A 108,183-nucleotide genomic window follows, 5' to 3' on the forward strand; every position below is an offset into this window, starting at 1 on the left:
ACTTTCAATCAATCGGTTCGACATTTGTTACAATCACTTCACTTTTTTCATTTAATAAAGGTGTGAGAGTACATCCTTGGGCAGACCAAGTATAGATATAGTTCACACCAGTTTGACGATCCACCCATATAGAAATCATGCTTCCTTGTTCCGTAGTTTGAACCAATTTTTCGTCAAAGCGCTTATCTATTGGTTGTTTTGCCTTTTTATTAAACATTCGTATCGCTCCCTTTTAAGTTTTTTGATAGCTGTCTCATCTGATTTTACTTTAGTCTTTATACGTAACGTATTTCCAATGGCTCTGACTGCTAAACTAGATAAAGCAACGGGCAACGACTTCAGCCTAAGTATAATCGGCTTATTCCATCAGAAAGTCCCTCCTCTCTCTAATATACGTAAAAAAAGCAGAGTGGCGTTCCCCACTCTGCTTACATATTTATTCTGTGACTTGATTCAAGAACGGTGTGATATCGACGTTCAATTCTTTCGAGAGACGCGCGCCAAGGTCGCGGTCGGCCCGGTAGAAGTTGCAGATCAAGAGGAGCACCGTGTTCTCATGGCGAACTTCTTTAATGTGCGCCACCAAGTTGTTCACAAGTGTCGTCTTCTCTTCTTCCGAGTAGCGACGGTACACTTCTCCGGCTTGACCGAAGTCGTTCGTCTTCTCGATTTTCTGACGCCCGGCTACGCCTGTGAGCGGCTGCTCCGTCTCGATATAAGCCGCGTCCGGTTTCGGTGCGTCCTCGTAGCGGTTCGGCTCATAGTTGACCGTGCTCGTCTGTTGCTTGAACGGCATCGCGCCATCACGCTGGTTGTTCGACACTTGTGCGAACGGGCAGTTGATCGGGAGTTGGAGATAGTTCGCACCGATGCGGTAGCGTTGCGTATCCGAATACGAGAACAAGCGGCCTTGGAGCATCTTGTCTTCAGACGGTTGAATCCCAGGTACGAGCACGCCCGGGTTGAAGCCGACCGATTCCGTCTCCGCAAAGTAGTTGTCGACGTTCTTGTTGAGTGTCATCGTCCCGACGAGTTGATACGGGATGACATCCTCGAACCAATCTTTTGTCGCGTCGAGCGGATCGAAGTCGAAGTTGTCCATATCGGCCGGGTCGAGGATTTGGACGTAAAGATCCCATTCTGGGAAGTCCCCTTCTTCGATGGCGTTGAACAAGTCGCGTGTCGCGTGGTTGAAGTCTTCGGCCTGTACTTTCGCCGCTTCTTCCATCGACAAGTTTTTAATACCTTGTTTCGGGACCCAACGGAGTTTTATGTACACCGTGTTTCCGTATTCGTTGACCCATTTGAATGAGTGGACCGATGAACCGCGCATATGACGATACGAAGCTGGAATCCCTTCATCGCTGAACAAGTGGATGAGCATGCTCGTCGATTCCGGCGTGAGCGACATGAAGTCGAAGAAACGGTCCGGGTCTTGTAAGTTCGTGCGTGGGTCCGGTTTGAGCGAGTGGATCACGTCTGGGAATTTGATGGCGTCACGGATGAAGAAGACTGGCAAGTTGTTTCCGACGAAATCATAGTTCCCTTCTTCCGTGTAAAACTTGACCGAGAATCCACGTGGGTCACGAAGCGTCTCCGGTGAGCCGAGACCATGGATGACGGTTGAGAAGCGAGCGAAAATTGGTGTCTCTTGTCCCTCTTCCTGCAAAAATTTGGCTTTTGTATATCGTTTCATGCTATTTTTAACTTTGAAGACACCGTGTGCTCCAGCACCACGGGCATGAACGACCCGCTCCGGCACGCGCTCACGGTCAAAGTGGGCGAGTTTTTCAATGAGTTGATAATCTTCGAGAAGTGTCGGGCCGCGGCGACCCGCTGTGATGGAGTTGGCGTTGTCCCCGATTGGGACGCCTTGGTTAGTAGTTAAACGACGATGTTGATCCATATTGTTGCCTCCTCTTTATAATCATTCTTACAAAATTAATGATATTAAAAGATAATAATTATTACAAATAAAACGCTCGAGCAATGCCCGGCGTTTTGCAACCGCTTTCAATCTTTACGTTTCTTGCGTTGTTCTTTGCGATGAATCTCCGTCACAAGCAAGGCTGCGATGATGCCCCCAAGCGATCCCGCGACGATGTCGACCATCGTGTCGTCATTCCCGTTCCCTTGCATCGTCGTGTTCAACACCAAATCCGATGTAAATTCATACATTTCCCATAGCGCCGCCCCCGCCATCGCGAAGACGACGATATAAACGAACACGAACCGCTTCGGCATTTCGAGCCGGACGTCCTCATCGAGTCGACTTAAAAAATCGAAGCCGAGAAACGCCAAGAAGACGCCGCTCAAGACGTGCAGAAACGTGTCCCACCATCCGTTCGAATACAGACCGACAATCGACCCCAAATACTGTGACGCGAACAAGAATAAGATATAGGCGACTTTCATTTTGGCGTCGAACTCGGTTTTGAACGTCTTCTCGAGGATGAACGGAATCAGGCCCGACACAATCCCCGCACCGGCGACGCTCGCGTCAAACCACGCTCCTTCGATGATTGACGTGACGAGTATGACCGCCATGAACAACACGAACCCGAATTCCAGTAGACGTCCTCGTGTCCATTTCATCTCGTGCGCCTTCCTTCGTAAGAATGTCTCATCTATCCCATTCCCGTTTCAACGACCGTTTCAACAACCCGGTCCGAAAATTCGTGCTTTTGTCGGATTCTTCCGTCATCCGTTTGTCCCATACTGAAAGAAACAAGTTGAGGAGGAACCACTCATGCCAATTACCCCGTATCTCAATTTCAACGGCGACTGTCGCGACGCCGTCCTGTTCTATGCCGACGTCTTCGCCGAGCCCGCCCCAGACATCATGACGTTCGCGGCCAAGCCTGGACCGGACGGTGAACCGGTACCGGACGAGCTCGCCGACCTCGTCCTCCATGCCCGGCTGAGCGTCCACGGCACATCGCTCATGTTTTCGGACGCCATGCCGGACGGTCCGGTCACGTTCGGGCAGAACATCACGCTCGCCGTCGTGACCGACGACCTCGACGCCATCCGTCGCGAATTCGATGCCTTATCTGACGGCGGCCGTATCCTCATGCCGCTCCAAGAGACGTTTTGGAGCAAGGCGTACGGCATGGTCGAGGATCGATTCGGCGTCCAATGGCAATTCAGTCACGAGGCTTGACCATGACAAAGACCCCATGCTACTTGCGATGGGGTCTTTCGACTCTTTTTATGATTAGCAATATGATGGGGCCATGAATCAATGCTGAATTACTTGTGAACGGAGAAACAAGGCTGTAAGCAAAATGAGATAAAGATATTTGGTTCTCTATATCGCGTTATTAAACGAGGTATTGCGTATAAAGTGAAAAAACTTTCAGGGAGATGGGATAAACTCATGAAAGAAGACAAACATGAACATTCAAATATTCCGATTTGGGCTTATGAGACTATTGAAATTGAAGATTCTAATGTACAGTGGGCACGATTAGGTCTACAAGAAACAAGAGAATTGTTCGACTTACTTTCAAAGTTTGACATCAAGGAGGCAGAACACATAGGTAGTACGTCCGTTCCTGGTCTACCCGCAAAACCGATTATAGATGTGATGATTAGTATCGAATCGTTTGAAAAAATCAATGACATTGTTGAGACGTTAACGGTGCATGGTTGGCACTATGTACCACCTGAACTAGATGGACAATCCTGGCGCAGATTCTTTGTGAAAGTAAAAAATGATAAGCGAGTTGCTCATTTACACATCATGAAAGTGACAGAAGGTCGTTGGGGAAAACAGATTGAGTTTCGAGATAAATTACGAGACAATCCTTCGCTTGTAAAAGAGTACGGACTTCTTAAAAAGCATTTAGCAAAAGAATTTCGTAATGACCGAGAAAAGTATACTCAGGCTAAAGCTGCCTTTATAAATCAAGTATTAAACACCTGACTTTGGGGCACGGAAACACGAATTGGGCAAACATGCCTGCAGTAATGCTTCACTTTGAGCAGAGCCATCAATAAAAAAGAATCAGACCGCATGTTGCGATTTGATTCTTTAACAGCTCGAGACCCCATCGCAATCGATGGGGTCTCATTTATTTCTGGGCGACAAAAAAGATTCGTTCTGCGTTCGGGCCCGGGGCCTGGTCCGTGAAGTCAGCGGTGACCGATTTCACATGGAAGCCGGCCCCGATGAGCCACTGCATATATTGCCCCGGCTCATACGTCCGCTGCTCATGTGTCTCCTCGACGCGCTCATACGTGCCATCCTCGAGGGCGACGAAGAACGTCAAGTCATGGACGACCGAGAGCGGTGCCTCGCCAGGGTCGGCGAACCAGATATACGAGCAATCTTCTCCGTTCGAGGCGTACGTCTTCTGGTTGAAGAGCGTCTGCATCTTGTTCGGCGAGTGCACATCAAAGATGAACATGCCGCCCGGTTTCAATTGTTCGTACACCGCCTCGAACGTGTCGAAGACATCGGCCTCGTCCTCAAGATAGCAGAGCGAGTCACAGAGGATCGTCACGGCGTCGACCGGATGTGGCAATTCAAGCTCTCGCATATCTTGTTGCCAGAGCGGGAGCGTGATGCCTGCCTCGAGCGCTTTCTCTTGGGCGACTTCGAGCATCGACTCGGATAAGTCGAGCCCAATCGTCTCGTAATGCTCCGCCAAGCGAATCGTCGCCGAGCCCGTCCCGCATCCGACGTCAGCAAGCGATGCACCGTCTTCGACATGGCGACGCACGAAGGCGACCCAGTCCTCATACGGGGCATCTTTCATTAACTCATCGTAGACGTAGGCGAACCCTTCGTACGCCATTAGCCGACTTCTACTTCCACGTGTGGCGCATCTGCCCACAATTTTTCAAGGTTGTAGTAGTCGCGGTCATCGCGATGGAAGATATGGACGACAACGTTCTCAAGGTCAGCGAGTACCCAACGTGCCGAGTCCATACCTTCGAATTTGTGGAGCGGGAGCTCATGCTCGCCGGCCACGTCTTTGATTTCGCGCGCGATCGCTTGGACTTGCTTCTCTGAGTTACCGTGGCAGATGACGAAATAATCTGCGACCGGTGAGATGCCTTCCATGTCGAGGACGACGATATCTTCGGCACGCTTATCGTCAGCGGCCTTCACGATCAATTCTAATTCTTCTTTTACAGTCATACTGTACCTCCTAGGGTGTTTTCACAAAATGGTTATACGTCTCAATCGTCAGCGGGAAAATCCGCACCGACTTGTTCAATAAATAAGCAATCGTCTGGCGCAACGTCGCGACGACGGCCGCTTCGAGCGAACGGTCCGCGAGGTCACGCAAGTCGTCGACGCCTGGATACGACCGATTCGGTTCGATGGCGTCCGCAACGAATAAAATCTGGTCGAGCCGGGACATGCCCGGTTCTCCGGTCGTATGGTTCTTGATGGCGGACACGACAGCCGGGTCGAGGTCATACGCTCGGTCTAACAGGATGGCCCCGACCGGCGCATGCAACAGTTCGTCATCGAACGCAAGCAAACTCGGATTGAGATTCTCCTCTACCACGACTTGTCGCATCATGTCGGCGTCCAAATATTTCGCATAGTCGTGCAACATGGCCGCCAGTCGCGCCGCTTCCACATCGGCCCCGTACAAGCGGGCCAACCGTTCGGCCGTCTCGACGACACCGAGCGTGTGGATATAGCGTTTCTCGGGCAGCGTCGCCTCAATCAATGATTGTGCTTCCTCATACGTCATACAAGTCGCGCTCCTTGATATAAGTTTCGACATCGACCGGGACGAGATACTTGATGGACTTGTCCCGTCGCGCCCGTTCCCGGATATCGGTCGACGAGATCTCGAGTTGCGGCATATCGATCGCGCGCACATCTGCCTGTTTCGGGATGCGGTAGCGGCTGCCCGGACGCGCGACGGCCCCGAACGTGACGAGGGTGACGAGCGTCTCGTAATCGTACCACTTCTCGAGAGATTCGAGCGAGTCCGCCCCGATCAAGAAATAGAACGTGTCGTCCGGGTACACGTCCCGCAACCGTCTCATCGTCTCGACCGTATACGACGGCTCGTCACGTTCAAACTCAATTAAGTTCAGCTTGAACGCGGGGTGGTCCGCAATCGCCCGCCGGGTCATTTCGATTCGGTCTTTGGCCGGGCTGAAACCCGCCTTGTGGGGCGGAATCGCCGCCGGCAGAAACCAGACCTCATCGAGCTCCAACTGTTCGCGCGCCTGCTCGGCAATCAACAGATGACCGAGATGCGGCGGGTCGAACGTGCCTCCCATCAGGCCGATGCGGCTCATGGGAGTTTGATTTGGCGATTTTCTTTCTCAGTCGCCTGTTTGTACAAGACGATGACTTTTCCGATGACTTGAACGACTTCGGCTTTCGTGCCTTCAGCCAATTCTCCGGCTACGTCTTTCGGCGTATCGGCACAGTTTTGTAGCACTTGCACTTTCAAGAGCTCACGTTTCTCGAGCGCGTCGCTGATGTCTTTGCACATCGCTTCGCTGACCCCATTTTTTCCGACTTGATAAATCGGCGAGAGGTGGTGTGCCTCGGCACGTAAAAAGCGTTTTTGTTTACCTGATAACATACTATTTATTCCTCCAATAAGTCTTCAATTAACTTCATTCCGACAAGTTGATCCGGTCTCACACCTGTCCAATATTCAAACGCCAAAGCGCCTTGTCCGACGAACATGGCAGTTCCGTTGACGATTTTCGCGTCTGCTTCGGCGGCTTCCTTTAAAAACGGTGTGACGAGTGGACGATATATGATATCACAAACGACGGTATTTTGTCGTAAACCTTTTAACGATCGTGGCGAATCGACGCCGTCCATGCCGACCGATGTCGTCTGGATGATGACGTCGTACCGTGCGATATCGACATCCGACAGCGCCAGCGCTTCGATGCCGAACGCGTCCGCGAGACGCTCCGCCCGCTCTAAGGTGCGATTCGTGACCGTGACGGCACGGGTCGGCAAGGCGCTGATGATGCCACGCGCTGCCCCGCCTGCTCCGATGACGAGCACACGGCCCGTCCAATCGGTCCAACGGTCGAGGGCGGCGACAAGGCCGGCACCGTCCGTGTTCGTCCCAATCAGCTTCCCGTCTCGCTTATACACCGTGTTGACGGCTCCGGCAGCTTCGGCCGCCGGATCGAGCGCGTCCAAGTACGGGATGACGGCCTCTTTATACGGGATGGTGACGTTGAATCCGTCCCAGACGCCGTCACGCATCTGTTGAAACATGTCAGCGAGTTCTTCCGGGGCGACGTCGAGCGCCTCATAGCGCCCGAAAAGCCCAGACGCTCTCAGCCACTGCTCGTGCAGGACGGGAGAGAGCGAATGAGCAATCGGGTGACCGATGACGGCCAGTCTCATACGAGCGCCTCACGCAATGTGACGGCAACTCCTTTTGGTGCCCACGCGGCGATGCGTCCACCTTTTCCGTGAATCGCGACCCAACCGAGTCCGCTGAAGACGATGTCTGTCTTGACACCGTCACGGAGACTGAACTCGTGACGCACGAGCGGTGGCAACAGTTGCAACGTCTTCTCGTTCGGCGGGTTGAGCATCTTACCGATATGGTTTTCGTATAGTTCATCTGCTTTGTCGAGCTTGGTCCGGTGTGTCTTCAACTCGTTCGACATGTAGACAACGAACGAGCGTTTGTTGCCCTCCATGTAATCGAGACGGGCGAGTCCACCGAAGAAGAGTGTCTGCTGCGGGTTCAATTGGAACACGTGCGGCTTAATCTCTTTTTTCGGCGTGATCGTCTTCAAATCTTTCGCATCGACATAATGCGCCATTTGATGACGGTTGATGATTCCCGGTGTGTCATACAAGTTCGCATCATCGTCGAGCGGGACGTCAATCAAATCGAGTGTCGTTCCCGGGAAATGACTGACCGTGATGATGGCCTCGTCCTCTGCCCCAAAACGCTTGATGATTTGGTTGATGAGCGTCGACTTCCCGACGTTCGTACAACCGACGACATAGACGTCCTTGCCTTTACGATAATATTCGATTTTTTCTGCGAGCTCGTCGATGCCATGCCCTTTTTTCGCACTGATCAAGTGCACATCGACCGGGTTCAAGCCGAGTTCTTTCGCCTCAGACTTCATCCAGTTGGCCATCCGGTTCGGGTTGACTGACTTCGGCAACAAATCGACTTTGTTCCCGACCAAAAAAACGGGGTTCGTGCCGACCGAGCGTTGAAGCCCTGGCAACCAGCTGCCATTGAAGTCGAAGATATCGACGATTTTGATGACGAGCGCTTCCTTGGCGCTGATGCCGTTCAAGATGCGCAAGAAGTCGTCATCTGTCAATTCGACGTCTTGGATTTGATTGTAGTGCTTCAATTTGAAGCAGCGTTGGCAAATGACGATCTCGCGATCGAGTGCCGATTTCGGTGCATAACCGGCACCGGTCGGGTCTTCCGTTTGAATGGCGACACCGCAACCGGCGCAATAACGTGTTGTTTCTTCCATAATGTTGTCTGCTGTCATTTAAGTTGCCTCTTCTTCATTCACTGTAGCGCCTCGCCGCTACTCCTGAAGCGTTAATTCCGACGCCTTACGCGCCGTACATGGACAGCCTCCTTCTTCCTGTGCGTTCGAGGTCCTTATTCATCTTTTTTATGTGAATCTTCGGAACGTGAGTGCATCGCTTCCCCGATTTTTTCAGCGACCGCCACTTTGGCGCGCTTCGCATCGACGGCGAGCTCCTCAACTTTTTTCGTGATTAACACGTACTTCCCGCGGCGTTTCATATGGGCGAACACGACTTTTTCAAGCATGCGATTGAACTTCGTGACGAGTCCGTCCGTCTTGACGACCGGTTGCACGTGGATGACGTGAATCCCGGCCATGTTGGCGCCGAGTACGTCCGTGAACAATTGATCGCCTAAGAAGATGGCTTCTTTCGTCGAATAGCCATATTTCGCGAGCGCCTGTTTGAATCCAGACGGCAGCGGCTTTTTCGCACGTGCCACATAGTGAAGGCCGAGCGGTTCCGTGAACGTACGTACGCGGTTCTCGTTGTTATTCGAGACGACGATGACATCGAGTCCGTGTGACTTCACTTTTTCAAGCCATAGCAAAAGAAGCTCTGGTGCGTGCGGGACGTCCCAGGCCACGAGTGTATTATCAAGGTCCGTCAAAATGACGCGTACCCCACGGTCTTTCAATTCTTCAAGGTCGATGTCAAATACTGACGCGACGAACTGTTTCGGATAAAGTCGATTAAACACGGTTAAATTCCTCCAATTAGCTAAAGCGATTCAACTACTATACATGTAGTGATATCCCTTCTATGGTAAACGAAAACCGACCAAACGACTAGTGTATCGTTCGGTCGGCCTGAAAAAGTTTTAAAAAATCAACCGTTTTGCATCGTTCCGATGACTTCTCCAAGTCGGACCGAGCCGATTTTGGCTGGATCGATGAAGACGCGGCCTTTCTCAAAACAGAGGATGACGGTCGAACCGAACGAGAAATAACCGACCTCGTCGCCCTTGCAGGCATGGTCACCTTCAAGCGTCCATTCGATCGTATTGACGTTCAACGCACCGACCATGATATGTTCATATCGTCCGGCCGCCGTCTCGAAGCGTGTGACGCGTCGGTAGTTGCGTGAGAGCGGACGAACCGTCTCCGTCAACCCGATGTCATTCACCGGGGCCGAACGGTCGCCGAGTTCATAATGGCTGAGCACTCGCCCGGCGAGCGGGACGTGGACGCGATGATAGTCACGCGGGCTCAAGTAAAGGACGCAGACCGTACCGCCGGCGTAACGTCTCGCTTCTTGTTGCGAGCCGAGCAGCTCAGCGAGCGTGTACGACTGACCCTTGACCTCGAAGCGGCTGTCGTCCGTGATATCGGCCACGATGGACAGCTTTCCGTCACACGGCGCGACGACCGAGCTCGGGTCGGCGTCAATCGGCCGGGCATCCTCTTTCAAATGACGCGTAAAAAAGGCGTGCAGGCTTGGATACGCCTCAATCGGTTCCGCCGCTTCATCAACGTTGATTTGATACGTTTTCGCAAACGACGGAATGAAGGCCCGACTCGCTGTTGATTCAGCGAAGGCACGGAGTCGCTTGGCGATGACCGGGGTCGCGTTCAACTCAAACAAAGTCTGATATAAGCGGCGTTTGATCACTGTGTGCCCTCCTCGTTTTTAAAGAACGTCTCGTACTGTTGCTCGGAGACGGCGCCTTCGACACGTCCGACTTCTTTTCCATCTTGGAAACGAATCATCGTCGGTGTCCCGTTGATGCCGTAAGTCGTCCAGACGTTGTGGTCGGCCAAGTTGATTGACACGGCGTCATACTCTTCGATGAGCGGTTCGACGTACGGTTTGACTTGCTCACAGTATTCGCAGCCGGTCTGCCAGAAATAGACGACAACTTCCTCTTCTTCTGAAATCTTCGTCTCGAGCTCGTCCGGTGTGACCGCGTTGACGCCTGTCTCCTCGTTCGCATTGTTCAAGAAGAACAACAAGCCGAGTCCGATGACGATGATCACTCCGATGATGGCGAACGTGATAAAGTTCGCCCGTTTGGCACTGTTTTTCATGGTCAATTCCTCCTCTTAATATAAAAAGAACTGACTCGGATATGAGTCAGCTTGGTTGTAGACGTCTTACTTCTCTTGTGCGACGTCGCTAATCCCCATATCTTGGTTAAGCGTGTCTAAGAGTACAATAAAGATTGTGATGACGACGCCAAAGAATGTCGCGAGCATCGCGTTGAACGTCACGCCATCGACAGCAGAAATGATAAAGATTGCTGTATTCGAAAGCAAGATCGCCCAGAACAATGTGACTAAGTAACGCATCGATAGTCCCCTCCATCTCACAGATGATTCATGAAAAATTCATACGACCTTAGTATAGCATTGTTACCGTAAAATGTGCGACCTCGATTGTATATTCTTTCCGTCGAAACGGGAAATATGATACGGTTTGAGAAATAAGCAACTCGGAGAAAAGAGGAAACCCTATGTCACGTTATTTAATCACAGTCGATTTAGATGGAACGTTGTTGCGCGACGACAAGACGATCAGTGAGCGCAACGTGCGCGCGCTTCAAGCCGCCCGTGAGGCGGGTCATGAAGTCATGATCGCGACCGGACGCCCACAACGCCATTCAATCATGTATTACGAAGAACTCGGTTTGACGACACCGCTCATCAACTTCAACGGCGCGCTCGTCCATCATCCGAAAGACCCGTCATACGAAGTGACGCACCGGCCGATCCCGCTCAAGACGGCCCACGAGATTATCGAAGAAGTGTCGGACACGAAAGCGCACAATATCGTCGTCGAAGTGACCGATCACGTCTACTTCCATAAAGACCCGCAAGAGTTTTACAGCCCGTACGCCGAGCGTGCGCTCAGCGTCACATCGGGTAACTTGCTCAAGCACTTGCAGGAAGAGCCGACATCACTGCTCATCCATGCGACGAAAGAGCACGTCGACAACGTCCGCGCTCGTTTGAACAAAGTCCATGCCGAAGCCGTGTTGAACCGCCAATGGCGCATGCCGGAGCACATGATCGAAGTCATGAGCCAGAACACGTCGAAGGCGCTCGGGTTGCGTGAAGTGTCGAAGCATCTCGGCATCAACCGTAAAAACATCATCGCGTTCGGTGACGAGGAGAACGACCTCGAGATGCTCGACTACGTCGGTACCGGCGTCGCGATGGGCAACGCCATCAGCCAGTTGAAAGCCGTCGCGGACGAAGTGACCGCGTCGAACATGGAAGACGGCATCGCCATCTACCTTGAAGAGAAACTCGGCATCAAAGCATAATCCACACACCGACTGTTCATACAGTCGGTGTGTTTTGCGATTTGCCTAAAGAAAGCGCATCAAATAGTCGTCAAAAATCTTCGTCATCACTTTCGGGGTATTGGCCAAATACACATTGATTTGCTCCGCATTCGAGGCAACGGCGTCACCTTGTCTCTCGTCTGTCGGAAAGTCAGAGATGCCTTTGATGATGACGCATTCGACGTCATTTTTCTGACAGATATACGCGATGGCACCCGCTTCCGTATCCGCGATCGTGATGTCGTGTTCCTTCAGTTCCAGGTAGTCGTTCCACATCACGACCGCTCGATCCGCCGTCGCGATCGTCCCCGTCAAAAAATCATCCCCATAGTGCGCCAGCGGAATCTCGACGATGAACGATGGCTTGATCAGCGGCTCCACTTTTTTGACCGTGCAGTCGTATTGGACGGCGCGATGGGGCACAAACACATCCAACTTGCCGAACGTGTCATCGATGCCGGCACATGTCCCGACGACAATCACTTTCTGTAACTCAAAGCGGGATAGCATATACTGATTGGCCCCGACCCCGTTCGCTTTCCGCACACCCGTGCTGTAGAACACGAGTTCGACGTCGTCCAGCGTCCGCATGAACCACTCGCCATACGGGTAGCTGAACCGCTCCTCCGTTTCGACGTCATAATACGCCAATGCCGCTTCGTATTCCCATCTCGTCGCAATGCTGACTCCAACCATCAGGCGTCCCCCTCACATTTAATCTCTATCTATAGAATAACCCCCGCTGAGCGTTCAGCGGGGGTTTATTTTAGCGTCGGAACGCACCTTCGACATCTTCAGTCGGGACCATGTTGATGAAGACGCTCGGATCGGCATCTTTACAGATGCGCGTGATTTCACGCACTTCGTGGCGTTGGGCGACCATCATGAGCGTCGCCTTCTCGACTTTCGAGTACGTTCCGATCGCCGGCATGAGCGTGATGCCGCGGAAGACGTGCTGATGCAGCTCTTTCGTCACTTCGTCCGGATGGCTCGTGACGATGAAGAGCGTCTGGCGCTGCGTATTCGTATAAATCTCATCGATGACTTTCGACGTCACATATAAAAAGACGATTGTATAGAGCGCGGTCTGCCAACCGAACAACGCACCGGCCCAAAGCGCGATCATCATGTTCATGAGGAACAGATAGACGCCGACCGAGTTGTTCGTGAACTTTGCTAAGATGAGGGCGACGATATCGAATCCGCCGGTCGAGGCACCGAAGCGAATCGTAATCCCCGAACCGATGGCGAGCAAAACCCCGCCGAACACGGCGTTCAACAGCGGGTCGTCCGAGATGATTGACGACTGCGGAAGCACGCGAATGAACACGGTGACCGCCGCGACGCTGATCAACGTATGAATCATCATGTTCTTGCCGAGCATGAAATAACTGACGATCAACAGCGGCACGTTCAGGACGAAGAACCAAATTCCTTCCCCGAGCTCAAACGGCGTCCCCGCAAACAGTTGCGTAAAGATTTGGGCAAGCCCCGTAAATCCGGTCGAGTATACCCCCGCCGGGATTAAAAATAATGTCATAGATAATGCAACGAACACTCCCCCGATAATCGAAACGATTCCGATGCGAGCGTGTTCTTTAACGGCTTCCGTCAAGTTTTGTCTCTCCTTTCAAAAATGGCTAAGAATCAAGATAACATAGTTTTCTGGTGCTGCCTACCATAAAAATAATGGGATGTGTCCGCGCTTCCCATAAAAAAACAAGCCGGCCGGGGCCGACTTGTTGAGCTGATGCGTTTGGTCACGCTTTCACTGTCTCGATTGTCACAGCATCATTTGCCGGGACCGTGACGACGTTTCCGTACACGCGGATGTTCACGTCCGTGCCACCCGTCTGTTTGATCGTCACTTGTTCACGCGTCGACGTGACCGTCAAGTGATGATCGCGCCAGAGCATATTGAACGAGTATCCGTTCCAGTCCTTAGGAATCATCGGACTGAACGTGAGCTCCGAATCGAGGGCACGCATGCCGGCGAAACCATGAACAATCGACATCCATGAACCGACCATCGACGTGATGTGAAGCCCGTCTTCCGTGTCGTTGTTATAGTTGTCGAGATCAAGTCGGGCCGAACGTTGGTACAACTCGACCGCCTTATCTTCATAGCCGACTTCGGCCGCAATGATCGAGTAGACGCAAGGCGACAAGCTCGACTCATGGACCGTGCGAGGCTCATAGAAGTCGAAGTTGGCACGCTTCTGTTCGACCGTGAAGCGGTCACTGAACGTATACAGTCCTTGGAGCACGTCCGCTTGCTTGATGAAGTTCGAGCGAAGGATACGGTCCCACGACCAGTTTTGGTTGAGCGGCAAATGTTTCGGGTCGAGGTCTTTCACCAAAATCTGTTCTTTATCCATGAAGCCATCCTGTTGCATGAACACGTCCGGAACGAGGTCATCTTTCGGATAATACATCTTCGTCTGGATATCGTTCCACTTCGCGAGCTCTTCATCTGAAAGACCGAGTGTCGCGATCAGTTCTTCAAGACGCGCCGGTTCTGCTTCTTTCAAGTAGTTGTACACGTCTTGGGTGTATTCGAGCGTCCACGCGGCAATCAAGTTCGTATACCAGTTGTTGTTGACATTGTTGTCGTATTCGTTCGGACCTGTGACGCCTAGAATCATATACACGTCTTTGTGCGGGACAAAGTTGACGCGGCTAGCCCAGTAACGCGAGATCTCGACCAATACTTCAAGTCCGTATTGACCTAGGTACGACTTGTCGCCGGTGAAGTTCGTATAGTTGAAGATGGCGTGCGCGATCGCACCGTTGCGGTGAATCTCTTCATGCGTGATTTCCCACTCGTTGTGGCACTCTTCCCCGTTCATCGTCACCATCGGGTAGAGGGCGCCTTCCATGCCGACGTTCTTGACCGAGTTCTCTTTTGCTTGCGGCAATTGGTTGTGACGATATTTGAGCAAGTTCCACGACACTTCCGGCTTTGTCGTCGCCAAGTAGAAGTGGAGGCAGTATGCTTCCGTGTCCCAATATGTGGCGCCGCCGTATTTCTCACCGGTGAACCCTTTCGGTCCGATGTTGAGGCGTGAGTCCTCACCTGTGTAGGTTTGATACATATTGAAGATGTTGAAGCGAATCCCTTGTTGGGCCTCGACGTCACCGTCGATGCGGACGTCCGCGTCTTCCCAACGCGCGAGCCACGCTTCTGTCTGCTCGGCGAGAAGTGTTTCAAAGCCTTTTTCGAACGCCATCTCGACACGTTGCATCCCGATCGGCTGCAATTCCTCGATTTCATAATCACGGTTCGTGACAACAGAGACGTACTTGTACGCCGTCACTGTCTTGCCGACTGGCGCAGTAACTGTGAACTTGTTGGCGACGTAAAGGTCCGTCGCGTCGAGCACTTCACAGCGTGCCCCTTCGACGTCAGCGATCATCGATGCCGTGACGTGCCAGTCGAGTTTCTTCGTTTTCGTTGTCACGAACCCGAAACGCTCTTCGACGCCGTGTTCGACCGGCAGCCAGAACTTCTCGTCATAGTTCGAGTCTTCGTTGACGACATCGCCGTCCAAGTAAGGTGTGAACTCGACTTTCGCTTCATAGTTGACGGGAGTGACGTTATAACGAATCGCCAAAATTTCTTTGTCGACGATGGAGAAGAAACGGACGACTTCGACGTTCGTCTCTTCCGTCCCGTTCACGAGTGTGAACGTCCGTGTCAAGACACCGCGTTGCATATCGAGTTCACGCGTAAAGTCTTTCACTTCCCACTTCGCCAAGTCGACCGGCGTCCCGTTGATGGCGACACGAAGCCCGACGACGTTCGTCGCGTTCAACACTTTAGCGAAGTATTCCGGGTAACCGTTCTTCCACCAACCGACACGTGTCTTATCTGGATAATAGACACCGGCCACATAAAAGCCTTGGTGTGTATCGTTTGAATATTCTTCCTCAAAGTTGCCGCGCATCCCCATATGACCGTTCCCGAGCGAGGTGATCGATTCCGCCAGGCGGTTTTCTTCCGGATGTAGGCCTTTCTCCGTTACTTTCCATTCGTCGACTGCAAACAATCGTTTCATCTGTCTGCCACTCCTTTTTCTCTACAAGGCTACTTGTCATCAGACAAACGAATCATGCAACCGTTTGTCTATGAAAGCGCTGTATTTCAATCTCACCTCTCATTTTACACGACTCGCACGAGAATGCAATCGTTTGCATAAAATTTTTTCTTTCTTTTTAGAGCAAACAAAAAAACCTATCACCCTTTTCAGTAAGGGTGTAGGTCTTCTCGTCACTTGTCTTGGTCGCGTCCGAACGTCGCGTTCGCCTCGTGCCCCTCGAACGCCGGGTTGTTCCCGTCATTAAATCCCGTGTCCGGCTCATCGAGAATCAAGGCGTAGCCGCCTTTCAAAATATCGCCGTACGCCCGGTTGACGTCGTCGTCAGCGAGACCGAGGTCGAGCAACGCCCGTTTCACTTCCTGCTCACCTTCGGCTACACCCGCAAACTTTTGCATCCAGTTCGCGCTCGCTTCTTCCACTTTCGCATCGGTGTCCCGTTTGACGAGCGAAACGTCTTCTTTGTCCCGCGTGACGACATACAAGTCACTCTCGTTATATCCTTCCTCGGTCAGTTGATTGATTTTGGCGACGAGGGCCGCCTCGTCTTGATACGTGTCTACAAATTGTCGTCTGCTCATCGTGTCTCATCCTTTCGGGTTGTCTGGTCATGAATCGTGACGTCGGCCTGGCCGACCTCGGTCACTTCGATTTCTTCTTTACGGATCGTCTCCGTCATCGTCTTGACGTCTTCGGTCACTTGTTTCCGGACGATAATCTCTTCGACGACGACAGGACGTTTGACGATGAACGCCCGCTCCTCGATGACTTGAATCCGGAGATGGTCCCCTTCGTCAATCGTACGAATACCGGGCTGATTAAAGTCATAGTCCTCGAGCACATCTTCCGACCCTGATGTCCGCTCCACATGAACCTGTTCCCTGCGGACCGGGACTTCAATCTCTTCAACTGTCTCCACGACTTGTCGATTGATGACGACCTCACCCGTTTGAACGGCTTGTTTCTCAACGCTCAACCGTTCCTCATGCAAGGCGAGCGTCTGTTCTTCCGTCCCTGCTTCTCGTTTCACCTTCGGACGCCCGGGGTTTACACGCTGTTCGGAACGGTCAGCATCGACATAAAGGAAGAGCCTTCCTTGCTCGACCTCGCGGGCGAAGCGATCTTGTTGTTCCGGCGTCAAGCGCATGCTGCCGAGCCAGCGCTCAATCGGTCGTTCGCTCGACGTGACGAGTGAGGCGACCGTACCCGGTTCATCGGTGACGAGCACATATAGCTTCGACTGACGTCGAATCGCGTCCGCGACGTCGGCGCGCTTAACGAGGACGTACATATCCTCTTCGGCATAGCCTTCTCGTTTCAAATCGACGGTTCGATTGAGCAGTGCCTCCGGTTGGTCAAATACTTCAGAGATAATCGCATGTTTCATGGCATTCGTTCCTCCTATGGTTACTTGGCGAAAAAAAGGATGGTCCCTCAGAGAGAGCCATCCTTGTCGAGGTGCTTGGTCAATCGATCACAGGCGGTCACGCTCATCGCGACGTGTGCGGTCGAAATCATGGTCGCGATCACGATGGCGAAGGTCGTCTTCGCCTTCAATGTGCGCTTCTTCTTTACGCAACGTCTCACGTACCGTTTCTGTATCTTTCACCTTCTCTTTGCCGACGACAATCTCTTCGGCGACGACGTCTTTCTTCGTCACATCGACACGCTCTTCCGTGACTGGCACGCGAATTTCATCGCGGTCCGTCGTCGCATCGAACGAATGTCCTGTCGCTTCACGGTCTTCGTCGACACGGCGACGCTCAACGTACACTTCATCGTGCTCGACTTCGACATCAACGCGTTCCTCGCGTTCGACGACATCTTTCTCGACGCGAACTTCACCGGTTTGCACGCGTTCCTTGTTTACAAGGAGACGCTCTTCATGCAACTCGAGTTTCTGTTCGTCTGTCAAGTCTGTCCGGTTGCGAATGTCTTCATCCATGTCATTGAAGCGGTTCGAGTCGACACCTGCGCCTGTTGCACCGATGCCAGCACCTGTCACGCCAGTCCCCGCTCCTGTTCCGAAATCACGTGCGGTCATATTGCCCGCCTCGTTGCCTTCTGATCCGTAACCGGCTGATGTACGGCCGCCTTCAAACGTATCGTTACGTCCGTCGTCAAACACGCCGTCATTCTTGTCGACCAATAGGACCATGCCGCCGTTCTCGATGTCTTGATGATGACGTGCCGTCTCTTCTTCTGAGAAGCCGAGTTTATCGAACGTGTGACGAACTTCGTCTCCGCCGTCTGCGACTCCAAAGAAACGATCGAGCCATGACGCTTTCGTTTCTTTTACTTCTGCATCCGTTTCGCCGCGAACCATCGAAAGGTTCGATTTATCTTTCACAATGACGTACAAATCATCTTCGCGATGCCCCTCGGCGCGAAGTTGATCAATTTTTGACACGAGTTCTGATTCCTGATAGTAAGTGCCTACATAACGTTTGTTATCCATGATTGTATCTCCCTTTCAAAATCTTTATTTTTTTGGTTCTAGGCTGGGCGGATTCGTAATGATCTGCCATTCGGCCGGTAATCTAGATGTTCCCTTGCAACTCCGTTTCATGCATTTCTTTCACAATTGTAATCTTTTTGTAACGATATGACTTTTGGCTGATTGCTTTTGCTTTTACTATATGTATCTGAATCGCACAAAAAAACCTTCCGCTTTTGACAGAAGGTTTCATCTCATTCAACGATTTCAGTTTTCTTTTTCTGACCGCATGACTGGCGAACGACCAAATAATGCGGGACGATGACGCGTTTGCCGTAAGGTGGCGCGCTATCTCCAATCTGTTCAATCAGACAGTTTGTCGCCTCGAAACCGAGGCCGAAGATGTTGATTTCGACCGACGTGAGCGGCGGATTCGAGTGCTCGGCGATATAGACGTTGTTGAAGCTGACGACGGCGACGTCCTCAGGTATTTTAAGCCCCATCTCGCTGAGCGTGCTGATGACACCGAGCGCCATCATATCATCACTGACGACGACCGCGGTCGGCGGTTCTTCTAATTGGAGCAACTCCCGCACGGCTTTGGCGCCTCCCTTGGTCATGAACTCGGCACGGGCGATATAGTCTTCCCGAACCGGGATGCCCGCTTCCATCAACGCTGTCGCGTACCCGTTGCGACGATCTTGTGTGACGGCGAGTTTATCTGATCCCCCGATGAAGGCGATGCAGCGATGGCCGAGATTATATAGATGTTTCGTTACTTCGCGCCCTGCCAAATAGTTGTCCGTGTCGACATACGTGATCGACGAGGCATCGCCGAACGGTTTCCCGACGACGACGAACGGGAATTTCGTCTGGCGTAAATATTGGACGACTTTGTCATCTTCACGCGAGTACAAGACGATGACACCGTCGACGCGACGGCCTTGGACCATCTCGATGACACCCGACAACACCTCTTCTTCGGTCACGCCCGTCGTCATGTAGAGCGAATAACCGTTTTGATGGGCTTTCGTGCTGATCCCACGCATTACTTCAGGAAAAAATGGATTTTGTAGCGTCTTCGTCGCTGCGCTCGGCATGACGAGCCCGATCGACTGCGTCGAGCGGTTGGCGAGGCTTCGCGCGTGAATGTTCGGATGGTACCCGAGTTCTTCCATCGAACTGCGTACACGCTCTTTTGTTTTCTGACTGATACGCGGACTGTTGGCGATGACGCGAGACACGGTCGACGGTGCGACATTGGCGTGTTTGGCGACATCTTTAATCGTGATTTGCATGATGCTCCCCCTTGCTTCCGTTAGTTCAAAGTTCCCTATCACAGGGTATCGTCAACTCGCGCTCTTGCGACGCTTCCACATGACCAATCCAGTCAAGAAAATCGGGATGGCGATGACAAGCAGACCGATCGTCCACATGTTCACTTCCGACTCCTCGACAATGTAGGCGTTCGCGCTTTCTCCTGCGAGCTTGATGGTGAACGTGTCACGTTTGTCGGTGACAAGTTGTGAGAACAAGAGACCACGAAGGCGTGTATCTTCTCCGACTTCGCTTACCTCGAATTCAATCTCTCTGTCCTCGGCGTTCATATTGATGGCATACAAGGCGACATCGTCGCCGTCACGACGCTCGAACACGGCCATACCGTCTTTCGAGGCGATCATACGTTGTTCCCCGGTCGCGAAGACGGGATATTCCTCTCGCATCCGGTTCATCATCGTGACGTATTCATGGAGTTCTTCATTTCCAGGGAAATCGGTCATGGCCCGGTTCGCCGGATCAGCGCCGCCGGATTGAGCGTTCTCCGTCCCTTGGAAGACGATAGGCATCCCTGGTGATGCATACAGGGCAAACAATCCGAGGCGTAGGCGACGCTCGGCCGACTCGGCCCCGCCGAGTTCCGCGACGTGCATGAATCGCTCCACGTCATGGTTATCGAGGAACGTCGCCATTTGGTTCGGGTCATTGAAGAACGTCTCGGCATAACTCGCGGCCACGTCGATTTCATCCACGTTCGCCGTCTTTTGCGTCATCGTCTTCGACACGCGGTCATAAAATGTGAAGTTCGTGATGCTATTGAAGCCTAGGTCGTCATATTCCGCGACGTACTGTGGATCCGGATCGAATACTTCGGCCAACAAATAAAAGTCGGGATCAACGGCGCGCACCGCTTTGACGAAGTCTTCCCAAAACGGTTTGTCGACGTGACGTACCGTATCGAGACGATACCCGTCAATACCGGTCTCTTCAATCCAATGCGTGGCCGCCTCGAGTAAGTAGTCTTTCACTTCCGGGTCTTCCGTTTTGAAGTCCGGCAAATCGAACAGCCAGTGCGTCTCGACTTGTTCTTGGTCGTTCCAGAGCACGATTGGCAACTCGTCATGGAACCAGTCCGGGCGTTCTTCGACCCATGGGTGTTTCGGTCCGACGTGGTTGACGACGAAGTCGAGGATGACTTTCATGTCACGCTTATGGGCCTCATCGACGAGCTCTTGCAAATCTTCTTTCGTCCCGAACTGGGGATCGATGTTATAAAAATCTTTAATCCAATATCCGTGATAACCGTCCGGCATGTTTTCAAACACCGGTGTCAACCAGACGGACGTGAATCCGAGCGACTCGATATAATCGAGTTTTTCGATCACGCCGCGGATATCGCCCCCGTGAAAGGCTTTCGGATCCTCTTTGTCGACCTGGGCGTTGTTGTCCGGATTCCCGTCAACAAACCGGTCGACCATGATAAAGTACATGCGTTCCTTTTCCCATGATGCTGCTTCTTTCGCTCCGACGATTGTTGGAAACAAAAGAAGCGACAGAAGAACGAGCACGACGCCTCGCCTCATATCGCTTCCCCCTTAAGTGAGTATTATCCTTTCGTACCACCGGCAGTGAGACCCGAGACGAAGTAGCGTTGGAACATGAAGAACAAGAGGACGATTGGGAGGGCCGAAAGGACGGCGCCTGCCGCGAACAACGTGAAGTTGTTGTCGAACTGTCGAGAGATCATGTTGTAAAGACCAACCGCGAGCGTCTGTTTCTCTGGTGAACGAAGGACGAGCGATGCCAAGATGAAGTCGTTGAACGGGCCCATGAAGTTGAACAAGGCGATCGTTGCGACAATTGGCTTCGCGAGCGGCAAAATGATTTGCCAGAAGATACGAAGGTGACCGGCACCATCCATCCGAGCGGCTTCATCGAGCTCTTTCGGAATCGTATCGAAATAACCTTTTGCCAAATACGTGTTCATCGGGATCGCGCCTCCGGCATACAGCAAAATGAGGGCTGTGTGCGTATCGAGAAGGTTGAGCATGTTCAAGAGCACGTAGATGGCGATGATGGCAACGAATTGCGGGACCATTTGTAAGACGAGGAACATGACGAGCGAGTTCTTACGTCCGACGAAACGATAACGCGAGAAGACATAACCTGTAATCGTTACCAAAATGACTGAGAGCAACATTGTGATGACGGCAATTTTTAATGTGTTCACATACCATAAACTATAATCCGAAATCGATAGATCAAACAAGTTTTTATAGTGAATAAATGTCGGATTCGACGGAATGATGGTCGATGTGATCGTACGACCCGGGTTGAATGACGTCCCGACCACCCACAGCATTGGATAGAGAATGATGATCGACGCAAGCGTCAAGATGACATAAGAGAACGCCAAATTGATTCGTTTTTGTTTTTTCATATCAGATCATATCCTCGTCTTTGAAAGATTTTGTCCGACGGAACTGGATGACGGCAAGTGTCATGATGAAGAATGACAAGATGAGCGTGATCGCAGCCGCAAGTCCGTATTGCGGGTTGGCCCCGAGAGACAATTTGTAAATCCAAGAAATCAAGATGTCGGTACCGCCGGCCGTTTGGCCCGGTACAGCTGGTCCACCACCGTTGAAGAGATAGATGATGTTGAAGTTGTTGAAGTTGAACGTGAACTGCGTGATGAGAATCGGTGCTGTTGCGAACAAGAGCATCGGCAATGTGATCAAACGGAACTTATCAAAGATGGTCGCACCGTCAATCGTTGCCGCTTCATACAAGTCACCCGGGATCGATTGCAAGACCCCAGTCATGAGCGTCATGATGAACGGGAAGCCGAGCCACCATTGAATCAAGATGAGCGCGCTGCGCGTCGCCGTCGGGTCGGTCATCCAGTTGATCGGATCAAGCCCGAACGCTGGAAGAATCGTCGTATTGAACACCCCGAACGATTCGTTGAACATCGAACGGAAGATCAAAATCGTGATGAAAGCCGGTACGGCCCAAGACAAAATCAAGATCGAGCGGAACAAGCGACGGAAACGAAGACCTTCTTGGTTCAATAGAACCGCAAGGAAAATCCCGATCGCGATGACCCCGACCGTCGAAGCGACCGTCCAGACGAGTGTCCAGCCGAGAACGCCGACGAACGTGTCACGGAAAATGTCAATTTCAAAGATACGTGTGAAGTTTTCGATTCCGACCCATTCCACGAGCTTCGCTGGCGGTGCGTTGTTGTAACGATAGTTCGTGAAGGCAATCAAGAATGTAAAGATCAATGGAAGAATAACCGTGAAGACGAGCAAGATGAGCGACGGAATTAACATCAAGTACGGGAATCCGTGGTCGCGCAAGTTGCGAAGTTGCACTTGGAACGTTGCAACGTTTAGGTGCTGATCACGAATGCGACCGACTCGGTAAGCGTCACGAATGTTCCAGACATAAAATGCGATACCGAAGAAAAGTAAGATTAACGCGACAATACCTTCTACCATCAAGAAGATGGAATGGTCGTTACGAGGTCCTGCCACTTCGCCAAGCGTGATCAATCCCCAAAGACCTCCACGGTCACCAGGTCCAGCGCCCGCTCCTTTGAAAAAGAGATCGTAGTTTACTGCAAAATAAGACATGATGATAATAAAGAAAGCAATCGCCTTCGCTTTTTGGTTGTTATAGAATTGGCCGGCCCCCGGAATGATCGAGAGTAATGCAGCGTTCCGAGCATGATTGGTCGGTTTGTCCGGACGTTGTTCCGGCGTATTCGGTTTCGGAATTGAAGCCATCCTCAATTTCTCCTTTCAATTTGAGCAAATCAATCGAGCAAGCGTTTGCTCAATTCTAGAAAATGAGGGGGAACGCCAGTCGGCGTACCCCATCATCTCTTGTCCTTATTGGTTGTTTGCTTGGATTTGTTGCTCGATGACTTTAACAGCATCGTCAGCTGATTTTTGTCCATCTTGCTTGCCAGTCGCTACGAGCTGAAGTGCTTGTGCCATTGGCTCCCAAACTTGTCCCATTTCAGGAATGTTAGGCATTGGGATCGCGTTCGTTGCTTGATCGAATACCGCTTTCGCAACTTCGTTCGACGTGATTGCCTCGTTCGACTCGAGTGCTGCTACTGGTGGGATCTCGTTGTATGCTTCGAACATTTTCAATGCGTTCTCTTCGTTCGTGAGTTCTGCGAGGAACATTTCAGCCCACTCTTGGTTCTCCGTGTAAGCAGAGAGTGCGTATGTCTTCACGCCCATGAACGTTTTGATTGGCTCACCGTTTGGAAGAGTCGGCAATGCAGACGCTCCGAGGTCGACACCCGCATCTTGATAACCCGCTACGGCCCATGGTCCGTTCATGACAGTGTGTGCTTTCTTCTCAGTGAAGAGTTGGTCCATCGCTTGGCCACCAGACTCGCCGATCAATCCTTTAGGGAAGAGGCCTTCTTGGTACCATTTGCCGATGTAGTCGAAGCCTTCAACTGCGCCTTCGTTGTTCAAACCGATGTCTGATGGGTCGAGGGCGCCGCCGTCTTCTTTGAAGACGTAGCCACCGAAGCCGGCTACTACACCGTGAGCGAAGTAGAAGTTATCCCAAAGACCGAGGAATCCGTACTCGCCTTTGTCTTTAAGATCTGTAGACAACTTGTACAAGTCGTCCATTGAAGTAGGAGCTTCTGATACCAAATCCTTGTTGTACATGAGGACTGGTGTTTCAACTGATTTCGGGTAGCCGTATGCTTGTCCGTCGAACATGACAGCCGATTTCGAAGCGTCAGTGAACGCGTCAAGTGCGCCTTCGTCAGTAAGCGGAGCCAAGTGACCTTGGTCAGCGATTGTTCCGATTTGGTCATGTGGTACGAGAACGATATCTGGACCTTTACCAGCTGGGCCATCAAGCGCCAACTTGTCTTTTTGATCCGTCATTTGGACTTCAACGACTTCAACTGCGACGCCGTGTTCTTCTTCAAACGCCTTCGCAACTTCTTTCGTCGTTTCCGACTTTTCAATATCTTCCCAAATTACGATTTTTTCTGGCTTGTTCTCGTTAGTAGAACCGCCTTCGTTAGTAGAACCGTTGTCTGTACCGCCACCACATGCAGCAAGTGCACCGAAAGCGAATACTGCCGTTGATAGTCCTGCTACCATTTTTTTCATCTTCATGATGAAAAACCTCCCCAAGGAATAGTATGGTCAGATTTGCGCAATCGCACCGACCTACTGATTTTAAACAACTCCGCTACAGAATCAGTAGGTTAGTGAAAACGTTTGCATCCTCACCTCAATTTTTATTATACAGTTGTGTAAGCGTTTTACAAGACTTTTTTTTTAGGAATTTTTCCTGCGGTTGTCCCGTTTATCTCTTTTTGAAGTTTTTATAGGTGTTTTTCTTATAAAATGAGGAATCGGACGATTGACAAAATGTAAACGCTTTATTAACCTTTGTTTGAGCAAACGTTTTCACAACTGTTGTTTCTTTTCTGAACATACAGTGTAAAATGGTAACAACCCTAAGAGAGAAAGGAACGATTTCATTTGATTAAAGAAGCTATTTATCATCGCGCCATGTCGCCTTTCGTGTACAAGTATGACCGAGAAACGATACATATTCGATTCCATACGAAAAGAAATGATATCCAATCTGTTGACTTAATTTGGAATGATCCGTACGACTGGCACTCAGAAGATCCGGCCATGTGGAACTTCGACCCGGATAAACCGAGCTTCTGGCGCACGTTCGAGACGCCGATGGAGAAAATTGGTCACGACGACCAATACGACTATTGGTTTATCGCCATCAAGCCGCCATTCCGTCGGCTACGCTATGGCTTCCGTCTCCATGACGGTAACGAGACGGCCGTCTATACAGAAAAAGGATGGTTTGAAGATAAGCCACTCGATGACACGGGCTACTATTTCTGCGTCCCGTTCATCAATCCAATCGATATCTTCCACGCCCCGTCATGGGTGAAGGATACGGTCTGGTATCAAATCTTCCCGGATCGGTTCGCAAACGGCGACTCGTCACTCGATCCCGAAGGTACGTTGCCGTGGAATAGTACCGAGCCGACGGTCACCAACTTCTTTGGCGGCGACTTCCAAGGAATCATCGATCATATTGACCACATCGTCGACCTCGGCATCACCGGCATTTACTTTTGCCCGATCTTCAAGGCAACGACGAACCATAAATATGATACGCTCGATTATATGGAAATCGATCCACAATTCGGGACGAAGGAGCAGTTCAAACAACTCGTCGACCTTCTCCATGAGAACGGGATTAAAGTCATGCTCGACGCAGTGTTCAACCATGTCGGTTACAACCACCCGTGGTTCCTCGACGTCGTCGAGAACGGACCACAGTCCGAGTACCGGGACTGGTTCTATCTTCGCGACTTCCCGATCGAGACGACACCGAAGCCGAACTATGATACATTCGCGTTCGAGAAGAACATGCCTAAAATCAATACGGAGCATCCGGCGTTGAAAGCTTATCTATTAGAAGTGGCCCGCTATTGGGTGGAAGAGTTCGGCATCGATGGCTGGCGCTTAGACGTCGCGAACGAAGTCGACCACGCGTTCTGGCGCGACTTCCGAAAAGTCGTGAAACAAGCGAACCCTGAGGCATATATCCTCGGTGAAATTTGGCATGACGCGCAGCCATGGCTTAACGGCGACCAGTTTGATGCGGTCATGAACTACCCGTTCACGAACGCGAGCCTCAACTATTTCGCGCTCGATCGGACGTCTGCTTCCGAGTTCCGTGACGAATTGACGCGCGTTGAAATGATGAACACGATGAACGTGAACGAAGTGACGTTCAACTTGATTGATTCACACGATACGCCGCGTGCCCTCACCCGGGCGAAAGGGCATAAAGGCAAGCTCAAGTTGCTCATTACGTCGATGCTCACGTACACGGGTAGTCCGTGTATTTATTACGGGGATGAAATCGGTCTCGAAGGTGAGCAGGACCCTGGCTGCCGCCGCTGCATGCCGTGGGATGAGACACAGGAAGACCGTGAGCTGTTCCGCTATGTCCAAAAATTGATTCGACTTCGCAAAGAGCACCCGGTACTCGCGAACGCCGGATCGTATCGTTTCAACCTCGTCGACGACGAGTCGAACGCGCTCATCGTCGAACGTTGCACGAAAGACGAGACGTATTTGATATACTTCAATAACTCAGAGACGGTATCGAAACTGAACCCGCTCTGGCATACGGGAAGCGCTTACGATTTGCTTCACGACCGCGATGTAGACTCTCTTGAAGTCGAGCTCGCACCGTTCAGCGCCACGATTTTGAAAATGAAATAAATTCGGTTTTGCACCCGTTTCAGCGGGTGTTTTTTTTGTTGAAAATAATTTGCCAAATCCCTTTCTTTTTCATTTCAAAAGGAGTAACATGACCCTTGTGATTTTGACAACGTAAATATTTTATAGAGAGAATTGTAGAAACAAGGGAGAATACACATGCCGAATAAAAACACCGAACAGCTCAGTCTATTTAAAATATCGTGGCCGATCTTCATCGAGCTCGCGCTCCATATGGGGACCGGGATTATCGCCACGCTCATGCTTGCCCATTACTCCGATGCCGCCGCTTCTGCCGTCGGCGTCGCCAACCAAATTTTGAACGTCTTCTTAATCGTCTTTAGCGTCACCTCGGTCGGTGCGACCATCTTGATTGGTCAAGCGATCGGCGCCAACCGGATGAAGAAGAGCCGCGACTTCGCCCGTTCTGCCGTCAGCTTGAACATGTGGCTCGGCGTGATCATGGTCGCCGTCGTGTTCTTGTTCGGCGAGACGTTCCTCCGCCTGTTCGGTCTATCGGATGAGCTGTTCGACCACGGTCTCTTGTTTTTACAAATCGTCGGGTTGTCGCTCTTTACCGAGGCGCTCATCATGGCGCTCAGCTCCGTCCTCCGGAGTCACGGGATGACGAAGCATGCGATGCTCGCGACGCTTCTCATCGATATCATCACGGCTATCGGGGCCATGATTGCTGTCATGGGTTGGTTCGGGCTTCCGGTCACAGGTGTCGCCGGCGTCGCCTGGGCCATCGTCATCGCCCGATTCTCGGCGATGGTGCTCTTGTTCTGGATCGTCAAGAAGCGCCTCATGCTCCGCTTCCCGCTCAAAAAATTGATTAAGCCGCAGCGCGACGACATCCGCGCCTTGCTCCAAATCGGGGTACCGTCGGCCGGAGAGAACTTGTCGTATCAGTTCTCGCAAATCATCATCACGGGATTCATCGCCACAATGGGCGAGGCGTCCCTCGCCGCCCGTGTCTACGTCATGAACTTGTCGATGCTCGCTTTCTTGTTCACTGTCGCCGTCGCGCAAGGGACACAGCTGTTGATTGCCCGTGACATCGGCGGGAAACGATTCAAAGAGGCGTATACACGCGCCGTCAAGACGTTGAAGCTCGCCATGTTCGCGTCGCTCGTGGCCTCACTCGGACTCGCCGTCTTCGGCAAGTCGTTGCTCGGCCTGTTCACGTCGAACCCGGACATCATCGCCGTCGGCGTACCGATTTTATGGGCGACGCTCATCTTGGAGCCAGGTCGTGCCATGAACATCGTCTTGATGGGGTCGCTCAAGTCGGTCGGTGACGTCCGCTTCCCGGTCATGATCGGAATCGCCTCAATGTGGGGCGTCGCCGTCGTCTTCAGTTATTTGTTCGGACTCCAGATGGGGCTCGGCGTGCTCGGGATTTGGCTCGCCTTCTCACTCGACGAGTGGTTCCGCGGTTTCTTCGCCTTCCGGCGCTGGAAATATGGGACGTGGCAACAAAAAGGCTTCCAATTCGAAGCAAAACCAACTTCATAACCAACCAAAAAGAAGCGGTCGCTGTGACCGCTTCTTTTTTCATCGATTTAGGAACGCCTGCATCGCCTGGCGATGAACGTCCGTCTGCCCACACTTCCGTTGCCAGACAATCTCTTGTTCGAGCCCGTCCTCGAATGAGTCCGCACGGAATAGCGCCTTCATGCCTTGTACCGCCGTCGGTGACTTGGCTGCGAGCGTCTCGGCATATGTCGTCAACCGCTCCAAGTACGCCTCATCCTCGACGAGTTCGGTGACGAGACCGAACGTTTGGGCCTGTTCGGCGTCAATCGTGCTGCCGCTCCACATCCAAGCAAGTGCGAGATCGGACCGCATCAAGCGTCGTAAATGGTAAGGTCCCCCGGCATCAGCGACCAGTCCGATTTTGATGAACGCCGAACTGAACTTCGTCGACCGGGCGACGAGGCGGACGTCCGCAGCGAGTGCCAGACTGAGCCCCGCCCCTGCGACGACTCCGTGAATGCCGGCGATGATCGGTTTCGGACAATCGGCGAGCGCTCGCACGAGCGGATGATACACCTCTTCTAAATACACCCCATAGTCGGCGTCACTCTCAATCGTCAAATCCTGTCCCGACGAGAAGGCACGCCCTTGACCGACGAGCACGATGACGTGAACAGTCTCATCTGCCACGAGCTGCTCCATCGCTTCCCTCGCCTCACGAAGCAACGTTTCGTTTAACGCGTTCAATTTTTCCGGCCGGTCCCATTTCAGCCACCCGACGCCGTTCCGCTGTTCCAGTTGAATCGTTTCCATCCTGATTTCCCCCTTCATAATAAAATGAATCACTATTCATTTCTCTATCATGGATTCTGTTTCCTTCTTGTCATGAAAACTTTCCGAGTTCGATTGCCCGACGCTACCACTATTTGCTATTCTTAAAAGAGTCGTTCAACGAAAGGGTGGTCCCGATGCAACTGACAAACGCCGCAAGACAACTGAAACAACGGAACGTCCCGTTCACGTATCACACGTACGAAGTGGACGAGTCCGACCTCTCGGCCAAACATGTCGCTGCAACACTCGGTAAACCGCTCGACCAACTGTATAAAACGATTTGTCTCGAGAACGAGCAACGCCGATTCGCCTTCTTTTTGATTTCAGGAGAACTCGATATCGACTTAAAGGCGGCCGCAAAGGCCTGGGGTGTCAAAAAGGCTTCGCCCGTACCGGTGAAAGAGCTCGAGGCGCTGACCGGGTACATCCGCGGTGGGGTCTCGCCGATCGGTGCGAAGAAGCGCTTCCCCGTGTTCCTTCACGACAGCGCCAAACAAAAAGACACGATCATCATCTCGGCCGGAAAGCGCGGCTATCAACTCGAACTCACACCGGCCGATTTGCTCCGGTTCACGGACGGCCGCTGGTTCACTCAATAAAAAAGATGGAGGCAATATCTATGTGGAAAGAACGAATCCGCTCGTGGATTCCTAACTCATTTACGTTCGGCAACTTGTTCTGTGGCGTCTTGGCCATCGTTTATGCGGCGCGTGGCGACTATTCGAACGCGACGTTATTGATTATCATCGCCATGATGCTCGACAGTCTCGATGGACGGCTGGCCCGTATGCTCGGTGTGGCCGGTGATTTCGGGAAAGAACTCGACTCGCTCGCCGATGTAGTCACGTTCGGGGTCGCCCCGGCATTACTCGCCTACTATACGTTTTTTATCGACTACGGCAACTACGGTCTTTTCTTCGCCGCCTTATTCCCATTGTTTGGCGCCTACCGCTTGGCCCGCTTCAACTTATCGGCGACGAACGTCTCGGCCAGCTACTTCTCAGGTGTCCCAATCACTGCGGCCGGCGGATTGCTCGCCGTCGTGACGACGTTCGGGGATCGTATCAGCGAGTTGCTCACCCCAATCTTTTTCACGGGGCTCGCATTGCTCATGGTCAGCCGCGTCCGCATCCCGAGTTTCAAAGATGTACCGCTCCCGCGCCATTCATTTATCATCACGGTCAGTCTCGTCTACTTGACGTACATGATTCTGGCCCGCTGGAAAGAATGGCCGTCGTTCTGGTTCATCGCGGTCACGTTCTATGTCTTATTCATCGCTTTCTCGTTCGTCAAGAAACGAAAACGGATGGCGAATTGATGAGTCCCTCTCGACGAGGGGCTCTTTTTTGCATGCATTTATTAGACGGTAACGAAAAACCTCTCTAGAATGGTAAGTGAGGTGATGAAATGAAAGTGTACCCATGGATTTGGAAATGGTTTTTGGTTTGGTATGTCATCGGGGTCATCCTCGTTGGCTTTGATTTGTTGCCGAGTTGGCTCGAATGGGCGAACCCGGTGTTCTTATGGCTTGCTGGGACCATCGGCGGGTGGGTGATTGCGGACGGCGTCCGACATGCCCGTTTGATTGTCCCGTTCATCTTCTTCGGCTCGATCGCCGTCGAGACGCTCGGTGTCAAAACCGGGTTCCCGTTCAGCGAGTATATTTACGCCGAGGCGTTCGGTCCGACCGTCTTCGGAGTGCCGGTCACAATCGGCGCGGCGTGGCTCGCCGTCATCGGTTCGAGCTTTGCCGTCGCCCGCTTGTTCTCGTTCAAGAACCGCACGCTCTGGCTCGTCCCGTTCCTCGCCGTTTGGCTCGACATGGCGATCGATCCGGTCGCCGCGAACGTGAAAGGCTATTGGGAATGGGCCAATGACGGTCTCTATTACGATATCCCGACGCAAAACTTCGTCGGTTGGTTCGGTCTGTCGCTCATCTTCTCGTGGCTCCTCGACCGGTTTGAAGTCGAGGCGGAACCGATGTTGCTCGGGCATGGTCGTTATTTGTTCGTCATGCTTCACGCCTTGTTCGGTGTCACGGCCGTCAACGCCGGCCTATACGGGATCGGTGTGCTCAGTATCGTGACCGCCGCATGTCTCATCTTGATAGAACGGAGGAGCCGTCATGATCAAAGCGAGCAAAAAGAAATGGTTCAATAACCTGTTCTCGACGTTCGTCAAAGAGCGTCAAATCCGTCCATTTTTCCATACGATTCACGTCCGGGCCGATGACGTGCCGACACCCGGCCTGTTTTTGAGCACCCACAGCTCTTGGTGGGACGGGATGATTTTGCTCATGTTGAATGAATATTATTTGCGCCACGATGTCCACGTCTTGATGGATGAGGACGGGTTGCGCCGCTTCCCGTTCTTCCGGCATTTAGGTGCGTTCTCCATCAAAAAAGGCAAACTGTCGGACGTGCGCGCCTCGCTCGACTATGCCAATCGGTTGTTAGTCGCAGGCAAGTCCGTCTGGGTGTTCCCGCAAGGACGTGAATATCCGCAGGAACAGCGCCCGCTCGAGATTGGTTCCGGTGCGACGATGTTGCTTCATCAACCGGAAGTCCGGCTGTGCGCCATCTATTACACGTTCGCGTCCCACGCTGCCCCGCTCGTCTATGTGCGATTCCGCAACCATACGGTCGTCTCCAAAACCCGGCGCGACCAAAAACACGAGCTCGCCGCAGCGCTCGAACGTCTCTATGACGACACGCGCGACGATGTGATCGCGCAATCCGACCGCTATATCGAATTATTCCCGCCGAAGCGCAGTTTGGCGGATTGGACGGAACACGTGCTCCAAATCGGAAGAGGTCGCTCATGATTCTGTTCGTCATCACGGCCATGATGCTCGTCTTCACGTTGGTAAACTTGCTGTTCCTCCGCCCGCTCACGGCGCCGGTACCGGCCCCGCCGACCGCGATTTGTATCCCGCTTCGGAACGAGGAGCGGAACGTGCCGAAGCTCATCACGAGTTTAAAGGCCGCCTTGACAGATGAATGCCACGTCTATTTATATGAGGACCGGTCCGATGACGGTACATACGAGGCGCTCATTCGAGCAATTGAAGACGATGCCCGCTTCACCATCTTCCGCGGGGTGCCGCTCCCGGACGGCTGGGCGGGCAAGGTCCACGCGTGCCATCAGTTGGCGACTCGGACGAACGAGCCGTACATCTTGTTCCTCGATGCTGATGTGACGATCGATCCGACGTTCATCGGACGGTTGCACGGTACGCTCGAACGGGAAGGAGCCGTCTTCTTGTCCGGCTTCCCCCGTTTCCCGACACCGACCTGGCTCGGAAAGCTGTTGATTCCGATGCAGCACGTCCTGATTGCCCAACACTTGCCGCTGTTTTGGCGCAAAGTCCGCCATCCCGCCTTCGCTGCGGCCAACGGGATGAACGTGCTCGTCGAACGGGCGAGCTATGAGGATGTCGGCGGCCACGCCTCGATTCACGATTCCTTGATTGACGACATCGATCTCTGTCGCGAGTTCAAACGACGTAAGAAAATCACGTCTCTCGTCAATGTCTCGCCGTATATCACGTGCGACATGTATGCGACGAATGAAGAAGTCTGGAATGGGTTTTCAAAGAACGTATTCAAGGGAATGAATGAAGCAGTGGGCATTGCCCTTTATTTCTTTTTCTACTACGGCATCCAGCTGTCTGCTTTCGTCGCCTTTCTCGTCCGCATGGACTGGATTTCATTCTTGGCGTGTGCGTCCGTCTTGCTCGCGCGCCTCGCCATCGACATCAAATCGGGAGGACGCCATTTTTGGCTCCATCCGTTCAGTCTCATCGCGTACTTGCTCCTCTTATCGAGCGCGGTCGTGCGTAAATGGCGACGAAAGCCGATTTCATGGAAAGGCCGTACGTATCAATAATTAGGAGGCATAACATGAAACATATCGCCATTATCGGCGCCGGGCTCGGCGGCTTGAGTGCCGCCGTCACCTTGGCGGCCCGCGGTTACGACGTGACCGTCATTGAAAAGAATGAACATGTCGGCGGGAAGCTCATGCCGATCATCACCGACGGACACCGCTTCGACTTCGGACCGAATACGATCACGATGCCGGACGTGTTCCGTTCCGTCATCCGCAACAGCGGTGCCAACCCAGATGACTATTTCGAGCTCGTCAAACTCGAGTCACACACGGTCAACCATTTCTCGGACGGTTCGACCTTCACATTCGATTCGGACCGCGAAAAAATGGAAGCCGAGGTGCGCCGTCTGACCGGCGACAAGGCCGATAAAAACCAATTGGCCGCTTACTTAGACAAGGCGGAGAAACTGTTCGAGATTGCCAACAACCGCTTCTTCACACGGATGGACTCGAAAATCGACACCGGTCTTTGGGCCGACATGATGAAAGTACATCCGCTCAAGAGCCTGCATGCGCTCCATAAGAAGTACTTCAAGGACCCGCGCATCATCCAAGCGCTCGACCGGTATGCCACGTATATCGGCAGCAGCCCATACGTCACACCGGGCACGTTCGCGCTCATCTCGCATCTCGAGCTGAATGATGGTGTCTATTTCGCCAAGGACGGGAACTGGACGATTGCGAAAGGGTTCGCGAAACGGGCGAGCGAGCTCGGCGTCGAGTTCCGGCTCGGCCATGAGGTCACGAAAATCGAAGTGACGAACGGCAAGGCCCATGCGGTCGTCATCGACCATGAAGAGGTCGTGTCGTGCGACGCCGTCCTGTTGAACGGGGAATTGCTCACTCAATATCCACGTCTCGTCGACGCAACGGACCGTCCTTCGTTCCCGGTGCCGACACGCGACACGATTGAACCGTCCGTGTCCGCTTTCGTCATCATGGTCGGCTTGAACAAACGATTGAACCTCGCCCATCACAACGTCTATTTCTCAGACGACTACGAGGCCGAATTCCGAGCCTTGTTCGAAGAGGAACGCTACGCCGACGAGCCGACGATTTATATCTCGAACTCGGCCCATACCGATCCGTCCATGGGGGAAGCTGGCGATAACTTATTCATCCTTGTCAACGCGCCGGCCCATATGACCGATATCGATGCCGAGACGTACGAGCATTTGATTCGTCGACGGCTCCGTACGTTCGGTGTCGATTGGGAAGACAGTGACGTCCTGTTCCACCGTCGCGTCACTCCGCTCGACTTGACCCGTGATTTTTACGCCTACTACGGTGCTCTCTACGGCACATCAGCCAATTCGAAAAAAGGTGCGTTCTTCCGACCGTCGGCCCGCTCCGAAGACGTCTCGAACATCTGGTTCGCAGGCGGTTCGACGCATCCTGGCGGCGGCAGCCCGATGGTGACGCTTTCAGGACAATTCGCGGCCCGGTCAATGTTAGAGGACATACCTCTGACAATTTGAACATTTTGTGAACAGAGGATTCGACACTTGTCGACACGGGACAGACATGATAATATCATAATCGAGTTCAAGCAGTTTCGTAACGTTGGTTACACCTGTAGCGATCGAATGGCTTCCCCGAGCCTATCGCGTTTTGAACTTGTCACACCCGAGAAAAAAAGTGATGAGCGAGTTTCCCCACTCGTATCCCGCAGCTGGAACAGCATGCATCTGATGTTCCCCCTTAGTCCATCAAGCATCCTGCTTCAGCGAAGATGCCCCATCGTTTCATTCCCCATGAGACGAGGCACATCTTTAGGGTTTCATCACGTCCGATTCGTTCGTTTCCCCGATGAACGAATCACATAACGCTTACACCACTTTTGGTCCCCCGCCAAAAGTGGTTTTTTTGTGCACAAAAAAGGCAGCCGTCTCGAGACGGCTGCCTTTGCTTATAGTCGGGCCAACAACTTGCCTTTTTGAATCGTCGAGACGTACGCCCGCTTTGTGAAGACGTCATGCCCGTTCTGCCGGGCGGCGTCTAAAATCCCTTCATAGAGGAGCGCTGCCGCCGCGACCGGCTTCCGGCTCGTCACGGGATACAAGTGATGCGTCTCCCGAGCGCTCGTATATAATGCTTCCGCACGCCGGGCCATCGTCTCCCAGACGTCGATGAACGCCGGGGTCACTTGCCGTGCGAACAAATCGGCTTCTGCGACATCGAACTCGGTGAGCAACGACTGCGGCACATAAATCCGGTCGCGGTCTAAGTCTTCCCCGACGTCGCGCAAGATGTTCGTCAACTGCATGGCAATCCCTAAATCGATGGCGCCTTGTTTCAACTGCTGGCGTCCGGCCGCATCGGCGTCCGGCGCGAGAATCGGCAACAGCATCAATCCGACGGTGCTGGCCGCATAATAGCCATACTGCTCCGTCTCCTCGATCGTCGCATAGCGCGTCTTATGTAAGTCCCATTTCATGCCTTCGGCCAACTCGAAGAACGGTTCGACGTCCATGTCGTATCGCTTCCAGACGTCCTCGAGCGCCACCCAGAGCGCGTCCGACAACGGTTCACCCGCCAAGAAACGATCGAACTCGGCCAAAAATTGCGTCAAACTTTCTTCTGGCCGGTCCGATTCATCGACCGCGTCATCGAGCGTCCGACAAAACGTATAGACCGCAGCCACGGCTTGGCGGTCAGGTTTAGAGAGCAGGGAAAAGGCCCGATAGAACGTGAGCGAGCCTTTTTTCATTACGTCTTCACATTGACGATACGCTTCTTGTGTCGTCATGGTACAATGCCCCCATTTCTTCTTCCATTCTTTTCACTAATAGTTGCGAGCCGATCATGACGATTGGGACGCCTCCGCATGGGTGGACCGATGCCCCGACCGCATAGAGACGGTCGATATGGGGATACGGACGGGCCTGCGGTTTGAACGCGGCCGACTGGGTCAATTTCGGGGCGATGCCAAAGCTTCCGCCCTCGAACAAACCGAATCGTTCCGCGTCCATCGGCGTCCGGACCTTCATCTCGATGACCCGGTCTCTGAAATCGGGCACCATCCGTTCGATGCGGCCCATCAAATGCTCGATGGCACCGCTCGCTTCGAAGTCTTCCCGTTCTAATTTACGCGGCACCGGCACGAGCACGTAGAGCACACTCGTCCCCGTCGGCGCGAGCGAGTCATCGATGATGGACGGATTGAACGTATACATCGCTGGATACTTGCTCAGTTTACCATCTTCGAAGATGGTCTGCATCGACCCGGCGAAATCATTCGGTAAATCGAATTGGTGGACCGGCAAGTCGATGTCCCCATCCACGGTGAAATACAGTAACAGCGTGCCGCTCGACGGTTCATACGACTTAAGTTTGACACCATCAATCAGCCGCTCCATGAGCGGGAAATCGCCGTTCACGACGACCGCATCGTACGGATGGACGCCCCCATCGACGACGACCGCATCGGCCCGTCCATCGGCGACGCGGACGCGTTCGACGTTCGCTTCTAACTTGAACGTGACGCCCCGCCGCTTCAACTCTTTTTCTATTTTCGTCGCGAGCGAGAAATATCCTCCTTTGACGTACCAAATCCCTTCTTCTTGCTCCCGATACGGAATCAAGCCGTAAAGGGATGGGGTATCGTACGGGTTGCCGCCGATATAGAGCGTTTGCAGGCTATAGGCGATGCGGAGACGCTCGTCTTTAAAGAAGCGTTTCATGTTCTCATGCGCCGTCTCAAACGCCTTCAAGCGCATGAGGAGCATCAACAGCTTCGGCTCGAACAAATCCGTCTTGCTCTTATAGCCCCGGTCCAAGAACGCATCGAAGCCGAGTCGGTACTCTTCTCGTTTTTGCGCCATATATTTTTTGAATCCGGCACCCTCGTTGAAGAGACGGTCGATTTCGGCCGCCTGGCGCTCGATGTCACGATATTTATAGAACGTCGTTCCGTCCTCATAACGCAGACGATAGAGCGGGTCGACTTCAAGCAGCTCGAGCTCACGCTCCGGGAAGCCGGCTTCTAACAGCTGACTTTTCAGTTTCCCGGGTAATAAGACGATGGTCGGCCCTTCATCGACGCGGGCGCCGTTCTCGAACTCGACGTAATTGAGGCGTCCCCCGACACGGGATTCTTTCTCATAAATGGTCACGTGCAATGACGGATATTTATGGGTCAGGAGCAAGGCCGCGTATAGCGACCCGATTCCGGCACCGACGAAGCTGATGTTCATTGGCCGACACCTGCCCGGTCACGCAATAAGTTTGCCGTAATCCGTGCCGATTCGAAAATCGTCGGAAGTCCGCTGCCTGGATGGGTACCCCCGCCGACGAGCCAGACGTGATCGAGTTCCTCGAACTGGTTATGCGGACGGAAATACATCATCTGCGACAAGTTGTGCCCGAGGTTGAACGTGGCCCCTTCGTACACACCGAACGCTTCCCAGTCGTTTGGCGTGAGCGGCTGCATGACCTCGATGTGCTGGCGAATGTCGCGATAAGGCGAACGGGTCTCGAGCGCATCGAGGACGCGTTCCGTCATCGTCGCCTCGAGTTTCTCCCAAGGCAAGTTCGACAAATTGTTCGGGACCGGCACGAGGACGTAAAGTGATGATTTACCGGCCGGTGCGAGCGTCGGATCAAGATTGGACGCGTTTTGTACGTAGAAGGAGAAGTCCTCGCTCAGCTTCAAATCTTGCGTCATCTCTTTCACGTTCCGCTCGTAGTCGTCGGCGAAATGAATCGAGTGATGGGCGACGTCGTCATAGACGCGATCGAGCCCGAGATAGAGCATGAACGTCGAGCACGAGTAACGCTTCTTCTTCAACTGTTTCGGACTCCAGCGCGTGAGCGCATCACTCGGGACGAGCGTCGTCATCGCATGGGCGAAATCGGCCCCGACGATGACTTCATCGAAGGCGTAATGGACGTTGTTTGACACGAGTCCGTTGACCGTCTTGCCGTCGAGCAAGAGACGGTCGACGCCTTCTCCGAGACGAATCTCTCCGCCCTCTTCTTCGATGACGCGCGCCATCGCCGTACAGAGTTGGTTCACGCCGCCAATCGGGTGATGGACGCCGTAAGCATGTTCCATGTACGACAAAATCGAGAAGCCGCCGGGGCAATCCCACGCCGACATCCCTAAATATTTGGCTTGGAACGTGAAGGCGTACTTCAGCTCTTCGCTCGTGAAATATTCCGATAACACGTCATATAACGATTTCCCAATCGACAAGAACGGTAACGCCTTCAAGACGCGCGTGGCCACGTAGTCCGTCAGCTTGTCATGTGCCGTCTGCAAGACCGGCATCAATTTCGACAGCTTGATCGCTTGTTCGGCCATGAAGCGCTCATAGCCCTCTCCGTTCCCGGGGAATTGCTCTTCAATCGCTTGATGCATTTGATCGCGGTCAGTCGTCATCGACAGAACCCGGTTCCCTCGGTCGAAATAAAGGTCGTACATCGGTTCGAGTCGTTTCATCTCGACATAGTCATGTAAATCCCGACCCGTCTCTTCGAAAATCTCTTCTAAAATATACGGCATATTTAAAAAAGTCGGGCCACGATCGAACGCGAATTCTCCGACTTGAAGACGAGACGTCCGTCCACCGACGAACGCCTGCTTCTCAAATACTGTTACCTTCACACCACGGCTTGCGAGCAGCATCGCGGCCGCAAGTCCTCCTGGTCCGGCACCGATCACGGCGACTCTTTTTTCCGACACGTTGAACAACTCCCTATGTGAATAGTCTCTTATGCTTCTATCTCATTATAGAAATGACTGGAGACAAGTTCAAATTTGAATCGGCTCGTCGTGTGTCCGCCATGTGTCAATTGCCGCGCTCGGCAATGACGATATACCATGATCCTTCCGGGATGAATGGGATAAAGCGAATATTTTCAAAGCCGACTTGTTGCATTTGACGGCGCAACTCTCGAATCGTTGGTAACGGGTGTAAGTTGTCGTGGAGGGTCATGAACGCATTGAACGCCGAGGCGAACCGTGAGCCTAGTGGCGTCTCTGCGAGCGGAGTGACGAGGACGGCGACACCGGACGCCTCGAGGTTCTCGAGCATCCGTTCGAGCAATTCGATTCGTTTTTCAGGCGAGAAATAATAGAGCATGTTGTTCATCATGACGGCATCAAACCGGTCCTCATGATCCCATTCCATGAAATCGGCCACTTCGTACCGAATGTCGCCCGATTCGTCCTGCTCTCGGGCCTGGGCGATGACGTCTTCTTCTAGGTCGATGCCGGTCAATTTCCACTCCGGTTCAAGACCATGCAGTTTTCGTAAGTAACCACCGTGCCCACATCCGATATCGAGCATCGTCTTGACGTCAGCCTGGCGCAACAATTGTTGAACGACCGGGAAAGCGACCGTCTCGACGAGCGTCGACGTCTGCGCGACGACTTGTCCATGCGTCGCCCCATCGAACGTCTTCTGCTTGCCCGACTCTAAAAAGTCAGGGTATGCGATGAGTGCCGGGATGTGTAGCTCCATCATCTCTTGGAGCATGAACCCGATGCTGCGCTCATCCTCGTGCGACAATTGATATTTCAAACTACGTGTCGGGAAATAGCGCCAGCCTCTCTTCTTCAAATGACGAACCGCGACCCCTACTTCAAGCCAACGTTCCAGCGCGAGCTTCGTCAACGGTTGCTTCAGACGAAGCGTCATCTCCGCAAAGCTGGCCCCACCTTGGAGCGCATCGAACAATCCATATTTATAGCCGATATATCCGTGCCAAAGCGGCAGGAATGATTCCGTTTGTTTCATCCATCTTCGCGCGTGCAAGACGCGTGACCATTCATTCATTTGTTGTTCCATCGTTTCACCTCATCGTCGTTATCACTGATTTTTTTATTTTCCCCTAATAATTTACGGACAAACAAAAAAATCCCACTCCGATGTGCGGAATGGGAAGCAACGTTAAATAAAGTTGCTGAAGAACGACTGTCCGTATGGCAACGCATAGCCGATGAAGATGGTCACGAGTGCAAGAACGACGAAACCGCCGAACATCGCGTTCGCTGGTTTTTTCTTCTTCACACGGATGAGCGTCATCTCACCGAAGATGAGCGTGAGCAGTCCGACCGTGATTTTCACGTGGTAGAACATGCCGCCACCGTTCAATTGTAAATACAAATAAAGTCCAGTGCCGAACGCGACGAGCAACATGAGTCGAAACACCATGTGGGCAATTTTCCCGCTCTTGTTCGCGTTCTTATAGCCGACATAGGCGACAGCGAACAAGACGAGTAATACAATCCAGCTCGTGACGTGCGTGTGTAGGAATGCAGTCAATGGCATCCAAAGTCCCCCTTTCCATTATGTACAACCTCTATTGTACACGAGTCGTTCGCATTTCGGTCAAGCAGGTGACTGAAAAATCTTTGCTTATACCAAAAAGGCGCCCATGGATGGGGCGCCTCATGATTAAGCTGTCGTCGTTTCTTGTTCACGTACGGCGTATTCGTAACTCGGAATGACGACCGTGAACGTCGAGCCTTGGTGTTGCACCGACTCGACATGAATCTGACCGGCGTGACCGCGGACGATTTCCTGACAAATCGGGAGCCCGAGTCCGGTCCCGCCGATTTCACGGCTGTCCGAGTTGTCGACGCGATAGAACTTGTCGAAGAGTCGGTCGAGCGCATCGCTCGGGATCCCGATTCCTTGGTCTTTCACTTTAATCGAAATCGATTGATCGTGATGGGCCAGCTCGACGGTGATTTTCCCGCCGTGCGGCGAATATTTCACCGCGTTTGAGAGCAGGTTGCTCATCAACTGTTTGAACTTCTGACAGTCGGCGAACAGTTCGTACGGGCGATCATCGGCCGTGACGAGCTCGAACTGGTGTTTCAACGACGACGCCTCATAGAACGTCATCATATCGCGAATGACTGGCTCGACATCGAGCTGTTCGCGATCATACATTTGACTGCCAGCTTCCATGCGTTGGACGTCGAGGAAGTCGTTGACGAGATGCGTCAAGCGCTCCGTCTCGGCATGAATCGTCTCCAAGTATTTCGCTTGCTTCTCGTTCGGTAACTGTTTCTTGACCATGAGTTCCGTGAACCCATAAATCGACGAGAGCGGCGTGCGCAACTCGTGCGAGATGGTCGAGATGAACTCGCTCTTCAAGCGTTCCGCCTCGGTCTCGCTCGTGATGTCACGGAAGACGAGCAACGTCCCTTTCGAGATGCCGCCGACGACGATGCGTTCCGCGTACATCTGTAAGTTCATCTCTCCTTTACGGATCGAGAAGCTGACACTGTCGTGCGGGAAGTCATCGGTAAAGAGCTGATCCGTGTACTTCAAGAAGTCGTCATTTTGGTCGACCGTCGTCGCAATCGTCTCGCGCCATTCGTTCCATGATAATTCGGCAAGCTCGTTCGATGTGATATCGTCGAGTTCTGGGAACATCTCATAGAGCGGACGGTTGACGAAGATGTCATCGGTCGAATGCTCGACGTAGATGACCGCCTCGCGAATCGAGTCGAGAATCCGTTCCGTCTTCCCTTTCTCGCGGGTCATCTCTTCAAACAGACGCATCCGGAGAAGCGAGAGCGACAATTGACGAGCGAACGACATGATGTCACCCATCTGCGTCTGCGTGAAGCGATCCTTATACCGGACGAGATAGATGAACGCGATAATCGAATCATCCGTCGGGTCATGGACCGGCACGGCCGTCTCATACATATAGTATGGATACGGGAGCGGATGGTCGCTCGCGACTTGTTTCGATGAGTGAACCGTCGTCCGGAGCGTCATCGCCCGCGTCAAGACAGAATTCTCACTATCGAGCAACTGACGGGTGAGCGTCTCGTTCAACCCGTGGCTCGTAATCGAGAATGAACCGGTCGCGTCGAGGAAGACGAGCGCCCCGACTTCCGAGTCGGTGATGGCGACGAGCTTCTCGATAATCTCTGGATACGCCGTCAACGAATCACGGGCCGCGAGCGTCTCGGTCAACTCGTTGCGGTATGCCAAGTGTTGTTCGTTCTGTTGCGTCTGCTCCAAGATTTCTTCAAGCTCTTGCTGTTGGGCTTGAAGCTCTTCTTGTTGCGCAATCAACTCTTCTTGTTGCGCTTGCAACTCGTGGTTCTTCTCAATCAAGTGACGTTCATTGTCACGCAGCGTCTCGGCCATCTTGTTGAACGACCGTGACATCGTGCCAATCTCATCTTCCCGTCCCATTTGATCGCTCAAATCGACAATCTCACCTTTGAGCAAGCGGTCCGAAGCGATTGAGAGACGCGAAATCAAGCGCGTTTGACGACGCAAGAACGGTTGGATGAACAGTAAAATCAAAGCCGCGAACGATAGGATGCTTGCAATCCAAAGGAACTGAAGAATATCGTTGTTCAATTTCCAAGTGTCATACACTTTTTGTTTCTCGCTATTCATCAAATCTTTATAATCGGATAAGGCCGTTTCAATCTGTTCAATCGGGCCGAGCGTATCGATGCCGCGCTCTGGGCTGTATGGGACGACGCCTTGCTCAATCAAACGCTGAGCGGTTGGTAACCCTAACACCGTCTCCGGGTCGATGGTCGTCTCGGTGATTTCCCCTTCTGCGCGCAACTGTCCGTATTCCGTCGTCACCGGTAGGATGACACCGAAATAGAAGTCATGGAACTCTTGCAAGTCCTCTGCAAAAATCTCACCTTGTTTCGTCTGGACGACGCTCTTGAACCAGTTGATTTCTTGTTGGAACTCGTTCTCTTTCGCTTTGGCCCGCTCGAGCGCCTCGGTGTCACCGAAGACGAGGTAGCCTCGGGCCTCATATTGGACCCCTTGCCAGTCGTCCCACAGCGTGTTCAAGCGCTCAATGCGTTGATCGACATCTTGTAGCCGTCGTTCGTTCTCCGCAACACGTTCTTCCATGTACATGTACATGAAAATCGAGCCGACGAGCGCGACCGCGAGGAACGAATAAAGGACGACCATGAGATCCCGTCCGAGTTTTTGTTTAAACCATCTGTTCAATTCACGATGCCTCCTATAATCTTCACCAATTCCAGGGGACTGAACGGCTTCGAAATAAAGTAGTCGACTCCAATCTCATTCGCGCAATCACGATCAGATTGTTGGCTCTTCGCCGTGAGCATCATCACTTTCGTATGTTGACGTCCTGGCAGTTTTCGTACTTTCTCAATGACCTCAAGACCGGTCATGCCTGGCATCATATGGTCGACAATCACGAGGTCGTACTCGTTCTGTTCGATTAGCCGGTAGGCCTCAAGGCCGTCTGGCGCTTCATCAATGTCATATCCTTCATCTTCTAATGTATCTAAAACGAGCATGCGCAATACTTCTTCATCTTCTGCTAGTAAAATTTTTACCATGACGATTCCTCCATTTTTTATCCCATTCCATTATTTTAACGGATTCAGTTCGTAATCACAAAAAATAAGGGTGTACGGTGTATAACCGTACCCCTTTTTCTTCACAACGTCTACATTATAATACAACAATTTCCTGCAATTCGAGCGAATAAATGAGCATCTGTCCGACCGTGATTCCCCAAATCGCCTCAATCGCCTCACGATAGAGCGAGAGTTGGACGTGATAGCGGTCACGCAACATGTGTTTGGCCGCTTCACGGGAATCACTCGAGAAGAGGACGGAGTCCGATTTGTAGTCGAGGAGCACATAGGTCTCCTCGTCATAAAACAGACAATCGATAATCCCTTGGATGAGCACGTGCTCGTCGATGAAAGTCCCCGCCGGATTGACCCGCTCGGCCGGGACGGTGTACGTGAACGGAAGCTCGCGCCAGCCTGTCCCGGTTTGAAGTGCTGCCGTCAACGCGCGGCCCGTATCCGAGGCAAAGAACGTCTCGATTTCAGGAATCGCGAGCCGTGCCGTCTCCGCCTCGATCGGACTGAGCATGCTTTCCGCTTCCCAGCGGTCGATTTGGACGTCGAGCGGCTCGGACGGGTCGATCAATTGGAAGACGAGATGCAACGTCGTTCCCCGTTCGGCCCCCGTCTGTTGGGATTGCTTCCATTTCGGTTCTCGATACGGTGTGTCTGTCGCCCGATACGTCTCTTCGAACGCGGCCTGCTCGAGTTGGAGCGCCCGCTTCAGCTCGGTCACCGTTTGTTTGGCCGCCGTCTCTGTCGCAGCCTGCCCCGGATAGGCGTAGGCGAACGCCCTGCGGACGAAATCGCTGACGTTCGCTTCGTCTTTGACCGGGAAATCGATCGCCTCGAACCGTTTGACGTGATGGAGTTGCGCCATCATCTCTTGGAGCGTGGCGACTTCCGCCAAATCATCCTCACCGATGATACGGTACGTCCACGATGTCGCTTCCTGTTGCGGCGCGATGACCGGCAAGCCTTGTTGTTCGAGGAACGGGGCCGCCCCTTCAAGCTTCAAGAGCGCCGGTGCGACCCAATCGAGATACGTCTTCGCGTCACGACGCGCATCGGCCGATAACGTCGTCCCAGTCTGCTCGACATGCAGCCACTGCTGAATCTGTTTGCCTGGTTCTTTAATCGTCCCGACCAAAATCAACTTCTCTTTCGCCCGGGTGAGCGCGACATACAGGACGCGCATCTCCTCGGCCTTCATCGTGGCATCGAGATCGCGGCGAATCATCTCTTTGACGAACGTCTCGGTTTTCGTCCGTGTGACGACATCGATGGCGTCGAGCGAGATGCCGTACCGTTTATGGAAGATGACGCGCTGCATTTGATCACGTTTATTGAACTGCTTTCCGAGCTGGGCGACGATGGTGACCGGGAATTCAAGTCCTTTTGACTTGTGGACCGTCATGATGCGGACGACGTTCTCTTCCTCGCCGAGCGAACGTGCCTCGGACAAATCCTCGCCGTTGTCTTGAAGCCGATCCATGACACGGAGGAAGCGATACAAACCGCGGTATCCGCTCCGCTCGTAAGACAATGCCCGGTCATAGAGCGCCTTCAAGTTTTCTTGGCGCCCTTTCCCACCTGGCAAGCCACCGGCGAAATCATAGAAGCCGGTGTCGTTGAACACTTGTTGAATCAGTTCCGACAAACTATGGTTCCGGGCGAACGTACGCCACGCCGACAAGGCATCGAGCACATCGCCGCATTTCAGACCGAGGTCATCCTCATCGTCCGCTTTCGCCTTGAGCGCCTCGAAGAACGAGTCCTCTGATTCAAGGCGAATCTTGGCCAGTTCTTGGTCGCTGAAGCCGAACATCGGCGAACGGAGCGCCCCCGCGAGCGGGATATCTTGGAGCGGGTTGTCAATCAATTTCAGCACGGCGAGCATCATCCGAATCTCGGTCGCTTGGAAATAGCCACCGTCCGAATCGGTATAGGCCGGGATGTTGTACTGCGTCAAAATATCCATCAACTGTTCGACACGCTCTTTTTTGGAGCGGACCAAGATGACGATATCGCGATATTCGCACGACCGTAGTAAACCGGTCGCCTCATCGGTCACCTTGAACGGCTCTTCGCCCGAGACGAGCTCTAAAATCCGGGTCGCGATGGCACGGCCCTCGAGCTCTTGTTTCGAGAGGTCACGGCTCTCACCGTTGACGAGGATGAGCTCCGGGGTAGCCTCGAGCTCTTCATAGTCTCGACCTGGTACGAGCCGGGCCGCCTCATCGTACTCGATTTCACTCACTTCCTCGTCCATCAACCGGACGAACAAGTCGTTGATGCCATGGAGCACTTCGGCCCGGCTCCTAAAGTTTTGGGATAGGTCGATTCGTTGTCCTGACCCGCCTTGTCTGAAGCGGGTCGCCTTCTCGATGAACAGACGGGGCTCGGCATGGCGGAACCGGTAAATCGATTGCTTGATATCGCCGACCATGAACAAGTTGCCGACCTGTTCGGCCTCATGGCTGACGAGTCCGATAATCGTCTCTTGAATCTCGTTCGTATCTTGATACTCATCAATCAACACTTCGGCGAAGCGCTGTTTATAGAGCGACGCGACCGAGGAGGGTCCGTCTCCGTCCCGCAAAATCGCGAGCGCATAATGTTCCAGGTCGCTGAAGTCGACGAAGGCACGGTCCCGCTTCGCCTGCTCATAGGCGGCACCGAACGTCCGGACGGTCTTGACGAGCGTCTCGACGAGTGGCCGTTGCGTCATCAAGACATCCAAATAGTCCGCCCCGCTCGTGCCGGCCTGGGCGATCGCCTCGCTCAACTTCTTCTTCGCCTGGTCATAAGCCGGTTTCAACACCGTGTGATAGACGTGGTGTTCGTCTTTCTTCTGGACGGATTTCATCGTCCCGAATTTGACGGCGCGAGCGGCCGTCTCGAGTTCGCTCCACTTGAACGAGGCCGGATCAAGGTTCGCGAACGGCAAAATCGCCTGTTGCACGTTCTCGGATTGCGCCTCGTACCCGGCGAGCCGAAGCTCGATGGCGACGCGCCGAAGTTGGCGTAACGCTTTCTCGATGTCTACCCAGAGCAGGTGTCCGAATTCGATTAACAGCTGCTCATCATCCGGGTCCCCGTCAAACTGATACAACGAGACGAGCTCGTCCAAATAAGCTTCCGGGTCCGGCAGCGTGCGCGCATAGTGATAGAGTCCGAGAATCAACTCCTCGATTTCACTGTCGCCGCGGTCGGACGTGTAGGCGTCAATCAAGGCGAAGAAGGCATGGTCTTGTTCGCCATAGGCGTCTTCGAGCACGTCTTCGAGCACATCGTCCTGCAAGAGCACTAAATCACGCTCTTCGGCGATTTTGAACGCCGGGTCGAGGTCGAGCAAATAGTAATTCTCTCGAATCACCTCGAGACAGAACGAGTGAATCGTCGTAATGAGCGCTCGGTTGAGCATTTGGCGCTGTTTCCGAATATAGGCGTTCTCCGGATCGTCACGTAGCGCTTGATCGAGCGCCTTGGCGATGCGCCGCTTCATCTCGGCTGCCGCCGCGTTCGTGAATGTGACCACGAGCATGCGGTCGGCCGTCAATTCGTCCGCCTCATCCAAGAGACGGCTCGCGAGCCGTTCCACGAGGACGGCCGTCTTACCGGAACCGGCCGCCGCCGAGACGAGCACGTGCGATCCTCTGGCATCGATGGCCGCTTGTTGGTCATTCGTCCACTTCATCGGCGTCACCTCCTAATCTTGACAAGACGTCATCTTTTTCTAGCTTTTTCAACTGCCGCGCCTCGTTGGACAACGCCTCATCAAAGTGACAGACACTTTGGAACGGGCACGTCTGGCAGGGCCGGCGTTCTTTATATTCATATGGTTCGACCCCGATGTCACCGTCATACATCGCTTCGGCGCTCGACTGGGCCAGGTCGATGGCATGGTCCATCAACTGCTCGAGTTGCGGTGGCGAGACGACCTTTTTCGTCGTGTTCGCATCGAGCGTCCCGTCTTTCTTGTACTTGACCGGGATGACGATCGATTTTTTCTGGTCGTGTTTCGCCGTCCGGTCCATCATCTCTAAAATGGCCGGGTCATCGACGAGCAACCCTTGCATCTGATACGACTCGAGCACCTTGCGCTCGGTGTCAGCGTCCGTCTCGGCCGGAGCGACGAGCGGACGATGGACATGGAAATAGAGCGCGGCCGCCGGGGCGACGTTCTCTTGCGTCCAGGCGTTCGCCTGCTCAATCAACACCTTCAAATAGATGAGCATCTGCATCGCGAGCCCGTAATAAATCTCGGCGAAGTCAATCTCTCGTTTGCTCGACTTGTAGTCAACGATTCGGACGTACAATTGGTCGTGAATCGAGGCCGTATCGACCCGGTCAATCCGACCGACGAGTTCGCACGTCGCCCCGTTGCTGAGCGTGAACGACACCGGCGGGAAATTACCGCTGCCGAACGCGAGCTCAAAGGCGACCGGGTCGAATCCATCTCGTTTCGACTGCTCGATTAACACTTCCGCCGTCTTGCTGACGACGTCGGTCAGTTTCTTCTTCAAATAGCCATATCGGTTCGAACTCATCAAAATCGCGTTTTGAATCTCAGGTGTGACGAGCTCGACGGCCGCCTCGGCGAGAGACGAACATTCCTCTCGGCTCACATCGCGCCATTCCTTTCCTTCCATCTGCACGGTCTGGGACATGTGCTCGATGGTGCGATGATACAAGTTGCCGATATCCGGCGCCTCTAAGCGATACAAGCGGCGCTCTTTTAACCGGAGACCGTAACTCGCGAAGTGACGGTACGGACAGGCTTGGAACGTCTCGAGCCGTGAGACGCTCGCGCGAATCGAGTTCGTATACAGCGACTTGGCAACGTCTTCTGGTAACGGCTGGGGCACGTTTTGATAGAAGAGCGCGCTCGTCAACAACCGGATCCGCTCGCGGCCTTCGGGATGTTTCAACAGCTCGTTATATACGGTGAACCACGTGTCTTGAATCGGATAATGGCGACTGAGCCGTTGCAGTTCGAGCGCCGTGACCGCCGCCGTCTGATTCACGTTCGTGATGAACGACAACTGGTCGCTCGGACGATGTTCCCCGGCTTCTGCGAAGTGGGTCGTCACGACTTTCCCGCCGCCAAGACGTGCTTTCAGGTCCGCGATGAAGCTGGCTGGCTGAATCGCTTTCCCCGAGCGGTCGACGAGCGCGTAGCTGACGAATAGGCGATGGCTCGGTGCGGTGAGCGCCTTATACAAATAATACGTCTCATCGTCAAACAAGTGCTCGGTCGCTTTGCCGGCCCGGACGCCGTTCTCGTGCATGAAGTCGAGGTCCTGGTCGGTCAATAGTTTCGACTGGGTCGAGACGAGCGGGATTTGATCTTCGTTCGCCCCGAGCAAGAAGACGACTTTTTTATCCAGCAAGCGGCCCCGGACATAATCGGTGACCGTCAATTGATCCAGTGAAGGCGGGACGAGCGCATAGCGCAGGCTATCGAGCCCGGTGTCCATCATCTGGAGGAACAACTCGGTCGAGAGCGTCTCGTCCGGCGCGGCCGCCTCCAGCTGTTCGAGCAAGTGCAACACGGCATCCCACACTTGCGTATGTTCGCGCGCCTCGAGCAAACGTGCCTCTTCGAGCGCCTCATCTCGCCAATGGGCAAGACAGGATGCCACGCCGACTCGTTCCAAGAACGCGTAGATGGCATGCGTATACGCCTGCATCGTCTTCGCCGCTTTCAAGTCATCCAACAGCGGGTCGAACGTGTCGACGACGGTTTGACGATAGCGATTGAGTGCCGTCTCCGCGTCGAGTTCTTCGCCGGTCAATCGCGCCTCTTCTTCGGCGCGACGTTTCAAGTACCACGCATCGTGCCAATGGTAATGTTTGATGCCTCGTTCAATCACGAACGCCTCGAGCCGGTCGACCGACGTGCGCCGATGCTCCGCATCGAGCAGAATGAGTTCCGTCTTCAGCGCGCGAAATACGGGCTCTTCCCGATAGCCGCGCAAAGCGACTTCAATCGTCGCCTTCAACAGTTCGACGACCGGGTGATCGAGCATCGGCTGCCGTTCGTCGAGGAAGAACGGTAAGTTCATTTTTTGGAGCGCCTGCGTCGCCAAATCGCCGTACGCTTCAAGCGAACGGGACACGAAGGCGATATCGCGGTACCGGAACCCTTCCTCGCGGACGAGCCGCACGACTTCACGGACGGCGGCCTCGACTTCTACCGAACGGTCGACGGCCGCGTGTAGCACGACGTGCGAATCGGGACGTGTATACGGCGCTGCCGACACTTGACCGAACGTGGCCTCGAGATAGGCCAGGCTCGGATGTTGGAAGCGAGGTGCGCCCGTGTGAGGTGTGTCGGTCGACGAGATCCCGCGTTCCGATAACAGCTCTTTGAAACGCATGAGTGTGCGTTGTGTCGGCCCGAACGACGGATGCGGCCGATAGAGCGAATCTGGGTCAATCGTCAATAGGACGTCGAGCGGCGCCTTCTCTGCCAAGGCGCCCAGCACCGCCAGCTCCTGCTCCGAAAATTCATTGAACCCGTCGACGTAAAACCGGGTCCCGGTCAAATCGATGTCCGGTAACAATTGCAACAGCACGTTAAAGTAATCTTCGGCGTGAAGCGATTTTCCTTCTGTCATCGTCAAGAAGCCTTCATATAGGATGGACAGGTCTTGCAGCTTGAGCGACCGGTGTTGGTCTTGCTCGCTCAGACGGAGCAATTGCTCCGGATCAACGAGTCCCCGTTTGAGGAGCGTGATCAACGCATTCAATTCTTCATAAAACCCGAATTGGTTCATCGTCCGGCGAAACAGCGTCAAGCGCTCCTCATTCATCTCGACGACACGGCGCAACAGCAAATGCGTCCCGGTCTGGTCCAAAAACTGTTCGGTCGAGACGCCACGGTCGCGCATCATCAAAAAGGCGAGACGGCGCATCGACAGGACTTGAATCCGGGTCGACCCGTTCAAGCCATCGGTCATCGCCATCTTTCGTTCCATTTCAAACGACATCTGGTCTGGGACGAGCATGTAGATGGTCGGTCCGCTCGGGTCACGCTTCAGCTCTTCGATGACATGTTTCGTCATCCATTCGCTTTTTCCGCTCCCGGAACGCCCGACATGAAAAGTGACCGTCATTTAGGCGAACACCCCTTCCCTTTTTTCTTTATTATGACCCATTCCGGACCGTTTGTAGAGGGAAATCCATTGAGACCCCGATAAGAAAATTGACCAGCCCGCATCGTTCCCATTTTCGACGAAAATCGATTAGACTGGACGTATGAGGGGGAAATGAACATGAGTGCATATGAACAATTCGGCGGCGAGCGCGGTGTGCAGCAACTCGTAGACGCCTTTTATGATCTCGTCTATGCCGATCCGGTGTTATTACCGCTGTTCCCGGACGACAAAGACCGGGTCAAAGCGCATCAATTCGAGTTTTTAACACAGTTGCTCGGGGGACCGAAACTGTATACGGAACGTCGCGGTGGCGGCAACCTGGCGATGATTCACCGGGACCACCCGATCTCTGAGACGCATGCCGGGCATTGGCTCGGGTGCATGGAGCAAGCGCTCAAAACGGTCGATGCACCCGAGTCGATCAAGCAACAGTTGTTCCACCGCTTGATCATGTCATCCTCGAACGTCGTCCGCGTCTGCTCGCACCATTTTGAGTAGTCAGCCTTTCGAAAAGCGGGTATGATAAGAAAGTAAGTAAAGGAGGTCGTTTTTCATGACAGAAGAAGAAAAGAAAGAGGCCGTTTCGTCTGAAGAAGAAACGGAAGAAGTAGAACCGACGGCAGTCCTCGCCGACGCCCTCGAAGAGGACGAAGAGGAAGAGGACCAGCCCGAAGAAAAGAACATGGACCACATTAAAGGTGTGTTCAACTATATGCACGAGAACGGACGCGAGTACCGCGTCGTCTTTTATCAAGACCGGAAAAACCTCGTGTTCCGTGAACTCGGCAACGGGAAAGTCGAATTCGTCGGACGTTTCACAGACGAGGCATATGATGAAGAGAACGAAGCAGAGATGCGCGAACTTGGCGAGCAACAGCTCGAACGCATTCTTGCGGATCGTCTCAAATAAAAAAATCGCCCGATTTGGGCGATTTTTTTATTTTCCTTTGTTGCGCTTTTTCTTGCGGAGTGCATAAATGACCCCGGCAATCCCACCAGCGACGGCAATCCCGGCCATGGCCGGCACGAGGATTTTCTTCGTCGGAATCATCTCTTTGACCCGCTCGTACGGTGTCGGCACCGACAACTCGAGTTGAACGGCCGACTCACCATGACCGTTGGCCCGCGCTTTGCGTGCCGCATCGGTGATGACGACGCGTCCTGTCGTATAGCGTCGAACGCCATGCTCATCTGTATATGGACGTCGGACACGTTTGACACCACGAACCGTCTTCCCGCGGGCTGCATCCGGACGGACGACACGTTCGCTCGTCCACGCTCGGCCTCCTGTCGCACTGTAAGCCGGGCGAATCGTCCGGCGATTTAACCATGTGTATGAATCATTCATCGTTGATTCCCTCCAATATTGTGAATTCCTTCTCTTATTATACCCATAGAGCATCTCACAAAAACATACGTTCACTTGCCAGTCGGACCGACGACATGAAAAAAGACCGGCACGATTGGCCGGTCTTTCCCTTACTCTGTGAACGGTTTATCCCGGTGGCGACGTTTCGCCAAAATCAAATAGTAAGCCGGGACGAGCACGAGCGTCAGTACCGTCGAGAACAAAATCCCAGATACGATACAGATGGCAAGTGGTTTGAAGAGCGGGTCTTGTCCGAACGCGACTGGCAAGAGGGCGACGACAGCGGTCAAGGCCGTCAATAGAATCGGACGAATCCGAGCCCGGCCCGCCTCATAGACGGCAGTCGTGACAGCTATGCCGTCCCGAATCCCTTGCTCGATGAACTCGAACAAGACGACGGCGTTCCGCACGACGATTCCGGCGAGCGAGACGATCCCCATCGAAGCCATGAAGCTAAATGGCGTCTGCGTGACGAACAGTCCGACGACCGCTCCGGCAATTGCCAAGTAAATCGTGAACAAAACGAGCATCGGCAAAGACAATGAATTGAACTGGAACGCGATAATCAAGAAGATTAAGAACAAGACGACGACAAACAATGTGGCGAGTTCTAGGAAGAACTCGTTTTGTGTGTCACTTGCCCCTGATTGATCAAAGGCGATCCCGTCATCGGTCAATGCAGACTCTGCATCGGCGAGCACGCGGTCGACGTCTTGTTTGAACGCCTCCTCGTCCATGCCTTCGCTCGCATAGATTTGGAGCGTCACAGTCCGTTCCCCGTTCTCACGCGGAATCTGTTGAATCTGTTCCGTCGTCGTCTCGGTGACGAACGTGCTGAGTGGTGCGACCGGAGGACCAGCTTCCGTGTCGACCGGGACGAGAATCTCGTCCAAGGCGAGCGCTTCACGGTTCGCTTCCGCATCGACGACGATTTTCACATCGCGCTGTTCGACACCATCATCGAACGTACCGATTGGAATTCCGTCCGTGACGAGGCGAATCTGGTCACTGATTTCTTTCGCCGTCACACCGGCAGCCGCCATCACGTCACGGTCGAGCTCGTACGTGAGCGTCTGGAACGGCTCTTTAATGTTGTCGAGGACGAGCGCACCGTCAATCTCCTCGAGGTCCGCTTTTACGGTATCACGTGCCGCCACGAGCTCGTCGATCGTCTCGCCGCGCATCGTGAACTCGACAGGTGCCGACGTCGGCGGTCCTTGTTGTTGGGTATCCAAGAAGATTTCAGCATCCGGGTTGTTTTCCCGGATTTGCGTCGTATACTCATCAATCAATTGAATGGCATCGATTGTCTCGTTATCGACGCGGACGACGACTTGGCCGGTGTTGTCACCGGTTTGGTCGAGTCCGCCCGTGAATAGGCTTGGTAGCCCGCCCCCGGCAAAGATGGACGTCTCCGTGACACCGTCGATGCTTTGAAACTCTTCTTCGATGGCTTGAAGTCTCCGTTCCGTCTCTTCCAAGTCGGTCTGGACCGGGAACGTGACACTCGTCACGACTTCTGGTCGGTTCGCGGCCGGGAAGAATTCGAACGGTGTCAATAGAATCAATCCGTACAAGGCGGTCGTGATGACGAAACCGACGAGTCCGAACGTCCATGGACGCTTCGCGACTTTCGGCAATAACGTGTCCGCATAGAAATTACTGAGACGGTTGAGCGGTTTTCCTAGCCAACCTGGCTCTCGTTTTGAGACTTTGACTTGTTTTCGGTTCAACCAGTATTGGGCGATCGGGACGAGAGTCAAACTGATGACCATCGACGCGAGAACCGACAGCGCCAACACGGTCGGCAAGGCACGGATAAAGTTCCCGTTCGCACCTGACAAGAGCGTCAACGGCAAGAAAGCGAAGACGACGGCGAGCGTCGATGTGACGATCGAGCCCCACACCTCTTTTGTCCCGCGTACGGAACCTCCCATCGCCGTGTCCCCTTTCCGGTAACGGCGCAGGATGTTGTCGTTGACGACGATGGCGTCATCGACGAGAATCCCGAGGGCGATGATGGCCCCGATGATGGAGATTTGGTTCAAGTCGACCCCGGTGAAACGAAGCGGAATCAACGCGAGCAAGAAGGATAATGGGATCGCCAAGCTGACGATAATCGATCCTGATACCGTCAAGCCGATCGTCGTGACGACGATGACGGCGATCATGGCGACGATGAACTCTTTCGTCAACGACGAGAAGATCGCGTCGACCGCTTTGGCCTGCTCATAATAAGGCACGAGCTCGACGTCAGCGATATCACCGACTTCCGCTTCGACGACTTCATCGACTCGTTCTTGAAGCGTCGGGATATCTTGTCCCGACTCGATTGTGACCGTCAAGGAAATCGCGGGCTGTCCATCGAGCGAGACGAGGTCCGTGACCGCTTTGTCCGTCTCTTCGACCGTACCGACATCTTCGAGAAGAACGGGCGTCCCGTTCACTGATCCGACGACGACTTGACCCATGTCATTGACATTCGTCAAACTGTCAATCGCCAACTGATAGATGCCCTCTTCCGTCGACTGGCGGCCGAGCGGAGTCGTCTTATATTCTTCATTGATGGCCGTCAAGACGTCCGGGAAGGCGAGTTGGCGTTCCCCGAGTTCGGCCGAGTCGAGCGAGACGACGAATTCGGTTTCTGGCAACCCTTTGATGGTCACTCCGGTCACGCCATCGGTCCGCAACAAGCGCTCTTCCAACCGCTCGACATCTTCGCGAGCCGCCTGCAGCGTTTCGCGGTCGTCCGCGGTCAACAAGTATGATGCGACCGGTAATTGCCCAATCGAGTCATTGACGGTCGGTGCGAGCGCATTTTCAGGCAAGCGCGGCGCGGCATCTGAGATGGCTTGGCGCACGTTCGCCTGGAGCTCACTCCGGTCGAAGCCGTCTTCATACTCGACGGTGATGTTTGAGAACTCGGATGCGGATAATGATGACACATTCTCGATTCCATCGAGTCCTCTCAATTCAGTCTCCAAAATATTCGTGACGTTCCGTTCGACCGTCTCTGCGGTCGCGCCTGGATATGGCGTCTGAATCAAGATGATATTGACACTCGTCTCCGGAATTTCACGCTTCGGTAATTGGAAGAACGTGAGCACTCCGACGATGACTGCGACGAGTAAAAACACGATGACCAGTTTCCCTCGCTCAATCATTTTTTGAAAAAACATGGTGACCCCTCACTTTCAGATAATGTGCAAATACACATATGAACTATTCTTCTTCATCATAGAGGGGTTCGTCATCAATTTCAATCTTTAAACTTGACTGAACGTGTTTCAGTGAAAGCGTTTTTGAAACGAGTACGATAACTCGATGGACCGTTGCTTCTGTTTATAGACAGTATGATTCGACACCGGCACTTCAACCGATTCGCCTGAGTGAAAGATGATTCGGCTCCCTTTGCCGTTCTTCTTCGCATCGTACACTTGAGAGAAGTTGATCCAGGCACAGTCCGGGCTTTCTTTGGCGATGGTCGGGAAAAAGATCGCATCTGCATGCCAATCCATGATGACAGGCGTTTTCCTGTGTGGTCCGAGCACGTTTCGAGCTGCTTCAATCCGTCCTTGAATGCTAGAACCGTAATACAGACAAGCCGATTCGAGCAAGTATAGCGGTGACCCTTTCAAGCGTTGGACCCCATCGGATTGATAAACGAGCGTCTCCGCCTCCCCGTACTCATTAAACACCGGAATCAAAGCTCTTGTTTCATTCGTCAACTGAGTCATCTGATCTGCCTCCATCATGGATGTATTGCCTTACCTCTCATTCATACCAAGCAATTACCGTTTCCACAAATCGAGCTCAAACATTTCCCACTAAAAAAACCAGCCAACGAGTGGCTGATTTTTAATTTCGAGCATCTAACTTTAGTTTTGGGTTCGAATGAGATGGCGGAAAGTGAAAATGTACAGCAACTCCGTCATTTGTATTTCCTAGTGCGACCGTGCCCTCATGGAGCGTCACGATTCTTTGAACGATGAAGAGACCGAGCCCAAACTTGCCTTGCTTCCCACGTGAGAATTGATGGAACAAATCAAGGTTCTCATCGACGGGCGGGCCATCATTCTCGATTGTGATGTCGACACCGGTCTCCGAGTTCGACAGACGGATGTGAATCCTCGATTCGGCATAACGCAGGGCATTATCGAGCACGTTCTCGAATGCGACGCGAATCTGCTCCCCGTCACCGAGCATCTCACCGGCATGCCCTTCGACCGTCCAGTCGACGTTGCCACGCAATTTGAATCGGCTGACGAGCAGTTCCACCAATTTATCGAGATTGATTGGTTCTAGCCGCATCTCTTGGCCTTTGAAATATTCCAGTTTCGTGACGTACAACAAGTCGACGACTTTCTTCTCGAGCCGTGAGGCCTCTTCGTCAATGACCTCGGCCGACCCTTTCAAGTCTCCGGTCGGATAGATGCCGTCGCCAATCGATTGGGCGTACCCGCGGATGACCATAATCGGCGTCTTCAAGTCGTGGGAGATGTTTTGGAGCAGCGCCTGTTGGGCCACGTCCTGCTCTTGTAGCTCTTGCCGCATCGCGTCAATCGATCGGGCCAATTGGCCGAGCTCGTCTTGACGGGCGAGCGGAAGCACGGTCTCCCATTGCCGGTTCGAAATCTTTTCGACCGCCCGTTCCATCTCGACGATCGGCTTCGTCAGCTCACGCGACATCCATAAGGCTGGAATCAATGACAGCAAGCTGATGACGCCGATTAAAATCGAGATGCGCCAATAGAGCGTCGAGACGAGTTCACGGCGATAGGCGTCCCAGGCATAAGACGCCTGATAGATGAGCTCCCCGTCATACTCGTTTTGACGGATGATATAGTAGACGTCCTCTCCGTCAATCGTCGTCTGATATTTGGCGACCTCGCTCGTCTGTTCGATCGCCTCTTGATACATCCGGTTCGTCAGCTCGAGCGGGGCCGAACCATAAATGATGCGTCCGTTCGGCAGGAAGATGAGTTGGTTGACCGAACGGGACTCTTGTTGCCGCCGGTCATACTCAATCGGATTTTGCGGGATATTTTCCAATTCGTCCGTATTCCCCAGGTAATAATCGACGTCTTGCAACGTCTCATACACTTGTTCATTGATGAATTGCGTGATCGAGGAACGGATCGTCAATAAAATCATCAAGGCGAGCGTCACGATGATCAGGAGAATCAATACCCAGATTTTCCACATGAGCCGCTTCGGCTGGAGCTGGTCGAGCTTCATGGCTTAACGAGTCGATAACCGACGCCATAGAGTGTCTCGAGCTCCAAGCGATGCAATTTCTTACGCAGGCGTCGCACCAAATCATCGACGACGCGGTCCGAACCGAAATAGTCATGGCCCCAGACGCCTTCGAGAATCTGTTCACGCGATAACGCCGAACCCGGGTGTTCGAGGAACAAGAGCAATAAATCGAACTCTTTCGACGTCAAATCGATTTCATCTTGTTCATGTCGGATGAGTCGTTTCTCAGGATAAATCGTATATTCCCCATATTCGATATGTTCGTTCGATTTTGAGCCGTACACCCGGTCAATCAACTTCTTCACCCGGATGACAAGTTCACGCGGCAAGAACGGTTTGGCGATGTAATCGTCAGACCCCATTTCGAGACCGATGATTTTGTCGATATCTTCATCACGTGCCGAAATAAAGATGGTCGGTGTGAAGGCGTTCGTCGCCTTGATTTGCTTCAACAGCTGGAACCCGTCCAAGTCTGGAAGCATGATATCGAGCACCCATAGGTCCGGCTCGTCCTTGATGGCAGCTTGGGCCGAGATTCCGTCGGTGAACGACCGGACGCGATACCCTTCCTGCTCCAAATATGTGACGAGCATCTTATTCAAATTAATTTCGTCATCCACTAAATAAATTGTGTACATTCGAGTCACCTCTGCAACGTTTTTACATATCATATCAAACAATTATGGACAAAAGATGGGAATACGGTCGTTTCTTGGGCGCTGAATGTGCTCGCCACACGTCAATGAATCGACAAAAAAAGAAGGGTCTCCCCTTCCTTACCGTGTCGGCCGAGTGCGCATCTGTTGCGCGAGGAATACTGTGCCTCCACTGAGCAAGGCCAGTACGCCGCTAATCATCATGAGTTCCATCATGCCCCACCTTCCCCATTGATAGCGATTCTCATTATCACCTATAATATAGCACGTTTTGTCTCGGTTGAACATCACAAAAAAAGCTCCCGCCGTCAGGCGAGAGCTTGGAATCATGCGTTGACGTCGTAGCCTTGTTCTTCGATGGCTTCGATCATCGCTTGTTTCGAGATTTTATCGTTATGGATGACATCGACCCGATGGTCTTGCAACGAGACGATCGCTGATTCGACGCCATCTAATTGTGTCAGCGCCCCTTCGACCGCCGCTTTGCAATGGTTGCATGTCATACCTTCTACTTTTAAAGTCGTTTCATTCATGTTGATTTTCCTCCTTGTGTTTTCAATCGTAACGCATTCAAGACGACCGAGACCGAACTGAACGCCATGGCCGCCCCGGCAATCCAAGGGGCGAGCAGACCCGCCGCTGCGACCGGGATCCCGAGACTATTATAGGCCAGCGCCCAGAACAGGTTTTGCCGAATGTTGCGCATCGTCAATGAACTCATCTCGATGGCGCGGTTCACGCCCTCGATATCTTGCCCCATCACCGTGACGTCAGCCGCTTCTAGCGCGACATCCGTCCCGCTTCCGAACGCGATACCGACGTCCGCGACGGCGAGAGCCGGCGCATCGTTCATGCCGTCCCCGACCATGGCGACACGTCCTTGACGCTTCAACGCTTCGACGTGATCCGCTTTCTCGACCGGTAATACCTCGGCGATGACGTTCGTTTCGGGAATCCCGAGTTGACGAGCGATGTCGTATGCGACTTCTGTGCGGTCACCGGTCAAGACGTACACTTGTCTCGTCAAGGCGAGATGTTGCACGACGGCACGGCTCCGCTCTTTCAACTGATCTTGAAGACCGAACGCCGCGACAATTCCGGACGCATCGGCCACATAGACAGGCGTCATCGCCTGCATGTCCCAGTCCGGTAAGGCGAATCCGGCTTCTTGCATCATGCGGACCGAACCGATACGTAGAGGTTTCCCATCCACGACCGCTTTCAATCCTCGACCGGCCAACTCTTCGACGCGTTCGACTTGGCCGCTTCCTTCACCACGACCGATGGCCTCGGCGAGCGGATGCGTCGACTGACGTTCGGCCATGACGGCCAACTTCAAGAACGACGCGTCTCCGAACGTCGCCACCACTTCCGGCGTCCCTTTTGTGAGTGTCCCTGTCTTATCAAAGACGACGATGTCGACACCGTTTAACGATTCGAGTTGCCCGCCCCCTTTGAATAAGACGCCTTGTTCGGCGGCACGGCCGGTCCCGACCATAATCGATGTCGGGGTCGCCAAACCGAGCGCACACGGACAGGCGATGACGAGGACGGCAATGGAGGCCCGAATCGCCATGTCCAAGTCGTTGAACCCAAGCGTCCACACCGCGAACGTCAAGGCGCTAATGGCGACGACGATCGGGACGAACACACCCGAAATCCGGTCGGCCTGTCGTTGAATCGGCGCCTTGTCCGTTTGGGCCTGTTCGACGACGCGGACGATTTGCGCGAGCATCGTCTCGCTGCCGACACGTTCGGCGACCATCAACACCCGGTGTGAGCGGTTAATCGTACCGCCGACGACGTCAGCACCGACACCTTTCTCGGACGGAATCGATTCCCCGGTCAGCATCGACTCATCGATGACCGTCTCGCCTTCGACGATTTTCCCATCGACCGGCACTTTCTCACCGGGACGAACGACGATGACGTCGCCGGTTTTGACCAAATCGATCGCGACCGATTTTTCCACACCATCGACGAGTAAAATCGCCTCTTTCGCCTGTAACGATAGGAGCGACTTGAGCGCGTCCGTCGTCTTCTCTTTTGCTCGTGCCTCTAACCATTTCCCGAGCAAGACGAGCGTGATGAGGACGGCACTCGTCTCAAAATAGAGCGACGGATGCATCGGATGGGCGAACATTTCAAAGACGGAGTAAAAATAGGCCGCCGATGTCCCCGTCGCCACGAGCACGTCCATATTGGCCGCGCCGCTCTTCAAACTCTTATACGCACCCTGATAAAACTGGGCCCCAATCCAAAACTGGACCGGCGTGGCGAGCGCAAATTGCCACCATGGACTCATCAGCCAATCGGCATGGAACGTCACACCCGGGATATGCGTGATCATGACGAGCAAAAGCGGTGCCGACAACAGCGCCGAGATGAGCACTTTTCGCTCGAGCGGACGCAGGTCGTACTTTGGCGTCAGCTCCGCTTTCCGTTCGGCCCCATACCCGATTTTCTCGATACGGGCGATCAACTCGTCTTCAGTGATGCCGTCGTCGACACGAATCGTCGCCGTCTCGAGCGGCAAGTTGACGGTCGCTTCCACACCGTCCATTTTATTCAACACTTTCTCGATGCGGGCCGAGCATGCGGCGCATGTCATCCCTTGAATCGACAGCTCGACGGTTTTCATCGGAACACCTCCTTACTTCTTGATGCGGCTGACGATTGTCATCAATTCGTCAATGTATGGGTCCATGTCTTCCGTTTCACTCGCATGGACTAAACATTTACGCATGTGACGTTCGAGTAGCTGCATCTCGACTTGTTTGAGCGCCGCTTGAATGGCTGACGTCTGGGTCAAAATATCGACGCAGTAGCGGTCGCTCTCGACCATCTTTTGAATCCCACGTACTTGTCCCTCAATCCGGCGCAGCCGTTTGCTGAGCGCTTCACGTTCTGCATCTTCGCGCGGAACGATTGGTTGGTCATGCATGAATTCTTCCATGATTATCACCTCACCACTAATATACCCCTACCCGGTAATGGTGTCAAATCATTTGAACAAAAAAGAGCGACCACTTTCGTCGCTCCTCCCCTAATCAATTGCGTTGGAATTGCTCGCTTTTTAAGACGGTCCGTAAAATCTTTCCGGTCGTGTTCCGCGGCAGCTCCTCGATGATTTCGATGTGCGTCGGCTGTTTGTACTTCGCCAGCTTCGTTGCCGCGAACGCTCGAATCTCGTCGAGCGTCACCTGTTCATCTCGGGTGACGATGAACGCTTTGACCGCTTCCCCTTGCTCGGCATCCGGCACCCCGATGACGGCAGCTTCGACGATACCCGGATGTTGATAGAGCACTTCTTCGACTTCGCGCGGGTACACGTTATAGCCGCCGACGATGACCATGTCTTTCTTCCGGTCGACGATATAAAAGTAACCATCTTTGTCACGCTTGGCCAAATCACCCGTATAGAGCCACCCGTCCCGAAGCGTCATCGACGTCTCTTCCGGCAGCTTGTAATAGCCTTTCATCACGTTCGGTCCACGAACGATGAGTTCACCGACCTCGTCGACCCCGACCTCTTCGCCGAGTTCGTCGACGACCTTGTTCTCGACGTGGACGATCGACGGACCGATTGACCCGGCTTTCCGCTCCCCGTGGAGTGGATTGAAACACGTGACCGGTGACGCTTCGGACAGCCCGTATCCTTCAAGAATCTTACACTCGAACTTTTGCTCGAACGATTCGAGCAGCTGGACCGGCAGACTCGCTCCACCGGATACGAACACGCGGACATGCTTGAGCGCCGAGGCGTAGGCCGGAACTTTCATCGCCGTCTGCAACAGGAAGTTGTACATCGTCGGGACACCGGCAAAAATGCTGACGCGATGTTTCGGAACGAGGTCGAACACGTCTTGCGGTGAGAATTTCGGCAAGATGACGATTGTCGCCCCGCGCAGGAGCGGTGCGTTGACGATGACCGTCAAACAGAAGACGTGGAACATCGGCAAGGCGGCGAGCGCTTTGTCTTCCGGCGTGATCTCCAAATACTCCCCAATCGAATGGGCGTTCGAGAACAAGTTGAGGTGCGTCAATAAGGCGCCTTTCGGTTTCCCGGTCGTCCCGCTCGTGTACAGGATGACGGCGACTTCATCCTCATCGACTTCGATGACTTCCGTTTTCGTCGGCGCGAACGCCTCGCTGAACGGTAAGAATTCGATGTCCCCCTCCCGCTTCAACGCCGGTACGTCGGCATACGGGACCGAGATAACGAGTCGGAGTTGCGGTAACTTCGTGAGTGCGGCTTCCGCTTGCGCGACGAGCGGCGACAATGCGACGATTGCTTTCACGTCTCCATCGAGCAAGATGTAAGCCATCTCGTCCGGCGTGTATGTAGGGTTGATCGGAATGACGACCCCACCGCGGGCGAGCACCGCGAAATACGAAATCAAGAACGCGGGGCTGTTGCCGAGGACGAGCGCGATGTGGTCGCCTTGACCGATGCCTTTTTGCTCGAGCGTTGCCGCCATCGCCTCGACTTGTCCATAGAACTGTCCGTAGGTGACCGTGTCTTCCCCAAACACGTAGGCCGCCTTGTTCGGATGCGCAGCCACAACGCCCTGTAGTGCAGTGACTAAGTTTGCCATGATAATCCCCCTTTGAAAATGAATGACTATTCACTTTTGAGCCGTAAAAAAGAGCACGGCAGCCGCGCTCTTTTTCAGTTATCTTTATTGTACATGAAACGCCTCAATAAGAAAACGCTTTCAATCCCATCGCCTGCAAATGATACAATCCAGTCCGGCTCTGCACGTGCACGAGCGCCTGTAACGTCTCATCGTCCATGAGCAGATCGTCCATCAACTTATGGAGGGCCGACTGTTTCGTTTCCGTAGTCGCCGTGATGAAGAATATCGCTTCGGCCCGGATGCTCACTCCCGCAATCGTCTGCATCGCAAACGGCTGATTGAGGCGCAGCAAGCTGATGCCGTCCTGTTTCGAGACCCGAATCGGCACATCGACGACGGCGACCGGTACGGCGACGTCGGTCACGCCCGACGGAATCGTCCGCTCTTGCTCCGTCACAACACGCGTGAACGTGTCCTTGACGATGCCCCGCCCTTCGAGTTCAAGGCCGATTGCTTGGACGGCGAGATCAAACGTCGGTTGTTCCGTCACCCACATCAAATTCGTGTCCATCCATTCTGTGATAAATCGATACATATCGTTTCCTCCCATTGGTTGACTCCATCTCACGAAAGCGCTTGCACTGATTATGATACGCCTCGCCGGAACGACGCGCAACGCCCCAGACAACCTGTCACGAAAACGCCAAAAAGAAGGACCTCCATCGAGAGGCCCTTCTGCGTGAAAACCCGCTTCAGCTAATGAGATCGACGAGTTCTTCGAGCTCGACGTTGCCGAAGTAATGTTTGACGTCAAGCTGTGACAATTGTTCCCGAATCGCGCCGCGTTCGAACCGCGTACCGACGAGGGCTTGTTCGACGTCATGAATATCACCGACACCGAAGAAATCCCCGTAGATTTTCGCTTCCGTGATCGTGCCTTTGTTGACGTTCAAGCGCACGTCGATCGTCCCGATCGGGAAGCGACGTTTCGACTCGACATCAAACTTCGGTGATTTCCCGAAGTTCCAGTCCCAGTTCGCATAGCGCTCTTTCGAGATATCTTGAACGATTTCCCAGTCCTCGTCACGAAGCACGTAGCGTTCAGGTTCCTGTCCGTCGTAAATCGAATGGAGAAGCGCCTCGACGAAGTGCTCCATCGCCATCTCTTCTTCCAAGAACTCGGTGATGTTGGCGACGCGGCTACGGACTGATTTGATGCCTTTTGAACGCATCTTCTCTTCCGAGACGTTGAGCGAGTTGACGACTTCCTCGATGTTCGAGTTGAACATGAGCGTCCCATGGCTGAACATGCGGCCACGCGTCGTGAACTGGGCGTTCCCGCTGATCTTGCGTTCGCCGACTTGGATATCGTTCCGTCCCGTCAACTCTGCCTCGACGCCGAGCTGCTTCAAGGCGTCAACGATTGGTTGCGTGAACTTCTTATAGTTGTTGAACGAGTTGCCGTCATCTTTTGTGATGAAGCTGAAGTTCAAGTTGCCTTCGTCATGATAGACGGCACCGCCGCCCGACAAGCGACGGACGACGTCAATCCCGTTCTCTTCGATATATTTCAAGTTGACTTCTTCTGATGTGTTCTGGTTTTTGCCGATGATGATCGACGGGCCGTTAATATAGAACAAGAAATAGTCCTCATGCTCAACGTTCAAATGCTTGAGGATGTACTCCTCGACCGCCAAGTTGAGTTTCGGGTCCCGGATGTCCGGGTTGAAAATAAATTTCACAGTAAGTTCCTCCTAAGGATGTTCGTTACTTGCATTATACGAGACGGCGGCCCAACGCCACAACTTTGGTTACTTCCATTCCCCGTTCATGACGCGTTTCAATGCGTTCGCGACGCCGTACTCGTCATGACGCTCCGTGACGTGGTGGCTGATGGCAATCAAGTCTTCGTGACTATTGCCCATCGCGATGGCTTTACCGGCGACTTCAAACATCGGGACATCGTTCAAGTTGTCCCCGATGACGACGACTTCTGATAAATCGACGCCGAAATGCTCGGCCAATTTTTTGACGCCGTGCCCTTTATCGGCCCCGTTCGCCATGACCTCGATGTTATCGTTGCCTGAAGACGTGACGTACACACCTTCGACACGCTCATCGATTTCCGTCCACAATGACGACATCTTCTCGAAATGGCTCGAGAAGGCGATGAATTTATAGACGCGTCCGGCCTCGTTCTTGATGAAGTCCTCGATGTCTTCGACGAGACGGACGTCCTCGTTGACGTAATAGCGTTTTTGGAAAAACTCATACATCTCGAGCGACCGCTCATCGCCGTTCTGCTTCAAGTTCTCCATCGTCGCGTCAATCAAATCGAGTCGGCTCGCGACGAGGCCCGCCTCTGAATACATTTCATAGAAGACGTCCGAATATTTGTGGTCTTGATGCAACACCGAAACGACCTCGAGCGCTTCTTCCGTCGTCAAATCGATTTCATGCAACACGTCACCCGTTTCCGTCAGCACGCGGCCGCCGTTCGAAGAGACGATCGGGCACGTGAGGCCGACTTCGTCGAGAATCTCTTTCGCGTTGAAGTAATTGCGTCCCGTCGCAATCGCAAAGCGAATCCCTTGTGCTTCGGCCGCACGGACGATTTCCGCCGTCTCGGGCGCAATTTTCGTGTGGTTGTGCAGGATCGTGCCATCCATATCGGATACGAACAATTTGTACGTTGTCATCAACATCCACTCCTCTTTTTCTGTTTCGCTTATAACTATAACAAAAAGAGAGGCCATCGGAATAATCCGACACCTCCCTTCATCAATCTTTAACGTTCTTCCGCCAGCGCCTTGACCTGTTCATGGACGCTCTTGATGCAGTCCGGCATGCCGATGCCGTCATAGGCGATGCCCGCGAGCAGGATGCCCGGATAGACACGTCCCATCTCGGCACGCAGCGCGCGGACCCGGTCCGAATGGAAGACGGCATAGGGCGGCAATCCGTCCCGGAGCCGGCTGACGACCGTCTCGAGCGGCGCCGCTTTGATTGTCATCAAGCCACCGAGGTCTCGTAACGCTGTCGCGACGATCTCCTCATCAGACGCATCGACGATTTCATCGGCGCCCGGACGTCCGAGAAAGACGCGCAGGACGTGATAGCCTTTCGGAACGGCGTGCGGCCATTTTTGGTCGATGAACGTGCACGCCGTGATCGTCACGTCCGCCTCTTGGCTTGTGACGAAGCCCGTCCCGACGAACGGTAGCTCGATATCGTCTTCTTTGAACACGAGCGAACACGTCGCCGTCGCGTGCGGTTTCATATCCGCGAGAAAATTACTGTCGACTTTCGGCAAGAACTGACGGATGAGCCGAGGCGGGACCGTCAAGATGAGGTGATCGGACTCGATATCGCCCCGGTTCGTCAGCAGACGGTACCCGCCCTCGATCTCCTCGACTTGTTCGACCGAACAGTTCAAGACGATTTCGGTGCGCTCTAGTCGTTCGGCAAGACGATCGGTGAGCGACTTCAACCCTCGTTTGAGGGAAGCGAACTGGCCGACTTTCTTGGCACCGACTTCCGCGACCCGCTGTTCGGGACGCAAGTGACGCATCCCTTCGTACAAGTTCCCGTGCTTCTTCTCACCTTCGATGAACTGCGGGAACGTCGACAAGGCGCTCATCTTGTCGATGTCTCCCGCGTAAATCCCGGAAAGAAGCGGCTCGATCAACCGGTCGACGATCGGGTCCCCGACCCGTTCCCGCAAGTACAGGCCGAGCGAGACGTCCGTTTCTGGCGGCTTGACGTCCGGTGGCGATAGGAGCATCGCCCGGAGCGCGGCATGTTCTTCTTCCGATAAGAGCGTCGTGTCCTTGAACGCATCGACGTCGAGCGGGATACCCATGACCGTCTGCTTCGGAATCGGATGCAGCCCGTCATGATGAAGCACGTACGCTTGCCCGACACCGTTCCGGACGATTTCATCGCCGAGACCGACGTCATGAATCAACTCGGTCATCGCCGTCTTCCGAAAGACGTATGAGTCTGGACCTCGTTCGACCGCAAACTCTCCCGTCTCAAACGTATCGATTTTTCCACCTAGCCGACCGCTCGTCTCGACGAGCTTGATCGAGACGTCCTTCGGTAAATAACGCTCGGCATAAAAAGCGGCGGTGAGACCTGTGATCCCACCACCGACAATCGTTACATTACGCATGATGTACAATCACGCTTTCCATGCGATCGGCGATGGCTTCAATGAAGCTCCGCTCCGCGTTTGGCATGTTCGGGCGCGCGTAGTGAACGCCGAGACGGTCACAAACGACTTTACATTCCACGTCGTTATCGAAGAGCACCTCGAGGTGATCCGCGACAAACCCGACTGGCGTGTAAACGAACGCCTCATAGCCATGCTTTTCATAAAGTTCAGCCGTCAAGTCTTGGACGTCCGGTCCAATCCACGGGTCAGGCGTATTGCCTTCCGACTGCCAACCGACCTCATAGTTCGGGACGCCCGCCGCTTGGGCGATTTTGTCAGCCGTCTCTTTCAATTGATCCGGATACGGGTCGCCGCCTGCCAAAATTTTCTCTGGGAGGCTGTGCGCCGAGACGATCAAGCAAGCCTTCTCGGCCGGGACCGGCAAGTTCGCGAACGTCGCTTTGATCGCTTCCGCCCACCAATTGATGAATTTCGGCTCGTCGTACCACGATTCGACCGAACGAATCTCGATGCCGTATTTCGCAGCCTCTTCATGCGCTCGTCCATTGTACGATTTGACACTGTATGACGAGTAGTGCGGGGCCAATACGACCGAGACCGCTTCTTTGATGCCGTCGTTCGCCATTTGCGCGACCGCATCTTCGACGAATGGTTCGATGTGTTTGAGCCCGATGTAGAGTTTGAACTCGATTTCGCCGACGTGGCGCTCGTTCAAGATGTCACGAAGCGTCTCCGCTTGGTCGATCGTGATTTTTGCGAGCGGCGACACGCCTCCGATGGCCTCATAGCGCTCCGTCAAATCTTGGAGTGCTTCCGGTGAAGGTTTGCGACCATAGCGGATATGCGTATAGTAACGCTCGATATCTTCAGGTTTGTATGGTGTCCCATAAGCCATTACGAGTAATCCGACGGTTTTCATAATGATTTGCCTCCCATTTTTTCACGTGAGTAGTCATGGATAAATGCAGTCAATTTGACGAGCACAGACGGATCGACTTCCGGGAACACCCCATGCCCCAAGTTGAAGACGTATCCAGGTTGCTTCATCCCCTCATCGAGGATTTCTTTCACTTTCGCTTCAATGACCGGCCACGGTGCCAACAAGAATGACGGGTCCAGGTTCCCTTGGACCGCTTTCGTTATGCCACGGTCGCGCGCCTCTTGCACCGATAAACGCCAGTCGAGTCCGACGACGTCTAGCGGCTGGTCTTGCCACTCTTCAACGAGGTGGCTCGCCCCGACACCGTGCATGATGAGCGGGATGTCGAGCTTACGCAACTCGGTGAAGATGCGCTCTGTCGTCGGTTTGATATAACGAACGTAATCTTTGCGGCTGAGCGTCCCGACCCATGAGTCGAACAATTGGAACGCTTGGATGCCGGCCTCTGCCTGCGCCGTCGCATACGTTATGACCATGTCACCAAGCTTCTCCATCAGCGCGTTCCAGACGTCCGGTTCGGCGTACATGAGTGCTTTCGTCCGGTGGTAGCTCTTCGATGGGCCGCCTTCAATCATATAACTCGCGAGTGTGAACGGTGCACCCGAGAAACCGATGAGCGGGACTTCCAAACGTTCCCGAAGCAAACGGATCGTCTCGAACACGTACGAGATGTCATCCGTGTTGAGCGGCCTCAAGCGCTCCACATCTTCCATCGTCCGATATGGGTTATCAATGACTGGCCCGATGCCGCTCTTGATTTCCACATCCACGCCCATCGATGGGAGTGGCGTCATAATATCTTTATACAGAATGGCCGCGTCGACTCCTAGTTGTTTGACCGGGAGCTCTGTCACGTAGGCACACAATTCGGCATCATGGGTGATTTCGAATAATGTCCTCGTTTTTTTGATCTCACGATATTCTGGTTGGTAGCGTCCGGCTTGGCGCATGTACCAGACGGGCACATAGTCTGTCGCCTCTCCTTTAAACGCCTTCAAAATAGTATCGTTCATACGTCGCGTCATTCCCCTCTATAATTCTCCTACACTCTTCTTCTATAGGTATGTGAACTCAAAAACATTATACAGAAATTAATTAGAATAATGCTAATGTGAAGCATTTTCATTGTGTTTTCTTTGTGTCATTTCTTAGGCGGATACGTACGGAAGGCCGAATTAAGCTGCCCGCGAATCAAATCGTCGCGCTGTTTCGTCGACAAACGCTTCTCGCGATCTTTAATGTCTTGAATCCGCCATCCGTCTTCGAGCTTCGAGGCTACCTCCACTAATCGCTCCACATCATGGAAAGAATATTTACGTGAACCGCCTTTTGTCCGTTCCGGAAAGACGAGCCCTTTTGACTCATAATAGCGGACTTGTCGCTCCGAAAGTCCCGTCAGTTCAGTGATGACGCCCATTCCAATCACTTTCTTCGACTTATAGTCCATCGCTCGTCCTCCTCCTTCATAAAAAAACTATGTCAGATAATCTGACAAATTGCAATCCAAGTCGTTTTTTTCGTCTTACACTGAAAACAACTTTTGAATCATCAATCGCAAAAAAAGGAGGAATCGCAACATGGAAGACATCTTATATTATATGGACACGCTGTTCGTACTCATCGCCGCCTTGCTCGTTTTGACAATGCAACTTGGATTTGGGTTGCTCGAGACAGGGACGCTCCGGGCTAAAAACGCCGGGCACGTCGCAGTCAAACAAATCATCAGCCTCTCTGTGGCGGCACTCGCCTTTTGGGCTGTCGGTTTCGGCCTCTCATTCGGGGACGGGACCCGCTGGTTCGGGACGGAAGGATTCTTCATGAACGGATCGTTCACGAGCCTGGATTGGGCCAACGTCTCAATCGATATCAAATTCTTGTTCCAGTTGTCATTCGTCGCCGTCGCACTCGCCATCGCCTGGGGCGGTTTCGCAGAGCGGGCTAAACTGTCTGCTTACGTCTTGTTCGGCGTCTTCTTCGTCGCCATCCTCTATCCGATCGTCGCTCGCTCAGTCTGGGCCGGAGGACTTCTCGGAACGATGGGCATGCAAGACTTCGCCGGTTCGGCTGTCGTCCACCTTCAAGGCGGGATGGCCGCACTCATGGCCACCATCATCTTGAAACCACGTCGTAAAACGGAATCACTCGCCGGTCATAACCACGTCTTGACGGTCGTCGGTGGACTCGTGCTCTGGCTCTGCTGGTTCGGTTTCAACGCCGGATCGACGATGTCGGTCGCGGACGGCTTCTTCGGATACGTCGCCCTTACGACGATGCTCGCTACAGCTGCCGGTGCTCTCGGCGCTCTCGCCATCGTCATGATGCACAAGAAAACGGCCGACATCCCGACGATCGTCAACGGTGTTCTCGGGGCACTCGTCGCCATTACCGCCGCTTGCGCCTTCGTCGAACCTTGGGCCGCCATCGTCATCGGTGCCCTCGCCTCGATCGCTACGTATGGTACGAGCATCCTCATGGCGAAATATATCGACGATCCGCTCTGCGCCTTCTCGGTGCACGGTGTCGCCGGCATCATCGGAACGCTCGCACTCGGTTTCTTCGCCTCGCCTCGCTTGGTCGAGATCACTGGCATCGGTTCAGCCGGCCTCTTCTACGGCGGCGGCTTGACTCAACTCGGTGTCCAAGCACTCGGCGTCTTGATCGCCATGGTCATCGCTGGTGGCGGTAGCTACGTCTTCTTGAAACTCCTCGACGTCACGATCGGTCTTCGTGTTACAGAAGAACAAGAAGACATCGGCCTCGACATCGCCGAACACGGGGTTTCGGCCTACGGTGAAGTTGAGACAGAACCAGAAGCACCAGCACGTCTCCCGAAAATTCTCGGGTCGAGCGTATCAGTCATGTCACCTAAGAAATAACGACAACAGTCAGGGACACCCAATCCGGGTGTCCCTGTTTCATGTCAATCGATTCAAATAATAACGGACGACCAAATACGCGAGGCCGAGACCGACGAGCGCGTCCCACGTCGCCCCGAACAAGAGCGAGGCGGCGCCAAGGGCGAGCAGTTGCGCGAACAACAACCGCGTCGCCCACCATTTATACGCAACTAGCCGCTCGGCACGTGTGATCGGCAACCACGACGCCATCGATACCGTGTCGAGCCGTTTAAATAATGGGACGAGTTGGAGCGCCGTCAACCCGACGAAGAGCGGGACGACCAGCCCGACGTACCATCCGTCCGAGAGCCACATGACGACGAGCGCGACGGCGGAAAGCCGCATTACGAGGTCGAGTGAATCGTTCGACCGCATGACCCGGAGTCCGTACACGTAACGGGCGGCATCGGCGCGGGCCAACACCGAACGCTCGAGCAGGCTCACGATGAACGACCGCTCCCGAACATCTTCCCGCATCGCCGGCACATCGACGAACCAACTGACGACCCGGTTGAACTGGGCCTTGCTCTTCTCTTCGAGCATGAGCCAGTCGAGCAGCGGGATGCGTCGGTTCCGTCGCACGTGGAGCAGGACGAACGGGACGAGCGCGGGCACCGGTGTCCATAGCGGTACACTGAACAGCATGAGGAAGCCACTGGCGAGCGCGCTCGGCAAGACGACATATTTCACGCCCTCCAACTTAGCGAGACGACCCGCGCCCGAAAGGAGTACACTCGTTGCGAGGATGGCCCCGACTTCGATCGACGTGAGCGTTTGCGTCCGAACGAGGAGCGGTAACACGACGAGCATGACGAGGATGGCCCGTACGGCGGCGAAGACGACGTTGAACAAACGAACGCCTGTCATGAACGCTTGAATCTCACCGAGTCGCGGCAATAAGAAGACTTGGTCCGCTTCTTGAATCAACGTCCGGGGACGATGCCCGAGCGGCAACAGCAACCAAATCAGCGCCACGATCCATGCACTCGGAAAAGCCGGGTCCAATCCCGTCAAAAACTGGTTATACACGAACGCCCCATAGATGAGCGTGAAGTAAAGCGTGAACAACAACCCGCCGTTCGCGACGTAGCGGCTGTATTTTACGACGTCTTCCACCCAGACGCCAAATCGTTGTTTGAATACGTTCATCGTTTCCGCTCCTCGGCCTCGATTGCCTCGACGTAGATGTCATCGAGCGTGGCATCCGGACGAAGACCGTATGTCTCCCGAAGTTGCGCGGCCGTCCCGGTCGCGATGACCGAGCCTTGGTGCAAGAAGACGAAACGGTCGCAGTGGCGCTCGGCCGTCTCTAAAATGTGTGTCGACATCAAGATGGCGCAGTCTTCCTTATACTCGTCAAACAATCGCAACAGTTGGCGGATCGCGAGCGGATCGAGTCCGACGAACGGTTCATCAACAATCAAGAGCGGTGACTTCGTCACGAGCGCACACAGAATCATCGCTTTTTGGCGCATCCCTTTCGAGAAGACGGACGGGAACCAGTCCAGTTGCTTCTCCATCCGCATATCTCGTGCCAGTCGTTCGGTCCGGCTCGTTAAATCCGCCGCTTCAATATCATACGCTTTCCCGATCAACGTCAAATGTTCACGCAACGTCAGCGTGTCGTACAAGATAGGGGTCTCGGGTATATAACTTATTTTCTTGCGATAATTCTTTTCTGACGAACTGAGTGTCTGGCTATCGACTTCGACCGATCCCGAAATTGGATCAAGCAATCCTAAAATATGTTTAATCGTTGTCGATTTCCCGGCTCCGTTTAGCCCTATCAGCCCGACGAGCTCACCTTTCTTTACATCAAACGAAATATCGTGCAACACTTGCTTACCTATATAACCGCCATTCAAATGGTCGACGTGCAACATGAAAACTCCACCCCTCATTTTCAACTTTTTTTTGTGATATATGTTTTAAAAGCTGTCACATGGGAATAATCTGAACTGTAAGGCATTTTAAAACTTATTCATTACTTCCATTGTTCCATAAAATTGTTAGTGAGAACAATGGACAAAACAGAAAGGAGAATGTTTTATGGGTTGGATTATCACATTAATCGTCGGGGGTATCATCGGTTGGTTAGCAGGTCTTATTTTAGGTAAGGATGTACCAGGTGGCGTCATCGGGAACATCATTGCTGGTATCATCGGTGCTTGGCTCGGTGGCCTCATCTTCGGAGACTTCGGTCCTGCAGTTGGCGGCATCGCGATTATCCCAGCACTTCTCGGTGCGATTATCTTGATCTTAATCGTATCGTTCGTAATGAAGTCAATGAACCGTAAGCGTTAAGCTACGGCTCATGAAAACGGGACCCTCCCCGAGGGTCCCGTTTTTTTGTCATGTCAACATGAGATAGATGGCCTCATCCCGTTCGATGAACCGTTTCTCGCTCTGTAAGCGCAAGAATGTGAAAATCGACTCGAGCAACGTCCGGTCGTAGCGCCATTCGACACCGAGGTCCGTATCGACCCGTTCATTCGGCTCTCCTAAGAGCGCGAGCAGGTCGTCGGGCCGTTTCTGTAAATCGATATCGATACGATTGACCCGACCTTCGACAAACCGGAGCTCCATTCCGTCGTAACGCCAGACGTCGCCCCGTTCCATCGGTTCGCCAATCTCGTCGACGACCGTCTGTTCCCGTTTGTTCATGAGCGCCTCAAGCGTCTCAATCGAATGACCCGTTTGCGCCTTAACCTCGATTTCAATCAATTGGGCCCGTTCGAGGTCGAACTGTCCGGCGATCGTCTCGGCCTGTTCAGGCAACAAGCCAAACGCCAGTTGCACATCTTCCGTCAACGTCACGGCCTCCGTCTCGGTCACCGTTTCTCCATCGACAACGGTGACGGCTTTGACATCGTAGCGACCAGGCATGCGAACAATCTCAACTGCTGAGCCTGCCTCGTCAATCCGCCCCGCCTGCACCCCGTCAATCCAAATGTTCGTTAGCGGGACGTCCGCCGAAGCCCGCAACGTCTTCGGTAGCAACTCGATTCGGTAATCCGCAAAGCCGAACCGCCCTTCGCCCGTATCGAAGAGCCGGAACAACCCTTCCGCCTCCATGCCTTGCGCCCTGTCAGACCGGTCTTGGGCCACTTCCGAGATGGCCTCGCCGCGAATCGACTTCTCTTCATTCAACCACCCCATGAAACGGAGCGCCTCGGCTCGTGTCAGCGGTTCCGCTTCATATTCGACATTCTCCTGAAAGAAACTGACGTCTTCGGTCAACAAGGCCTCCTTGAAGCGGACGTGAATCTTGTCGTTGGCGGCAGCCGGTTTATATCCCCACTGATAGAACGCGCCGACCACGAGGCCGACACCGAGCGTCACGAGGAGCCCGAGGTAGATGTTTCTTCGCTTTGACGGTTGTTTCGATCGTACATACGCCATCCGTTTCTCTTCCTCTCTCTACTTGCTATTGGTTTCAGTGTAGGGGGAATCCACAATGTGGACAATCGTTCTTCCGCCCGAATTTCCATGTTATGATGAGATGGATTAGTCATTCATGAATGGAGGAGTCAGCATGCACACTGAGGACAACTGTATCTTTTGTAAAATCGTTAACAACGAAATCCCGTCATACAAGGTATACGAGGATGACGCCGTCGTCGCGTTCCTCGATATCTCTCAAGTCACGAAAGGGCATACGCTCGTCATCCCGAAACATCACGCCCGTAACATCTATGAATTGCCGGCCGATGTCGCCCGTGACGTCTTCCAAGCCGTCCCTGCCATCGCGAACGCGATTCAACGTGAGACCGGCGCTGTCGGAATGAACATCTTGTCGAATGCCGAAGCGATTGCCGGACAGACCGTCTATCACCTTCACGTGCACCTGTTGCCGCGTTACGATGAGACGGACGGATTCGGTTTGAAATGGGAAACGCATCAAGATGACTATTCATCTGAAGACATGCAAGCAATCGCTGCTGGAATTAAAGCGACGCTATGACAAACGAATGGACCGATCGCCCTATGTGCGACCGGTCCATTTTTGTCTCGCGCCTCATGATGAGTTGATCGAATCGAGATGGCGCTTCCGCTCCTCTTCAATTTGGGCACGCTCGACTTGTAATTTAATCGCCTGCTCGTATAACTGTTGCCGCGATTTGACAGATTCCGCTTGTTCGAATTCTTTTCTTAACAAATTTAGACGGGCATCTATTTCAATCAGTCGCTTTTCAAGCAAAGTTTGTTTCCGCGTCTGTTCGTTCTGTTCCGACGCCTCATATCCCGCCTCGAGTGCTTTCATTATTGTCTGTGCCCAAGGGTCATCTCCCAGTCGCTTGGCCGCGTTATACAGGTCTAACATGTCATCAACCCAACGCTTTTGCATATTCACTGGAGGTCACCTTCCTTTACCCATAGTTTAAAATAAAATGATTTTTCGGTCAAAATTGAATGTTCTGAAAAATTTTATTTAAGATATAGGTTTTTAATCTCTCTTTTTTGGTAAAATAATATGAAAAGAATGTATTCTAGTATCAGCGTGCTCGAGGAGGGGAATGTATTGTCGAATCACAATCGTCGCGATTGGGTTGCTTTTGGCTTCGTCGTAGCGTTTTTAGGAGCTGCGACCGTGAAAAAACTCGCCCGCGGAACGGCGAATGACGCGGCGGCCAATCAACACCGAGCGTCTACAATCACTACGTTGAAAGAACAATTCCAAAAAGTCGCTAAAGATGCGTCGCAAGTTGCGGCGGCAGGTAAGTTACAAGGAAAAGAACTGGCAGATCAAGTGAAAGCCGAAGTCGAACGCTATCAACAAGACATTCAGCCTTCAATCGAGCGGATCCAAGGAAACCTAAACGAGCTTTCGAACGTACAGTCAGATGCGACCGAAGCGAAAGAGGAAAAGGCCAACTGACCCGGTCTGTCGTCATCGCCCGTCGTTTTAGTCACATTGTATCGGAAAGGATGGATCGACATGGAACACGAAAAAGAATTCACTGGCCCTGAGGCCATGCTCTATAGTCATAAAATCATTCAGCTTAGTAAGGCACTGTGGAAGACGGTCGAGAAAGACTGGCAAAATTGGATCAAACCGTTCGACTTGAACATAAACGAGCACCATATTTTATGGATTGCTCACGCCCTCGGCGGCGCCTCGATTTCAGAGATTGCCAAATACGGGGTCATGCACGTATCGACGGCGTTCAACTTCTCGAAGAAGTTGGAAGACCGCGGGTTGCTCACGTTCTCGAAAAAGGAGACTGATAAACGAAATACGTACGTCCAATTGACGCCTGAAGGTGAAGCGCTCTTGCTCGAAACGATTCATGCGTTCGACCCGGAAGAGAACGGTGTCTTCCGCGCCTCGCTCCCGCTTCAAGAACTGTACGGTAAATTCCCGGACTTGACGGACATCACCGCGATCGTCCGCCGCTTATATGGCGACAACTTCATGGACATCTTCGCAGAAACGTCGAAGATGATCACGGAAGAAGCCGGACGTCGCCCTGAGGACGACGAGATCAGTAAAGAAGCTTGACTTGCCGATACAACGGCTCCGTGACGTCTAGCGCCATGCCTTGGCGCACACACGCCGCGAGAATCGTCTCGGGCTCTAGATGCGGATGAAGCATCCCGACGAAATGAACGAGCAAAGGCTCCACGGACGACAGCCCGTAGCGCATTTGCTCGTTTTGCCGTTCTCGGATATCATCCAGCAACGCGAAAAACGCGATCACGTCTTGCCTCGTCAAATTCGCTTTGAGCACCTCATGTTCAAAGGGCCGCTCCGACCAATCGACCGCCCCGAGCAACAGTTCCATTTGAAACGATAATTGATTGATTTTCTCTTCTAACGACACGTTCTCCACCCCATCATTTCACATTCTCTTTCATCATTATACGACACGTTTCTGTGCTATGATACTACACAGGCAAGAGAACAGCTGTTATCATTAACAAAATGTGGTATAGTCGGATTTAGAAACTTATAGATTTATAGGGGTGGAATATATGTCAAACGGAATGACGAATGAACCGAACAAACAGAATAAGAAGTTTTCTACAGGCGCCCTCGTCGGCGCATCAGCGATTGCACTTCTCATCGGTGTCGGCGGCACGTATGCGGCGACAAGCGGCGGGTCTTCTGACAACTCAACAGTTGTTTCTTTTGAAGGCGGCGAAGTGACACGCGGCGAGATCGTGGACAAGAGCTACGATAGCATGGTCCCACAACTTGCGTTCCAAGAAACGATGAACGAATTGCTCGAAAAAGAATACGGCGACAAAGTCGAACAAGACAAAGTCGATGAAGAGTTCAGCAAGACCGAAGAGCAGTTCAACTCGAAAGAAGAGTTCGAGCAAGCAATTCAACAAGCCGGCATGGCCAGCACGGACGAGTTCAAAGAAGCGCTTCGTGGTCAAATGCTCGTCGATGCAGCGAAATCAGAGCTCGTCGAAGTGACAGACGAAGATATCGAAGCACAGTTCGCGAAAGAGAACGTCGAAGTCAAGGCGAGCCACATCCTCGTCGAGACTGAAGAAGAAGCACAAGCGATCATCAAAGAGTTGAACGACGGTGCTGACTTCGCGGAAGTCGCGAAAGAAAAATCGACAGACACAGGTTCTGGTGAAAAAGGTGGCGACCTCGGTTACTTCTCAGCCGGCGCCATGGTCCCTGAATTTGAAGAGTACGCGTTCCAGGAAGACGTCGTCAACAAAGTGTCTGAGCCGGTTCAGTCACAGTTCGGTTTCCATGTCATCAAAGTCATGGACCGTAAAGAAAAAGACCTTAAACTCGAAGACGAGAAAGATCGTATCCGTGAAGAATTGGCGACTGAAAAAGCCGCTTCTGTCGACGCGAACAAAATCTATGCCGAGTTGATCGAGAAATATAACGTCGATGTGAAAGATGCGAAAGCATCGAAGCAGTTCGACGCCGTGAAAGACGCTCTCAAAGCGGAAGAAGAAGCTCCGGCCGAGGAATCGACAGAGCAGTAATCAACAAAAGACGTCCCGCGGGACGTCTTTTTTGCATGCCTTTATAATTTCGGTTTATAGAACGCCCGGTTATCGAGCGCCATGACCCGTTCTGTGAACGTCCCTGGCTCGACGCCTTCGAACGCCTTATCGAACATGTTCATCCGGGCATCGATGTTGTCGATGAAGAACAGCATCTCGGCTTCCGGGAGCTGCGGCGCGTTCGCTGACCCCCACTCCGGTTTCCCGTGATGGCTGAGGACGAGGTGTTGGAGCAACGTCACGACTTCACGGTCGGTCCCGAGCTCTCGGGCCACGACCTCGATCTCAGACGCTATGAGTGAAATGTGTCCGAGCAGCTTGCCTTCGAGCGTATATTCCGGTGTGATTGCGTCCGATAACTCAATCACTTTCGCCAAGTCGTGGAGCACGACGCCTGCGACGAGCAAGTCCCGATTCAATTGCGGATACAGGTCGCACATCGTGTCAGCTAGCTTCAGCATCGACAGGACATGGAACGCGAGTCCTGAATAGACCGCATGGTGATGGCGCACCGCCGCTGGATACGTGAAGTAAGCCTCTGCGTTCCGGACGACGAGCTCTGTCACCAGTTGTTTCATCCCCGCGTGCGCCATCGCCTCGATATAGCCGCGAATCCCGGTCTCGAGTTCCGACTTCGGCACCGGGGCCGAGCGCACGTATGGCGCGATGTTCGTCTCGCCTTCGATGATGGAGATTTGTTTGAGCTTCAGCTGGGTCCGTCCGCGATAATCCATCACTTCCCCGGACGCATGGACGATTTTTTTTGTCGCATATTTGTCCGTGTCGGCACTGTCCCACACTTTTGTCTCAATCTCTCCGCTTTCGTCGCATAGGATGAGCGTCAAGTACGGTTTGCCGTTCCCGGCGAGCCCGCGATACGATTGCTTGATCATGGCATATTGGTTCAACGTTTCGCCCACTTTGAGCTGACCGATTTTAGTAGTCGTCAAAAAAAGCACCTCTCTTCTTGTCAGTACCTACATCTTAACGAAAGTTCAGGTCAGATGCCAACTTTCTGTGAAAAGCGGGAATACTGGAGAGAGAAGCATATTGGGGGAATGAAAGATGAATTGGGATTGGTATACACGACCAGAAGAAATCGTACATGTCGACAATCGTTATGAAGAAGCGTACACGTATTGGCTCGAACAGGTGACGACGGCAAAAGTGACAAAAATCATCGTCGAACGGGACTATATGTATGGCTCGCTGACGCTCGACTATGAACAGCTCGAGCGCGAACCACAAAAAATCGGGCACTATTTCGTGACCCGGGATTTCTTGTGGACGATCGGGTTCGATGAGCTCTATTGCGAGACGGTGGCGGCGAAGCAGTATGCCACCCCGATCGAGGCGTTCTATGACCTGCTCGCTGAAAAAATGGACTATTATTTCCACGGCATCGATGAGTACGAGGAGCGCTTGATGATGACCCAGCGCGAGATGAGCGGCCAAGTGCCGCCCGAATTTATGAACGAGATTTTCGGACTGCGCAGCGAGATCGAACGCTGGTCCGATACCGTCGTCCCATATCGCGAGTTGCTCATGGCCGGTCGCGAGGCGTTCCTTGACGTCGACTTGGACGAGTTGAAGACGTATCGCCTCGCCACGTATCGGGTCGACCGCCTGTTGACGCTAATCGAACATTACCAAGCCGACGTCATCGCGCTGACCGACCTTGCTTCGACACTGTCAAACTTCCGCGGCAACGAGATCATGAAGGCGCTCACCGTCTTCACGGCGTTGACGACCCCGGTCGTCGCCTTCGGCGCCATCTGGGGCATGAACTTTAAAGCGATGCCTGAACTCGACTGGCCACTCGGCTATCTGTTCGCCTGGGTGATGATTATGCTCTTCACCGGTCTGGTCTACGCGTGGTTGAAACGGAAAAATTGGATTGGTTCGCTGCTCCAATTCCCAAATCAAATCCGGAATCAAGACCGATTAGAGAAACGACGCAAAAAGCGAAATAAGTGAAAAAACTAAAAAAACGAACAAAAGTTCGGTATACTGAAAGGAGCAGATGAGACAGAAAGGTGATGTACATGGAACGTTTGATTATCCACGTCGATATGGACGCGTTTTACGCTTCGGTCGAGCAGCGGGACCGTCCGGATTTACGTGATAAGCCTGTCATCGTCGGTGGCGCCCCCCACAGCCGTGGAGTGGTCGCCACTTGTTCGTATGAAGCGAGAAAATACGGGATTCATAGCGCCATGTCGTCGCGCCGGGCGTTCGCCCTCTGCCCGCAGGCGACGTTCGTCAAACCGCGGTTCCACGTCTATCGTCAAGTGAGTCAGCAAGTGATGGACATCTTCAAGTCCATCACACCGCTCGTCGAACCGCTCTCGCTCGATGAGGCGTATTTAGACGTGACCGAAAATACGCTCATGAGCACGTCCGGCCCTTACATCGCACGTTACATCCTCGGAGAAATCAAGCGTCGGACCGGACTGACCGCCTCGGCCGGGGTCGCCCCGTCGAAGTTCGTCGCCAAAATCGCCTCCGGGTTCAACAAACCGAACGGGCTGACGGTCGTCGAAGCGGCCGAGGTCGAATCGTTCCTCGCCCCGCTGCCCATCACGACGATGCACGGGGTCGGCAAAGTGACGGCCCAGACACTGTTCAAACACGGCTATCAGACGATCGCCGACCTCCAGTGCACACGGCCCGAACAGTTGAAGGCCATCTTCGGCCATGACCGCGGTAACCAACTATACGAACTCGCCCACGGCCGCGACCTCCGTCCCGTCGTCCCGACACGGGAACGCAAGTCCATCGGCTCTGAGACGACGTTCGCGTTCGACCTCGACGACCCCGAGGAAGTGTATGAACGTGTCATCCCCGAGATTGAGGATGTGCTCCAACAACTCGATCGGCGCGAACTCAGTTGCCAGACGGTGACGATAAAAATTAAGACGAGCGAGTTCCAGGCTCGGAGCCACCAAATCAAACTGAACCATCCGACGCACGACCACGACGAGATTAAACGGCTCTCCCGCCGCCTGTTCGACGAGATGGCGATTAGCGAACCGGTCCGTTTGATCGGGATGACGGTTTCTGATCTCATCCCCCGTACCGAGACGGCCCGTCAGCTCACGTTCGAGGAACTGACGAAACCTTCGCTTGAAGAATGAATGGCGATTCAGTACAATGAAAGAAAAGGGGGCAGACGGATGGGACAATATACAATCACAGCGTTCGAGAACGACGGCACGGTCGTCTTGAACGATTCTTTTAGCGCAGCAAGCGATGACGAGGCGAAAGCGAAAGGTCTCGCCATGCTTGAGGAAGTCGGGCATGCGCATAAAGGGGCCCGCATCGCGCGGAGCGGACAACTCATCTACTTCGAGCGTTGTAAACTGCCAGGCAAACTAAAAGGAACGGCCTCATAACAGAAGCGCCTCGGGAATCCCGAGGCGCTTGTTCATTCACTATATTTGGCTTCCCACTCGTTGCGCCACTCCATGTAATCCGGATGCAGCTCTTCCGCCGTCTTCCCATCGAGTGAATAGCTCGCTCCCATGAGCGGCTCAGTCGAATCTGGGAATGACGTCCCACCAATGATTTCGCCATCTACCATCATGACCGTGACATTCGTCTGGCCAAGATCTGCGACTTCATCGAGCGGGTGGTCGCGGACGATAAAATGCTCTTGTTGAATGTCACGTCCGATATAGTCATCCGGCGGCGTCGTCTGCACTTCCCACGTACTGCGCGTCGGCAACTCAAGCAAGTCCGCCTTCTCGAAGCTCGACGTTCCATTCCCTTTATAAGAGACGATTTCATAACCTTGCTCCTCTAAATAGCCCTGTGCCACTTTGGCGTCCGCGCCGAGCTTCGGTTCTGACTGTTCACTTTCGTTCGAGCACGCTGCCAGCATGAGCGCACACATAATGATTCCGATTCGTTTCCACATGATTCCTCCACCTCATTGTTTAGCATTTTTTTACATATTCGGCAGATTGACCAACGTGTCCTTCAAAACGGGAAGAGGAGTAAAATCGTGAAGATGGCGATGACGGCCGTCACCACTTGCAGCGGCAAGCCGACTTTGACGAAATCGAAGAAACGGTAGCCGCCGATGCCGAACACCATCGCGTTCGTCGGCGAACCGAACGGGGTCATGAATGCGAGTGACGCCGCGATGGCGACGGCGACGACGAGCGGGTCCGGACTCACTTGAAGCGCTGTGGCGAGTGATACAGCAAGCGGTGCGAACAAGACGGCCGTCGCCGTGTTCGAGATGATTTGACTGAGCGCCATCGTCGCGAGGAAGATGGCGACGAGCACCCAGACCGGTCCGGCTTGACCGAACGAATCACTAATCCACGTGACAAGCCACGCCATGACCCCGGCATTGTCGAGCGCTTGACCGACGGGAATCATCGCGGCAATCAAGAGCAGTGAGGACCATTGAATCGAATCATAGGCGACGTCCATGTGGCGCACGGCTCCAGTGAGCACCATGGCCAGCGCCGCGAGCCATACCGCTACCGTCGGGTCGACCCACTCGAAGACGAGGAGCGTGACCATCATGAGCATAATCAAACCCGTTGCCAGCTGATGACGCTCGGACACGGCCCGGTTCGCGACATCGGTCACCCGCTCATTTGCGAGCAATAAGGACGTCTCCTCCCCGGCCCGTTCTAAATCGTCCCACTCCCCTTGCGCGACGAGCATATCACCCCGTTCAAGCGGCACATCTTTCAATCGCGTGATGGCAATCTCTTCGTTCGGACGGATGACTTGAAGCACGTTCAAGCGGTAGTCGTTACGCAAGTGACTCTCTGATAGACAATGGCCGACGAGCGGGCTGTCCGTCGGGATGGTGAAGACGGCGACACCGCCCGCTTTTCCGTAGACGGCCTTCACGTCGACAGGTTCGACCTTGACACCTTCCCTTCCGGCAATCCGCCGGACATCCGTCTCCGCTCCGCTGACATACACTTGACCTTCGGCAAGTCGCGTATCCGCGCGAGCCGTGACGAAGCGGTGCGTCATGCCTTTTGGTTGTTCGCCGACGACGATCAGACCGTTCCGCGACCAATCGACGTCTCGGAGCGTCCGTCCGATTAACGGGTGCTCCTTAGGGACCGTCAAGGCAAACAGATTCACGTGCGGCAAAGCCAACCGAGGCAGCGCCGAGGTACGCACATCGCTCGTACCGAGCAATCGATTGCCAATGACGTAGAAATAAAGCAGACCGACGACTGCCATGACGAGCCCAATCGGCAAGAATGCGAAGAAACCGAGCGCGCCGGAGGACGTGTTCCGTAATGTCTCAGCCGCCACCAGGTTCGGCGGTGTCCCGATGAGTGTCATCGTCCCGCCGATACTCGAGAAGAACGCGAGCGGCATCAACAGTTTGGCCGGACTCGTCCCCATCTGTCTCGACATGGCGAGGACGACTGGAATCAATAAGGCGACCGTCCCTGTATTCGACATGAGGCTCGACAACAACGTCACCGTGAACATCAAGACGAGAAAGAGACGTACCTCACTTCCTTTTGCATACGGAATGAGCGCAGCCCCTAACCGTTCGGCCAATCCCGTGTGAAATAGACCGGCCCCGACGATGAACAGCCCAGCGATCATGAGCACGACCGAATTCGAAAAACCGGCCATCGCTTCGACCGGTGTCAATTGATTCGTCAAGACGAGCAACAACAGACCGAGGAGCGCGACCAAATCGGCGCGGAGCCAGCCTCCGATAAACCCAATAATCATGACCGTTAAAATCACCAAGGTGACCATCACGTCCACCCTTTCTTGTGAAAGTTTCTACAAACTTACTATACCACGTGTTATGTAAGCGCTATCACAAGGCGGGTGACAATCTTGGCAACAAAAAAAAAAAAAGGATGGCTAGATTGCCATCTGCATTACGTCTTATTGAACTTCGTTATCATTGACCATCGGAGCGTAAAGCTCTTCAAGAGGCTTCATGATAATTTTCGTCACTTCTGTGACGAGTTGATGCATGCGTTGCTCTTCTTGCATGAGCTCCATGATCAATTCGTTCTGTTGAACACCCATCATTTTCGTTTGTGCGTCCATCATCTCTTGTTCAGAGATTTCTTCGCCTTGCATCTGCTTCTGTTGAAGCGTCATTTGGATGTCACGGAAGTCAGCGAATAACTGGTTCGCTTCTGCATCCGCATTGACACGGTCGTATAGTGAAGAGAGATTTGTGAACTCCTCAGAATCGCGAAGTGCTTTTTCCAATTGGTAAGCATGATCGTACAAGTTTGTTTGTGACATGTGACGTCCTCCTAAATACTATTAGGGCGTGCCTCTTAAATGATGGCAATCAACCCTTGAATCAACCCAATCATACCACCTAACAAGGCGCCAAGCCATGTTATTGCCCGGAACTCTCGTTTCGAGATCGACAGGACTATCTCTTCGAGGTACGACGTATCGAGCGAGCTGACCTGCTCTTGCACGATTTGGTCGATTTTGAGGCGGTCCATGACCGTCTCCATTTGATCCGTGAAGCGAGTGATGACGAGGCGCACCCCAGCCGGGACGAGCTCGTCGACGACGCGGTCTTCAATGTCCCGCGTGTACGAGTAGACCGTCCGATCGAGCAACTCCCCGACCGGCAAGCGGGAGACGACTTCCGTCGTCACACCGTCAATCAACCGTTCCTCGAGACGATTGTCAAGCAACGTGTCGACCGAACGTTCGCTGAACCGTTCGAACTCGCGCGTAATCATTTCAGCCATCCCCGATCGCGTCGAGCTGCCACGGAGGATATTGATAATCTCAGGACGGATCATCTCGACAAAATTCAAGTTTTGCACGAACCCGGCAATGAAACCGAGCCGACGCTGGACGAACGAGTCGACCATGTGCCGAAGTTGGGCCTCGCCCTCGACCGAATAGAAATACTCTTCCGATTTGACGAGCAAGGCGTCGACAATTTCGGGAATGATGCCACGGACACGGTCCATGCCGTCCTCACCGAGAATCTCATACAGTTTGCGCGACTTCACATCCGCAAGGACGAGCCGGAGCTCTTGGCGGAGCTTCGTGTCCGCTCCTGCCAAGACACGTGTCTCGGCGTCCGGATAGAGCGGTTCAATGAGCGACCGGATCGTCTTGTCCGAGCGCAACATCGTCCGCACCTCACCTTGGACGTAGTCAGTGATGTGGCCGCCGACTTGTTCATCGAGCAGGCGCTTGCGCATTCCTTCCGGTGTCAGCAAATGTTTGACGACGGTCTTTCCGAGGCTCGTCGCCAACTCATCGCGACGTTTCGGAATCAGACCGGGCGTGAACGGGACGCGCATCTTCCCGATATATTTAGGGTGATGGGGCCGGAATAACATTTTGATGGCGAGGAAGTTGGTCACTCCCCCGATGGTCGCACCGATGGCGATCATAATGAATACTTTGACTAGACTATCCAAACTGTCTGCCTCCGATCTGAAATATGATACATTTGTTGAAGAGGTGATTGTGTTGACTACGTTTGAACGAATTAAATCAATTTTCCCGATGGCTGTCCACCGGTCTGAAGAAGCATCGGGTGATGTTCGCTGGTATCAAGCTCAAGATGGGACGGTCTTCGGCCTACCGAACATAGATCTGACGAAGCGTGAGCGGCAGTTGCTCGAATGGTCCGCCACTCCGTTGGTAACGAAACTGAACCCGCGACAAGCCAAGTGGCAGGATCGTCTGCTCACCGATACGTATCGGTTCGACCGGCCGTTTCGCCTCATGTCGCTCGTCCTGCATTATCAAGATCCTGAGGCGCTCGAACAATTTTTAGACGTGTTAGCCGACTTTATGCCTGACGCAGAGATCGTTCTCATGACCCGGTCGCACGTCGAAATCATCGAGACCGATCAGTTCGTCGAGCTGACCGAGTTCGAGGACGTCTTGCGGGCGATCGCGAGCGATTGTTACGTCGAGGCACACGTCATCTATAGCGCACGTCCGCTCGGGAACCTGGGACCACTTTATGACCAACATCAGGTGCTACTCCCACTTGCCAAGCTCTCTACTAAAGCTTACCCTGCTAGTCAATTATTATACCATTATTTACTACAACGCCATGAGACTTTTGATGTACGTCGCCGTCTGACGGCCACTGTCGTCGCGTCGCTCGACAAGACGACAATCGATGTATTGGAAGCGCTATTCGCCAACTCGTTGAACGTATCACATACGGCGAAGGCGTTATTCATGCATCGAAACACGCTCAACTATCGGCTCGACCGGCTATATGAAGCGACCGGTTATGACGCTCGCACCTTTTATGATGCCAGTCTGCTCCAACTGATTGTCACGTTGCACAAATCTGAGTAATCGTTTTTGTGCAACGTGTACATATTCGATGCAAGCGGTTTCATCGTATAATCAGTCTTGTAAGCGCTATTATACAAGAACAGATTCTCAGGAGGCTAACGACATGGCAGAAATTCAATTGAATCACATTGATAAAATCTACGCTGGTGGCGACTCGAAGGCAGTCAGCGATTTCAACCTACACATCAAGGATCGTGAGTTCATCGTCTTCGTCGGACCGTCTGGTTGCGGTAAATCGACGACGCTTCGTATGATCGCAGGACTCGAAGAAATCTCGAGCGGCGACTTCATCATCGACGGCAAGCGCATGAACGACGTGGCCCCGAAAGACCGCGACATCGCGATGGTCTTCCAAAACTACGCGCTTTACCCGCACATGAGTGTCTATGACAACATGGCGTTCGGTTTGAAGCTTCGCAAGTTTCCGAAAGATGAAATCGACCGTCGCGTCCAAGATGCGGCCCGTATCCTCGGACTTGAAGAATACCTTCAACGTAAGCCAAAAGCGCTCTCAGGTGGTCAGCGTCAACGTGTCGCCATCGGCCGTGCCATCGTTCGTGATGCCAAAGTCTTCTTGATGGATGAGCCGCTCTCAAACTTGGATGCCAAGCTTCGCGTACAAATGCGTAAAGAAATCATCCAATTGCACAACCGTCTCGACACGACGACGATTTACGTTACCCATGACCAAACGGAAGCGATGACACTCGCGACTCGGATCGTCATCATGAAAGACGGAATCATCCAACAAGTCGGTTCGCCGAAAGAAGTATACGAAAACCCGGACAACATCTTCGTAGCCGGCTTCATCGGATCACCTTCGATGAACTTCTTCCGCGGAAAATTGGCTGATGGGAAGTTCCTCGTCGGCGGTGAAGAAATCAACGTTCCTGAAGGCAAAATGAAAGGTCTTCGCGACCGCGGTTACGTCGGTAAAGAGCTCGTGCTCGGAATCCGTCCAGAATCAATTCACGATGAGCCGATCTACATCGACTCGCCAACGACACACACGTTCCGCACGCACATCGACGTCGCCGAGCTCATGGGCGCTGAGTCTTACTTGTACGCTGAACTCGGTGGCCACCAGTTCACGGCCCGCATCGATGGACGTTCGAACATCCACATGGGTGACGACGTCACACTCGCACTCGACATGACGAAAGCTCACTTCTTCGACACGGAGACAGAACAAGTCATCCGTTAATACAAAAATCCCTTCGATTGTAGAATCGAAGGGATTTCTTTGTGTTAGCGAATCGCATACCGACGTTCGAGACGATGCTGCCCAGCTTGGATGAGCGTCGACAAGATCCAGTAAATCGATGCCGAGAACAAGAGGAGCGGCATGACGAGATACGTCGTCGCTGCGATTTGGTCGGACACGTACGTCAACTCTTGGACGGCGATGACCGTACCGAGTGACGTCGATTTGATGATATCGATGACCGAGTTGGACACCGGTGGGATGGCACGCGATAACGCCTGGGGGAAGATGATATCCTTGAAGCGCTTCGCACGCGGAATCCCGAGGGCGACACTCGCCTCGACTTGCCCGCGGTCGACCGAATTGATGGCCGCGCGGAACGCTTCCGAGATGTAGGCCGCAAAGTGAAGTCCTAACCCGAAGATGAGCGCCTGCATCCCGCTCAACTGGACGAAACCGGTCAGACCGACGTACAGGATGAGGAGTTGCAACAAGAGCGGCGTGCCCCGGAAGAACGAGATATACGTGCGGGTGAACAAACGAACGATCTTGACAGGGCTGCTGTGCAAGACAGCGATGATCAGACCGAGCACCAAGGCGAGAAGAATCGACAGGATACTGGCGATCAACGTCAATTGTATGGCTTCGATATAGGCCGAACGGTTCTCGATGACGGTCGTGATCAGTTCATTCATTGACTGATGTCCTCACCGAAGTACTTCTCACCGATTTCAGCCATCGTGCCGTCTTCTTGCATCTCCGCAAGCGCCTCGTTCAAGCCTTCGAGCACGTCCGAGTCTTGACGTGTCATGTAGCCCACTTCGCTCTTGTTGAAGATGTCACCGACCGCTTTCACGTCGTAACCTGTCTTCTCTAGCTCCGTCAAGATGAAGAGACGGTCGTTGAGCGCCGCATCAAGACGTCCGACTTGAAGGTCTTGAAGCACTTGGTTCGCGCCTTTATAGAACTTCACTTCAGCGCCGGCTTCTTCAGCGAGCTGAGCGTAGACCGAACCTTGTGTCGAGCCGACGACTTTGCCGTCGAGGTCGTCGATGCCTTGGATGTCGTTGTTGTCTGAAGCGACGATGACTTGCGCACCAGATACCGCGTACGGTGTTGAGAATGCGTACTTCTCTTCACGCTCCGGTGTGATGCTCATCTGGTTGGCAATCATATCGATGCGTTCTGCGTCAAGCGCTGGGACGAGTCCTTTGAAGTCCATCGGCTCATATTCGACCGTGTAACCGGCACGCTCGGCCGCTTCATTCAACACATCGATGTCATACCCTGTGATTTCACCTTTGTCTTTGTACGTGAACGGAGGGTATGTCGCTTCTGTCCCGACTGTGATGACGGCTTCTTCTGAGCCGCTGTCTGTCTCTGTCCCGCAAGCAGCGAGCACTCCGAATGATGCTCCGATTGCGAGGACTGCTGTTAATGATTTTTTCATAGTATTTTCCGCCTTCCTGATAATCCTTATATGATTACATGGTTATGAACAATATACTCATCATACTGAGGGGGGCATAGCTTGTCAAACAAAAAACACCACCCTCGTCAGGGCGATGTCTTCCATTAATCGATTGCTTTCGCTTGCTTCATGACATCGCGTTCAATCGCTTCCCGTTTCACTGTCGTTTTCTCCGCGCTATCGGCGTGAACACTGAAATAGAATTTGATTTTCGGCTCGGTCCCAGACGGACGCAAGCAGAACCATGAGCCGTCCTCGAAGATGAACTTGAGCACGTTCGACGACGGCAAGTCGATCGCTTCCGTCTCACCTTGTTGCAAGTTCTTCGCGACTTGTTGCTTATAATCCTCGAACCGGACGACTTCATAGCCGCCGACTTCTTGCGGAGGATTGGCGCGGAACGCCTCCATCATCCGGCCGATCTGCTCGAGTCCTGCTTTGCCTTTGAGCGTCATCGATTGGAGCGACTCTTCATAGAAGCCATACTTCTCATAGACGGCTTGGAGAGCATCGTATAACGTGCGCCCTTGCTGTTTATGGAAAGCTGCCATCTCGGCGCCGAGCAAGCACGCCTGGACGGCATCTTTATCACGGCAGAAGTCTCCAATCAAATAACCGTAGCTCTCTTCATAGCCGAACAAGAACTGATACTGACCCGACTCTTCATACTGCTTGATTTTCTCACCGATGAATTTAAAACCGGTGAGCGTGTTCTCGAGGTGGACCCCATACGCCTTGGCGATGGCCGCCCCGAGTTCGGACGTGACAATCGTCTTCGCGACGAAACCGTTCGTCGGAAGCGTCCCCGTCTCCACTTTTTGAGACAAGATATAATCCATGAGGAGCGCCCCGGTCTGGTTGCCCGTCAAGACGAACCATTCGCCGTTGCGGTCACGGACCGTGAAGCCGACACGGTCGGCGTCCGGGTCCGTCGCCATGAGCAAGTCGGCCCCGACGCGGTCGCCGTATTGCATCGCGAGCTCGAAGGCAGCCCGTTCTTCCGGGTTCGGATAACTGACTGTCGGGAAGGCCCCATCCGGCTCAGCCTGTTCGTCGACGATGGTGACGTGTTCGAACCCATACGCTTTCAATCCTTCCATGACCGGGCGACGTCCCGTCCCGTGAAGCGGGGAATAGACGATTTTCAACGGATCGCCGTGGACGTCCGTATGAATCCGAATCGATTGGAGTGCTTCCATATAAGCGGCATCGACTGACGCATCGACCGTGACGAGCGTACCGTCACCCCGAAGCGGTGCCTCCTCTTTGACGTCGATCGTCAATTCGTCCTCGATGGCATTGACGTATGAGACGAGCTCATCAGCCTCGGCCGGCGGCAACTGTCCACCGTCCGCACCGTACACTTTGAAGCCGTTATATTCAGGCGGGTTGTGGCTCGCCGTGATGACGATGCCGCCGAAGGCGTTCAAGTGACGGACGGCGAATGACAACTCTGGCGTCGCCCGTAAACTCGGGAACAAGTATGTCTTAATCCCGTTCGAGGCGAGTGTGCGTGCCGCCTCGAGCGCGAACTCCGGCGAGAAGTGGCGTGAGTCGTGGGCAATGACAACGCCGTGACGTTTCGCTTCTTCCCCTGATGCCGCGATAAAGTCGGCAAAACCTTGCGACGCCTTGCGGATTGTATAGATGTTCATCCGGTTCGCCCCTGGACCGATTTCACCGCGCATCCCGCCCGTCCCGAATTCGAGCGTCTTATAGAAGGCATCCTCGAGTGAGGTCTCGTCTTGTTCGAGCGCCTCGAGTTCGGCGCGTAAATGCGGCTCGAGTGCCTCGTATTGTTTCCATCGGTCATATGTCTGTTGCCATGTCATGGTCAGTTCCCCTTTCGACATTCAAAAATTCAATCGAAGTACTCGCCAATTTGTTCCATCTTGTATACGATGGGAGTAACGAAACTTCGAGGTGATACTATGTTTCCAACTATGCGTGCCCAAGAATTGAAACACATCGTCCATACGGACTCGATCCGCTTCATTGATTGCCGCTATTCATTAAACGACGCCTCATACGGAAAGTATGTGTATCGACAAGGGCATCTGCCGAACGCCGTCTTCCTCGATTTGATGGAAGACTTGTCCGGACCGTTGTCCGAACACGGCGGCCGCCATCCGCTCCCTTCAAAAGAAGCGTGGACGCAGACGCTCCGCCGCATCGGGATTCAACGCGATGACTTGGTCGTCATCTATGACGACGGCTTCCCGTTTGCCGCTCGTGCGTGGTGGTTATTCAAGTGGGCCGGCCATGAGCGCGTCATCGTGCTTGAAGGCGGCATCCAATCTGGCATCACCTACTGCGGGGAGACGACGACGGACGTCCCGTCCTACCCTGCTTCCGACTACACACCCGTCTTCCAAGACGAGATGATTGCGACGATTGAAGACGTACGCGCTGCCACCATCACTGGTGGCTTATACGATTCAAGGACGGCCGACCGTTACGACGGCAGCCATGAACCGATTGATCGCAAGCCCGGTCATATCCCGAACGCCGTGCTCTGCCCTTATAACGAGGCCGTCACCGACCTCGGGACACTTCAAGACTTCCACGATTTGAAAGAGCTGTACGCCGACGTCCTCGACGTTCCGAATCCGATCTTTTATTGCGGGAGCGGCGTCACTGCCTGCGTCAACATCTTGGCGCTACACGCCCTCGGGAAAGACGATGTGCGTCTGTACCCCGGCTCTTACTCCGATTGGATTAGCTATCCAGAAAACAAGGTCCACCCGTAACGGGTGGATTTTTTTATTTCACGCTCGTCGGTTTGATGTTCCAAACGGCGTTCGCATATTCGGTGATGGTCCGGTCACTCGAGAAGATTCCCGATTTGGCCGTATTGACGATCGAACTCTCGGCCCAGCGTGGCTTGTCGGCGAACACTTCATCGACACGGCGTTGCGCCTGCATGTACGACGCGAAATCTTTCAACACGAGGAAGTCGTCATTATAGACGAGGAGCGAATCGAAAATCGCTTGGAATTGGTATTCCCCGACCTTGTCGAACGTCCCGTTGACGAGCCCGTCGACGACGTTGCGCACGTCCGTGTTCGCATGATAGATGTCGGCCGCATGGTAGCCACCGAACTTCTTATAGTTCATGACTTCTTGCGGCGTCAATCCGAAGATGAAGATGTGGTCGTCACCGACCGCGTCGCGAATCTCGATATTGGCCCCGTCGAGCGTCCCGATTGTGAGCGCCCCGTTCATCATGAATTTCATGTTGCCGGTACCTGACGCCTCGTAGCTCGCTGTCGAGATTTGTTCACTCAAGTCCGAACCTGGGAAGATGCGTTCGGCCATCGAAACGCGATAGTTCTCAAGGAAGACGATTTTGATGAAGCGGCTCGCCCGTTTGTCGTTGTTGATCATCGCCGCGAGGGCGTTGATATAGCGAATGACTTCTTTGGCATAATAATAGCCTGGTGCCGCCTTCGCCCCGAAGATGAACGTCCGTGGGACCATCGTGAACGTCGGATCGGCTTGAATCTTTTGATAGAGCGCGTGAATGTGTATCGCATTCATCAATTGACGTTTATAGGCATGTAGCCGCTTGACTTGGACGTCAAAAATTGAGTCCGGGTCGACAGCGATGCCTGTCTCGGCTTGGATATAGCCGGCTAAGTCAAGTTTGTTTTGTTGCTTCACGTTCATGACCTGCTCTTGGAAGCTCGCGTCTTTCGAGACACCCATCAACTTCTCGAGATCGTTCGGATGTTCAATCCATGATGGACCGATTGCATCCGTAATCAAATTCGAGAGACGTGGATTCGACTTGAGGAGCCAGCGTCGATGCGTGATGCCGTTCGTCTTGTTGTTGAACCGGAGCGGGAACATCTCATACAAATGACGCATCTCGCGCTGCTTCAAGATATCCGTATGAATCCGGGCGACTCCGTTCGTCGAGTGCGAGCCGACGACGGCAAGGTTCGCCATGTTGATGTGTTCGTTCGACACGATCGCGATCTCACCCATATGCGGCTCGAGATGTGGATAGTTGACAAGGACGTCTTTACAGAAACGTCGATTGATTTCCGTGATGATTTGATAAATACGCGGCAATAACCGTTCGTACATCTCAACCGGCCACTTCTCGAGCGCCTCGGCGAGGAGCGTATGGTTCGTGAACGACATGACGCTCTTTGTCACGCGCCATGCCTCGTCCCACCCGTAACCGTGGTCGTCCATCAAAATACGCATGAGTTCAGGGATGGCCACGACCGGGTGCGTGTCGTTAATATGGACCGCATAATGGTCGCCCAAGTGCTTCAAAGATTTATTGTGACGTAAGTAAGACGCGATCATCGATTGGACGCCCGCCGAGACGAAGAAGTATTGCTGCTTCAAACGAAGCACTTTTCCTTCGTACGTCGTGTCGTCCGGGTACAGGAATTCAGAGATGGTCGCAATCGACTGCTTATACTTCAGCAAATCTTTATACGATCCTTTCGTCCGTTCCATATACTCCTCGTCATCAAACGGCGACTCGGCATTCCAAAGCCGGAGCGTGTTGACGACGTCGTTTTTGTACCCGATGATCGGCATATCGTAAGGGACGGCCCGTACGACTTCGTCCGGATGGTGGACGACCCGAAGCCGGTCCCCGATTTGACGCATCTCGATCCAGCCGCCGAAATTGACGTCGATGGCTCGATCCGCTCGGCGTGTCTCCCACATGTTCCCGTCACGAAGCCAGTTGTCTGGCAACTCGACTTGATAGCCGTCGACGATTTTTTGTTTGAACAAGCCGTACCGGTAGCGAATCCCGTTCCCGTGCCCCGGGAGACTGAGCGCTGCGAGCGAGTCGAGGAAGCAGGCGGCCAGGCGACCGAGGCCGCCGTTGCCGAGACCTGGTTCCGGCTCGTATTCGGTAATATCAGTGAAGTTGAATCCAAGCTCATCGAGTCCCTCTTGCACGACTTCGAGGACGTCCATGCTGAGCAAATTGTTGTACAGAAAACGACCGAGCAAAAATTCAAGTGAGAAATAAATGACTTGTTTACTTTGTTTTTCTTCATGCTTGTCGCGGGTGTTGATCCATTTCGGAATCGCCTGCTCGCGCACCATCGTTGCCAACGTTTGATACACTTCCTGCTCGGTCCCTTCATCAAACGACTTCCCGTTTAATGCGACAAATCTCTCTTGGAATGAAGTGACGAAGCTCTGTTTGTCTGTAAACATATGTGTGTAAAACTCCTTCCAGTCATGCAAATAGGTGATACAACTCACGGTATTGTTTCGCAGATTGTTTCCAGCTGAAGTCCGCGGTCATCGCTTGATGAACGAGCGCGTTCCAAGTGTTGTCATCATAGAAGACGCGAATCGATTTCTCGATCGTCGCAAGCATCTCATGAGCGTTATAGTTCAAGAAGCCGAAACCTGTGCCTTCTTGTGTGTATTCGTTATACGGTTTGACCGTATCGCGCAGTCCACCCGTTTCGCGTACGATTGGGAGCGTCCCGTAACGCATCGAGATGAGCTGGCTGAGACCGCACGGCTCGAAACGGGACGGCATGAGGAATGCGTCCGATCCGGCATAAATCAAGTGTGCGAGTTCGATATCGAACCCGATATACGATCCGACCTTGCCAGGGTGCGACGCCGTCATGTGATGGACGATGCCTTCATATTCCGGTTGGCCTGATCCGAGGAACACGAACTGACAGTCCAAGTTCCCGAGCTCTTCACTCACCGCTTCAATCAAATCAAGGCCTTTTTGCTCGACGAGTCGACTGACGAACCCGATTAACATGACGTCGTCACGTACTTCGAGGCCGAACCGCTCTTGAAGCACACGCTTGTTGGCGAACTTGCCTTCTTTGACCGTATCGAGGTTGTATGTCTGGGCAATCCGCTTGTCGGTGCTTGGATCATTTGTCGTTAAATCGAGCCCGTTCAAGATGCCTCGAACGTCGACAGACCGGTAACGGAGCGTCGCATCGAGCCCTTCCCCGTAGTACGGTTCCATAATTTCATCACGATACGACGGACTGACCGTCGTGATCTGGTCAGAGTGGACGATGCCCGCCTTCATATAGTTGACGAGGCCATTATGTTGAATCCCTTCCGCCGTAAAGTGTTCCGGCCCGAACTGTAATAGTTCACCGAGAACCGCTTCTGGGAAAACGCCTTGGTATTGCAGGTTATGGATCGTAAAGACGGTACGAATGCGTTGATATGCTTCGATATGTTGATAATGGATCCGCAAGAAGGCTGGGACGACACCGGTCTGCCAATCATGGCAGTGGAGCACGTCGGGCACGTCTTCCGCTTCGAGCTTCCCAATCATCTCAAGGACGGCACGAGAGAAGAATGCGAAGCGCTCAGCATCATCGTAATGGCCATAGAGCACGCCCTCCCGTTTGAAATAATATTCGTTGTCGATGAAGTAGTAAGTGATTCCTTCCCGTTCGAGTTTGAGGACGGCACCGAACTGCTTGCGCCATCCGACCGGGACAATCAGGTCGAACATGTACTCCATCTCATTTACGTACTCTTGAGCGATCGTGCCATACTTCGGCATGATGACACTCACTTCTTCACCGAGGCTAGACACCGCTTGAGGGAGCGAACCGATGACATCGGCAAGCCCCCCCGTTTTCATGAACGGTGCCGCTTCTGAAGCGACATACCATATTTTCATAATATCCCCCTTACACCGTTGTCCGTTTTCCGATTACAATCGGCTCATCGACCGTACCACGAATGACTTGTCCCCGTTTAACGACCACTTCTTTGTCTAAAATGGCGTTCTCGACGACAGCCCCTTCTTCGATGATCGATTTGGATAGAATGATTGAGTTTTTGACGCGGGCGTGTTCGCTGACGACGACACCGCGGAAGAGAATGCTGTTTTGGACTTCGCCACTGATTTTACAACCGTTCGCGACGAGCGCCTCATTCACTTTCGACCCGTTCAAATAGCGCGTCGGCGGCTCATGTTTAATCTTCGTATAAATGTGTGGGAAGTCATAAATGATTCCCTCATGACGAAGTAAGCGCATACTCTCATTATAATATGAAAGCACAGAGTGAATCACCTGCATTTTGCCAGTATAGTGATATCCGTGAACGTGGAGGCGGTGCAGCTGTGGACGGATGACGCCGTCGAGCAAGTCGTACTCCCCTTTTGACGTCGCTTCATCGACGAGACGAAGGAACAGGTTTTTCGACATAACAATCGTCTCCGTGTACGTATATTCATCGCTCGGGCTGTATCCGCGCTCCCCGATGCCGACGACACGGTCGTTTTCGCCGAGACGGATTGGACGGCAATAGCCACATTTCTGTTCATGACCCGTATAGGCGAGTGTGATGTCCGCCCCCATCGACTTGTGATGGTCGAGCATGTCTTGGAAATCGATTGTCGTCAATACGTTCGAACCTGTGATGACCACATACGGTTGCTTGCTGCGCACGAAATGTTCGCGGTGCATCGAGAAGTTGGCCAAATCGCCGAGGTACGCTTCGCCGTCAGGCTTGAGTGCCGGCGGGAAGATGTGCAGACCGCCTTGTGAGCGGTCCAAATCCCATTCTTTCCCTGAGCCCAAGTGGTCCATGAGCGAGCGGTATTTATCCAGTGTGAAAATACCGACTTGGTTGATGCCTTGGGTGATCATGTTCGTCAATGTAAAGTCAATCAAACGATAGCGCCCTGAGAACGGTACAGCCGCTAAATTGCGATGCCCCGTGAATTCAGGAAATAAGCCCTCTTCAGTTCCTAAGTTAATGACTCCTAATAAATCATTCGTCAACAGTAACTCCTCCTTGCGTCGGTCTTTTTTTAAATCAAACACGTTGTTTAAAGACTGTGCCGCTCTCGATATTTTCATGTGGTTCAATGACAACGATCTCACCACCCGGCTCGCCAACTGTCGCACCGTCTTGAATGACGGCACAGCTTGCAACAATTGCTCTGTGAATTGTTACATCTTTTCCAATCCGTGCTCCTGGCATAATGACCGAGTCTTTGACGAGTGAACCTTCACCGACGCGTACATCGTAGAATAAGACCGAGTGTTGGACCTCGCCCTCAATTTGGCAGCCTTCGTTGATGACCGACTGTTCGATGCAAGCATCTTTCCCGATAAATTGCGGTGTTTGGTTCGGGTTAACCGAATAGATTTTCCAGTTCGAATCGTAAAGATCAAACGGTGGGTCTTCTTCGAGCAAGTCCATATTGGCTTCCCAAAGCGATTGGATTGTTCCGACATCTTTCCAATAACCTTTAAATTTATATGCGAATACGTTTAAACCATCGAGAAGCGTGTTCGGAATGATGTTTTTCCCAAAGTCGAAACTTGATGTTTCGTCTTCCGCGTCTTGAATCAAGTGCTCCCGAAGAACTTTCCAATTAAAGATGTAGATACCCATCGAGGCCAAATTGCTCTTTGGCTTTTCTGGCTTCTCATCAAACTCATTAATGCGGAGGTCATCACCCGTATTTAAGATCCCGAAGCGCGGCGCCTCGTCCCATGGTACTTCCATGACCGAAATCGTAACATCGGCTTGTTTCTCTTTATGGAAATCGAGCATCTTCTCATAGTCCATCTTGTAAATGTGGTCCCCCGACAGAATCAACACGTACTCCGGATCGTAGTCGTCGATATAGCTCAAGTTCCGATAAATCGCATTGGCCGTACCCTCGTACCAGTTTTTCCCCGACTGTGCTTGGTATGGCGGTAAAATGGCCAAGCCTCCGTTGCGGCGGTCTAAGTCCCAGGCTGACCCGATGCCTAGGTAACGGTTCAATTCCAACGGCTCATATTGTGTTAACACACCCACCGTCGTGATTCCCGAATTGGTACAGTTCGATAATGGAAAATCGATGATCCGGTACTTCCCTCCAAAGTTGACAGCAGGCTTTGCCGTCTTCCGTGTGAGAGGCCCGAGTCGTTTCCCTTCTCCTCCTGCGAGGAGCATCGCAACCATTTCTTGCTTCATAGTACAGCCTCCTAAATTCTTAATATAAACATCTATTACCCTCTTTCTCTATTTCCTAATGTATTCCTGCCCAAATTATTATATGATAACGTTTACATTTTGAATTTTATCGAAAGATTGACGATATAATGTATAAAGAGAGAGGTGAGACGATGCGAGCGTGGATTGGGACACTATTTTTTGCTGGATTGTTAGCCGTCGGCGGGACAATCAGCGGAGCGTTAAAAGAAGAAATTGAACAAGCGAAACAGATTATGACGTGGGGCGAAAAGACAGTCACAGCGACCCCGCTCGCGTCGAAACATGCTGTCACGTTGACGTATAAAGGCGGGACGGAACGGCTCTATTTGAACGGTCGGCGCGACGACGTCTCCGTCGCGCGCTTCCCGGCCTACCTCCGTGAAGCCATCATGACCATCGAAGACCGCAAGTTTAACGCCCATCCGGGATATGACCTCGGCGGCATCGCCCGGGCGTTCATCAATAACGCCAATGAATCATCGCTCCAAGGCGGGAGCACGATTACCCAGCAACTCGCTCGAAACGTCTATTTGACGCATGAGCGTACGTATGAGCGAAAAGTGAAGGAATTATTGCTCGCCCGGGCGCTTGAAAAACAATATAGTAAAAAAGAGATTATGACCGCTTACAGCAACGTGATTTTCTTCGGGCATAACGTTTATGGGATTCAAGCAGCGGCCGAGACGTATTTCGCCCGTCCGCTCGAAGACTTGAACTGGAATCAAATCGCGTTCCTGTTGACCGTTCCGAACAATCCGTCGTTATATGACCCGCTCGACCCTTCAGAATCGTTCTATGCGCGCAAAGATCGAATCCTTACCCAGCTCCGCGATGCCGGTGTCATCTCCAGACAAGCGTATGAGACGCATCACGGGGTGAAACTGACGGCGACGTATCGTCAACACGTCGTCCGTTATCCCGACTATATGGATACGGTCATGAAAGAAGCAATCCGACTCGTCCGCTCACGTTACGACCTCGATGAAGAAGCGGCCAAAGACTATTTGGCGACCAATCAAGCGACCATCGAGACGCATCTGTCCGTCGCCCGCCAACAACAGGCGAAACAAGTCATGACGAAACTGCCGAACGGTTTGAACGGCGGTTATGCCGAGCTGACGCCAAATGGACGCATCATCGCTCTCGTCGATTCGGAGATGACGCAATCAGGCGAATTCAACCGAGCCACGCAGGCGTTCCGCCAACCGGGATCGGCCATCAAACCCGTCCTCGTGTTCGCCCCCTATATAGAAGAAACGGGAGCGAAACTCGATACCATCCTCGACGGTCGACCGGTCTGTTACGGGACGTATTGTCCGACGAACAGCGGGAATCGCGTCCTCGGTGACGTATCGTTCCGCGACACGGTCGCGTATTCCTACAATACACCGGCACTCGCCGCCTTCACCGCCATCGATCAAGAGGCAGCGTATGCGACGGCGGACATGATGTTCAGCCAATGGGACGCCGAGACCGATAACAGTCTCGCCAGCGCACTCGGCGGTTTGACCCAAGGCGTGTCGCCCAAAGAGCTTGCCGCCGCCTATACCCCGTTCCTCAATCAAGGCGTCTACTCGTCCGGCCAGACGATTAAACAGATTCGGTTCGAGTCGGGTGCCGCTACGATTACGCCAAGCATGACGAAGCAAGCCGTCTGGTCGAAAACGACCGTCGCGACGATGCGAGAGGCGCTGTCCGCCGTCACCACGTACGGGACGGGACGTTACGCCAACCAAATCAAAGGGCCTTACATCGGTGGGAAGACCGGCACGACGAACTCGCATAAAGACATGTGGTACGTCGGCTTGACCGATGAGACGATCACGGCCATCTGGCTCGGCGCCGACACGCCGCGCCCGTTCCCAGATCTCGCCAACCAGGCCTATCCTGCCATCGTCTGGACGGAGGCACATCGCTAAAAAGCCAGGGACATCATCGTCCCTGGCTTTTTATGGTCGTCGATATATATGGCACGTGTAGTCTCCCCATGCCTCGAACAGTTCATGTTCTTGAATCAGCTTCCACGGATTGAACAGCGTTTGTCCGTTCTTGTTGAAGAAGAGCCCGGCGCCGATGCAGTACGTTGCGTGTTGGACCCGCCCCGCCTCATCGACGAACGTGAGCACATCCCCTCGTTCTGTCGTTTCCGACTCGATTCTAACGTAGCCGGCCTGGCCGAGCGTCTGGAGGAACGTGCCGGAATGGACCCATTGCGTGGCCATCCAGTCCGCACCTGTCACCGCGAACAGTGTGGCCGCGAGACAATTGCCGCCTGACGTGACCGGGAAAGTGTTGGCAAGGCGCTGCACATGGGTAGGACACGTATCCGGCACGAGGCACGCTGTCCACTCGTCCCAGGCTTTGGCGTACTCAAACGTCAGTCGACGACGCATCTCGTCCGACATTGCCTGAAAGGCAGACTGATGTAAGATGAAATACGATCCATCGTCTACCGTTACAATTGAAGTCGATAGCGAATCCATTTCCAAATCAGTCGCCGGGAAAACGAGCCCCCGCCCGATCGTAACTTGATAGGCAAGCAACTCGCGTCTCACGTCTGGCAATAATGTCGCGACCCAACCCGGCGACGCATGCAAGACAAAGGCTGCCTCGCGGTCGATGGTCCAATACGTATAGGCGTTGGCCATCCGGATGTCACGATAAGACGGGTGGACGTCAAATTCCGATCGTGGGACGATCAAGACGTTCGCGTCGGTGCCAAGTCGCGCCACCAGGCCCGCATCCGCCATGAACAAGTCCATCGGCGGCACCATCGATGCCATCCAAACCTGAACGACTTCTTCGGTCGGCATGAGGGGAATCGGCATGTGCACATTCATAGGATGATGTCCCCGACCGAATTAAACAGGCGCAGCATCGCCCAAGCGAGGCCGCTCAACAGGATGGCCCACATCATCGCTTGAATCAGGAGCAGACCGATCGCCCGAAACGTCGACATCAATTGACTGACTTGCCATATGTAATAGAACAAATAAAGCACGAAAGTACCAAGCAATACCGCGATGACAGCAAGGAGCGAATTCAAGAACAAGAAGCTGATTCCCGACCCGACCAGGAAAATCGTCGCCCCTGGCTTTAGACGATGTAGTGAACTGCCGTTCGTCTCACGCGCGAAGAAGGCGAACCCGAGTTGATTGAACGTATCGGCCACGAGCTTGAAGGCGCTGAACAGCATAAAGTAAATCGTAAAGAACACGACGAGCACGAGCACTTTTGACTCCTGGACGGACAACAGCGCGATAATCTCACTGTAGACGCCGACACGGGTCAGCCATTGAATCACATACTCGCTCGTGGCGATCGCAAGCGACATCGAGAACAGAATAATCCCAATCAACGGGGCATAGCTTAACAAGTACACGTTTGTTTTCATATCGGCTCCAATTTCACAAGAATTTCTCATATTCAGTGCAAATCTATTATCAAGTATATTATAATATTCGTAGTCACGGAGAACAAAAGGGGGATTTTCAGATGGGTTTATTACTAATGGTCGGAATCAGCGTCGTCTTCCTCGCAGCTATCTTAACAGCTGGATACAACAGAAAACCTGAAGGTAATCAATAAGAGCCGAGATTCTCACGAATCCGGCTCTTTTTTTATTTCAATCCCGCATATCCTTGTTGGCGCAGTGCCTCATAGACGATAATCGCCGCCGTGTTCGAGACATTGAGGGACCGAACGAGGTTCGATTGCGGCAAGCGGATGCAACGGTCGAGATTATTCTCAATCACTTCCATCGGCAACCCTTTCGTCTCGCGTCCGAAGACGAAGAAATAGTCTTTATCGACCGCAGACACGTCGAGGTCACTCGGGTACTGTTCCCCGTACTTGGTAATATAGAAGAACTCTCCGTCCGGGTGCTTGGCCCACAGTTCATCAAGCGAATCGTGATACCGCACGTCGACGAACTGCCAATAATCGAGCCCAGCCCGTTTCAGCATTTTATCGTCCGTCGAAAAGCCTAACGGGCGAATCAAATGGAGCACGGAATTCGTCGCGGCACATGTGCGTGAGACGTTACCTGTATTCGCTGGGATTTCTGGTTGGAACATTACTACATGGATGGCCATAATCTACTCCTCACTTCACTTGTTCGAGATCAAGTAATCGTTGTTTTTGATGAATCCCGCCTGCAAAACCGGTCAATTGTCCGCCACTGCCGACGACCCGGTGGCACGGGAAAATGACGGGTAACGGATTCCGGTTCAACGCCTGGCCGACCGCACGAACCGCTTTTGGTCGACCGATCTGTTCGGCGATTTGTTTGTATGTCCGTGTCTCCCCGAACGGAATCGTTAAGAGCGCATCCCATACTTCCTGCTGAAAGACGGTCCCGTTCATCTCGATCCACTCGCGGTCAGACGGTTGAAGTCCATCTTTTTCGACACGCTCAATCAGTCCGGTCAGCCAAGCTGGTGCCGAACCATCATCTGCTTCTGTCTCCGCAAAGTCTAACGCGCATAACTTTCCAGCGGCGTTCAATTCATAGGCTAACGTTCCCCATTTAGATGACACGGTCTTCACGGTCCCACTCCTCTCGGAATAAACGAATCTCTTCATGTACGAGCTCCGACGTCTCCGTCGACTCGATTTGTTGATAAATCGTCTCGGCTTCGGGGCCGAGAATCGCCCCAATCGCCCAGACGGCCGTCGCCCGCATGTCTTCGCGCTCGTCCTGGCGAATGAAGTCCTCGAGCACCGGCACGGCTGACGGTTCCCGGTAATGGGCCAATGCTAGAATCGCATTTCGCTGAATCGGCTTTTTCCCGCGCCATGCGCCGGACAGATGACCAAACTTCGCTTTGAACTCACGGTTGCTCATATTCAAGAGCGGAACGAGCAACGGTTTGACGATCTCCGCTTCTGGGAGCAGTTCCTCGTGATGACGCCAGTCTTTCTTCCGATTATACGGACAGACTTGCTGGCACGTGTCACAGCCGTAGAGCCGTCCACCGAGCTTCGAGCGGAACTCACGTGGCATGAGTGTCTTCATCTGCGTCAAATAGGCGATGCACCGTTTTGCGTCGAGCACACCCGGTTCGATGAGCGCCGTCGTCGGACAAGCGGTCATGCATTTCGTGCACTCCCCGCATCCGTCCTCAATCATCTCGTCCGGTGGTAAATACGTGTCCAGAATCATCTCGCCCAGGTACAGATACGACCCGTTCTCAGGCGAAATGATGGAACAGTTCTTGCCGCTGAAGCCGATTCCGGCCCGTTCGGCCACCGCCCGGTCGACCAACTCCCCCGTATCGACCATCGAGCGTGTCCGGACGCCCGGGACGAGCTGTTCGATGTACGCCTGCAATTGTTCAAGTCTCGAGCCGACGGCGCGATGGTAGTCGAGCCCCCACGAGGCCCGGGCGAATAAACCGCGTCGCTCATCGGCCACGCTCCGCGGCGCATCCTTCAATTTGCTCGGATACAAGATGGCAATCGCAATAATCGACTGCGCCTCTTCAAGCAATAGCGTCGGTGTCGTCCGTTTGTCCAAGTCAGGCTCCTCGAACCCCGAAGCGAACCCCTTCTCTTGTTGCTTCACGAGACGTTGCTTCATGACGATGAACGGGTCGGCCGTCGTCACTTTCAAGTCGTCAATCCCAATCGTCGACGCGTACGCCACAATCTTTTGTTTAAGTGTTTCCGGGCTCATCCCGTTCATCGAATCACCTCTTTCATGCCTATTTTCGCATACAAAAAATCTCCCCGCCAGTCGGCAGAGAGATGATGAAGCGGGTGAAGAGAATCGAACTCTCGTCATCAGCTTGGAAGGCTGAGGTTTTACCATTAAACTACACCCGCATGGTTCAAATAAGTCGGCTGTAAAAGCGACTACAATCAATATACATCTATACCTTTCGGAAGTCAACACTTTTGAAGAAATTTCTTTGATGGCTTATCAATTCGTTATTTCTAATGCTTGAATACTTTTAATTCCCTTATTCCTCTCCTTTAAACCATATCTCAATATAAGGTACCGGTAGCAATATAAAAAGACCCTGCCGACCAAGTCGGCAGGATAGTGCGTCACAACGATGATGTCTTCGGTTCCCGAAGCAAGTGTTTAATATCGCGGAACGTGACGAACGTCTTGTTCTGAGCATCGTACAGTTTGTAGCGTAGCGACTTTAAACTCGACCATAAACCGATTGTCGTCGCTTTTTGGAGCGGCGGCGTCGATGTATGAGCTTGCTCGAGGTTATAGTTCGGCACGCGTGGGCTCAAGTGATGGACGTGGTGGAAACCGATATTCCCTGTTACCCACTGCAACACTTTCGGTAACTCGTAATAGGAACTTCCTTCGATTGCAGCTTTCACGTAGTCCCACTCGCTCTCGTCTTCGAAATAGGAGTCTTCGAACGTATGCTGCACATAGAACAACCAGATTCCAAGGACACCGGCTGTGAACATCGTCGTGCCTTGAACGATCAAGAACGCTTTCCAACCGACGAGCGCGATGACGAGCGCATAGAGCACGACGAGCGACACGTTGATCAGATATGTGTTGTTCCGTTCTTTTTTACGTGCATCTTTCCGGTTGAACCGGCTCGTGATCAGAATCAAGAACAACGGACCGAGACCAAACATGACGAGTGGATTACGATACAGACGATACTGCAATCGAGTCCATCTCGAGGCCTCGACATATTCTTCAATCGTCATGACCCAAATGTCACCGACGCCCCGTTTATCCAAGTTTCCACTCGAAGCGTGATGAATCGAATGCTCTCGTTTCCATTTCTCATATGGGAACAACGTGAGAATCCCCATAATCGTTCCGACGATGGCGTTCGCTTTCTTATTCTTGAAAAACGAACCGTGCGTACAGTCGTGGAAAATGATGAACATCCGGACGACGAATCCGGCTGCGACGATGGCGAGCGGGATAGTCAAGAAGACCGAGATTTGGAGCGCCTGATAGGCAAGGATCCAGGCGGCAAGAAACGGCAAGATCGTATTGATCATTTGCCGGACGCTCTTCTTCACGTCAGCCTTTTCAAACGGCGAGACATGCTTTCGGAGCTGGGCGATTTTTTCTTTACTCATGTACAACTTCCTCCTCAATTGCAAACAGCGATGACGACAACAAAAATGAAATATGAAACCAAATACAGTATGAGATTGACGAGCAATGTGATCGTCATTAGAATTTATTCACCACAAAATATTATTATCAGGTAATTATATCACATCACAGATAGGAAAATACTGATTCAAAATGAGTTATCATATCATTTTTTTGTTTCTTTTATCTATTTTTCCATATAAATTCCTTATATGGAATTAATGGTATTTGAAGTGTGTTAGAATCCAACTATGTACAGATAGGAGGAAGTGATATTGATTTCAAAACTGAAACAGCTATTTACCCCGAAGCGACTCATCATCGTGACGAGCGTCTTCATTTTGCTCATTCCAGTCTTTTTTGTCAGCTATACGTTTTACAAAAATTTAAGTCAAGGTGTCGAGAACGAGGATCTTGACGACAAATACGCCAAACGCGTCAAAGAATTACAAATCGAAGTATCGAAAGAAGACCCATTAGATCGCAGAGGCAACTCGACCGCAAAGACTCGCGTTGAATTAGATGTCTCTTTCAATGAAGAAAAACCTAGTCGAACTGAATTAATCAAAAACATGCACTTGATGACACATCAAAAAATATCGGCCCGTTCCAAATGGGGAGCGATTCCGATGACTCCACAGAATATTCAACAATCGGCTGAATACTTGAATCTTCTAAAATCAAAATTTAAAATCGGAGACGACATGTACGCCGAATTGAACGTCATGCTCGAAAATTGGTCACAAGGCGACTTCTCCAAAGCTGACACGGAACAAGACCGTTTGTTGCATTTCCTCCAAGCGAATCGAGGATTCTCGAATGGATTAGCGACCGAGAATGAAGAAGAACTCTTTATCCTGAACAATTTTGGACCCGATTACTTAAATACGATGGACGAAGCGACGTACACGTCATATGAAGAATCATCTCCGTGATGGTTCTTTTTTCATGGATTCAAAAGAAACCCTAACCGAGGTTAGAGTTTGCCGAGTCTTCGCTTCATATTTTCTTCCGCTTCAGGTGACAGCAACCAGTTGAACCAACGTCCATGCCCATCCGTTTCCGCGAGCACGAATTCACTCTTTCTGCCGTCTATGATGAAATCGAGGTGGAGTAACTGATCTTGGACATTATTATAGATATGACAGACGTCCCTGTTCTCCCCAATCAAATCGACTTGATGCAAAAGCTCATACTTGGTTTCAAGCGGCATCTGATTCGCCACGTGTGTATGGAAGATACAGACGATGGTGTCCGGATCCATCGAATCGACCCGTGGTTTTAATAATTGAATCCCATCCCCTTGAATCAACTCCAATGGTTGTGACCCGATCAACGCACTCGCCTGTTCAAATAGCTCGAGACGCGTGGCATGTTCCGGCCAGATGAGCGCCTTCAACCACAATTTTTCATCCGCATCTGTCAAATCAACGATATTCAAATCGAACCCGATGCGTTCCCGGATTGGAGGAAGCGGTAGATTCAGTCGCGGTCTCCCTTCTCCAATCACCTCGGCTGAAATCTCGAGGGGTGATGTCACGTTCCCGACCGGTTCGCTGTCGTCGTATCGATACGTGTATTGATCCCAAAGGAGCTGTAGGCCAGCGCTCGTACCAATCTCCACTAAGGCCAACGGTTGTTTGGAGTATTCATAAATCATACCGAACACAGGGTATAAATACGCACACCGTCTCACTTCGTTCGTTTGAACGAGTCTCGTCTGCAAGAGAGCCGTCAACTCTGGTTCATAAGTTGAACAAAATTGCTGAAAACTCGGAAACAGTCCTTCATCTATCTCTTTCGCTTTCATGGACACGCTTGGATAATAGTCACCTAATGGATGTTGGTGCCCACTTAAGAGCAAATAATGGACTGCCCCAAATAACAGGTTTGGAATAGGCTGATCCGGATTGGCTTGTTCACATAACGTGAGGATCGATGCATCTGCCGCTATCTCGTTCGATAATGATTCATAAAGAGCACTCGAACCTCTACACTCGTTTGCAGCAAATTTGATAAACGCTTGAGCGATTTGATTTGTCGACAATGTAGTTCCCCCTTTTGTCTTCTTGCTTATTCCTTACGTATCGCTCGCTTCCCTTTATTTCTCAAACCTCTACATACAAAAAAAGACCCTAGCCTCAGCTAGGATCTACGGATACCGGTGGTCGGAGTCGAACCGACACTCCAGAGGAACACGATTTTGAGTCGTGCGCGTCTACCAATTCCGCCACACCGGCATATTATGTTGGAGGCGCCAGTCGGAATCGAACCGACGATAGAGGAGTTGCAGTCCTCTGCCTTACCACTTGGCTATGGCGCCAAATTGAATGGAGCGGAAGACGGGATTCGAACCCGCGACCCCGACCTTGGCAAGGTCGTATTCTACCACTGAACTACTTCCGCATAGTTGGCTGGGCTGGAAGGGATCGAACCTTCGCATGTCGGAATCAAAATCCGATGCCTTACCACTTGGCTACAGCCCAATAAAATGGGGCGACTGAAGGGAATTGAACCCTCGAATGCCGGAATCACAATCCGGTGCGTTAACCACTTCGCCACAATCGCCATAATTAAATTAAGAAGCAGGGGCAGCAGGAATCGAACCCGCGCTGACGGTTTTGGAGACCGTAGTTCTACCGCTAAACTATGCCCCTAAGTGGTGGGGGGGGGCGGATTCGAACCGCCGAACCCGAGGGAGCGGATTTACAGTCCGCCGCGTTTAGCCACTTCGCTACCCCCCCACATGGTGGCTTTGGACGGAATCGAACCGCCGACACAAGGATTTTCAGTCCTTTGCTCTACCAACTGAGCTACAAAGCCATGTATGTAGTAATTAAATTAAAAAATGGCGGTCCTGACGGGGGTCGAACCCGCGATCTCCTGCGTGACAGGCAGGCATGTTAACCACTACACCACAGGACCACACTAATTGCGGGGGCTGGATTTGAACCAACGACCTTCGGGTTATGAGCCCGACGAGCTACCAGACTGCTCCACCCCGCGACGATATAAAATTAAAATGGTGACCCGTACGGGATTCGAACCCGTGTTACCGCCGTGAAAGGGCGGTGTCTTAACCGCTTGACCAACGGGCCATACTATTGATTGAAAAACTGGCGGAGAGCAAGGGATTCGAACCCTTGAGACGGTTTTGCCGCCTACACGAATTCCAATCGTGCTCCTTCGGCCACTCGGACAGCTCTCCAAAAAGAGAAAAGTGGCTCCGCAAGTAGGATTTGAACCTACGACCTACCGGTTAACAGCCGGTTGCTCTACCACTGAGCTATTGCGGAACGATCTTGCCTGGCAGCGTCCTATCCTCACAGGGGGAGACCCCCAACTACTTTCGGCGCTGAAGCGCTTAACTTCCGTGTTCGGCATGGGAACGGGTGTGGCCGCTTCGCTATCGCCACCAGACAAGTATTATATTAACATTATTTAGTCATAACGTCAATATGTTTTAAGAGATTGTTCTCTCAAAACTGAAGACTCATCAATTCACACAAACCATTAGACTAGATCAAAGCCTCGACCGATTAGTATCATTCAGCTCCACACGTCGCCGTGCTTCCACCCATGACCTATCTACCTCATCGTCT

The 108,183-nt window shown here is 53.0% G+C and carries 102 protein-coding genes, 14 tRNA genes and 2 rRNA genes; 27 read left to right on the forward strand and 91 right to left on the reverse strand.

The features are described 5' to 3' along the window. Positions 1-4: 4 nt before the first annotated feature. The 3 genes from KNP83_RS09865 to KNP83_RS09875 form a co-directional block, all read right to left on the reverse strand. The gene (locus tag KNP83_RS09865; RefSeq protein WP_214762308.1) at positions 5-217 is read right to left on the reverse strand and encodes a DUF6440 family protein; all 213 of its coding nucleotides are present in this window, start codon (positions 215-217) and stop codon (positions 5-7) included. 219 nt (positions 218-436) lie between these two features. Beyond that, entirely contained in the window at positions 437-1,906 is a 1,470-nt protein-coding gene (locus tag KNP83_RS09870) for a catalase (RefSeq protein ID WP_214762309.1), read from the reverse strand. 107 nt (positions 1,907-2,013) lie between these two features. After that, entirely contained in the window at positions 2,014-2,595 is a 582-nt protein-coding gene (locus KNP83_RS09875) for a DUF2238 domain-containing protein (protein ID WP_214762310.1), read from the reverse strand. A 154-nt stretch (positions 2,596-2,749) separates the two neighbouring features. Between KNP83_RS09875 and KNP83_RS09880 the strand changes: the two genes are divergently transcribed. Beyond that, positions 2,750-3,163 (forward strand): VOC family protein, encoded by a 414-nt coding sequence (locus tag KNP83_RS09880; protein ID WP_214762311.1) that lies wholly within the window; start codon positions 2,750-2,752, stop codon positions 3,161-3,163. Between the two features lie 216 nt (positions 3,164-3,379). Continuing rightward, a complete protein-coding gene (locus KNP83_RS09885) occupies positions 3,380-3,928 on the forward strand; it encodes a GrpB family protein (RefSeq protein ID WP_214762312.1) in 549 nt (182 codons plus the stop codon). Between the two features lie 148 nt (positions 3,929-4,076). On the opposite strand, the gene KNP83_RS09890 is transcribed toward KNP83_RS09885, so the two are convergent. The 11 genes from KNP83_RS09890 to KNP83_RS09940 all read right to left on the reverse strand — a co-directional run bounded on the left by KNP83_RS09890 (position 4,077) and on the right by KNP83_RS09940 (position 10,818). Then, on the reverse strand, positions 4,077-4,802 hold the full coding sequence (locus KNP83_RS09890; RefSeq protein WP_214762313.1) for a class I SAM-dependent DNA methyltransferase: 726 nt from the start codon (positions 4,800-4,802) through the stop codon (positions 4,077-4,079). Further along, positions 4,802-5,149 carry a ribosome silencing factor gene (gene rsfS / locus KNP83_RS09895; protein WP_034776639.1) on the reverse strand — a complete coding sequence of 116 codons (348 nt, stop codon included), beginning with the start codon at positions 5,147-5,149 and terminating at the stop codon, positions 4,802-4,804. Before rsfS ends, KNP83_RS09890 begins: the two co-directional genes overlap by 1 nt. A gap of 10 nt (positions 5,150-5,159) precedes the next feature. Next, positions 5,160-5,717, reverse strand: a complete 558-nt coding sequence (gene yqeK / locus KNP83_RS09900; RefSeq protein ID WP_214762314.1) for a bis(5'-nucleosyl)-tetraphosphatase (symmetrical) YqeK — start codon at positions 5,715-5,717, stop codon at positions 5,160-5,162. Further along, positions 5,707-6,276, reverse strand: a complete 570-nt coding sequence (locus KNP83_RS09905; protein WP_214762315.1) for a nicotinate-nucleotide adenylyltransferase — start codon at positions 6,274-6,276, stop codon at positions 5,707-5,709. The genes yqeK and KNP83_RS09905 overlap by 11 nt, the downstream gene beginning before the upstream one ends. Next, entirely contained in the window at positions 6,273-6,569 is a 297-nt protein-coding gene (gene yhbY, locus KNP83_RS09910) for a ribosome assembly RNA-binding protein YhbY (protein ID WP_034776635.1), read from the reverse strand. Before yhbY ends, KNP83_RS09905 begins: the two co-directional genes overlap by 4 nt. 5 nt (positions 6,570-6,574) lie before the next feature. Then, complete coding sequence (aroE, locus tag KNP83_RS09915) at positions 6,575-7,360, reverse strand: shikimate dehydrogenase (protein WP_214762316.1); 786 nt, start codon at positions 7,358-7,360, stop codon at positions 6,575-6,577. After that, positions 7,357-8,469 (reverse strand): ribosome biogenesis GTPase YqeH, encoded by a 1,113-nt coding sequence (gene yqeH / locus KNP83_RS09920; RefSeq protein ID WP_214762413.1) that lies wholly within the window; start codon positions 8,467-8,469, stop codon positions 7,357-7,359. The genes aroE and yqeH overlap by 4 nt, the downstream gene beginning before the upstream one ends. Before the next feature lie 134 nt (positions 8,470-8,603). Continuing rightward, positions 8,604-9,230, reverse strand: a complete 627-nt coding sequence (locus KNP83_RS09925) for a YqeG family HAD IIIA-type phosphatase (RefSeq protein ID WP_021066653.1) — start codon at positions 9,228-9,230, stop codon at positions 8,604-8,606. Positions 9,231-9,358: 128 nt separating this feature from the next. Beyond that, positions 9,359-10,141: a phosphatidylserine decarboxylase gene (locus tag KNP83_RS09930; RefSeq protein ID WP_214762317.1), complete on the reverse strand. Its 783-nt coding sequence runs from the start codon at positions 10,139-10,141 to the stop codon at positions 9,359-9,361. Next, entirely contained in the window at positions 10,138-10,557 is a 420-nt protein-coding gene (locus KNP83_RS09935) for a thioredoxin family protein (protein WP_214762318.1), read from the reverse strand. Before KNP83_RS09935 ends, KNP83_RS09930 begins: the two co-directional genes overlap by 4 nt. A gap of 66 nt (positions 10,558-10,623) precedes the next feature. Continuing rightward, entirely contained in the window at positions 10,624-10,818 is a 195-nt protein-coding gene (locus tag KNP83_RS09940; RefSeq protein ID WP_021066656.1) for a YjzD family protein, read from the reverse strand. Between the two features lie 164 nt (positions 10,819-10,982). Here KNP83_RS09940 and KNP83_RS09945 point away from each other — a divergent pair, with 164 nt between their 5' ends. Further along, the gene (locus KNP83_RS09945; protein WP_214762319.1) at positions 10,983-11,795 is read left to right on the forward strand and encodes a Cof-type HAD-IIB family hydrolase; all 813 of its coding nucleotides are present in this window, start codon (positions 10,983-10,985) and stop codon (positions 11,793-11,795) included. 45 nt (positions 11,796-11,840) lie between these two features. Here KNP83_RS09945 and KNP83_RS09950 read toward each other — a convergent pair whose 3' ends face one another. From KNP83_RS09950 to KNP83_RS10000, 11 genes are all read right to left on the reverse strand, one after another. Next, positions 11,841-12,512, reverse strand: a complete 672-nt coding sequence (locus KNP83_RS09950; RefSeq protein WP_214762320.1) for a 5'-methylthioadenosine/S-adenosylhomocysteine nucleosidase family protein — start codon at positions 12,510-12,512, stop codon at positions 11,841-11,843. Between the two features lie 70 nt (positions 12,513-12,582). After that, positions 12,583-13,431 (reverse strand): YitT family protein, encoded by an 849-nt coding sequence (locus tag KNP83_RS09955; RefSeq protein WP_021066659.1) that lies wholly within the window; start codon positions 13,429-13,431, stop codon positions 12,583-12,585. Between the two features lie 145 nt (positions 13,432-13,576). Beyond that, the gene (locus tag KNP83_RS09960) at positions 13,577-15,874 is read right to left on the reverse strand and encodes a glycoside hydrolase family 65 protein (protein ID WP_214762321.1); all 2,298 of its coding nucleotides are present in this window, start codon (positions 15,872-15,874) and stop codon (positions 13,577-13,579) included. A 212-nt stretch (positions 15,875-16,086) separates the two neighbouring features. Beyond that, positions 16,087-16,494, reverse strand: a complete 408-nt coding sequence (locus KNP83_RS09965; protein WP_214762322.1) for a general stress protein — start codon at positions 16,492-16,494, stop codon at positions 16,087-16,089. Next, positions 16,491-17,300: a YsnF/AvaK domain-containing protein gene (locus KNP83_RS09970; protein ID WP_214762323.1), complete on the reverse strand. Its 810-nt coding sequence runs from the start codon at positions 17,298-17,300 to the stop codon at positions 16,491-16,493. The genes KNP83_RS09965 and KNP83_RS09970 overlap by 4 nt, the downstream gene beginning before the upstream one ends. Positions 17,301-17,387: 87 nt before the next feature. Further along, positions 17,388-18,371: a YsnF/AvaK domain-containing protein gene (locus KNP83_RS09975; protein WP_214762324.1), complete on the reverse strand. Its 984-nt coding sequence runs from the start codon at positions 18,369-18,371 to the stop codon at positions 17,388-17,390. Positions 18,372-18,604: 233 nt separating this feature from the next. Then, positions 18,605-19,648 (reverse strand): LacI family DNA-binding transcriptional regulator, encoded by a 1,044-nt coding sequence (locus KNP83_RS09980; RefSeq protein WP_214762325.1) that lies wholly within the window; start codon positions 19,646-19,648, stop codon positions 18,605-18,607. A 51-nt stretch (positions 19,649-19,699) separates the two neighbouring features. Further along, complete coding sequence (locus KNP83_RS09985) at positions 19,700-21,211, reverse strand: alpha-amylase family glycosyl hydrolase (protein ID WP_214762326.1); 1,512 nt, start codon at positions 21,209-21,211, stop codon at positions 19,700-19,702. Between the two features lie 23 nt (positions 21,212-21,234). Continuing rightward, complete coding sequence (locus KNP83_RS09990; RefSeq protein ID WP_214752414.1) at positions 21,235-22,068, reverse strand: sugar ABC transporter permease; 834 nt, start codon at positions 22,066-22,068, stop codon at positions 21,235-21,237. A 1-nt stretch (position 22,069) separates the two neighbouring features. After that, positions 22,070-23,422, reverse strand: coding sequence for a carbohydrate ABC transporter permease (locus KNP83_RS09995; RefSeq protein ID WP_214762327.1), 1,353 nt, complete (start codon positions 23,420-23,422; stop codon positions 22,070-22,072). A 105-nt stretch (positions 23,423-23,527) separates the two neighbouring features. Beyond that, positions 23,528-24,793, reverse strand: coding sequence for an extracellular solute-binding protein (locus KNP83_RS10000; RefSeq protein WP_214762328.1), 1,266 nt, complete (start codon positions 24,791-24,793; stop codon positions 23,528-23,530). 372 nt (positions 24,794-25,165) lie between these two features. On the opposite strand from KNP83_RS10000, the gene KNP83_RS10005 reads away from it, so the two are divergent. Together KNP83_RS10005 and KNP83_RS10010 are read left to right on the forward strand one after the other, a co-directional pair. Beyond that, positions 25,166-26,950: a glycoside hydrolase family 13 protein gene (locus tag KNP83_RS10005; RefSeq protein ID WP_214762329.1), complete on the forward strand. Its 1,785-nt coding sequence runs from the start codon at positions 25,166-25,168 to the stop codon at positions 26,948-26,950. A gap of 156 nt (positions 26,951-27,106) precedes the next feature. Next, entirely contained in the window at positions 27,107-28,465 is a 1,359-nt protein-coding gene (locus KNP83_RS10010) for an MATE family efflux transporter (RefSeq protein ID WP_214762330.1), read from the forward strand. 39 nt (positions 28,466-28,504) lie between these two features. Here KNP83_RS10010 and KNP83_RS10015 read toward each other — a convergent pair whose 3' ends face one another. Next, positions 28,505-29,239, reverse strand: a complete 735-nt coding sequence (locus KNP83_RS10015; RefSeq protein ID WP_214762331.1) for an enoyl-CoA hydratase/isomerase family protein — start codon at positions 29,237-29,239, stop codon at positions 28,505-28,507. 155 nt (positions 29,240-29,394) lie between these two features. On the opposite strand from KNP83_RS10015, the gene ybaK reads away from it, so the two are divergent. From ybaK to KNP83_RS10045, 6 genes are all read left to right on the forward strand, one after another. Beyond that, positions 29,395-29,859 carry a Cys-tRNA(Pro) deacylase gene (gene ybaK / locus KNP83_RS10020; RefSeq protein ID WP_214762332.1) on the forward strand — a complete coding sequence of 155 codons (465 nt, stop codon included), beginning with the start codon at positions 29,395-29,397 and terminating at the stop codon, positions 29,857-29,859. 20 nt (positions 29,860-29,879) lie between these two features. Next, positions 29,880-30,578, forward strand: a complete 699-nt coding sequence (pssA, locus tag KNP83_RS10025) for a CDP-diacylglycerol--serine O-phosphatidyltransferase (RefSeq protein ID WP_214762333.1) — start codon at positions 29,880-29,882, stop codon at positions 30,576-30,578. A gap of 89 nt (positions 30,579-30,667) precedes the next feature. Then, entirely contained in the window at positions 30,668-31,420 is a 753-nt protein-coding gene (locus KNP83_RS10030) for a carotenoid biosynthesis protein (RefSeq protein ID WP_214762334.1), read from the forward strand. Next, the gene (locus KNP83_RS10035; protein ID WP_214762335.1) at positions 31,386-32,084 is read left to right on the forward strand and encodes a lysophospholipid acyltransferase family protein; all 699 of its coding nucleotides are present in this window, start codon (positions 31,386-31,388) and stop codon (positions 32,082-32,084) included. Before KNP83_RS10030 ends, KNP83_RS10035 begins: the two co-directional genes overlap by 35 nt. Beyond that, positions 32,081-33,148, forward strand: a complete 1,068-nt coding sequence (locus KNP83_RS10040; protein ID WP_214762336.1) for a glycosyltransferase family 2 protein — start codon at positions 32,081-32,083, stop codon at positions 33,146-33,148. The genes KNP83_RS10035 and KNP83_RS10040 overlap by 4 nt, the downstream gene beginning before the upstream one ends. 14 nt (positions 33,149-33,162) lie before the next feature. Next, entirely contained in the window at positions 33,163-34,629 is a 1,467-nt protein-coding gene (locus tag KNP83_RS10045) for a phytoene desaturase family protein (protein WP_214762337.1), read from the forward strand. Between the two features lie 431 nt (positions 34,630-35,060). On the opposite strand, the gene KNP83_RS10050 is transcribed toward KNP83_RS10045, so the two are convergent. The 9 genes from KNP83_RS10050 to addB all read right to left on the reverse strand — a co-directional run bounded on the left by KNP83_RS10050 (position 35,061) and on the right by addB (position 50,614). After that, the gene (locus KNP83_RS10050) at positions 35,061-35,900 is read right to left on the reverse strand and encodes a phytoene/squalene synthase family protein (RefSeq protein WP_214762338.1); all 840 of its coding nucleotides are present in this window, start codon (positions 35,898-35,900) and stop codon (positions 35,061-35,063) included. Further along, the gene (locus KNP83_RS10055; RefSeq protein WP_214762339.1) at positions 35,869-37,347 is read right to left on the reverse strand and encodes a phytoene desaturase family protein; all 1,479 of its coding nucleotides are present in this window, start codon (positions 37,345-37,347) and stop codon (positions 35,869-35,871) included. Before KNP83_RS10055 ends, KNP83_RS10050 begins: the two co-directional genes overlap by 32 nt. After that, entirely contained in the window at positions 37,344-38,870 is a 1,527-nt protein-coding gene (locus KNP83_RS10060) for a phytoene desaturase family protein (protein ID WP_214762414.1), read from the reverse strand. The genes KNP83_RS10055 and KNP83_RS10060 overlap by 4 nt, the downstream gene beginning before the upstream one ends. A 73-nt stretch (positions 38,871-38,943) precedes the next feature. Next, complete coding sequence (locus tag KNP83_RS10065; protein ID WP_214762340.1) at positions 38,944-39,945, reverse strand: class I SAM-dependent methyltransferase; 1,002 nt, start codon at positions 39,943-39,945, stop codon at positions 38,944-38,946. A 102-nt stretch (positions 39,946-40,047) separates the two neighbouring features. Continuing rightward, positions 40,048-40,428: a YisL family protein gene (locus KNP83_RS10070; protein WP_214762341.1), complete on the reverse strand. Its 381-nt coding sequence runs from the start codon at positions 40,426-40,428 to the stop codon at positions 40,048-40,050. Positions 40,429-40,554: 126 nt separating this feature from the next. Continuing rightward, on the reverse strand, positions 40,555-43,113 hold the full coding sequence (locus KNP83_RS10075; protein ID WP_214762342.1) for a sensor histidine kinase: 2,559 nt from the start codon (positions 43,111-43,113) through the stop codon (positions 40,555-40,557). After that, positions 43,110-43,472 (reverse strand): response regulator, encoded by a 363-nt coding sequence (locus KNP83_RS10080; RefSeq protein ID WP_021066686.1) that lies wholly within the window; start codon positions 43,470-43,472, stop codon positions 43,110-43,112. Before KNP83_RS10080 ends, KNP83_RS10075 begins: the two co-directional genes overlap by 4 nt. Before the next feature lie 115 nt (positions 43,473-43,587). Further along, on the reverse strand, positions 43,588-47,190 hold the full coding sequence (gene addA / locus KNP83_RS10085; RefSeq protein WP_214762343.1) for a helicase-exonuclease AddAB subunit AddA: 3,603 nt from the start codon (positions 47,188-47,190) through the stop codon (positions 43,588-43,590). Further along, on the reverse strand, positions 47,174-50,614 hold the full coding sequence (addB, locus tag KNP83_RS10090; RefSeq protein ID WP_214762344.1) for a helicase-exonuclease AddAB subunit AddB: 3,441 nt from the start codon (positions 50,612-50,614) through the stop codon (positions 47,174-47,176). Before addB ends, addA begins: the two co-directional genes overlap by 17 nt. Before the next feature lie 159 nt (positions 50,615-50,773). On the opposite strand from addB, the gene KNP83_RS10095 reads away from it, so the two are divergent. Further along, positions 50,774-51,154: a truncated hemoglobin gene (locus tag KNP83_RS10095; protein ID WP_214762345.1), complete on the forward strand. Its 381-nt coding sequence runs from the start codon at positions 50,774-50,776 to the stop codon at positions 51,152-51,154. Positions 51,155-51,209: 55 nt separating this feature from the next. Next, entirely contained in the window at positions 51,210-51,566 is a 357-nt protein-coding gene (locus tag KNP83_RS10100; RefSeq protein WP_021066690.1) for a hypothetical protein, read from the forward strand. 27 nt (positions 51,567-51,593) lie between these two features. Here KNP83_RS10100 and KNP83_RS10105 read toward each other — a convergent pair whose 3' ends face one another. The 16 genes from KNP83_RS10105 to KNP83_RS10180 all read right to left on the reverse strand — a co-directional run bounded on the left by KNP83_RS10105 (position 51,594) and on the right by KNP83_RS10180 (position 69,084). Further along, entirely contained in the window at positions 51,594-52,004 is a 411-nt protein-coding gene (locus KNP83_RS10105; RefSeq protein WP_214762346.1) for a hypothetical protein, read from the reverse strand. Positions 52,005-52,135: 131 nt separating this feature from the next. Further along, positions 52,136-55,204 carry an efflux RND transporter permease subunit gene (locus tag KNP83_RS10110; RefSeq protein ID WP_214762347.1) on the reverse strand — a complete coding sequence of 1,023 codons (3,069 nt, stop codon included), beginning with the start codon at positions 55,202-55,204 and terminating at the stop codon, positions 52,136-52,138. Between the two features lie 108 nt (positions 55,205-55,312). Next, positions 55,313-55,762, reverse strand: a complete 450-nt coding sequence (locus KNP83_RS10115) for a competence protein ComK (RefSeq protein ID WP_251139300.1) — start codon at positions 55,760-55,762, stop codon at positions 55,313-55,315. Between the two features lie 121 nt (positions 55,763-55,883). Further along, positions 55,884-57,263: a sensor histidine kinase gene (locus KNP83_RS10120; RefSeq protein WP_214762348.1), complete on the reverse strand. Its 1,380-nt coding sequence runs from the start codon at positions 57,261-57,263 to the stop codon at positions 55,884-55,886. Continuing rightward, the gene (locus KNP83_RS10125; protein WP_021066695.1) at positions 57,260-57,922 is read right to left on the reverse strand and encodes a response regulator transcription factor; all 663 of its coding nucleotides are present in this window, start codon (positions 57,920-57,922) and stop codon (positions 57,260-57,262) included. The genes KNP83_RS10120 and KNP83_RS10125 overlap by 4 nt, the downstream gene beginning before the upstream one ends. Before the next feature lie 344 nt (positions 57,923-58,266). Next, on the reverse strand, positions 58,267-58,473 hold the full coding sequence (gene copZ / locus KNP83_RS10130; RefSeq protein WP_214762349.1) for a copper chaperone CopZ: 207 nt from the start codon (positions 58,471-58,473) through the stop codon (positions 58,267-58,269). Further along, positions 58,470-60,581, reverse strand: coding sequence for a heavy metal translocating P-type ATPase (locus tag KNP83_RS10135; RefSeq protein ID WP_214762350.1), 2,112 nt, complete (start codon positions 60,579-60,581; stop codon positions 58,470-58,472). The genes copZ and KNP83_RS10135 overlap by 4 nt, the downstream gene beginning before the upstream one ends. A gap of 12 nt (positions 60,582-60,593) precedes the next feature. Then, a complete protein-coding gene (locus KNP83_RS10140; protein WP_021066698.1) occupies positions 60,594-60,896 on the reverse strand; it encodes a metal-sensitive transcriptional regulator in 303 nt (100 codons plus the stop codon). A 94-nt stretch (positions 60,897-60,990) separates the two neighbouring features. Further along, positions 60,991-62,538, reverse strand: a complete 1,548-nt coding sequence (locus tag KNP83_RS10145) for a fatty acid--CoA ligase family protein (protein ID WP_214762351.1) — start codon at positions 62,536-62,538, stop codon at positions 60,991-60,993. 103 nt (positions 62,539-62,641) lie between these two features. Then, the gene (locus KNP83_RS10150; RefSeq protein ID WP_214762352.1) at positions 62,642-63,115 is read right to left on the reverse strand and encodes a PTS sugar transporter subunit IIA; all 474 of its coding nucleotides are present in this window, start codon (positions 63,113-63,115) and stop codon (positions 62,642-62,644) included. Between the two features lie 157 nt (positions 63,116-63,272). Continuing rightward, positions 63,273-64,262, reverse strand: a complete 990-nt coding sequence (lplA, locus tag KNP83_RS10155; RefSeq protein ID WP_021066701.1) for a lipoate--protein ligase — start codon at positions 64,260-64,262, stop codon at positions 63,273-63,275. A gap of 69 nt (positions 64,263-64,331) precedes the next feature. After that, positions 64,332-65,219, reverse strand: coding sequence for a Cof-type HAD-IIB family hydrolase (locus KNP83_RS10160; protein WP_235045178.1), 888 nt, complete (start codon positions 65,217-65,219; stop codon positions 64,332-64,334). An 89-nt stretch (positions 65,220-65,308) separates the two neighbouring features. Beyond that, entirely contained in the window at positions 65,309-66,694 is a 1,386-nt protein-coding gene (gene hemG, locus KNP83_RS10165; protein WP_214762353.1) for a protoporphyrinogen oxidase, read from the reverse strand. Continuing rightward, complete coding sequence (gene hemH / locus KNP83_RS10170; RefSeq protein ID WP_214762354.1) at positions 66,687-67,616, reverse strand: ferrochelatase; 930 nt, start codon at positions 67,614-67,616, stop codon at positions 66,687-66,689. Before hemH ends, hemG begins: the two co-directional genes overlap by 8 nt. Then, positions 67,613-68,662, reverse strand: a complete 1,050-nt coding sequence (gene hemE, locus KNP83_RS10175) for a uroporphyrinogen decarboxylase (protein WP_214762355.1) — start codon at positions 68,660-68,662, stop codon at positions 67,613-67,615. The genes hemH and hemE overlap by 4 nt, the downstream gene beginning before the upstream one ends. 116 nt (positions 68,663-68,778) lie before the next feature. Beyond that, positions 68,779-69,084, reverse strand: a complete 306-nt coding sequence (locus KNP83_RS10180; RefSeq protein WP_214762356.1) for a MerR family transcriptional regulator — start codon at positions 69,082-69,084, stop codon at positions 68,779-68,781. A 130-nt stretch (positions 69,085-69,214) separates the two neighbouring features. On the opposite strand from KNP83_RS10180, the gene KNP83_RS10185 reads away from it, so the two are divergent. Next, complete coding sequence (locus tag KNP83_RS10185; protein ID WP_214762357.1) at positions 69,215-70,513, forward strand: ammonium transporter; 1,299 nt, start codon at positions 69,215-69,217, stop codon at positions 70,511-70,513. A gap of 39 nt (positions 70,514-70,552) precedes the next feature. Here KNP83_RS10185 and KNP83_RS10190 read toward each other — a convergent pair whose 3' ends face one another. After that, positions 70,553-71,683, reverse strand: a complete 1,131-nt coding sequence (locus KNP83_RS10190) for an ABC transporter permease (RefSeq protein ID WP_214762358.1) — start codon at positions 71,681-71,683, stop codon at positions 70,553-70,555. Further along, entirely contained in the window at positions 71,680-72,417 is a 738-nt protein-coding gene (locus KNP83_RS10195) for an ABC transporter ATP-binding protein (RefSeq protein ID WP_214762359.1), read from the reverse strand. Before KNP83_RS10195 ends, KNP83_RS10190 begins: the two co-directional genes overlap by 4 nt. Before the next feature lie 166 nt (positions 72,418-72,583). Here KNP83_RS10195 and KNP83_RS10200 point away from each other — a divergent pair, with 166 nt between their 5' ends. Further along, positions 72,584-72,838 (forward strand): GlsB/YeaQ/YmgE family stress response membrane protein, encoded by a 255-nt coding sequence (locus KNP83_RS10200; protein ID WP_021066710.1) that lies wholly within the window; start codon positions 72,584-72,586, stop codon positions 72,836-72,838. Positions 72,839-72,886: 48 nt separating this feature from the next. Here KNP83_RS10200 and KNP83_RS10205 read toward each other — a convergent pair whose 3' ends face one another. After that, positions 72,887-73,936, reverse strand: coding sequence for a hypothetical protein (locus KNP83_RS10205; RefSeq protein ID WP_214762360.1), 1,050 nt, complete (start codon positions 73,934-73,936; stop codon positions 72,887-72,889). Between the two features lie 133 nt (positions 73,937-74,069). Between KNP83_RS10205 and KNP83_RS10210 the strand changes: the two genes are divergently transcribed. Next, positions 74,070-74,498: an HIT family protein gene (locus tag KNP83_RS10210; protein WP_214762361.1), complete on the forward strand. Its 429-nt coding sequence runs from the start codon at positions 74,070-74,072 to the stop codon at positions 74,496-74,498. Between the two features lie 54 nt (positions 74,499-74,552). Here KNP83_RS10210 and KNP83_RS10215 read toward each other — a convergent pair whose 3' ends face one another. Beyond that, positions 74,553-74,882: a hypothetical protein gene (locus KNP83_RS10215; RefSeq protein WP_251139333.1), complete on the reverse strand. Its 330-nt coding sequence runs from the start codon at positions 74,880-74,882 to the stop codon at positions 74,553-74,555. Between the two features lie 174 nt (positions 74,883-75,056). Between KNP83_RS10215 and KNP83_RS10220 the strand changes: the two genes are divergently transcribed. Further along, positions 75,057-75,413 (forward strand): hypothetical protein, encoded by a 357-nt coding sequence (locus KNP83_RS10220; RefSeq protein WP_251139301.1) that lies wholly within the window; start codon positions 75,057-75,059, stop codon positions 75,411-75,413. Between the two features lie 60 nt (positions 75,414-75,473). Next, positions 75,474-76,037: an HTH-type transcriptional regulator Hpr gene (locus KNP83_RS10225; protein WP_021066715.1), complete on the forward strand. Its 564-nt coding sequence runs from the start codon at positions 75,474-75,476 to the stop codon at positions 76,035-76,037. Here the strand turns inward: KNP83_RS10225 and KNP83_RS10230 are convergent. Beyond that, a complete protein-coding gene (locus KNP83_RS10230; protein ID WP_353048543.1) occupies positions 76,021-76,359 on the reverse strand; it encodes a DUF1878 family protein in 339 nt (112 codons plus the stop codon). The genes KNP83_RS10225 and KNP83_RS10230 overlap by 17 nt on opposite strands. A gap of 151 nt (positions 76,360-76,510) precedes the next feature. On the opposite strand from KNP83_RS10230, the gene KNP83_RS10235 reads away from it, so the two are divergent. After that, positions 76,511-77,497, forward strand: a complete 987-nt coding sequence (locus KNP83_RS10235) for a peptidylprolyl isomerase (protein ID WP_214762364.1) — start codon at positions 76,511-76,513, stop codon at positions 77,495-77,497. A 41-nt stretch (positions 77,498-77,538) separates the two neighbouring features. Here the strand turns inward: KNP83_RS10235 and KNP83_RS10240 are convergent, their stop codons facing one another. Beyond that, entirely contained in the window at positions 77,539-78,411 is an 873-nt protein-coding gene (locus KNP83_RS10240; protein WP_214762417.1) for an HD domain-containing protein, read from the reverse strand. 172 nt (positions 78,412-78,583) lie between these two features. On the opposite strand from KNP83_RS10240, the gene KNP83_RS10245 reads away from it, so the two are divergent. The 3 genes from KNP83_RS10245 (at position 78,584) to KNP83_RS10255 (ending at position 80,913) form a co-directional block, all read left to right on the forward strand. Then, the gene (locus KNP83_RS10245; protein ID WP_214762365.1) at positions 78,584-79,495 is read left to right on the forward strand and encodes a magnesium transporter CorA family protein; all 912 of its coding nucleotides are present in this window, start codon (positions 78,584-78,586) and stop codon (positions 79,493-79,495) included. 68 nt (positions 79,496-79,563) lie between these two features. After that, the gene (gene dinB / locus KNP83_RS10250) at positions 79,564-80,655 is read left to right on the forward strand and encodes a DNA polymerase IV (protein WP_251139302.1); all 1,092 of its coding nucleotides are present in this window, start codon (positions 79,564-79,566) and stop codon (positions 80,653-80,655) included. A 39-nt stretch (positions 80,656-80,694) separates the two neighbouring features. Continuing rightward, on the forward strand, positions 80,695-80,913 hold the full coding sequence (locus KNP83_RS10255; RefSeq protein ID WP_251139303.1) for a YhzD family protein: 219 nt from the start codon (positions 80,695-80,697) through the stop codon (positions 80,911-80,913). 32 nt (positions 80,914-80,945) lie between these two features. Here KNP83_RS10255 and KNP83_RS10260 read toward each other — a convergent pair whose 3' ends face one another. The 4 genes from KNP83_RS10260 to KNP83_RS10275 all read right to left on the reverse strand — a co-directional run bounded on the left by KNP83_RS10260 (position 80,946) and on the right by KNP83_RS10275 (position 84,936). Further along, positions 80,946-81,437 carry a hypothetical protein gene (locus KNP83_RS10260; RefSeq protein ID WP_214762367.1) on the reverse strand — a complete coding sequence of 164 codons (492 nt, stop codon included), beginning with the start codon at positions 81,435-81,437 and terminating at the stop codon, positions 80,946-80,948. Positions 81,438-81,499: 62 nt separating this feature from the next. Then, a complete protein-coding gene (locus tag KNP83_RS10265; RefSeq protein WP_251139304.1) occupies positions 81,500-83,275 on the reverse strand; it encodes an SLC13 family permease in 1,776 nt (591 codons plus the stop codon). A gap of 135 nt (positions 83,276-83,410) precedes the next feature. Next, positions 83,411-83,782, reverse strand: a complete 372-nt coding sequence (locus KNP83_RS10270) for a YlbF/YmcA family competence regulator (protein WP_114166429.1) — start codon at positions 83,780-83,782, stop codon at positions 83,411-83,413. Positions 83,783-83,817: 35 nt separating this feature from the next. Beyond that, the gene (locus tag KNP83_RS10275; protein ID WP_251139305.1) at positions 83,818-84,936 is read right to left on the reverse strand and encodes a DUF445 domain-containing protein; all 1,119 of its coding nucleotides are present in this window, start codon (positions 84,934-84,936) and stop codon (positions 83,818-83,820) included. 49 nt (positions 84,937-84,985) lie between these two features. On the opposite strand from KNP83_RS10275, the gene KNP83_RS10280 reads away from it, so the two are divergent. Together KNP83_RS10280 and KNP83_RS10285 are read left to right on the forward strand one after the other, a co-directional pair. Then, a complete protein-coding gene (locus tag KNP83_RS10280) occupies positions 84,986-85,837 on the forward strand; it encodes a PucR family transcriptional regulator (protein ID WP_214762369.1) in 852 nt (283 codons plus the stop codon). Positions 85,838-85,940: 103 nt separating this feature from the next. Further along, on the forward strand, positions 85,941-87,041 hold the full coding sequence (locus KNP83_RS10285) for an ABC transporter ATP-binding protein (RefSeq protein WP_214762370.1): 1,101 nt from the start codon (positions 85,941-85,943) through the stop codon (positions 87,039-87,041). Between the two features lie 44 nt (positions 87,042-87,085). Here the strand turns inward: KNP83_RS10285 and KNP83_RS10290 are convergent, their stop codons facing one another. The 3 genes from KNP83_RS10290 to KNP83_RS10300 form a co-directional block, all read right to left on the reverse strand. Then, positions 87,086-87,736: an amino acid ABC transporter permease gene (locus KNP83_RS10290; protein ID WP_214762371.1), complete on the reverse strand. Its 651-nt coding sequence runs from the start codon at positions 87,734-87,736 to the stop codon at positions 87,086-87,088. After that, the gene (locus KNP83_RS10295) at positions 87,733-88,491 is read right to left on the reverse strand and encodes a transporter substrate-binding domain-containing protein (RefSeq protein WP_214762372.1); all 759 of its coding nucleotides are present in this window, start codon (positions 88,489-88,491) and stop codon (positions 87,733-87,735) included. The genes KNP83_RS10290 and KNP83_RS10295 overlap by 4 nt, the downstream gene beginning before the upstream one ends. Before the next feature lie 125 nt (positions 88,492-88,616). Further along, a complete protein-coding gene (locus KNP83_RS10300; RefSeq protein ID WP_214762373.1) occupies positions 88,617-90,344 on the reverse strand; it encodes a phospho-sugar mutase in 1,728 nt (575 codons plus the stop codon). Between the two features lie 99 nt (positions 90,345-90,443). Between KNP83_RS10300 and KNP83_RS10305 the strand changes: the two genes are divergently transcribed. Beyond that, positions 90,444-91,262, forward strand: a complete 819-nt coding sequence (locus tag KNP83_RS10305; RefSeq protein WP_214762374.1) for a sulfurtransferase — start codon at positions 90,444-90,446, stop codon at positions 91,260-91,262. A 13-nt stretch (positions 91,263-91,275) separates the two neighbouring features. On the opposite strand, the gene KNP83_RS10310 is transcribed toward KNP83_RS10305, so the two are convergent. The 4 genes from KNP83_RS10310 to KNP83_RS10325 are packed head-to-tail and all read right to left on the reverse strand — an operon-like array spanning position 91,276 to position 97,470. Then, positions 91,276-93,708 (reverse strand): glycogen/starch/alpha-glucan phosphorylase, encoded by a 2,433-nt coding sequence (locus KNP83_RS10310; protein ID WP_214762375.1) that lies wholly within the window; start codon positions 93,706-93,708, stop codon positions 91,276-91,278. A 22-nt stretch (positions 93,709-93,730) separates the two neighbouring features. Further along, positions 93,731-95,170, reverse strand: coding sequence for a glycogen synthase GlgA (gene glgA / locus KNP83_RS10315; protein ID WP_214762376.1), 1,440 nt, complete (start codon positions 95,168-95,170; stop codon positions 93,731-93,733). A gap of 10 nt (positions 95,171-95,180) precedes the next feature. Further along, entirely contained in the window at positions 95,181-96,281 is a 1,101-nt protein-coding gene (gene glgD, locus KNP83_RS10320) for a glucose-1-phosphate adenylyltransferase subunit GlgD (protein WP_214762377.1), read from the reverse strand. A 34-nt stretch (positions 96,282-96,315) separates the two neighbouring features. Next, complete coding sequence (locus KNP83_RS10325) at positions 96,316-97,470, reverse strand: glucose-1-phosphate adenylyltransferase (protein WP_214762378.1); 1,155 nt, start codon at positions 97,468-97,470, stop codon at positions 96,316-96,318. 152 nt (positions 97,471-97,622) lie between these two features. Here KNP83_RS10325 and KNP83_RS10330 point away from each other — a divergent pair, with 152 nt between their 5' ends. Next, positions 97,623-99,410 carry a transglycosylase domain-containing protein gene (locus KNP83_RS10330; RefSeq protein ID WP_251139306.1) on the forward strand — a complete coding sequence of 596 codons (1,788 nt, stop codon included), beginning with the start codon at positions 97,623-97,625 and terminating at the stop codon, positions 99,408-99,410. A 30-nt stretch (positions 99,411-99,440) separates the two neighbouring features. Here the strand turns inward: KNP83_RS10330 and KNP83_RS10335 are convergent, their stop codons facing one another. From KNP83_RS10335 to desA, 7 genes are all read right to left on the reverse strand, one after another. Then, positions 99,441-100,331 (reverse strand): hypothetical protein, encoded by an 891-nt coding sequence (locus KNP83_RS10335; RefSeq protein ID WP_214762380.1) that lies wholly within the window; start codon positions 100,329-100,331, stop codon positions 99,441-99,443. Then, positions 100,328-100,885: a DUF5366 family protein gene (locus KNP83_RS10340; RefSeq protein ID WP_021066738.1), complete on the reverse strand. Its 558-nt coding sequence runs from the start codon at positions 100,883-100,885 to the stop codon at positions 100,328-100,330. The genes KNP83_RS10335 and KNP83_RS10340 overlap by 4 nt, the downstream gene beginning before the upstream one ends. Before the next feature lie 226 nt (positions 100,886-101,111). Further along, the gene (trmL, locus tag KNP83_RS10345; RefSeq protein WP_021066740.1) at positions 101,112-101,585 is read right to left on the reverse strand and encodes a tRNA (uridine(34)/cytosine(34)/5-carboxymethylaminomethyluridine(34)-2'-O)-methyltransferase TrmL; all 474 of its coding nucleotides are present in this window, start codon (positions 101,583-101,585) and stop codon (positions 101,112-101,114) included. 10 nt (positions 101,586-101,595) lie between these two features. Beyond that, positions 101,596-102,039 (reverse strand): methylated-DNA--[protein]-cysteine S-methyltransferase, encoded by a 444-nt coding sequence (locus KNP83_RS10350; RefSeq protein WP_353048544.1) that lies wholly within the window; start codon positions 102,037-102,039, stop codon positions 101,596-101,598. Further along, positions 102,020-103,168 carry a tRNA epoxyqueuosine(34) reductase QueG gene (queG, locus tag KNP83_RS10355; protein ID WP_214762420.1) on the reverse strand — a complete coding sequence of 383 codons (1,149 nt, stop codon included), beginning with the start codon at positions 103,166-103,168 and terminating at the stop codon, positions 102,020-102,022. The genes KNP83_RS10350 and queG overlap by 20 nt, the downstream gene beginning before the upstream one ends. Before the next feature lie 78 nt (positions 103,169-103,246). Next, positions 103,247-103,317, reverse strand: a tRNA-Gly gene (locus KNP83_RS10360). A gap of 225 nt (positions 103,318-103,542) precedes the next feature. Next, complete coding sequence (gene desA / locus KNP83_RS10365; protein ID WP_214762381.1) at positions 103,543-104,562, reverse strand: Delta(5) desaturase DesA; 1,020 nt, start codon at positions 104,560-104,562, stop codon at positions 103,543-103,545. Positions 104,563-104,856: 294 nt separating this feature from the next. Between desA and KNP83_RS10370 the strand changes: the two genes are divergently transcribed. Further along, positions 104,857-105,516: a DUF6241 domain-containing protein gene (locus tag KNP83_RS10370; protein ID WP_214762382.1), complete on the forward strand. Its 660-nt coding sequence runs from the start codon at positions 104,857-104,859 to the stop codon at positions 105,514-105,516. 41 nt (positions 105,517-105,557) lie between these two features. On the opposite strand, the gene KNP83_RS10375 is transcribed toward KNP83_RS10370, so the two are convergent. The 16 genes from KNP83_RS10375 to KNP83_RS10450 all read right to left on the reverse strand — a co-directional run. Further along, positions 105,558-106,628, reverse strand: a complete 1,071-nt coding sequence (locus tag KNP83_RS10375) for a DUF2332 domain-containing protein (protein WP_214762383.1) — start codon at positions 106,626-106,628, stop codon at positions 105,558-105,560. 112 nt (positions 106,629-106,740) lie between these two features. Further along, a tRNA-Leu gene (locus KNP83_RS10380) sits at positions 106,741-106,821 on the reverse strand. A gap of 9 nt (positions 106,822-106,830) precedes the next feature. Continuing rightward, positions 106,831-106,904: transfer RNA gene (locus KNP83_RS10385), tRNA-Cys, on the reverse strand. Positions 106,905-106,912: 8 nt separating this feature from the next. Next, positions 106,913-106,987: transfer RNA gene (locus KNP83_RS10390), tRNA-Gly, on the reverse strand. Positions 106,988-106,992: 5 nt separating this feature from the next. Further along, positions 106,993-107,067: transfer RNA gene (locus KNP83_RS10395), tRNA-Gln, on the reverse strand. Between the two features lie 6 nt (positions 107,068-107,073). Beyond that, a tRNA-His gene (locus KNP83_RS10400) sits at positions 107,074-107,149 on the reverse strand. A gap of 18 nt (positions 107,150-107,167) precedes the next feature. Continuing rightward, positions 107,168-107,238, reverse strand: a tRNA-Trp gene (locus KNP83_RS10405). 3 nt (positions 107,239-107,241) lie between these two features. Next, positions 107,242-107,325, reverse strand: a tRNA-Tyr gene (locus tag KNP83_RS10410). A gap of 3 nt (positions 107,326-107,328) precedes the next feature. Next, a tRNA-Phe gene (locus KNP83_RS10415) sits at positions 107,329-107,404 on the reverse strand. A gap of 26 nt (positions 107,405-107,430) precedes the next feature. Continuing rightward, positions 107,431-107,506 (reverse strand) — tRNA-Asp (locus tag KNP83_RS10420). Positions 107,507-107,513: 7 nt separating this feature from the next. Then, positions 107,514-107,587 (reverse strand) — tRNA-Met (locus KNP83_RS10425). 17 nt (positions 107,588-107,604) lie between these two features. Next, positions 107,605-107,679, reverse strand: a tRNA-Glu gene (locus tag KNP83_RS10430). Between the two features lie 19 nt (positions 107,680-107,698). After that, positions 107,699-107,789, reverse strand: a tRNA-Ser gene (locus KNP83_RS10435). A gap of 13 nt (positions 107,790-107,802) precedes the next feature. After that, a tRNA-Asn gene (locus tag KNP83_RS10440) sits at positions 107,803-107,877 on the reverse strand. A gap of 8 nt (positions 107,878-107,885) precedes the next feature. After that, positions 107,886-108,001, reverse strand: a 5S ribosomal RNA gene (gene rrf, locus KNP83_RS10445). Between the two features lie 99 nt (positions 108,002-108,100). After that, positions 108,101-108,183, reverse strand: a 23S ribosomal RNA gene (locus KNP83_RS10450); the annotation flags it as partial.

Source organism: Exiguobacterium sp. s146 (assembly GCF_018618415.1).
In the GTDB taxonomy this organism is placed as follows: domain Bacteria; phylum Bacillota; class Bacilli; order Exiguobacteriales; family Exiguobacteriaceae; genus Exiguobacterium.

Excerpts from the sequence above, each read along its gene's own strand:
- KNP83_RS09865 (WP_214762308.1), bottom strand. The coding sequence starts at position 217 with ATGTTTAATAAAAAGGCAAAACAACCAATAGATAAGCGCTTTGACGAA.
- KNP83_RS09870 (WP_214762309.1), bottom strand. The coding sequence starts at position 1,906 with ATGGATCAACATCGTCGTTTAACTACTAACCAAGGCGTCCCAATCGGG.
- KNP83_RS09875 (WP_214762310.1), bottom strand. The coding sequence starts at position 2,595 with ATGAAATGGACACGAGGACGTCTACTGGAATTCGGGTTCGTGTTGTTC.
- KNP83_RS09880 (WP_214762311.1), top strand. The coding sequence starts at position 2,750 with ATGCCAATTACCCCGTATCTCAATTTCAACGGCGACTGTCGCGACGCC.
- KNP83_RS09885 (WP_214762312.1), top strand. The coding sequence starts at position 3,380 with ATGAAAGAAGACAAACATGAACATTCAAATATTCCGATTTGGGCTTAT.
- KNP83_RS09890 (WP_214762313.1), bottom strand. The coding sequence starts at position 4,802 with ATGGCGTACGAAGGGTTCGCCTACGTCTACGATGAGTTAATGAAAGAT.
- rsfS (WP_034776639.1), bottom strand. The coding sequence starts at position 5,149 with ATGACTGTAAAAGAAGAATTAGAATTGATCGTGAAGGCCGCTGACGAT.
- yqeK (WP_214762314.1), bottom strand. The coding sequence starts at position 5,717 with ATGACGTATGAGGAAGCACAATCATTGATTGAGGCGACGCTGCCCGAG.
- KNP83_RS09905 (WP_214762315.1), bottom strand. The coding sequence starts at position 6,276 with ATGAGCCGCATCGGCCTGATGGGAGGCACGTTCGACCCGCCGCATCTC.
- yhbY (WP_034776635.1), bottom strand. The coding sequence starts at position 6,569 with ATGTTATCAGGTAAACAAAAACGCTTTTTACGTGCCGAGGCACACCAC.
- aroE (WP_214762316.1), bottom strand. The coding sequence starts at position 7,360 with ATGAGACTGGCCGTCATCGGTCACCCGATTGCTCATTCGCTCTCTCCC.
- yqeH (WP_214762413.1), bottom strand. The coding sequence starts at position 8,469 with ATGGAAGAAACAACACGTTATTGCGCCGGTTGCGGTGTCGCCATTCAA.
- KNP83_RS09935 (WP_214762318.1), bottom strand. The coding sequence starts at position 10,557 with ATGAAAAACAGTGCCAAACGGGCGAACTTTATCACGTTCGCCATCATC.
- KNP83_RS09940 (WP_021066656.1), bottom strand. The coding sequence starts at position 10,818 with ATGCGTTACTTAGTCACATTGTTCTGGGCGATCTTGCTTTCGAATACA.
- KNP83_RS09945 (WP_214762319.1), top strand. The coding sequence starts at position 10,983 with ATGTCACGTTATTTAATCACAGTCGATTTAGATGGAACGTTGTTGCGC.
- KNP83_RS09950 (WP_214762320.1), bottom strand. The coding sequence starts at position 12,512 with ATGGTTGGAGTCAGCATTGCGACGAGATGGGAATACGAAGCGGCATTG.
- KNP83_RS09960 (WP_214762321.1), bottom strand. The coding sequence starts at position 15,874 with ATGAAACGATTGTTTGCAGTCGACGAATGGAAAGTAACGGAGAAAGGC.
- KNP83_RS09965 (WP_214762322.1), bottom strand. The coding sequence starts at position 16,494 with ATGAGCAGACGACAATTTGTAGACACGTATCAAGACGAGGCGGCCCTC.
- KNP83_RS09970 (WP_214762323.1), bottom strand. The coding sequence starts at position 17,300 with ATGAAACATGCGATTATCTCTGAAGTATTTGACCAACCGGAGGCACTG.
- KNP83_RS09975 (WP_214762324.1), bottom strand. The coding sequence starts at position 18,371 with ATGGATAACAAACGTTATGTAGGCACTTACTATCAGGAATCAGAACTC.
- KNP83_RS09980 (WP_214762325.1), bottom strand. The coding sequence starts at position 19,648 with ATGCAAATCACGATTAAAGATGTCGCCAAACACGCCAATGTCGCACCG.
- KNP83_RS09985 (WP_214762326.1), bottom strand. The coding sequence starts at position 21,211 with ATGAGGCGAGGCGTCGTGCTCGTTCTTCTGTCGCTTCTTTTGTTTCCA.
- KNP83_RS09990 (WP_214752414.1), bottom strand. The coding sequence starts at position 22,068 with ATGAAAAAACAAAAACGAATCAATTTGGCGTTCTCTTATGTCATCTTG.
- KNP83_RS09995 (WP_214762327.1), bottom strand. The coding sequence starts at position 23,422 with ATGGCTTCAATTCCGAAACCGAATACGCCGGAACAACGTCCGGACAAA.
- KNP83_RS10000 (WP_214762328.1), bottom strand. The coding sequence starts at position 24,793 with ATGAAGATGAAAAAAATGGTAGCAGGACTATCAACGGCAGTATTCGCT.
- KNP83_RS10010 (WP_214762330.1), top strand. The coding sequence starts at position 27,107 with ATGCCGAATAAAAACACCGAACAGCTCAGTCTATTTAAAATATCGTGG.
- KNP83_RS10015 (WP_214762331.1), bottom strand. The coding sequence starts at position 29,239 with ATGGAAACGATTCAACTGGAACAGCGGAACGGCGTCGGGTGGCTGAAA.
- ybaK (WP_214762332.1), top strand. The coding sequence starts at position 29,395 with ATGCAACTGACAAACGCCGCAAGACAACTGAAACAACGGAACGTCCCG.
- pssA (WP_214762333.1), top strand. The coding sequence starts at position 29,880 with ATGTGGAAAGAACGAATCCGCTCGTGGATTCCTAACTCATTTACGTTC.
- KNP83_RS10030 (WP_214762334.1), top strand. The coding sequence starts at position 30,668 with ATGAAAGTGTACCCATGGATTTGGAAATGGTTTTTGGTTTGGTATGTC.
- KNP83_RS10035 (WP_214762335.1), top strand. The coding sequence starts at position 31,386 with ATGATCAAAGCGAGCAAAAAGAAATGGTTCAATAACCTGTTCTCGACG.
- KNP83_RS10040 (WP_214762336.1), top strand. The coding sequence starts at position 32,081 with ATGATTCTGTTCGTCATCACGGCCATGATGCTCGTCTTCACGTTGGTA.
- KNP83_RS10045 (WP_214762337.1), top strand. The coding sequence starts at position 33,163 with ATGAAACATATCGCCATTATCGGCGCCGGGCTCGGCGGCTTGAGTGCC.
- KNP83_RS10050 (WP_214762338.1), bottom strand. The coding sequence starts at position 35,900 with ATGACGACACAAGAAGCGTATCGTCAATGTGAAGACGTAATGAAAAAA.
- KNP83_RS10055 (WP_214762339.1), bottom strand. The coding sequence starts at position 37,347 with ATGAACATCAGCTTCGTCGGTGCCGGAATCGGGTCGCTATACGCGGCC.
- KNP83_RS10065 (WP_214762340.1), bottom strand. The coding sequence starts at position 39,945 with ATGGAACAACAAATGAATGAATGGTCACGCGTCTTGCACGCGCGAAGA.
- KNP83_RS10070 (WP_214762341.1), bottom strand. The coding sequence starts at position 40,428 with ATGCCATTGACTGCATTCCTACACACGCACGTCACGAGCTGGATTGTA.
- KNP83_RS10080 (WP_021066686.1), bottom strand. The coding sequence starts at position 43,472 with ATGGTAAAAATTTTACTAGCAGAAGATGAAGAAGTATTGCGCATGCTC.
- addA (WP_214762343.1), bottom strand. The coding sequence starts at position 47,190 with ATGAAGTGGACGAATGACCAACAAGCGGCCATCGATGCCAGAGGATCG.
- addB (WP_214762344.1), bottom strand. The coding sequence starts at position 50,614 with ATGACGGTCACTTTTCATGTCGGGCGTTCCGGGAGCGGAAAAAGCGAA.
- KNP83_RS10095 (WP_214762345.1), top strand. The coding sequence starts at position 50,774 with ATGAGTGCATATGAACAATTCGGCGGCGAGCGCGGTGTGCAGCAACTC.
- KNP83_RS10100 (WP_021066690.1), top strand. The coding sequence starts at position 51,210 with ATGACAGAAGAAGAAAAGAAAGAGGCCGTTTCGTCTGAAGAAGAAACG.
- KNP83_RS10105 (WP_214762346.1), bottom strand. The coding sequence starts at position 52,004 with ATGAATGATTCATACACATGGTTAAATCGCCGGACGATTCGCCCGGCT.
- KNP83_RS10110 (WP_214762347.1), bottom strand. The coding sequence starts at position 55,204 with ATGTTTTTTCAAAAAATGATTGAGCGAGGGAAACTGGTCATCGTGTTT.
- KNP83_RS10115 (WP_251139300.1), bottom strand. The coding sequence starts at position 55,762 with ATGACTCAGTTGACGAATGAAACAAGAGCTTTGATTCCGGTGTTTAAT.
- KNP83_RS10120 (WP_214762348.1), bottom strand. The coding sequence starts at position 57,263 with ATGAAGCTCGACCAGCTCCAGCCGAAGCGGCTCATGTGGAAAATCTGG.
- KNP83_RS10125 (WP_021066695.1), bottom strand. The coding sequence starts at position 57,922 with ATGTACACAATTTATTTAGTGGATGACGAAATTAATTTGAATAAGATG.
- copZ (WP_214762349.1), bottom strand. The coding sequence starts at position 58,473 with ATGAATGAAACGACTTTAAAAGTAGAAGGTATGACATGCAACCATTGC.
- KNP83_RS10135 (WP_214762350.1), bottom strand. The coding sequence starts at position 60,581 with ATGAAAACCGTCGAGCTGTCGATTCAAGGGATGACATGCGCCGCATGC.
- KNP83_RS10140 (WP_021066698.1), bottom strand. The coding sequence starts at position 60,896 with ATGGAAGAATTCATGCATGACCAACCAATCGTTCCGCGCGAAGATGCA.
- KNP83_RS10145 (WP_214762351.1), bottom strand. The coding sequence starts at position 62,538 with ATGGCAAACTTAGTCACTGCACTACAGGGCGTTGTGGCTGCGCATCCG.
- KNP83_RS10150 (WP_214762352.1), bottom strand. The coding sequence starts at position 63,115 with ATGTATCGATTTATCACAGAATGGATGGACACGAATTTGATGTGGGTG.
- KNP83_RS10160 (WP_235045178.1), bottom strand. The coding sequence starts at position 65,219 with ATGACAACGTACAAATTGTTCGTATCCGATATGGATGGCACGATCCTG.
- hemG (WP_214762353.1), bottom strand. The coding sequence starts at position 66,694 with ATGCGTAATGTAACGATTGTCGGTGGTGGGATCACAGGTCTCACCGCC.
- hemH (WP_214762354.1), bottom strand. The coding sequence starts at position 67,616 with ATGAAAACCGTCGGATTACTCGTAATGGCTTATGGGACACCATACAAA.
- hemE (WP_214762355.1), bottom strand. The coding sequence starts at position 68,662 with ATGACGCGACGTATGAACGATACTATTTTGAAGGCGTTTAAAGGAGAG.
- KNP83_RS10180 (WP_214762356.1), bottom strand. The coding sequence starts at position 69,084 with ATGGACTATAAGTCGAAGAAAGTGATTGGAATGGGCGTCATCACTGAA.
- KNP83_RS10185 (WP_214762357.1), top strand. The coding sequence starts at position 69,215 with ATGGAAGACATCTTATATTATATGGACACGCTGTTCGTACTCATCGCC.
- KNP83_RS10190 (WP_214762358.1), bottom strand. The coding sequence starts at position 71,683 with ATGAACGTATTCAAACAACGATTTGGCGTCTGGGTGGAAGACGTCGTA.
- KNP83_RS10195 (WP_214762359.1), bottom strand. The coding sequence starts at position 72,417 with ATGTTGCACGTCGACCATTTGAATGGCGGTTATATAGGTAAGCAAGTG.
- KNP83_RS10200 (WP_021066710.1), top strand. The coding sequence starts at position 72,584 with ATGGGTTGGATTATCACATTAATCGTCGGGGGTATCATCGGTTGGTTA.
- KNP83_RS10205 (WP_214762360.1), bottom strand. The coding sequence starts at position 73,936 with ATGGCGTATGTACGATCGAAACAACCGTCAAAGCGAAGAAACATCTAC.
- KNP83_RS10210 (WP_214762361.1), top strand. The coding sequence starts at position 74,070 with ATGCACACTGAGGACAACTGTATCTTTTGTAAAATCGTTAACAACGAA.
- KNP83_RS10215 (WP_251139333.1), bottom strand. The coding sequence starts at position 74,882 with ATGCAAAAGCGTTGGGTTGATGACATGTTAGACCTGTATAACGCGGCC.
- KNP83_RS10225 (WP_021066715.1), top strand. The coding sequence starts at position 75,474 with ATGGAACACGAAAAAGAATTCACTGGCCCTGAGGCCATGCTCTATAGT.
- KNP83_RS10235 (WP_214762364.1), top strand. The coding sequence starts at position 76,511 with ATGTCAAACGGAATGACGAATGAACCGAACAAACAGAATAAGAAGTTT.
- KNP83_RS10240 (WP_214762417.1), bottom strand. The coding sequence starts at position 78,411 with ATGATCAAGCAATCGTATCGCGGGCTCGCCGGGAACGGCAAACCGTAC.
- KNP83_RS10245 (WP_214762365.1), top strand. The coding sequence starts at position 78,584 with ATGAATTGGGATTGGTATACACGACCAGAAGAAATCGTACATGTCGAC.
- dinB (WP_251139302.1), top strand. The coding sequence starts at position 79,564 with ATGGAACGTTTGATTATCCACGTCGATATGGACGCGTTTTACGCTTCG.
- KNP83_RS10255 (WP_251139303.1), top strand. The coding sequence starts at position 80,695 with ATGGGACAATATACAATCACAGCGTTCGAGAACGACGGCACGGTCGTC.
- KNP83_RS10260 (WP_214762367.1), bottom strand. The coding sequence starts at position 81,437 with ATGTGGAAACGAATCGGAATCATTATGTGTGCGCTCATGCTGGCAGCG.
- KNP83_RS10265 (WP_251139304.1), bottom strand. The coding sequence starts at position 83,275 with ATGGTCACCTTGGTGATTTTAACGGTCATGATTATTGGGTTTATCGGA.
- KNP83_RS10270 (WP_114166429.1), bottom strand. The coding sequence starts at position 83,782 with ATGTCACAAACAAACTTGTACGATCATGCTTACCAATTGGAAAAAGCA.
- KNP83_RS10285 (WP_214762370.1), top strand. The coding sequence starts at position 85,941 with ATGGCAGAAATTCAATTGAATCACATTGATAAAATCTACGCTGGTGGC.
- KNP83_RS10290 (WP_214762371.1), bottom strand. The coding sequence starts at position 87,736 with ATGAATGAACTGATCACGACCGTCATCGAGAACCGTTCGGCCTATATC.
- KNP83_RS10295 (WP_214762372.1), bottom strand. The coding sequence starts at position 88,491 with ATGAAAAAATCATTAACAGCAGTCCTCGCAATCGGAGCATCATTCGGA.
- KNP83_RS10300 (WP_214762373.1), bottom strand. The coding sequence starts at position 90,344 with ATGACATGGCAACAGACATATGACCGATGGAAACAATACGAGGCACTC.
- KNP83_RS10305 (WP_214762374.1), top strand. The coding sequence starts at position 90,444 with ATGTTTCCAACTATGCGTGCCCAAGAATTGAAACACATCGTCCATACG.
- KNP83_RS10310 (WP_214762375.1), bottom strand. The coding sequence starts at position 93,708 with ATGTTTACAGACAAACAGAGCTTCGTCACTTCATTCCAAGAGAGATTT.
- glgA (WP_214762376.1), bottom strand. The coding sequence starts at position 95,170 with ATGAAAATATGGTATGTCGCTTCAGAAGCGGCACCGTTCATGAAAACG.
- KNP83_RS10325 (WP_214762378.1), bottom strand. The coding sequence starts at position 97,470 with ATGAAGCAAGAAATGGTTGCGATGCTCCTCGCAGGAGGAGAAGGGAAA.
- KNP83_RS10330 (WP_251139306.1), top strand. The coding sequence starts at position 97,623 with ATGCGAGCGTGGATTGGGACACTATTTTTTGCTGGATTGTTAGCCGTC.
- KNP83_RS10335 (WP_214762380.1), bottom strand. The coding sequence starts at position 100,331 with ATGAATGTGCACATGCCGATTCCCCTCATGCCGACCGAAGAAGTCGTT.
- KNP83_RS10340 (WP_021066738.1), bottom strand. The coding sequence starts at position 100,885 with ATGAAAACAAACGTGTACTTGTTAAGCTATGCCCCGTTGATTGGGATT.
- trmL (WP_021066740.1), bottom strand. The coding sequence starts at position 101,585 with ATGGCCATCCATGTAGTAATGTTCCAACCAGAAATCCCAGCGAATACA.
- queG (WP_214762420.1), bottom strand. The coding sequence starts at position 103,168 with ATGAGCCCGGAAACACTTAAACAAAAGATTGTGGCGTACGCGTCGACG.
- desA (WP_214762381.1), bottom strand. The coding sequence starts at position 104,562 with ATGAGTAAAGAAAAAATCGCCCAGCTCCGAAAGCATGTCTCGCCGTTT.